The 113221-nt window shown below is 71.8% G+C and carries 106 protein-coding genes, 2 rRNA genes, 2 pseudogenes and 2 riboswitches (2 of these 112 running past the window's edge); of the genes and pseudogenes, 49 read left to right on the top strand and 61 right to left on the bottom strand.

Annotated elements, in window-relative coordinates:
* Nucleotides 1-1554, top strand: partial view of an alkaline phosphatase D family protein gene (locus BJ965_RS33030; RefSeq protein ID WP_184913892.1) — the 3' portion only. Its footprint begins 9 nt before the window's first position; the window shows 1554 of its 1563 coding nt (coding positions 10-1563); its start codon lies off the left edge, out of view; its stop codon occupies nt 1552-1554.
* A gap of 109 nt (nt 1555-1663) precedes the next feature.
* Complete coding sequence (locus tag BJ965_RS33025) at nt 1664-2920, top strand: GNAT family N-acetyltransferase (RefSeq protein WP_184913889.1); 1257 nt, start codon at nt 1664-1666, stop codon at nt 2918-2920.
* 9 nt (nt 2921-2929) lie between these two features.
* Here BJ965_RS33025 and BJ965_RS33020 read toward each other — a convergent pair whose 3' ends face one another.
* Entirely contained in the window at nt 2930-4147 is a 1218-nt protein-coding gene (locus BJ965_RS33020) for a trans-sulfuration enzyme family protein (RefSeq protein WP_184917769.1), read from the bottom strand.
* 67 nt (nt 4148-4214) lie between these two features.
* On the opposite strand from BJ965_RS33020, the gene BJ965_RS33015 reads away from it, so the two are divergent.
* Together BJ965_RS33015 and BJ965_RS33010 are read left to right on the top strand one after the other, a co-directional pair.
* Nucleotides 4215-4706, top strand: coding sequence for an Lrp/AsnC family transcriptional regulator (locus BJ965_RS33015; protein WP_030835643.1), 492 nt, complete (start codon nt 4215-4217; stop codon nt 4704-4706).
* Between the two features lie 31 nt (nt 4707-4737).
* Complete coding sequence (locus tag BJ965_RS33010) at nt 4738-6429, top strand: DUF885 domain-containing protein (RefSeq protein WP_184913888.1); 1692 nt, start codon at nt 4738-4740, stop codon at nt 6427-6429.
* Nucleotides 6430-6550: 121 nt separating this feature from the next.
* Here BJ965_RS33010 and BJ965_RS33005 read toward each other — a convergent pair whose 3' ends face one another.
* Nucleotides 6551-7069, bottom strand: coding sequence for an immunity 21 family protein (locus BJ965_RS33005; RefSeq protein ID WP_184913886.1), 519 nt, complete (start codon nt 7067-7069; stop codon nt 6551-6553).
* A gap of 45 nt (nt 7070-7114) precedes the next feature.
* Nucleotides 7115-7588 carry a rhodanese-like domain-containing protein gene (locus tag BJ965_RS33000; protein ID WP_184913884.1) on the bottom strand — a complete coding sequence of 158 codons (474 nt, stop codon included), beginning with the start codon at nt 7586-7588 and terminating at the stop codon, nt 7115-7117.
* Nucleotides 7589-7681: 93 nt separating this feature from the next.
* Here BJ965_RS33000 and BJ965_RS39995 point away from each other — a divergent pair, with 93 nt between their 5' ends.
* Complete coding sequence (locus tag BJ965_RS39995; RefSeq protein ID WP_142165198.1) at nt 7682-8128, top strand: Lrp/AsnC family transcriptional regulator; 447 nt, start codon at nt 7682-7684, stop codon at nt 8126-8128.
* Between the two features lie 2 nt (nt 8129-8130).
* Here BJ965_RS39995 and BJ965_RS32990 read toward each other — a convergent pair whose 3' ends face one another.
* The 3 genes from BJ965_RS32990 to asnB form a co-directional block, all read right to left on the bottom strand.
* On the bottom strand, nt 8131-11127 hold the full coding sequence (locus BJ965_RS32990; RefSeq protein WP_184913882.1) for an AAA family ATPase: 2997 nt from the start codon (nt 11125-11127) through the stop codon (nt 8131-8133).
* A complete protein-coding gene (locus BJ965_RS32985) occupies nt 11124-12287 on the bottom strand; it encodes an exonuclease SbcCD subunit D (RefSeq protein WP_184913880.1) in 1164 nt (387 codons plus the stop codon). Before BJ965_RS32985 ends, BJ965_RS32990 begins: the two co-directional genes overlap by 4 nt.
* A gap of 183 nt (nt 12288-12470) precedes the next feature.
* Nucleotides 12471-14342, bottom strand: a complete 1872-nt coding sequence (gene asnB, locus BJ965_RS32980) for an asparagine synthase (glutamine-hydrolyzing) (RefSeq protein ID WP_184913878.1) — start codon at nt 14340-14342, stop codon at nt 12471-12473.
* Nucleotides 14343-15083: 741 nt separating this feature from the next.
* Between asnB and BJ965_RS32975 the strand changes: the two genes are divergently transcribed.
* The 10 genes from BJ965_RS32975 to BJ965_RS32930 all read left to right on the top strand — a co-directional run bounded on the left by BJ965_RS32975 (nt 15084) and on the right by BJ965_RS32930 (nt 26271).
* Nucleotides 15084-16214: a phenylacetate--CoA ligase family protein gene (locus BJ965_RS32975; protein WP_313667414.1), complete on the top strand. Its 1131-nt coding sequence runs from the start codon at nt 15084-15086 to the stop codon at nt 16212-16214.
* The gene (locus BJ965_RS32970; protein ID WP_184913876.1) at nt 16211-18034 is read left to right on the top strand and encodes a prenyltransferase/squalene oxidase repeat-containing protein; all 1824 of its coding nucleotides are present in this window, start codon (nt 16211-16213) and stop codon (nt 18032-18034) included. The genes BJ965_RS32975 and BJ965_RS32970 overlap by 4 nt, the downstream gene beginning before the upstream one ends.
* 20 nt (nt 18035-18054) lie before the next feature.
* Nucleotides 18055-18483, top strand: a complete 429-nt coding sequence (locus BJ965_RS32965; protein ID WP_184913874.1) for a hypothetical protein — start codon at nt 18055-18057, stop codon at nt 18481-18483.
* Between the two features lie 129 nt (nt 18484-18612).
* Complete coding sequence (locus BJ965_RS32960; protein ID WP_184913872.1) at nt 18613-18912, top strand: acyl carrier protein; 300 nt, start codon at nt 18613-18615, stop codon at nt 18910-18912.
* 2 nt (nt 18913-18914) lie between these two features.
* Entirely contained in the window at nt 18915-19967 is a 1053-nt protein-coding gene (locus BJ965_RS32955; RefSeq protein WP_184913870.1) for an acyl-CoA synthetase, read from the top strand.
* Nucleotides 19960-21357: an amidase gene (locus BJ965_RS32950; protein ID WP_184913867.1), complete on the top strand. Its 1398-nt coding sequence runs from the start codon at nt 19960-19962 to the stop codon at nt 21355-21357. The genes BJ965_RS32955 and BJ965_RS32950 overlap by 8 nt, the downstream gene beginning before the upstream one ends.
* Nucleotides 21358-21392: 35 nt before the next feature.
* Nucleotides 21393-23081: an aromatic amino acid ammonia-lyase gene (locus BJ965_RS32945; protein ID WP_184913865.1), complete on the top strand. Its 1689-nt coding sequence runs from the start codon at nt 21393-21395 to the stop codon at nt 23079-23081.
* 42 nt (nt 23082-23123) lie between these two features.
* Nucleotides 23124-24311 carry a 3-deoxy-7-phosphoheptulonate synthase gene (locus tag BJ965_RS32940; RefSeq protein WP_184913863.1) on the top strand — a complete coding sequence of 396 codons (1188 nt, stop codon included), beginning with the start codon at nt 23124-23126 and terminating at the stop codon, nt 24309-24311.
* Nucleotides 24312-24410: 99 nt separating this feature from the next.
* Complete coding sequence (locus tag BJ965_RS32935; protein WP_184913861.1) at nt 24411-25403, top strand: aldo/keto reductase family protein; 993 nt, start codon at nt 24411-24413, stop codon at nt 25401-25403.
* A gap of 52 nt (nt 25404-25455) precedes the next feature.
* Entirely contained in the window at nt 25456-26271 is an 816-nt protein-coding gene (locus BJ965_RS32930) for an SDR family NAD(P)-dependent oxidoreductase (protein ID WP_313667411.1), read from the top strand.
* 64 nt (nt 26272-26335) lie between these two features.
* On the opposite strand, the gene BJ965_RS32925 is transcribed toward BJ965_RS32930, so the two are convergent.
* Nucleotides 26336-26938, bottom strand: coding sequence for a MarR family winged helix-turn-helix transcriptional regulator (locus BJ965_RS32925; RefSeq protein WP_184913859.1), 603 nt, complete (start codon nt 26936-26938; stop codon nt 26336-26338).
* A gap of 71 nt (nt 26939-27009) precedes the next feature.
* Between BJ965_RS32925 and BJ965_RS32920 the strand changes: the two genes are divergently transcribed.
* Nucleotides 27010-28554, top strand: a complete 1545-nt coding sequence (locus BJ965_RS32920; protein WP_246546103.1) for an MFS transporter — start codon at nt 27010-27012, stop codon at nt 28552-28554.
* 61 nt (nt 28555-28615) lie between these two features.
* On the opposite strand, the gene BJ965_RS32915 is transcribed toward BJ965_RS32920, so the two are convergent.
* The 6 genes from BJ965_RS32915 to BJ965_RS32890 form a co-directional block, all read right to left on the bottom strand.
* On the bottom strand, nt 28616-29242 hold the full coding sequence (locus tag BJ965_RS32915; protein ID WP_184913857.1) for a YigZ family protein: 627 nt from the start codon (nt 29240-29242) through the stop codon (nt 28616-28618).
* A gap of 27 nt (nt 29243-29269) precedes the next feature.
* Entirely contained in the window at nt 29270-29812 is a 543-nt protein-coding gene (locus tag BJ965_RS32910) for a SixA phosphatase family protein (RefSeq protein WP_184913855.1), read from the bottom strand.
* Complete coding sequence (locus BJ965_RS32905) at nt 29809-30525, bottom strand: hypothetical protein (RefSeq protein WP_313667408.1); 717 nt, start codon at nt 30523-30525, stop codon at nt 29809-29811. Before BJ965_RS32905 ends, BJ965_RS32910 begins: the two co-directional genes overlap by 4 nt.
* A gap of 102 nt (nt 30526-30627) precedes the next feature.
* On the bottom strand, nt 30628-31461 hold the full coding sequence (locus BJ965_RS32900) for an ABC transporter ATP-binding protein (RefSeq protein ID WP_246546100.1): 834 nt from the start codon (nt 31459-31461) through the stop codon (nt 30628-30630).
* Nucleotides 31458-32510, bottom strand: coding sequence for a FecCD family ABC transporter permease (locus BJ965_RS32895; RefSeq protein WP_184913853.1), 1053 nt, complete (start codon nt 32508-32510; stop codon nt 31458-31460). Before BJ965_RS32895 ends, BJ965_RS32900 begins: the two co-directional genes overlap by 4 nt.
* Nucleotides 32507-33523 carry an ABC transporter substrate-binding protein gene (locus tag BJ965_RS32890; RefSeq protein ID WP_184913851.1) on the bottom strand — a complete coding sequence of 339 codons (1017 nt, stop codon included), beginning with the start codon at nt 33521-33523 and terminating at the stop codon, nt 32507-32509. Before BJ965_RS32890 ends, BJ965_RS32895 begins: the two co-directional genes overlap by 4 nt.
* 69 nt (nt 33524-33592) lie before the next feature.
* Nucleotides 33593-33782, bottom strand: a riboswitch (cobalamin riboswitch).
* Between the two features lie 82 nt (nt 33783-33864).
* Here BJ965_RS32890 and BJ965_RS32885 point away from each other — a divergent pair.
* From BJ965_RS32885 to BJ965_RS32875, 3 genes and pseudogenes are all read left to right on the top strand, one after another.
* Nucleotides 33865-34293: a CoA-binding protein gene (locus BJ965_RS32885; RefSeq protein WP_184913849.1), complete on the top strand. Its 429-nt coding sequence runs from the start codon at nt 33865-33867 to the stop codon at nt 34291-34293.
* A gap of 27 nt (nt 34294-34320) precedes the next feature.
* Nucleotides 34321-34771: pseudogene (locus BJ965_RS32880) on the top strand (APC family permease); the annotation flags it as partial.
* A gap of 22 nt (nt 34772-34793) precedes the next feature.
* Entirely contained in the window at nt 34794-36017 is a 1224-nt protein-coding gene (locus BJ965_RS32875; protein ID WP_184913847.1) for a 4-hydroxybenzoate 3-monooxygenase, read from the top strand.
* 11 nt (nt 36018-36028) lie between these two features.
* Here BJ965_RS32875 and BJ965_RS32870 read toward each other — a convergent pair whose 3' ends face one another.
* Nucleotides 36029-36388, bottom strand: coding sequence for an ArsR/SmtB family transcription factor (locus BJ965_RS32870; RefSeq protein WP_184913845.1), 360 nt, complete (start codon nt 36386-36388; stop codon nt 36029-36031).
* 63 nt (nt 36389-36451) lie between these two features.
* On the opposite strand from BJ965_RS32870, the gene BJ965_RS32865 reads away from it, so the two are divergent.
* Nucleotides 36452-37576: a cation diffusion facilitator family transporter gene (locus BJ965_RS32865; RefSeq protein ID WP_184913843.1), complete on the top strand. Its 1125-nt coding sequence runs from the start codon at nt 36452-36454 to the stop codon at nt 37574-37576.
* A 60-nt stretch (nt 37577-37636) separates the two neighbouring features.
* On the opposite strand, the gene BJ965_RS32860 is transcribed toward BJ965_RS32865, so the two are convergent.
* Together BJ965_RS32860 and BJ965_RS32855 are read right to left on the bottom strand one after the other, a co-directional pair.
* Nucleotides 37637-38194, bottom strand: coding sequence for a YbaK/EbsC family protein (locus BJ965_RS32860; protein WP_184913840.1), 558 nt, complete (start codon nt 38192-38194; stop codon nt 37637-37639).
* 43 nt (nt 38195-38237) lie between these two features.
* The gene (locus BJ965_RS32855) at nt 38238-38810 is read right to left on the bottom strand and encodes an XRE family transcriptional regulator (RefSeq protein ID WP_030835686.1); all 573 of its coding nucleotides are present in this window, start codon (nt 38808-38810) and stop codon (nt 38238-38240) included.
* A gap of 97 nt (nt 38811-38907) precedes the next feature.
* Between BJ965_RS32855 and BJ965_RS32850 the strand changes: the two genes are divergently transcribed.
* Nucleotides 38908-39765, top strand: coding sequence for a DMT family transporter (locus BJ965_RS32850; RefSeq protein ID WP_142165187.1), 858 nt, complete (start codon nt 38908-38910; stop codon nt 39763-39765).
* Between the two features lie 86 nt (nt 39766-39851).
* Here BJ965_RS32850 and BJ965_RS32845 read toward each other — a convergent pair whose 3' ends face one another.
* Entirely contained in the window at nt 39852-40649 is a 798-nt protein-coding gene (locus BJ965_RS32845) for an acyltransferase (protein WP_184913838.1), read from the bottom strand.
* Nucleotides 40650-40761: 112 nt separating this feature from the next.
* Between BJ965_RS32845 and BJ965_RS32840 the strand changes: the two genes are divergently transcribed.
* Nucleotides 40762-41289: a gamma carbonic anhydrase family protein gene (locus tag BJ965_RS32840; RefSeq protein WP_184917750.1), complete on the top strand. Its 528-nt coding sequence runs from the start codon at nt 40762-40764 to the stop codon at nt 41287-41289.
* A gap of 52 nt (nt 41290-41341) precedes the next feature.
* Here BJ965_RS32840 and BJ965_RS32835 read toward each other — a convergent pair whose 3' ends face one another.
* The 3 genes from BJ965_RS32835 to BJ965_RS32825 all read right to left on the bottom strand — a co-directional run bounded on the left by BJ965_RS32835 (nt 41342) and on the right by BJ965_RS32825 (nt 46453).
* A complete protein-coding gene (locus BJ965_RS32835) occupies nt 41342-41980 on the bottom strand; it encodes a DedA family protein (protein ID WP_184913836.1) in 639 nt (212 codons plus the stop codon).
* A gap of 82 nt (nt 41981-42062) precedes the next feature.
* Nucleotides 42063-44459 (bottom strand): phosphoketolase family protein, encoded by a 2397-nt coding sequence (locus BJ965_RS32830; RefSeq protein WP_184913833.1) that lies wholly within the window; start codon nt 44457-44459, stop codon nt 42063-42065.
* A gap of 158 nt (nt 44460-44617) precedes the next feature.
* Entirely contained in the window at nt 44618-46453 is a 1836-nt protein-coding gene (locus BJ965_RS32825; RefSeq protein ID WP_184913831.1) for an RICIN domain-containing protein, read from the bottom strand.
* Between the two features lie 364 nt (nt 46454-46817).
* Between BJ965_RS32825 and BJ965_RS39610 the strand changes: the two are divergent.
* Nucleotides 46818-46922, top strand: a pseudogene (locus tag BJ965_RS39610) (UTP--glucose-1-phosphate uridylyltransferase); the annotation flags it as partial.
* A 138-nt stretch (nt 46923-47060) separates the two neighbouring features.
* Here the strand turns inward: BJ965_RS39610 and BJ965_RS32820 are convergent.
* The gene (locus BJ965_RS32820; RefSeq protein WP_184917747.1) at nt 47061-47498 is read right to left on the bottom strand and encodes a DUF4442 domain-containing protein; all 438 of its coding nucleotides are present in this window, start codon (nt 47496-47498) and stop codon (nt 47061-47063) included.
* A 175-nt stretch (nt 47499-47673) separates the two neighbouring features.
* On the opposite strand from BJ965_RS32820, the gene BJ965_RS32815 reads away from it, so the two are divergent.
* Nucleotides 47674-48687 (top strand): hypothetical protein, encoded by a 1014-nt coding sequence (locus BJ965_RS32815; RefSeq protein ID WP_184913829.1) that lies wholly within the window; start codon nt 47674-47676, stop codon nt 48685-48687.
* A gap of 246 nt (nt 48688-48933) precedes the next feature.
* A complete protein-coding gene (locus BJ965_RS32810; protein WP_184913827.1) occupies nt 48934-50238 on the top strand; it encodes an MFS transporter in 1305 nt (434 codons plus the stop codon).
* Here BJ965_RS32810 and BJ965_RS32805 read toward each other — a convergent pair.
* Complete coding sequence (locus BJ965_RS32805; protein ID WP_184913825.1) at nt 50200-51045, bottom strand: spermidine synthase; 846 nt, start codon at nt 51043-51045, stop codon at nt 50200-50202. The two genes, BJ965_RS32810 and BJ965_RS32805, sit on opposite strands and share 39 nt — an antisense overlap.
* Nucleotides 51046-51162: 117 nt before the next feature.
* The gene (tuf, locus tag BJ965_RS32800; protein ID WP_184913823.1) at nt 51163-52332 is read right to left on the bottom strand and encodes an elongation factor Tu; all 1170 of its coding nucleotides are present in this window, start codon (nt 52330-52332) and stop codon (nt 51163-51165) included.
* Nucleotides 52333-52672: 340 nt separating this feature from the next.
* Here tuf and BJ965_RS32795 point away from each other — a divergent pair, with 340 nt between their 5' ends.
* Nucleotides 52673-53464, top strand: a complete 792-nt coding sequence (locus BJ965_RS32795) for a TVP38/TMEM64 family protein (RefSeq protein ID WP_184913820.1) — start codon at nt 52673-52675, stop codon at nt 53462-53464.
* 21 nt (nt 53465-53485) lie between these two features.
* On the opposite strand, the gene BJ965_RS32790 is transcribed toward BJ965_RS32795, so the two are convergent.
* A complete protein-coding gene (locus BJ965_RS32790; protein WP_184913818.1) occupies nt 53486-54655 on the bottom strand; it encodes a thiolase family protein in 1170 nt (389 codons plus the stop codon).
* A 92-nt stretch (nt 54656-54747) separates the two neighbouring features.
* Here BJ965_RS32790 and BJ965_RS32785 point away from each other — a divergent pair, with 92 nt between their 5' ends.
* From BJ965_RS32785 to BJ965_RS32775, 3 genes are all read left to right on the top strand, one after another.
* On the top strand, nt 54748-55218 hold the full coding sequence (locus BJ965_RS32785; protein ID WP_184913816.1) for a winged helix-turn-helix transcriptional regulator: 471 nt from the start codon (nt 54748-54750) through the stop codon (nt 55216-55218).
* A gap of 158 nt (nt 55219-55376) precedes the next feature.
* Nucleotides 55377-56252 (top strand): undecaprenyl-diphosphate phosphatase, encoded by an 876-nt coding sequence (locus tag BJ965_RS32780; protein ID WP_184913814.1) that lies wholly within the window; start codon nt 55377-55379, stop codon nt 56250-56252.
* 109 nt (nt 56253-56361) lie between these two features.
* Nucleotides 56362-56541, top strand: coding sequence for a hypothetical protein (locus BJ965_RS32775; protein ID WP_030835735.1), 180 nt, complete (start codon nt 56362-56364; stop codon nt 56539-56541).
* Between the two features lie 180 nt (nt 56542-56721).
* Here BJ965_RS32775 and BJ965_RS32770 read toward each other — a convergent pair whose 3' ends face one another.
* Nucleotides 56722-57324, bottom strand: a complete 603-nt coding sequence (locus BJ965_RS32770; RefSeq protein WP_184913812.1) for a DUF4291 domain-containing protein — start codon at nt 57322-57324, stop codon at nt 56722-56724.
* Between the two features lie 96 nt (nt 57325-57420).
* Here BJ965_RS32770 and BJ965_RS32765 point away from each other — a divergent pair, with 96 nt between their 5' ends.
* Together BJ965_RS32765 and lnt are read left to right on the top strand one after the other, a co-directional pair.
* Nucleotides 57421-57891 (top strand): nuclear transport factor 2 family protein, encoded by a 471-nt coding sequence (locus BJ965_RS32765; protein WP_184913810.1) that lies wholly within the window; start codon nt 57421-57423, stop codon nt 57889-57891.
* A gap of 69 nt (nt 57892-57960) precedes the next feature.
* The gene (gene lnt / locus BJ965_RS32760; RefSeq protein WP_184913807.1) at nt 57961-59526 is read left to right on the top strand and encodes an apolipoprotein N-acyltransferase; all 1566 of its coding nucleotides are present in this window, start codon (nt 57961-57963) and stop codon (nt 59524-59526) included.
* On the opposite strand, the gene BJ965_RS32755 is transcribed toward lnt, so the two are convergent.
* Both BJ965_RS32755 and BJ965_RS32750 read right to left on the bottom strand, forming a co-directional pair.
* Entirely contained in the window at nt 59450-60355 is a 906-nt protein-coding gene (locus BJ965_RS32755; protein WP_184913805.1) for a Gfo/Idh/MocA family protein, read from the bottom strand. The two genes, lnt and BJ965_RS32755, sit on opposite strands and share 77 nt — an antisense overlap.
* A 12-nt stretch (nt 60356-60367) precedes the next feature.
* Nucleotides 60368-61552, bottom strand: coding sequence for an FAD-dependent monooxygenase (locus BJ965_RS32750; protein WP_184913803.1), 1185 nt, complete (start codon nt 61550-61552; stop codon nt 60368-60370).
* Nucleotides 61553-61634: 82 nt separating this feature from the next.
* Between BJ965_RS32750 and BJ965_RS32745 the strand changes: the two genes are divergently transcribed.
* The 3 genes from BJ965_RS32745 to BJ965_RS38780 all read left to right on the top strand — a co-directional run bounded on the left by BJ965_RS32745 (nt 61635) and on the right by BJ965_RS38780 (nt 63426).
* Nucleotides 61635-62225, top strand: a complete 591-nt coding sequence (locus BJ965_RS32745) for a TetR/AcrR family transcriptional regulator (protein ID WP_184913801.1) — start codon at nt 61635-61637, stop codon at nt 62223-62225.
* A 42-nt stretch (nt 62226-62267) separates the two neighbouring features.
* On the top strand, nt 62268-62780 hold the full coding sequence (locus BJ965_RS32740; RefSeq protein ID WP_030835749.1) for a DinB family protein: 513 nt from the start codon (nt 62268-62270) through the stop codon (nt 62778-62780).
* A 124-nt stretch (nt 62781-62904) separates the two neighbouring features.
* On the top strand, nt 62905-63426 hold the full coding sequence (locus tag BJ965_RS38780; protein ID WP_313667396.1) for a hypothetical protein: 522 nt from the start codon (nt 62905-62907) through the stop codon (nt 63424-63426).
* Between the two features lie 18 nt (nt 63427-63444).
* On the opposite strand, the gene BJ965_RS32735 is transcribed toward BJ965_RS38780, so the two are convergent.
* The 5 genes from BJ965_RS32735 to fabG form a co-directional block, all read right to left on the bottom strand.
* Entirely contained in the window at nt 63445-63945 is a 501-nt protein-coding gene (locus BJ965_RS32735; RefSeq protein WP_184913800.1) for a hypothetical protein, read from the bottom strand.
* Nucleotides 63946-64075: 130 nt separating this feature from the next.
* Entirely contained in the window at nt 64076-64759 is a 684-nt protein-coding gene (gene ung / locus BJ965_RS32730; protein ID WP_184913799.1) for a uracil-DNA glycosylase, read from the bottom strand.
* A gap of 94 nt (nt 64760-64853) precedes the next feature.
* A complete protein-coding gene (locus BJ965_RS32725) occupies nt 64854-66440 on the bottom strand; it encodes an ABC transporter substrate-binding protein (RefSeq protein WP_184913798.1) in 1587 nt (528 codons plus the stop codon).
* Nucleotides 66441-66638: 198 nt separating this feature from the next.
* A complete protein-coding gene (locus BJ965_RS32720; protein ID WP_184913797.1) occupies nt 66639-67397 on the bottom strand; it encodes an SDR family oxidoreductase in 759 nt (252 codons plus the stop codon).
* Between the two features lie 13 nt (nt 67398-67410).
* Nucleotides 67411-68172: a 3-oxoacyl-ACP reductase FabG gene (fabG, locus tag BJ965_RS32715; protein WP_020270157.1), complete on the bottom strand. Its 762-nt coding sequence runs from the start codon at nt 68170-68172 to the stop codon at nt 67411-67413.
* A 231-nt stretch (nt 68173-68403) separates the two neighbouring features.
* On the opposite strand from fabG, the gene BJ965_RS32710 reads away from it, so the two are divergent.
* The gene (locus BJ965_RS32710) at nt 68404-68910 is read left to right on the top strand and encodes an excalibur calcium-binding protein (protein ID WP_184913796.1); all 507 of its coding nucleotides are present in this window, start codon (nt 68404-68406) and stop codon (nt 68908-68910) included.
* Between the two features lie 46 nt (nt 68911-68956).
* On the opposite strand, the gene BJ965_RS32705 is transcribed toward BJ965_RS32710, so the two are convergent.
* Nucleotides 68957-69370, bottom strand: coding sequence for a DUF3037 domain-containing protein (locus BJ965_RS32705; RefSeq protein WP_184913795.1), 414 nt, complete (start codon nt 69368-69370; stop codon nt 68957-68959).
* Nucleotides 69367-70122 (bottom strand): HipA family kinase, encoded by a 756-nt coding sequence (locus tag BJ965_RS32700; RefSeq protein ID WP_184913794.1) that lies wholly within the window; start codon nt 70120-70122, stop codon nt 69367-69369. Before BJ965_RS32700 ends, BJ965_RS32705 begins: the two co-directional genes overlap by 4 nt.
* 198 nt (nt 70123-70320) lie before the next feature.
* Between BJ965_RS32700 and BJ965_RS32695 the strand changes: the two genes are divergently transcribed.
* Nucleotides 70321-70809: a Rieske (2Fe-2S) protein gene (locus tag BJ965_RS32695; protein ID WP_184913792.1), complete on the top strand. Its 489-nt coding sequence runs from the start codon at nt 70321-70323 to the stop codon at nt 70807-70809.
* On the opposite strand, the gene BJ965_RS32690 is transcribed toward BJ965_RS32695, so the two are convergent.
* On the bottom strand, nt 70796-71446 hold the full coding sequence (locus BJ965_RS32690; protein WP_184913790.1) for a cysteine hydrolase: 651 nt from the start codon (nt 71444-71446) through the stop codon (nt 70796-70798). The genes BJ965_RS32695 and BJ965_RS32690 overlap by 14 nt on opposite strands.
* Nucleotides 71447-71580: 134 nt before the next feature.
* Here BJ965_RS32690 and BJ965_RS32685 point away from each other — a divergent pair, with 134 nt between their 5' ends.
* Nucleotides 71581-72051, top strand: a complete 471-nt coding sequence (locus BJ965_RS32685; RefSeq protein ID WP_184913787.1) for a pyridoxamine 5'-phosphate oxidase family protein — start codon at nt 71581-71583, stop codon at nt 72049-72051.
* A gap of 161 nt (nt 72052-72212) precedes the next feature.
* Here the strand turns inward: BJ965_RS32685 and BJ965_RS32680 are convergent, their stop codons facing one another.
* On the bottom strand, nt 72213-73115 hold the full coding sequence (locus BJ965_RS32680; protein WP_184913785.1) for a LysR family transcriptional regulator: 903 nt from the start codon (nt 73113-73115) through the stop codon (nt 72213-72215).
* 75 nt (nt 73116-73190) lie between these two features.
* On the opposite strand from BJ965_RS32680, the gene BJ965_RS32675 reads away from it, so the two are divergent.
* Nucleotides 73191-74144: a DMT family transporter gene (locus BJ965_RS32675; RefSeq protein WP_184913783.1), complete on the top strand. Its 954-nt coding sequence runs from the start codon at nt 73191-73193 to the stop codon at nt 74142-74144.
* A 72-nt stretch (nt 74145-74216) separates the two neighbouring features.
* On the opposite strand, the gene BJ965_RS32670 is transcribed toward BJ965_RS32675, so the two are convergent.
* Nucleotides 74217-75548, bottom strand: a complete 1332-nt coding sequence (locus BJ965_RS32670; RefSeq protein ID WP_184913780.1) for an aminotransferase class I/II-fold pyridoxal phosphate-dependent enzyme — start codon at nt 75546-75548, stop codon at nt 74217-74219.
* A gap of 35 nt (nt 75549-75583) precedes the next feature.
* Between BJ965_RS32670 and BJ965_RS32665 the strand changes: the two genes are divergently transcribed.
* Both BJ965_RS32665 and BJ965_RS32660 read left to right on the top strand, forming a co-directional pair.
* Entirely contained in the window at nt 75584-76270 is a 687-nt protein-coding gene (locus tag BJ965_RS32665; RefSeq protein WP_184913778.1) for a pyridoxamine 5'-phosphate oxidase family protein, read from the top strand.
* Nucleotides 76270-76902, top strand: coding sequence for an FMN-binding negative transcriptional regulator (locus tag BJ965_RS32660; protein ID WP_184913775.1), 633 nt, complete (start codon nt 76270-76272; stop codon nt 76900-76902). The genes BJ965_RS32665 and BJ965_RS32660 overlap by 1 nt, the downstream gene beginning before the upstream one ends.
* A 77-nt stretch (nt 76903-76979) precedes the next feature.
* Here BJ965_RS32660 and BJ965_RS32655 read toward each other — a convergent pair whose 3' ends face one another.
* The 3 genes from BJ965_RS32655 to BJ965_RS32645 all read right to left on the bottom strand — a co-directional run bounded on the left by BJ965_RS32655 (nt 76980) and on the right by BJ965_RS32645 (nt 79798).
* The gene (locus BJ965_RS32655; protein ID WP_184913773.1) at nt 76980-77930 is read right to left on the bottom strand and encodes a DMT family transporter; all 951 of its coding nucleotides are present in this window, start codon (nt 77928-77930) and stop codon (nt 76980-76982) included.
* 226 nt (nt 77931-78156) lie between these two features.
* Nucleotides 78157-79161, bottom strand: a complete 1005-nt coding sequence (locus tag BJ965_RS32650; protein ID WP_184917743.1) for an EamA family transporter — start codon at nt 79159-79161, stop codon at nt 78157-78159.
* An 88-nt stretch (nt 79162-79249) separates the two neighbouring features.
* Nucleotides 79250-79798 carry a Clp protease N-terminal domain-containing protein gene (locus BJ965_RS32645; RefSeq protein WP_376777956.1) on the bottom strand — a complete coding sequence of 183 codons (549 nt, stop codon included), beginning with the start codon at nt 79796-79798 and terminating at the stop codon, nt 79250-79252.
* A gap of 224 nt (nt 79799-80022) precedes the next feature.
* On the opposite strand from BJ965_RS32645, the gene BJ965_RS32640 reads away from it, so the two are divergent.
* On the top strand, nt 80023-80451 hold the full coding sequence (locus tag BJ965_RS32640; RefSeq protein WP_184913768.1) for a type II toxin-antitoxin system Rv0910 family toxin: 429 nt from the start codon (nt 80023-80025) through the stop codon (nt 80449-80451).
* A gap of 61 nt (nt 80452-80512) precedes the next feature.
* Here BJ965_RS32640 and BJ965_RS32635 read toward each other — a convergent pair whose 3' ends face one another.
* Complete coding sequence (locus tag BJ965_RS32635) at nt 80513-81136, bottom strand: PadR family transcriptional regulator (protein ID WP_184913766.1); 624 nt, start codon at nt 81134-81136, stop codon at nt 80513-80515.
* A 166-nt stretch (nt 81137-81302) separates the two neighbouring features.
* On the opposite strand from BJ965_RS32635, the gene BJ965_RS32630 reads away from it, so the two are divergent.
* On the top strand, nt 81303-82121 hold the full coding sequence (locus BJ965_RS32630; protein ID WP_184913764.1) for a PhzF family phenazine biosynthesis protein: 819 nt from the start codon (nt 81303-81305) through the stop codon (nt 82119-82121).
* 51 nt (nt 82122-82172) lie between these two features.
* Here BJ965_RS32630 and BJ965_RS32625 read toward each other — a convergent pair whose 3' ends face one another.
* Both BJ965_RS32625 and BJ965_RS32620 read right to left on the bottom strand, forming a co-directional pair.
* The gene (locus tag BJ965_RS32625) at nt 82173-82973 is read right to left on the bottom strand and encodes a CPBP family intramembrane glutamic endopeptidase (RefSeq protein WP_184913762.1); all 801 of its coding nucleotides are present in this window, start codon (nt 82971-82973) and stop codon (nt 82173-82175) included.
* Between the two features lie 68 nt (nt 82974-83041).
* On the bottom strand, nt 83042-84559 hold the full coding sequence (locus BJ965_RS32620) for a glutamate-cysteine ligase family protein (RefSeq protein ID WP_184913760.1): 1518 nt from the start codon (nt 84557-84559) through the stop codon (nt 83042-83044).
* A 547-nt stretch (nt 84560-85106) separates the two neighbouring features.
* Here BJ965_RS32620 and BJ965_RS32615 point away from each other — a divergent pair.
* The 3 genes from BJ965_RS32615 to BJ965_RS32605 all read left to right on the top strand — a co-directional run bounded on the left by BJ965_RS32615 (nt 85107) and on the right by BJ965_RS32605 (nt 87560).
* Entirely contained in the window at nt 85107-85691 is a 585-nt protein-coding gene (locus BJ965_RS32615; RefSeq protein ID WP_184913750.1) for a hypothetical protein, read from the top strand.
* A gap of 435 nt (nt 85692-86126) precedes the next feature.
* Nucleotides 86127-86330 (top strand): DUF5999 family protein, encoded by a 204-nt coding sequence (locus BJ965_RS32610; protein WP_030835828.1) that lies wholly within the window; start codon nt 86127-86129, stop codon nt 86328-86330.
* 201 nt (nt 86331-86531) lie between these two features.
* A complete protein-coding gene (locus BJ965_RS32605; protein WP_184913749.1) occupies nt 86532-87560 on the top strand; it encodes a LacI family DNA-binding transcriptional regulator in 1029 nt (342 codons plus the stop codon).
* Nucleotides 87561-87622: 62 nt separating this feature from the next.
* Here BJ965_RS32605 and BJ965_RS32600 read toward each other — a convergent pair whose 3' ends face one another.
* The 4 genes from BJ965_RS32600 to BJ965_RS32585 all read right to left on the bottom strand — a co-directional run bounded on the left by BJ965_RS32600 (nt 87623) and on the right by BJ965_RS32585 (nt 91861).
* On the bottom strand, nt 87623-88672 hold the full coding sequence (locus BJ965_RS32600; protein ID WP_184913748.1) for an endo-1,4-beta-xylanase: 1050 nt from the start codon (nt 88670-88672) through the stop codon (nt 87623-87625).
* A gap of 52 nt (nt 88673-88724) precedes the next feature.
* Nucleotides 88725-89489 carry a carbohydrate ABC transporter permease gene (locus BJ965_RS32595; protein ID WP_246548401.1) on the bottom strand — a complete coding sequence of 255 codons (765 nt, stop codon included), beginning with the start codon at nt 89487-89489 and terminating at the stop codon, nt 88725-88727.
* Between the two features lie 74 nt (nt 89490-89563).
* Nucleotides 89564-90562: a carbohydrate ABC transporter permease gene (locus tag BJ965_RS32590; protein WP_184913746.1), complete on the bottom strand. Its 999-nt coding sequence runs from the start codon at nt 90560-90562 to the stop codon at nt 89564-89566.
* 6 nt (nt 90563-90568) lie between these two features.
* The gene (locus BJ965_RS32585; protein ID WP_184913745.1) at nt 90569-91861 is read right to left on the bottom strand and encodes an extracellular solute-binding protein; all 1293 of its coding nucleotides are present in this window, start codon (nt 91859-91861) and stop codon (nt 90569-90571) included.
* Nucleotides 91862-92284: 423 nt separating this feature from the next.
* Here BJ965_RS32585 and BJ965_RS32580 point away from each other — a divergent pair, with 423 nt between their 5' ends.
* On the top strand, nt 92285-94264 hold the full coding sequence (locus BJ965_RS32580) for an APC family permease (RefSeq protein WP_184913744.1): 1980 nt from the start codon (nt 92285-92287) through the stop codon (nt 94262-94264).
* A gap of 1 nt (nt 94265) precedes the next feature.
* Here BJ965_RS32580 and BJ965_RS32575 read toward each other — a convergent pair whose 3' ends face one another.
* Nucleotides 94266-94862, bottom strand: a complete 597-nt coding sequence (locus BJ965_RS32575) for a DUF1707 SHOCT-like domain-containing protein (RefSeq protein ID WP_184913743.1) — start codon at nt 94860-94862, stop codon at nt 94266-94268.
* Between the two features lie 128 nt (nt 94863-94990).
* Between BJ965_RS32575 and BJ965_RS32570 the strand changes: the two genes are divergently transcribed.
* Nucleotides 94991-95386 (top strand): TOBE domain-containing protein, encoded by a 396-nt coding sequence (locus BJ965_RS32570; protein ID WP_010041352.1) that lies wholly within the window; start codon nt 94991-94993, stop codon nt 95384-95386.
* 74 nt (nt 95387-95460) lie between these two features.
* Nucleotides 95461-95880 carry a TOBE domain-containing protein gene (locus tag BJ965_RS32565; protein ID WP_184913742.1) on the top strand — a complete coding sequence of 140 codons (420 nt, stop codon included), beginning with the start codon at nt 95461-95463 and terminating at the stop codon, nt 95878-95880.
* Between the two features lie 64 nt (nt 95881-95944).
* Here BJ965_RS32565 and gcvP read toward each other — a convergent pair whose 3' ends face one another.
* Nucleotides 95945-98830: an aminomethyl-transferring glycine dehydrogenase gene (gcvP, locus tag BJ965_RS32560; RefSeq protein WP_184913741.1), complete on the bottom strand. Its 2886-nt coding sequence runs from the start codon at nt 98828-98830 to the stop codon at nt 95945-95947.
* Between the two features lie 175 nt (nt 98831-99005).
* A riboswitch (glycine riboswitch) is annotated at nt 99006-99101 on the bottom strand.
* A 113-nt stretch (nt 99102-99214) separates the two neighbouring features.
* On the opposite strand from gcvP, the gene BJ965_RS32555 reads away from it, so the two are divergent.
* Nucleotides 99215-99589 (top strand): PRC-barrel domain-containing protein, encoded by a 375-nt coding sequence (locus BJ965_RS32555; RefSeq protein WP_184913739.1) that lies wholly within the window; start codon nt 99215-99217, stop codon nt 99587-99589.
* On the opposite strand, the gene BJ965_RS32550 is transcribed toward BJ965_RS32555, so the two are convergent.
* From BJ965_RS32550 to BJ965_RS32495, 12 genes are all read right to left on the bottom strand, one after another.
* Nucleotides 99547-100965: a DNA polymerase IV gene (locus tag BJ965_RS32550; protein ID WP_184913737.1), complete on the bottom strand. Its 1419-nt coding sequence runs from the start codon at nt 100963-100965 to the stop codon at nt 99547-99549. The two genes, BJ965_RS32555 and BJ965_RS32550, sit on opposite strands and share 43 nt — an antisense overlap.
* A gap of 134 nt (nt 100966-101099) precedes the next feature.
* Nucleotides 101100-101783: a MerR family transcriptional regulator gene (locus tag BJ965_RS32545; RefSeq protein WP_184913735.1), complete on the bottom strand. Its 684-nt coding sequence runs from the start codon at nt 101781-101783 to the stop codon at nt 101100-101102.
* A gap of 294 nt (nt 101784-102077) precedes the next feature.
* Nucleotides 102078-102551, bottom strand: coding sequence for a bifunctional nuclease family protein (locus tag BJ965_RS32540; protein WP_026253112.1), 474 nt, complete (start codon nt 102549-102551; stop codon nt 102078-102080).
* Between the two features lie 85 nt (nt 102552-102636).
* Entirely contained in the window at nt 102637-103374 is a 738-nt protein-coding gene (gene ftsR, locus BJ965_RS32535) for a transcriptional regulator FtsR (RefSeq protein ID WP_184913733.1), read from the bottom strand.
* A 52-nt stretch (nt 103375-103426) separates the two neighbouring features.
* Nucleotides 103427-104380 (bottom strand): FHA domain-containing protein, encoded by a 954-nt coding sequence (locus tag BJ965_RS32530; RefSeq protein WP_102909885.1) that lies wholly within the window; start codon nt 104378-104380, stop codon nt 103427-103429.
* Between the two features lie 61 nt (nt 104381-104441).
* Nucleotides 104442-105350 (bottom strand): DUF881 domain-containing protein, encoded by a 909-nt coding sequence (locus tag BJ965_RS32525; RefSeq protein WP_184913731.1) that lies wholly within the window; start codon nt 105348-105350, stop codon nt 104442-104444.
* A 5-nt stretch (nt 105351-105355) separates the two neighbouring features.
* Nucleotides 105356-105688, bottom strand: a complete 333-nt coding sequence (locus BJ965_RS32520; protein ID WP_003988855.1) for a small basic family protein — start codon at nt 105686-105688, stop codon at nt 105356-105358.
* Nucleotides 105685-106599 carry a DUF881 domain-containing protein gene (locus BJ965_RS32515; RefSeq protein ID WP_184913730.1) on the bottom strand — a complete coding sequence of 305 codons (915 nt, stop codon included), beginning with the start codon at nt 106597-106599 and terminating at the stop codon, nt 105685-105687. The genes BJ965_RS32520 and BJ965_RS32515 overlap by 4 nt, the downstream gene beginning before the upstream one ends.
* Nucleotides 106600-106697: 98 nt before the next feature.
* On the bottom strand, nt 106698-109193 hold the full coding sequence (locus BJ965_RS32510; RefSeq protein WP_184913728.1) for a mannose-1-phosphate guanyltransferase: 2496 nt from the start codon (nt 109191-109193) through the stop codon (nt 106698-106700).
* Between the two features lie 114 nt (nt 109194-109307).
* Nucleotides 109308-109916 (bottom strand): CDP-alcohol phosphatidyltransferase family protein, encoded by a 609-nt coding sequence (locus BJ965_RS32505; RefSeq protein ID WP_184913726.1) that lies wholly within the window; start codon nt 109914-109916, stop codon nt 109308-109310.
* A gap of 109 nt (nt 109917-110025) precedes the next feature.
* Nucleotides 110026-110142, bottom strand: a 5S ribosomal RNA gene (rrf, locus tag BJ965_RS32500).
* Between the two features lie 86 nt (nt 110143-110228).
* Nucleotides 110229-113221 (bottom strand): 23S ribosomal RNA (locus BJ965_RS32495); it runs 127 nt beyond the window's last position.

Below are 113221 nucleotides of genomic sequence, written 5' to 3'. Positions count from 1 at the left end.
CGTCCGTTGCCCGGGCGCCGTAGCGTCCTGCGTGGCTCCCTCGCCGCGTCGGCGGCCCTGTCCCTGCCCACCGCTCTCGGTGCGGCGCCCGCCTTCGCCCGCTCCGGGCGCCCGACGGCGGGGTGGGGTGTGCAGGCGGGTGACGTGACCTGCGACTCCGGGCTGGTGTGGGTGCGTTCCGACCGGCCGGCCCGGATGATCGTCGAGACGTCGGCGACCGAGTCGTTCCGCAACCCCCGCAGATGGCACGGCCCGCTGCTGGGCGAGGGCACCGACCTCACCGGCACGACCCGGCTGCGCGGCCTGCCGTCCGGCGAGCAGATCCACTACCGCGTGCTGCTCGCCGACCCGGACGACCCGCGCCGCACCGGCGAGCCGGTCACGGGCACGTTCCGCACGGCATCCGCCGAGCGCCGTGACGGCGTGCGGTTCGTCTGGTCCGGCGACCTGGCCGGACAGGGCTGGGGCATCAACCCGGAGCTCGGCGGCTACCGCATCTACGACGCGATGGGCGCCCTCGACCCCGACTTCTTCCTCTGCAGCGGCGACAACATCTACGCCGACGGCCCGATCACCGGCACGGTGGCCCTGCCCGGCGGCCGGACCTGGCGGAACATCACCACCGAGGAGAAGGCGAAGGTCGCCGAGACGCTCGCGGAGTTCCGCGGCAACTTCCGCTACAACCTGCTGGACGAGAACCTGCGGGCCTTCAACGCCCGGGTTCCGTCCATCGTCCAGTGGGACGACCACGAGGTCGTCAACAACTGGTACCCGGGCGAGATCCTCACCGACACCCGGTACACCGAGAAGCGCGTGGACGTGCTCGCCGCCCGCGCCCGCAGGGCCTTCTCCGAGTACTTCCCGATCTCCACGCTGCGCCGCCCCGACGGCCGGGTCTACCGTGTGCAGCACCACGGCCCGCTGCTGGACGTGTTCGTCCTGGACATGCGCACCTACCGCAACGCCAACTCGCCGGACGACCAGCCGGCCGACCCGCAGGGCATCCTCGGCCGCGAGCAGCTGGAGTGGCTCAAGCGCGAACTGTCCCGCTCCCGGGCGGTGTGGAAGGTGATCGCCGCCGACATGCCGATCGGCCTCGTCGTCCCCGACGGCACGAACATCGAGGCCGTCGCGCAGGGCGACCCCGGCAAGCCGCTCGGCCGTGAACTGCAGATCGCCGAACTGCTGCGGTTCGTCAAGCACCGGCGCATCACGGGCACGGTGTGGCTGACCGCCGATGTGCACCACACCTCGGCGCAGCACTACCAGCCGTCCAAAGCCGCCTTCACCGACTTCGAGCCGTTCTGGGAGTTCGTCTCGGGCCCGCTCAACGCCGGTGCCTTCCCCGCGAACGCGCTCGACGGCACCTTCGGCCCGGACCGCGTGTTCGTGAAGGCACCGACGACCGCCAACGTCTCCCCCGCCGGCGGCTACCAGTTCTTCGGCGAGGTCGACATCGACGGCCACAGCGGGGAGCTGACGGTACGTCTGCGGGAGCAGGACGGCACCGTGCTGTTCACGCAGACCCTCCAGCCCGGACGGGTCGGCCAGTAGGTACGCAGCGCAACGTTTGAAGGGTGGACAAAGGGGGCAGACTGCCCTCTTTACCCGCCGGTCACAATGCGTTCGCGATCACGCAACACCGTTCCGTCACAGTGGGTGCATGACGCGAGAAGTGACTCAAGTGACCCACCCCGACGCCAACTGCCGCCCCGCCGCCTCGTGGCGGCGGGTCACGGCCGCGTTCCACGCCTGGCGGACACGACGCCAGGAACACGCACCGCCGACGAGTGATACGGGGTCCCCGACACCGGAGCCGGTGCCGGGGGCGAACACCCTGTGGCGGATGCGGACCACGGTGCAGGACGAGCCGGGGTCCCTGGCCGCGCTGTGCGGTGCCCTGGCCGGGCTGCGTGTCGACATCCTGAGCCTGCAGACGCACCCGCTGGCCGCGGGCACGGTCGACGAGTTCCTGCTGCGGGGCCCGGCCGGTCTGTCGGCGTCCGAGGTCACCACGGCCGTCGAGTCGGCCGGTGGCACCGACACCTGGATCGAGCGGGCCGACGCCCACGATCTGGTGGACGCGCCTACCCGGGTCCTCGGACTCGCCGCCCGCACCGCCCTGGACGCGGCGGAACTTCCGCTCGCTCTGCGGCAGTTGCTGGGCCGGTGCACGATCCGGTCCCGGCCCGCTCCGGCCGGCGGCAGCCGGGCCATGGAGGGTGTTCCCGTCGAGGGGGCCCTCGACGACACGGTGATGCGGCTGCGCGGCCCGGAAGGCGGCGTGATCACCGTCGAGCGGCCGTATCTGCCCTTCACCCCCACCGAGTTCGCCCGGGCCAGGGCCCTGGTGGAACTCGACGCCCGGCTCGGACCGCGCCTGCCGCACGGCCGGGACGTGTTCACGCTCTCCGAGGGCAGTGACATCACCGTGCGGCGGGCCGACACCCGTGACCTCGAAGCGGCCCGGGCGATGCACGAACGCTGCTCGGCGCGCACGCTCAAGCTGCGCTATCACGGGCCCGTCGGTGACGCCGACCGGTACCTCAACCACCTGCTCAGTCCGCGGTACGGCCGCACCCTCGCCGTGCAGACCGCCTCCGGGCGGATCGTCGGGCTCGGTCACCTCCTGTGGGACGGGGACGAGACGGAGGTCGCGCTGCTCGTCGAGGACACCTGGCAGCGGCGGGGTGTGGGAGCGGAGTTGCTGTCGCGGCTCGTGGCCATGGCCGTCGAGGCGGGGTGCTCCAGCGTGTATGCCGTGACGCAGGCGTCCAACACGGGGATGGTGGCCGCCATGCGCGGGCTGGGGCTGCCTCTCGACTACCAGGTCGAGGAGGGGACGCTGGTGATCACTGCGCGGCTGGGTGAAACGGTCGTGACAGGTGCGGAGGAACTCGGGAGCGCCTCCGCACCGTAGGGGCGTTCGTCAGTGGGCGGGCGCGGGCTCGTGGTGGCTTGTCGCGCAGTTCCCCGCGCCCCCGGCGGGGCGCCCCAGCGCCTGGTCGACATCCGACCAGAGGTCCTCCACGTCCTCCAGGCCCACCGACATGCGCAGGAGCCGGTCGCTGACGCCGGCTCCCCTGCGGTCGTCCGCGTCGACGATGCGGTGGCTGATGGAGGCCGGGTGCTGGATGAGGGTGTCCACGCTGCCGAGGCTCACCGCCGGGGTGATCAGGCGGACCGCGCCGATCACCTCGTGCGGGTCGCCGTACACCTCGAAGGCGACCATGGCACCGCCGATGCGCGGATAGTGCACGCGGGCGACGCGCGGGTCGGCGGCGAGGCGGCGGACGAGTTCGGCCGCCGTGGCGGAGGCGGCCCGGACCCGGACGGGGAGGGTGGACAGGCCGCGCAGCAGCAGGTAGCCGGCCAGCGGGTGCAGGACACCTCCCGTGGCGAAGCGCACCTGCCGCAGCCGGCCCGCGAACTCCTCGTCACAGGCGACCACGCCCGCGAGGACGTCGCCGTGCCCGCCGAGGTACTTGGTGGCGCTGTGCAGGATCAGTCGGGCACCCTGCTCGGCGGGGCGCTGGAGGACCGGCGTGGCGAAGGTGTTGTCCACGAGCAGCGGCACCGAGCCGCAGGCGTGTGCGACGGCCCGCAGGTCGACCTCGGCGAGCGTGGGGTTGGCCGGGGACTCGACCAGGACGAGGCCGGTGTCCGGGCGCAGGGCGTCGGCGACGCCGGCCGGGTCGGTCCAGGTCACCTCGGAACCCAGCAGCCCGGCGGTGAGCAGGTGGTCACTGCAGCCGTACAGGGGGCGTACGGCGACGACGTGCCGCAGGCCCATGGAGCCGCGCACGAGCAGGACGGCGCTGAGCGCGGCCATGCCGCTGGCGAACGCCACCGCCGCCTCGGTGCCCTCCAGGCGGGCCAGGGCCGTCTCGAAGCGGGCGACGGTCGGGTTGCCCAGCCGTCCGTACACGGGCGGGCCGTCCGGCTCCGCCCCGGTGGTGGCGAACGCGTCGATCCGGGCCGCCTCGCCGCGGCTGTCGTACGACGGGTAGGTGGTGGACAGGTCGATCGGCGGGGCGTGCAGCCCCTGCCGGGCGAGGTCGTCCCGCCCGGCGTGCACGGCCTCGGTGGCGAGGGCTCGCGGTGCGGTGCGTATGTCGGCGTGGGCGCGCGTGCTCGTTGTGTCCATGTCCATGGTGGGCAAGGGTGAACATCGAACGGGCTGTCGGGTGAGAATCCCGTGCTACGTTCGGCCGATGGCTGAATCTGTCGTACTGGATCCGGTGGATCTCCATCTGTTGCGGCTGTTGCAGAACGACGCCCGGGCGACGTACCGGGATCTCGCCGCACAGGTCGGGGTGGCGCCGTCGACGTGCCTGGACCGGGTGACGCGGCTGCGCCGGTCGGGCGTGATCCTCGGGCACCGTCTGGAGCTGGATCCGGCCAAGCTGGGGCGGGGGCTGGAGGCCCTGCTGTCGGTGCAGGTCAGACCGCACCGCCGGGAGCTGGTGGGACCCTTCGTGGAGCGGATCCGGGTCCTGCCGGAGTCGCGGACGGTGTTCCACCTGACCGGTCCCGACGACTATCTGGTCCATGTCGCGGTCGCCGACATGGCCGACCTGCAACGCCTGGTGCTGGACGAGTTCACGTCGCAGCGGGAGGTGGCCCGGGTGGAGACCCGGCTGATCTTCCAGCAGTGGGAGTGCGGGCCGCTGCTGCCGCCTTCGCCCTCGGCTCAATCGGCGTGACGTGCGCGGTCCGTCGTACGAGGATGGCCGCATGTCTGAGATCAAGAGCCCGCTGCCCCGTGAGGTCGCCGACGCGTACGTCGACGAGCTCGTCGCCCTCGACCCGATCACCGGCACGTTCCTCGGCGACAAGGAGAGTTCGAGCAGGCTGCCCGACACCTCGCCCGCGGGTCAGGAGGCGCTCGCGGAGCTGGCGCGGCGGACGCTGGCCCGGCTGGACGAGGCCGAGCGGCTGCCCGGCGCGGACAGCGACATCGAGCGCCGGTGCGCGCGGCTGCTGCGCGAGCGGCTGGGTGCCGAACTCGCGGTGCACGAGGCCGACGAGAGCCTGCGTTCCGTCAGCAACCTGAGCTCCATCGCGCATGCGGTGCGGCAGGTGTTCACCGTGACGCCCGCGCAGACGGAGGAGGACTGGGCGGCGATCGCCGAGCGGCTGCGCGGCGTCCCGGCCGCGCTGGAGGGCTACCGGGAGTCCCTGGCGCTCGGCCTGGAGCGGAAGCTGTACGCCGGGCCCCGCGCCACCGCGACCTTCGTGACGCAGCTCGGTGAGTGGGCCGACGCGGACGGCGAGGGCCACGGCTGGTTCGAGCAGTACGCGGCGGCCGGCCCCGAGGCCCTGCGGTCCGAGCTGGACACCGCCGCCCGCTCGGCCACCGAGGCGGTCGTGCGGCTGCGCGACTGGATGCGGGACGTGTACGCGCCGACGATCGAGGGCGCGCCGGACGTGGTGGGCCGGGAGCGCTACGCGCGCTGGGTGCGCTACTTCAACGGCACGGACCTCGACCTGGACGAGGCGTACGCCTACGGCTGGTCCGAGTACCACCGCCTCCTCGGCGAGATGAAGACCGAGGCCGAGAAGATCCTTCCGGGCGCCGGCACGCCGTGGGAGGCGCTGGCCCACCTCGACGCGCAGGGCACGCACATCGAGGGCGTCGACGAGGTGCGCGAATGGCTGCAGAGCCTCATGGACGAGGCGATCGGTGCGCTCGACGGCACCCACTTCGACCTGGCCGAGCGGGTGCGCCGGGTGGAGTCGCGCATCGCCCCTCCGGGCAGCGCCGCCGCCCCCTACTACACGCCGCCGTCCGACGACTTCTCCCGTCCGGGCTGCACCTGGCTGCCCACCATGGGCGAGACGCGCTTCCCGGTCTACGACCTGGTGTCGACCTGGTACCACGAGGGCGTGCCCGGCCACCACCTCCAGCTGGCCCAGTGGAAGCACGTGGCGCAGAACCTCTCCCGCTACCAGGCGAGCGTCGGCATGGTGAGCGCCAACGCCGAGGGCTGGGCGCTGTACGCGGAGCGGCTGATGGACGAACTGGGCTTCCTGACCGACCCGGAGCGCCGGCTCGGCTATCTGGACGCCCAGATGATGCGCGCGGTGCGCGTCATCATCGACATCGGCATGCACCTGGAGCTGACGATCCCGGACGACTCGCCCTTCCACCCCGGCGAGCGCTGGACGGCCGAGCTGGCGCAGGAGTTCTTCGGCTCGCACAGCAGCCGGCCGGCGGACTTCGTGGAGAGCGAGCTGACCCGCTACCTGTCCATGCCGGGTCAGGCCATCGGCTACAAGCTCGGCGAGCGGGCCTGGCTGCTGGGCCGCGAGAACGCCCGTGCCCGCCATGGAGACGCCTTCGACCCGAAGGCCTGGCACATGGCCGCGCTGTCCCAGGGCTCGCTCGGTCTGGACGACCTGGTGGACGAACTGTCGCAGTTGTAGGCGCGTCGCAGCCGTAGGTGGCGCGTCGGCGGGGCGCCGGTGTCGGGGCGCCAGGAGGCAGGCGCGTCCGCGAGGCGTCGCCACCGCGGCGCCAGGAGGCAGGCGCGTCCGCGAGGCGTCGCTAGCGCGGCGCCAGGAGGCGCAGCTCGATCAGGTCCAGCCAGGTCTCCGGGCCCGGCTGGACCCTCGCCGCGCGGACCGCGTAGCTGCCGGGCTCCAGGGCCACCCGGACCTGGTCGGTGTCCGCGAGGCCCGTCCCCGGCCAGGCCGCGTCGAAGAGACGGACCGGCCCGGGCACCTTCCACGTCGTCTCCGGCCCCCACTCCGCAGCGGCGGCGGCCGGGGGCACGCTCGCCAGCAGCTCGTGCTCGGAGTTGCCTGCGCACCACCGGACGAACATGCCCCGGTCGGGCAGGTAGGCGGTCGATGCGGGGTCGTCGCCCAGGACCAGGGCCGTGCAGTCGCCGACCGGGAGGAGGCCGACGTGGCCGTCCACCTCGCAGGCCCGGTCGTAGTCCGAGGCCGTCTCCTCGCCGTCGGCACCCGCCCAGAACGGCAGGACGGTCTCCGGCACCGCTATCAGCGGCCCGCCGCCCGACTCCACCCATTCCACTGCGCCCGGCTCCGCGTATCGCACCATGGCGCAAGAACCTACAGGGTCAACTCGCGGCAAAGGATCGGGGGTTCAGCAGCCGCAGTCGCCGGCGTCAACGGGCGCCGTCAGGGGATCCGGGGCCCGGCGCTCACGCCCCTGCCAGGTTTCGACCGCCAGGCCCTCGCGCACCCAGTACTCGAAGCCGCCGAGCATCTCCTTGACCCGGTAGCCGAGTTCGGCGAGGGCCAGGGCGGCGCGGGCGGCGCCGTTGCAGCCGGGGCCCCAGCAGTACGTCACGACCGGCACCGACCGGTCGAGGAGCTGCCCGGCCTGCTCGGCGACGAGCGCGGTCGGCAGGTGGAGCGCGCCGGGGATGTGGCCCTGGTCCCACGCCTCGGTGGAGCGCGAGTCGACGAGGACGAAGCCGGGGTCACCGCCGGCGTCGAGGGCGGCGGCGACGTCGGACACGTCGGTGTGGAAGGCGAGGCCGGCGCGGAAGTGGGCGGCGGCGTCCGCGGGAGCGGCGGGGGCGACGCGCAGGACGGGGTTCACGGTGGTGGTCATGCGGCAAAACTACGGCCGCCGGTACCGCCCCTGAAGTGACGATCCCCGGTGCTCCGCTTGATCCGCCGGGGATTCCCCTGCTATCCCTCGGGTATGACCGAGTATTCCCCGGACGCCACGGACTGGCGCATTCTGGACGTCCTCCAGCGGGAGGGCCGGGCCAGTTTCGCCGAGCTGGCCCGCGCCGTCTCGATGTCCGCGAGCGCGGTCACCGACCGGGTGCGCCGTATGGAGGAGGCCGGGGTCATCCGGGGCTACGCGGCGGTCGTGGACCCGGAGCGCCTGGGCCTGCCGATCCTGGCGTTCGTGCGCCTGAGGTATCCGAACGGCAACTACAAGCCGTTCCACGACCTGGTCGCCGTCACGCCGGAGATCCTGGAGGCGCACCACGTGACGGGTGACGACTGTTTCGTCATCAAGGTCACGGCCCGCTCGATGCGCCACCTGGAGGAGGTGTCGGGGAAGATCGGGGCGCTGGGCTCGGTGACCACGAGCGTGGTGTACTCCTCGCCCCTCCCCGGGCGTCCCCTGGGGCGCTGACCTCAGCCGGTGCCGCGCTGGCGCAGCGTCGAGCCGGACCGGCCCTTGACCACTTCGAGCTGGGCGTGGATCCGCCGCCGCAGGTCGGCGACATGGCTGACGATGCCGACGCTCCGGTCCCGTTCGCGCAGGGAGTCGAGGACGTCGAGGACCTCGTCGAGGGTCTGGTCGTCGAGGCTGCCGAAGCCCTCGTCGATGAAGAGGGTGTCCAGCCGCACCCCGCCCGCCTCGTCCGTGACGACGTCCGCGAGGCCGAGCGCGAGGGCGAGCGAGGCGAAGAACGTCTCCCCGCCGGACAGGGTCGCGGTGTCACGTTCGCGGCCGGTCCAGGCGTCGACGACATGCAATCCGAGCCCGCTGCGGCCGCGTCCGGTGCGGTCGTCGGAGTGGACGAGGGTGTAGCGGCCGGAGGACATGCGGCGCAGCCGGACGGTCGCGGCGGCGGCGACCTGCTCCAGCCGGGCCGCCAGGACGTACGCCTCCAGGCGCATCCGGCGTTCGTTGTCCGCGGAGGTGCCCGCGGCGAGGCCGGCCATGCGGGCGACGCGGTCGTACTCCTCGCGCAGCGGCGCCAGCCGGCGCACGGAGGCGCTCGCCCGGACGGAGAGCCGGTCGAGTTCGGCGCAGCGCCGTCCGGCGGCATCGTGGGCGGAGGCGGCGTCGCGCAGCCGCCGGTCCGCCTCGTCGGCGGCCCGCCGGGCCGATTCCGGGTCGGCCTGCGGCTCGCGGGCCGCCGCCGCCGTGTCGGCCTCGGCGAGGACGGCCCGCACGGCGGCGTCCTCGTGCTGCCAGGCGTCCAGGCGGCGTTGCAGTTCACGGTGGGCGGCGTTGTCGAGGAGGGCGGCGGCCGCTGCCTGCGGGGTCTCGAAGCCGGCGCGGAAGGCGGCGTCGGCGAGCCGGGCGTCGGCGTCCTTGAGCCGCTGGGCGGTGTCCTCGGCGACACGGGCGGCGTCGGCGGCGTCCGTGAGCAGCGCGGTGCGCCGCTCGAGCTGGCCGGCCCGCGCGGCGACGCTGTCCAGGGAGCCGCGCGCCCGGTCCAGCTCCTCCTCCAGTGCGGCCCGTTCGCGGTCCAGCCGCTCCCGGTGACCGACCCGGGAGGCGGTCCGGACGGCGGCCTCCTGCCGGGCGGCGAGGCGCCGTTCGTACTCCTGCCCGGCCTGCCGCAGCCGCTCCTGAGCGGCGTGCAGCCCGGCCGCGGCACTGCGGGCCTGCGTGTACCGCTCCTCCAACTCCACAGCTTCCTGGGCGAGTTGTTCGGCAGGGCCGTCACCGGCCTCCGCGGTCGCCGCGGCGAGGGCTTCCCGTACGACGGCGAGGCGCCGTTCGTCCTCGGCGCGCTGTTCGTCGGCGCGCTGGTAGCCGGTGAGGGCGTGTTCTTCCGCCTCGCGGTCGACGTGCCCGGCGACCTTGCGGGCGGGGTCGGGGTGTTCGGTGGCGCCGCAGACCGCGCAGGGTGCGCCGTCGGTGAGGTGCGCGGCCAGTTCGGCGGCGATGCCGTTCAGGCGCTGCTCCTTGAGGTCGAGCCAGTGCTGCTTGGCCCGGAGCGTCTTCTCCTGCGCGGTGCGGACGCGCTCGACCGCCCGGTCCGTGTCCTGGGCGAGCTGGTCGCGCAGGCGGGCCGCCCGGAGCCGCTGCTGTGCGGGCTCACGCCGTTCGGCGAGCTGCTCGGCGAGGGCGGCGGCCTGCTGCGCGGTGTCGACCCGGGTCTGGAGTGCGGTGCGCGTCTCCTCCCAGTCGTCGAGCCACGCCTCCGCCTCTTGGAGGAGGTCCGCGTCGGCGCGCTCCTGGCGGTCCAGGCCGGCGCGCTCGTCGAGGAGTTCGGCCAGGCGCCGCTCGGCCCGGCGGGCCGAGTCGAGCCCGCCCAGCTCCTCTGCGGTCCGGCGTGCGGCGGCGGCCAGCCCGGCCGCGCCCGCTTCGGCGAAGGTATCCGGCAGCAGGGCACGCGCGCGGGCCTCGGCGGCGGCTGCCCGGCGGTGTTCGGCTTCGGAGGACTCCCGCAGGTCCAGGGCGGGGGCGACCGCTTCGGCCTTGCGGGCCCGCTCCATGAGCGCCTGTGCCTCGCGGTAGGCCTCGGCTCCCTGCTCCAGGCGCGCCGCGCGTTCCCGTGCCTCCGCGAACCGCCGCTGGAGCCGGGCGCGTTCGCGTACGTCGTCCAGGGCGCGTCCGGCGGCGGCCTGCGCGGACTCGGCGGCGGCGAGCGTGCAGGCGGCGACGGTGTGCTGCTCGCGGGCGGTGCTGCGGGCGACGGCGGCAGCGCCCAGTACGGCCTCGGCGAGCCCCGGTTCGCCCGGGGCCAGGTCGGGCAGCTCCATGGCGTCGCCCGCGGCCTGCTGCATGCGGTGGGCGTCGGCCAGCAGCTCCGCGTCCCCGTCCCGCACCTGGGTCTCGGTGGTGCGGCGCCGCTCTGCGAGGCGCTTCTCCACGTCGGCGAAGCGGCGGGTGTCGAAGAGGCGGCCCAGCAGTTTGCCGCGGGCCTCGGCGTCGGCGCGCAGGAACCGTGCGAAGTCGCCCTGCGGCAACAGCACGACCTGGCAGAACTGCTCCCGGCTCATGCCGAGCAGCTGGGTGATCTCCTCGCCGATCTCCTGGTGGGAGCGGCTGAGGTCCTTCCAGGCCCCGGCCGTCGGGTCGTACTCGCGCAGCCACGTCTGGGCCTTGTCGAGGGTGGTGCCGGTGCCGCGCTTCTTGGGGCGCTCCCAGGGCGGCTGGCGGGTGACCTCCAGGCGGCGTCCGGCGACGGTGAGGTCGAGGGTGACCTCGGTGCGGGTCGCCGGTGCGGCGTGGTCACTGCGCAGGGCCGTGCCCTGTCCGCCGCCCTGCCGGGCGCCCGGCACCGAGCCGTAGAGGGCGTAGCAGACGGCGTCGAGGACGGAGGTCTTGCCCGCGCCGGTGGGACCGTGCAGCAGGAACAGCCCGGCCGTGGACAGGTCGTCGAAGTCGACGGTCTGGGTGCCTCCGAAGGGTCCGAAGGCGGTGAGGGTGAGCCGGTGGAGCCTCACCGGGCCACCTCCCGTACGGTCTCGTCGGCCCGGACCGCGTCGAACGCGTCCCGCAGCACGCCCTGTTCGTGCGGGTCGGGCCCGGCGCCGCGCACATGGGCGACGAAGTCCTCGGCGATCTGCTGGTCGCTGCGGCCGGCGAGGCGCCGGGCGTACGACACCTCGGACTCGTCCTCGTCGCGGTCAGGGTCGAAGACGAGGCTGAGGGTGTGCGGGAAGCGCTCGGTGAGCCGGGCCATCGGGTCGGCGGGGCGGACGGGGTCGGTCAGGGTCGCCTCGACCCATGCCTCCTCGTGCCGGGTCAGGTCCGGGTCGGCGAGCAGGTCCTCGAGGGTGCCCCGGATCCGGGCCAGGGCGCGGGGCACCGGGCAGTCGACGCGCTCGGCGTCGACGGAGCCGTCCGCGGCCAGGTCGACCAGCCACATGCTCTTGCGGTGGGCGGCCTCGGAGAAGGAGTAGGGCAGCGGGGAGCCGGAGTAGCGGACGCGGTCGGTGAGGGTCTGGCAGCCGTGCAGATGCCCGAGCGCCACGTAGTCGACTCCGTCGAACACCCCGGCGGGCACCGAGGCGACGCCGCCGACGGTGATGTCCCGCTCGCTGTCGCTGGGTTCGCCACCGGTGACGAAGGCGTGCGCGAGGACGACGGAGCGGGTGCCGGGGGCGCGGGCGGCGAGGTCGGCGCGGACCCGGTCCATGGCGGCGGCGAGCACGGCCTCGTGTCCGGCCTTCTCCACGCCGAACTCGTCCTTCACCAGGGCCGGTTCGAGGTAGGGCAGCCCGTAGAAGGCGACGTCCCCGTCGCCGTCGGCGAGCACCACCGGGGTGCCGGACGCCGACGGCTCGGTCCGCAGGTGGATGCCGGCCCGTCCGATCAGCCCGGCGCCGACGCCGAGCCGGCGGGCCGAGTCGTGGTTCCCGGAGATCATCACCGTGGGTACGCCGAGGTCCGCGAGGCGGTGCAGGGCGTCGTCGAACAGCTCGACCGCGGCGAGCGGGGGCACCGCACGGTCGTAGACATCACCCGACACCACCACCGCGTCCACGGCGCGCTCCCGCACGGTCGTGACGAGGTGGCCGATGAACTCGGCCTGGGCACCGAGCATGTTCACCCGGTGGAAGGCGCGGCCGAGATGCCAGTCGGAGGTGTGCAGCAGCCTCAAGACGCCGCTCCGACCTGCATGTCTCCCCCTGCTGTCCGCTTCGGCCGCCGCGAGCCGGTCCGGCTCGCTGTCAGACCCACCACGCTAACGCGTGTGGGCACCTGGTCCACCACGAACCCCGGAGCGCCACGCCCCTCCGGCGGTAATTCTGGCGAAATGTCCACAACTGTGCTGTGAAGCAGGTCATTCCGGCGCGATGCCGTACTCCCGCATCCACCGGTCGAGATAGAGAGCGGTCTCCAGTCCGTTGCGGCGCAACTGCGTGTCGAAGTGGCCCTGCGGGTGTTCGAGCAGCCGGGCGAGTTCGCGGGCGTCGACGACGTCGAAGGCGGGCGAGGACCGGTCGGCCAGCAGCGTCTGGGTCCGGGCGCGCAGGTCCTTCTCGTAGAGCTGGTCGGCGGTGGTCGGGTAGGGGCTCTTGCGGCGCTCCAGCACGGAGCGGGGGACGATGTCGCGGGTGGCCCGCTTGAGCAGGCCCTTGGGGTCGCCGCCCGGTGTTTTGAGGTCCCAGGGCGTGTTGTGCACGTACTCGACCAGCCGGTGGTCGCAGAAGGGCACCCGCACCTCCAGCCCGGCGGCCATGCTGAGCCGGTCCTTGCGGTCGAGCAGGGCGGGCAGCCAGCGGGTGAGGTGAAGGTGGCCGATCTCCCGCATGCGGCGTTCGGCCGGGGAGTCGCCGGGCAGGTGCTCGACCTCGCCGAGGGCCTCCCGATAGCGGTCCGCGCGGTACTCCTCGAAGCGCGTGGCCGCCCGGAAGCCCGGGGCGAGCAGATCGGGGGTGATCAGCTGCATACGGCTGAGCCAGGGGAACCGCGCCGCCTGAACGGCGGACGGGTCGTGGAACCAGGCGTATCCGCCGAACACCTCGTCGGCCGACTCCCCCGACAGGGCGACCGTGGAGTGCTCGCGTATCGCGCGGAACAGCAGGTGCAGCGAGGTGTCGACGTCGCCGAAGGTGTACGGCAGGTCGTGGGCGCGCAGGACCGCGTCACGGTGGGCGTCCCGGGTGAGCTCGCCGGCGGAGAGCTCGATGAGCCGGTGGTCGGTGCCGATGTGCCGGGCGGCTTCCAGGGCGTAGGGCGAGTCGCGTTCGGGCCGGAAGTCGCTGGCCCTGAAGTCGGCTTCGCTGCCGGTGAAGTCCACGGCGAAGGAACGCACCGGGGGTTCGCCGGCCCGGGCCTGCACCTGGGCGGCCAGGGCGGTGAGGACGGTGGAGTCCAGTCCGCCGGAGAGCAGGGTGCACAGCGGCACGTCGGTGACCATCTGGCGGGTGACCGTGTCCTCCAGCAGGGCCCGCACGGTGCCGGCCGTGGCCTCGGCGTCGTCCTCGTGCGGGTGCCGCCCGAGGCTCCAGTACCGGTCGGTCCGCAGCCCGTGGCGGTCGTAGACCGCCACGCAGCCCGGTGGGACCTCCTCGATGTCCCGGTACGGCGTGACACCCGGCGTCTTCGCCAGGCCCAGGAGGTCGGCGAGGCCCTGGCTGTCGATCCGGGCCCGGAAGCGGGGGTGGGCGAGGATCGCCTTGGGTTCGGAGCCGAACAGGACACCGCTCGCGAGCCGCGCCACGTAGAGGGGCTTGATGCCGAGGCGGTCGCGGACCAGGAGGAGGCGCTGGTCGCGCTCGTCCCACAGGGCGAAGGCGAACATGCCGTTGAGGCGCCTGACGAAGTCCTGGCCCCACTGGAGATAGGCGTGCAGGACGACCTCGGTGTCCGAGCGGGTACGGAAGGCGTGGCCGAATCCGCGGAGTTGCTCGCGGAGTTCGCGGAAGTTGTAGACCTCGCCGCTGTAACTGAGCACGACGGCCGGCCGCTCGCCCTCCCCGGGGCCGGCGGTGGCGGCCGCATCCGGGCGCATGGGGGCGGCCATGGGCTGCCTGCCGCCTTCGAGGTCGATGATCGCCAGCCGGCGGTGACCGAGCACCGCGTGCTCACCGGCGTGGATCCCGGCGGCGTCCGGGCCGCGGCAGGCCATGGTCCGCACCATGGGTTCAACGCCGTCCACCTCCCGGGTGAGATCGAGACCGACGTCGGCCCAGCCTGCGATTCCGCACATGAAAAGGCTCCAAGCGAAGAGGTGAGGGGGACGGACGGATGTGTCCGGATGAAGGGCGGGGTGTTACCGGGAATTCGGCGCGGAGATATGGGATCCAGCAGGTCGGGAAACCCGCTGTTCGAGCGCGCTTAACCACGGCTTCAAAACACTTCTGGTTCCGCGTCGATCGACCGCGTGCGCACTCCGCACGCCCGGTCCGAAGCCCCGGGTAGCCCCGTCGGCACTGCCCGAGACTAGGACGGAAAACCAACTCGGGCAACGTACCGATCAGTAGGCGCTTTCCCTCGCTGCCGAGGTCGTCGATTTTCGGTCGCACATGGCTAGTTGAGGCTCCCGGGGGCGGTTGCACGGCCCACCTTTAGTGCTATACGTTCGCTGTGGGTCGGGCTCCTGGCCCCTCCGGACGCCCTGAACTGAGGCTTCCCGACCCCCGCAGGGCAACCCGTCGAGCCACCGACGCCACGGGCGCGCACAGCCCTCCCCGCTTCCCGGTTGTGCGTAAGCGATCAGCGATAAACGAGCGAGGTGCGTGTGATACTGCACACCGACAAACGCCAGGCATTACTCCGTGAGGCACAGACCGAGATACGGGAAAATCACGGACGCGTCCCGGACGCGGACTTCTACACGAGAAAGCTGTCAGCGGCTTGGGAACGCGCACGCGGAAGCGAGGCCTACGGTCCGAATGAAGGGCGGGGCGATATCGGCGAGTTCTCCCTCGACCGTTTTCTGGAACTCCCCGTGACACCCCGTGAGTCGCTGAAGGCGCAGCCCCTGCGCTATGCGGCCGCCACCCCCACCGAGGCCTCGAAGTACTACGAGACCACCGGCACGACCGGGCAGCCCACGCCCACCCCGCGCCTGGCCGAGGACACCATCTGGAACACCGTCTCGGTGGCCGAGGCGTGGCGTCCGCTGCTCGGAGCCGACGAGCGCGTGGTGATCCTGCTGCCGTCCGACATCGTCCCCGTGGCCGATCTGATCTCCGGGGTCTGCGAGTACCTAGACCTCGCCCACATCCGGGCCTATCCGTTCGCCACCGGCATCTCCGGCTGGGACCGGCTGGAGTCGATGTGGCGGACCTTCCGCCCCACCACGGTCTTCGTCGCCCCCGGCGTCGCCCTGCAGTTCACCCGGCTGCTGGCGCAACGCGGGGAGCTCGGCGACCTCAGCTCCTCGGTGGACCGGCTGATGCTGCTCGGCGAGGTCAACACCGCGCCCTTCCGCGACCGGCTGGGCCGGTGGTGGAACGCACAGGCCTACGACGCCAGTTACGGGAGCACGGAGACCGGCACGCTCGCCGCTGCCTGCCCGCACGGCGGCCAGCATCTGCTGCCCGCCGCCACCTACTTCGAACTCGCCACGCCCGACGGGGTCGTCCCGCTGCACGACCGGGGCGAGCACCGGGAGGGACGGCTCGTCGTCACCCCGCTCAACGCCCACGCCAGGCCCCTCCTCCGGCTCGACACCGGCGACGAGGTCTCCATCGGGACCGACTGCCCGTGCGGCAGCGCCGCACCCCGGATCACCGTCCACGGCCGCTCCGCCGACGCCCTGCGGGTGCGCGGCGCCCCGCTGTCGGTACGTGCCGTCGAGGAGGTCGTCTACGGCGTCACCGACGCCACCGGCTACCTGCTGGAGGTGGACGGCGAGGGCGGCTACGCCCGGCTGCTCCTGGAACGCGGGGTCGGCGCCGGGCGCGACGGCGAGCCCGAGGAACGCCGGCGCGTCCAGGACCGGTCCGAGGAACTGCTCGGACTGCGCTGGGACGACGTGGTGCACGTCAACTCCCTGCCCGCCAACACCAAGAGCGGCGCGTCGCAGAAGAGCTGGAAGCGGTCCAACATCAGGGAAGTGGAGGTCTCGCGATGACCACCCCCGCGACGACCGCTCCGCGCGCTCCGCAGGGCACGGGCGTGTCCGGCGGCGAACCCGACCTGTGGTGCACCTACGCCGCCGTGCGGACCCTGGCCTGGCTGGACCGCACCGACAGCGTCAGCGACGCGGACGGCACGGCCGCCTACCTCACCGGCCGGCGCAACGCCGACGGCGGCTACGCCTGGAGCCGGGGCATGCTCTCCGACGCCTGGGCCACCTTCTACTGCACCCAGGGACTGCGCGACCTCGGCCGCCCGGTGCCCGGCCTGGACGCCACGTCCCGCTGGCTGGACAGCACCTGGTCCGGCGACGCCTACGCGATGCTGCCGGGGCAGGCCCCCGACGTGTGGGCCACCCACTTCTCCGCCCGCTCGGCCGCGGAGCTGTGCGGCGGCCGGGTGCCCGACCCGGATCGCCTGCTGGACTGGCTGAGCCGGCTCCAGTGCGCCGAGGGCGGACTCAGCTGGTCCCCCGAGGACGCACGCCGCGGCAAGGCCGACGTACGGGCCTGCTACTACGGGGTGCTGGCCTGGCGCGCCGCCACCGGGCAGGCCTCCGATGCGACGCCGCCCTGGGACGTCCCGGCGCTCACCGACTGGCTGCGCGCCCGGCAGGCCACGAGCGGCGGCTTCCACTTCGGCCCCGCCGCGGAGGTGCCGTGCCTGTGGGCCACCTACCGGGCCGTCGGCGCCCTTGGGGCCCTCGGCGAGACGCCGCGCGACCCGGACGCCTGCCGGGACTGGATCATGGGCCTGCGCGGCCCCACCGGCGCCTTCGTCCGCTGGGAGGGCTACGACGTCGAGGACGTGTGGGCGTCCTTCTGCGCGGTGGGCACCCTGAAGGCGCTCGGCGCACCGCTCGCCCCCGTCGCCGACGCCGTCACCGCCCGCATCTCCGAGCTGGGCTGCGCGGGCGGCGGTTACACCTACCGGGAGCCGTCGGCCGCCGCGGACGCCCTGAGCACCGCCGCCGCCGTGCTCTCGGCAGACCCGGGATCCCCGCGGCCGGAAGGGGTGCGCTGGCTGGAGGGCTGCCAACTGCCCAACGAAGGCGGCGTGATGTACATGCCGGGCCGGGGCAGCGAGGTGCGCTGCACCCTGTGGGCCCTGGCGGCCGGGGCGTTCGCCGAGGATCCGGCGGCCCGGAGGCGGATCGCCGGCTGGCTGGCCGGACTGCAGAACGCCGACGGCGGGTTCGGCTACTGGGAGGGCCGCGGGTCCGACATGGTGTCCACCGCCGCGGCCGTGGAGACGGCGGCCCTCCTCGGCGGCCCGGACGGGCTCGGCCTGGACCTCCGGGGCGTCCGGACCTTCATCGACTCCTGCCGCGTGTCGCCCGACTCGCACGACGCGCACGATGCGCGGCTCTCGGGTGTCTCGGAGGCATCGCGAGGGGAGCCGTACGCGCACGGCAACGTGCCGGGCGGCGAGCCGGGGCTGCGCCCGGCGCTCCAGGCCCAGCGGGTCCGCATGCTCCTCGGCCCCGGCTTCGCCGAGCCCGCCGAAGTGAGCGAGGCCGTCCGCACCCTGCTCGCCCGCCATCGCGTCCGCGGCGGCGGCTACGCGGGCGAGGGGCACCGGGTCCCCGACCTGCTCTCCACCTACGAGGCCGTGCTGGCCGCCGACCGGGCCGGACTCGGGCTCGACACCGCGCACCTGCGCGCGTTCACCGACCGGGTGCGCGACGCCGGAGGCACCGCCTGGAGTCCCCTCGCTCCCGGCAGCGGAGGCCCGCTCGCCGACTGCCTCGGCACCCTGCTCGCCCGGCGCCTGACGGCCGGCCCCGGTGTGCTGCCGGTGCTCGCCCTGTCCTGAACCGCCGAACCGGAGGCCTCGTGCCCACGATCACCATCCGTACCCCCGAACTCCCCGTCCCCCGGCGCCGGGCCGTCGCCCTGCGTGTCACCCGCTGGCTCACCGCCCAGGGTGTCCAGGCCGGTCACGTCGTCGTGCGTTTCGAGCCCACCGAGGAGAGCACCGTCTTCTCCGGCGGCATGCCGGTCGAGGCGCTGCCGCACGAGACGCCGGACGCCACCGGCGTGCACCACGCGTCGGTGACCTGCTGTGTGGGCCCCGACCGCGACGACGCCTTCCGCGACGGACTCGCCCGCTGCGTCACCGAGGCACTCGGCGCGGACGCCACGACTCCGTTCTGCTACCTGGAGTTCCGTCCCACCTCGCCCTCCGACGTCTACCTCGGCGCCGGCGACGGGTTGCGCCGGGCCGACGGCACCGCCGTGCGCCCCGCGCCCGCCGCCGTCTGACCGGCACCTGCCCGTGCAGCGTCCGCGCCGCGGTCCCCCTTCCCTCTGATCACCACAACCTGATCCACCACAACTCGATCCACCGCGACTTGATTCACCGCAACCTGATCCACCGCAAGGAGTACGACCATGACCACGACCGTCCCGTCCCTCGAGCAGATCCACGACCGGACCCGGTCCGTCCTCACCGGCCGCATCGGCGACGCCTTCACCGCCGTACCCTCCGACGCCGACCTCCAGCAGGCACTCGGCGAGCGCTACGACAGCCTCACCGCCATGGAGTGCATATCGGCCGTCGAGAGCGAGTTCGGCATCGAGGTGGACTTCGTCGCGGACGACGTCCGCCACTGGTTCTCCAGCGTCGAACGGATGGTGCGCTTCACCCACGAACGTCTGGAGGACACGGTGGCCCTCGGCCTGAGGAGCTGACCGTGCCGGACGTCGCCTTCGCCACCTCCGGCAGCACCGGCCCGCCGGTGACCTGGCTGCGTACCGAGGCGCAGCTGCACACCGAGGCGGCCCTGGTCCGCGAGGCGGTACTGGGCCCCGCCCGGTTCGGTCGCATCGTGTCCTACGCACCCCCCGAGCACCTCTACGGCCGGCTCTACAGCCGCGAACTGCCCCGCATCGAGGGCGTCCCGGTGACCGGTCTGTGGGACGAGCCGCTCGCCCTGCCGCCGCTCGACGACGGCGTGCCCACCCTGCTGGTCTGCCTGCCCGCCACCTGGCAGCTGCTCGCCCGGCACCTGCCCGCCCTGGCGCGGCACGGCCGGGTGACGGCCCTGCACAGCACCGGCCCCACCACCCCTGCGGCCCATCAGGTCACCTCACACCTCTTCGGCACCGGCTTCCGGGCGTTCGAGCTGCTCGGCTCCACCGAGACCGGCGCCGTCGCCCACCGCCCCGTCGCCGCGGGGCAGCACGACGCGCTCCCCTGGACCCTGCTGCCCGACGTGGATTTCCTGCACGACGTGGAGCTGCCACCCGGCGCAGCCACGGACGGCGATCCCACAGCCGGCGACGGCGGGGCCCGGCGGCTGCGGGTCACCAGCCCGCGGCTGGCCCGCCGGGACGGCACCGAAGCTCCTCCGGACGACTGGGAGTTGTCCGACCTCGTCGCTCCGGTGGGCCCGCGCACCTTCCACCACCTGGGGCGCGCGTCCCGGCTGATCAAGGTGAACGGGCTGCGCTGCGACCTGGCCCGCGTGGAGGAGCTGGCCCGCGCCCGCTGCCCCGGCGTCGACCTGGTCTGCGCCCCCGTCGGCGACCCGGTGCGCGGAGAGCACTACGAGATGTTCTACGCCGGCCCCCGGCCGGCCGACCCCGCGGACCTGCGCCGGATGCTGGGCCGGCTCCCCTCCGGCCTGCCCGCGCCGCGTGCCGTGCACCGCGTCGCCCGCATTCCCCGCAGCGCCACCGGCAAGGTCCTCACCGCCGAGCTCACCGCCGCCCGACCCCCCGCCGAGGAGCCCGAGCATGTCTGACACCCCCACAGCCCAGGACGCGATCACCGCCTATGCGCGGCAGGCGCGTTGGACGACCCCGGCGTCGCGGCCCTCGGTCCCCGGCGCCCCGGTACGGATGTCGTTGCCGGAGAGGGTGACGGCCCGCTCCCGAGGCACCCTAACCGCCGAGGAGTGGCGCACCGCCGAGGCCGCCTGGTCCGACGAGGCCGACGCCCGCTACCGCGCCTGTGTCCAGCGCGCCCCGCTCGGCCCGGACGCCCCGCCGGTGCGCGTCGGTGTGAAGGACACCGTGGACGTGGCCGGCTTCCCCACCCGGCTCGGACTGCGCGGCCACCGCCACCACGCCCGCGTCTCGACCCCCGCGATCTCCGCCCTGCCGCCCGGACTCGCCTCCGTGACGGCCAAGGTGGTCACCACCGAGCTGAACATCGGGGTCGGGTCGGAGTGCGTCAACCCCTACGTCCCGCACATCGACCCCGGCGGCTCCAGCACCGGCACGGCCGTGTCGGTGGCTGCCGGCATCTGCGACCTCGCCCTCGGCACGGACGTCCTCGGCTCGGTGCGCTGGCCCGCCGGCCAGTGCGGGACGGTGGGCCTGCGGATGACCCACCGCAGCTCGCTGCTGGAGGGGGTCTTCCCGCTGTCCCCGCCCATGGACGCACTGGGCTGGGCCGCCCGCAGCGCTGCGGACCTGGCCTACCTGTGGCCGCTCCTCGGACTCGACCGGCTCGGCGCCCAGCGCCCGCCCGGTGAGGGCCCGTACCGGCTCGGGGTCGTGGCCAACACCGAGGGGCCCGAGGGCAAGTGCGGTCCCGTCATGCGCGGGGCGCTGGAGACGGCCTGCGGGCACCTCGAAGCGAGCGGCCACCTGCTCGACGCCGTGCGCGTCGACGACCTGTGGGCGCTGCGCGGACCCGCCTGGGAGCTGTGCGCGCGCCAGGCGTGGGACGCGTACCAGGTGTGGCGGCCCTGGGTGCCTGCCGACCTGCACGAGACCACTCGCGGTGCGCTGGAGGTCGGGGCGAAGGTCCAGGACGACCGCTACGCCTGGATCCTGGAGCGTCTGGCGCACACCCGCGCCACGGTCGAGGGCGACTTCGACGCCGCGGGCGTGGACGCCTGGCTGCTGCCCCTGGACCCGGCCGCGCCGCCGGACCTCGCGACCGCCGGCGCCCGGGTGTCGACCATCCCGGCCCCGCAGGACCCCGACTACGACGTGCGCGTGGCCTACACCCCGCTCGCCAGTTTCGCCGGGCTGCCCGCGCTCACCATGCCGGTCGCCCGGGACGAGCGCGGGGCTCCGCTGTGCGTGCAGCTCATCGCCCGCCGCGACCACGAACCGCTGCTGATCCGGCTGGCCGCGCTGCTGGAGGAGGCGGTCGGGCCGCTCGGCCTCCGGCCGAGCTGAAGCGACCCGCCCCGCCCGGACGACGGAAGGCAGCCATGCCCCTCTCCCACCCCTCCGCCGACCCCCGGTCGCCCGACACGCTGGTGGGTGACCTGCTGGACCGCAGCATCGAGCCCCTGGAACCGACCGCGGTCGACCAGGCCCGGATGGCGGCGGCCCACCGCGCCCTGACCGGCCTCGACGGCTCCCGACGCGTCTACGGGGTCACCCACGGCTTCGGACCGCTGGTGGACCATCCCGCCGATCCGGACCCGGCCCGTCAGGGGCTCGGCCTGATCTCCCATCTGGCGACCGGGCAGGGCGAACCACTGCCGCCGGACGTCACCCGCACCATGGTCTGGCTCCGGCTGCGCGGCATGACCCTGGGGCACTCCGCCGTCGCCCCGAAGACCTGGCAGCGACTCGCCGACCTGCTGAACGCCGGTTTCGTCCCGGTGGTACCCAGCGAGGGCAGCCTCAGCGCGAGCGGCGACCTCGTCCCCCTGGCCCACGCGGCGCTGGCGTTCGCGGCGCCCGGGTCGGGCGACGACGGTGAGGCCGGCGGCGCCGACGACGCCACCTCCCCGACCTGGAGCCCGGCCCCCCGGCCTCCCCGGGCCGGGACCGCGGCCCCCGAGTCTCCCCGCCCCCCGACCCCGCCCCTGGACTCTCCCGCCCCTCAAGCCTGGTACCGCGACTCCGGAGGCGCATGGCGGCGGGCGGACGCCTCGGCCGTGCTGGACGGCCTGGGCCTGCCTCCCGTCACCTGGGACGCGCGGTCTGCGCTCGCCTTCGTCAACGGCAGCAGCGCCTGTCTGGCCCGCGCCCTGCACACCCACCGGGAGCTCGGCGCGCTCACCCGGGCCGCCGCGGCCGTCACCGGCCGGACCGCCGCGCTGCTCGGTGCCTCGGGCGAGCCCTACGAGGACGCGCTCCAACGGGTGCGCAACCAGCCCGGGCAGCGGACGGTCGCCTCGTGGATCCGGGCCGAACGCACCGCCGCGGGCGCCACGCCCGACCCGGCGCCCGGCCCGGACCGCCCGCTCCAGGAGCGCTACTCCCTGCGGTGCGCCCCCCAGGTGCTGGGCGCCGTCCTGGACCAGCTGGACCTCCAGGGCTCGGTCCTGGCCGACGAGGCGGAGGGGTGCAGCGACAACCCCGTGCTCGTCGACGGCGACCTGCTGCACGGCGGCAACTTCCACGCCGCCCCCGTGGCGTTCGCCTCGGAGACGCACGCCTCCTGCGCGCACCAGGTGGCCTACCTGATGGAGCGCCAGCTCGCCCTGGTGCTGGACCCGGCGGCCAACGGCGGACTTCCCCCGCTGCTGACGCCCCGGCCCGGCGCCGGGAGCGGCTTCGCCGGGGTGCAGATCGCGGCGAGTTCCCATCTGGGCCGGCTGCGCCAACTGGGCCATCCGGCGTCGTTCACCGCCGTGCCGACCAATCTCCACAACCAGGACCAGGTGCCGCTCGCCCTCAACAGCGCCAACACCGTGGCCCAGATGACCGAACGGGCCTGGTGGATCCTCGGCTCGCTGCTCCTCGCGGTGAACCAGCTCGCCCACCTGACCGGACACCGGGACTGCGACGAGGTACGGCTGTGGCGGGAGCTGCGGGAGGAGTTCCCGCCCCTGGACCGGGACCGTCCGCTGGCCGGGGAGATCACCCGGGCGGCCGCGCTGGCCCGGGCCCGTCACCTGCCTCTCACCAGCACCGACCCGGACGCCACGACCGCAGCGGTGTGACGCCGTGCCTCTCCCCCACGACCAGCCCACGGAGGAAGAACCATGACCGCCACGCGCCTGCTGCTGCCGGCCCGCGCCCGGCAGCAGCCCGAATGGGCCTCGCTCGACGAACTCAAGGACGTCCTGCTCGCCCTGGAGAACAAGCCTCCCCTGGTGGACGCCACCGCCTGCGCCGACCTCGCCACCGAACTCGGGCGGGCCGCCCACGGTGAGGCCTTCGTGCTGCAGGCCGGGGAGTGCGCCGAGCGGTTCGCCGACGCCACCCCCGACGTCGTGCTCGCCAAGGCGGACGAACTGCACGCCTTGGCCGACGAGTTCACCGCGGCCGGCGGCCCACCGGCGGTCCGGATGGGCCGGATCGCCGGGCAGTACGCCAAACCGCGCTCGAACCCGACCGAGACCCTGGCCGACGGCACCGAACTGCCCGTCTACCGCGGCGACGCGGTCAACGCCCCCGAGCCCACCGCGGCGGCCCGTAGCGCCCTCCCGTCCCGGCTGCTGCTGGCGTACCGGCACGCCGGTACCACGCTGAGCACCCTGCTGGAACGGGACCTGGGCCTGGCCGGCCGGACCGCCCCCCAGCGCACGTACGCCGGGCACGAGGCGCTGCTCCTGGAGTACGAGCAGGCTCTGGTCCGTAAGGGCACGGACGGCAGGGGCTACGGCTCCTCCGGCCACTTCCTGTGGATCGGTGACCGTACTCGCCAACCGGACCACCAGCACGTGCAGTTCGCCGCCTCGATCGGCAACCCGGTGGGCGTCAAGATCGGTCCCTCGGCCTCCCCCGAGGACGTCCGCACGCTGGTGCGGATGCTCGGCGCCCGGCGGCACCCCGGCCGGCTCACCCTGATCGTGCGCATGGGCCGGGACCGGATCGTCCCGAAGCTGACGTCCGTGCTGAGGGCGCTCGGCGACGAGGCGTCCGACGTGGCCTGGATCTGCGATCCCATGCACGGCAACACCCGGGTCAACGGCGCCGGGCAGAAGAGCCGCGCCGTCGAGGACGTCACCCGGGAGATCGAGGGCTTCGTGACGGCCCTGCACGCCCACGGCCTGCACCCCGCCGGTCTGATGCTGGAGACCGCCCATCACCCCGTCACCGAGTGCGTCGACTCGGCGGCGGAGCTGGCCTCGGCGAGGCCGCTGCCCCGCTACGAGTCGGCCTGCGACCCGCGGCTGAGCCCGCGCCAGGCCCGTGAGGTCGTGGCCTTCACGGCGGCCCTGCTGTGAAGCGGCCGGCCGGACCCGCCCGGGCGCCCCCTGCGTCGGCCGCCCCGGACCACCGGCACGAACCGGACCAGAACCAGAGAAGGAAGAGGCGACACACCCATGGAGTTCCGCCGGCTCGGCAACAGCGGCCTCGTGATCAGCGAGCTCGCGTTCGGCAACTGGATCACCCACGGTGCCCAGATCGACGAGGAGACGGCCCAGGCCTGCGTCCGGGCCGCGCTCGATGCGGGCATCACCACTTTCGACACCGCCGATGTGTACTCCGAGACCCGCGCCGAGACCGTGCTGGGCAAGGCACTCGCCGGTCAGCGACGTGAGGGCCTCGTGCTCTCCACCAAGGTATGCCACCCGGTGGGCCCCGGCCCCAACGACCGCGGCCTGTCCCGCAAGCATGTCGTCGAGGGCTGCGAGGCGTCGCTGCGCCGCCTCGGCACCGACTACGTCGACGTCTACTACGCGCACCGCTACGACCCTGGCGTACCGCTCGAAGAGACCATGCTGGCCTTCGCGGACCTGGTCCGCTCCGGCAAGGTGCTCTACGTCGGGGTGAGCGAGTGGACCGTCGAGCAGATCAGCCGCGCCGCCGGTCTCGCCCGGGAGCTGCGCGTCCCGCTGGTCGCGAGCCAGCCGCAGTACTCCATGCTGTGGCGGGTCATCGAGTCGCAGGTGGTGCCCGCGTGCGAGCGGGAGGGTCTGGGCCAGGTCGTCTGGTCGCCGCTGGCGCAGGGCATCCTCAGCGGCAAGTACCGTCCCGGCGCCGCCGCGCCGGCGGATTCACGGGCGGGCGACGACGCGGGCAAGGGCTTCGTCGACATGCTGGTCGGCCACTGGTTGAACGACGAGGGCGCTCTGCGGGCCGTCCAGGAGCTGGGCCCGGTCGCCGCGGACCTGGGTCTGACGATGAGCCAGCTCGCCCTCGCCTGGGTCCTGAAGAACCCGTCCGTCTCGGCGGCCATCATCGGCGCGAGTCGTCCGGAGCAGGTCAAGGAGAACGTCGCGGCCTCGGGCGTGCGCCTGGAGCAGGACGTGCTGGACCGCATCGACGGGATCCTCGGGGACTACGTGGTGCGGGACCCGGCGCGGACGGGCTGATCCCCGCGTCCGGGGAGGGGGTGTCAGGAACGACGAGAGGAGCAGGGACCGAGTGGCTGACACGGACGTCATGGACGGCGTACGGGAGTTCGGCCGGCCGCGGGCGGAAGGCAGCGCGGTGATCGTGACCGGCGGGAGCCGGGGCCTCGGCCGGGCGACCACGCTCCGGCTCGCCGCGCAGGGCTGTGATCTCGCCGTGTGCGGCCGGGACGCCGCCTCGCTGAAGGCGGTGGCCGAGGAGGTGCGGGCCCTGCACGGGCGCGTCCTGCGCACCGAGCGGCTGGACGTGCTCGACGAGAGTGCCCTCGCGGCGTTCGTACGGGACTCCGCCGCCGAACTCGGCCGGGTGGACGGCCTGGTGACGGTGGCGGGTGGCGTGCACGGCACGGACCTGCGTGCCACGGAACCGTCCGACTGGGACCGGACGTGCCGGCTGAACGTCACCCATCCCGCGATCGCCCTGCGCGAGGCCGCCGGACCGCTGGCCGAGACCGGGGGCAGCGCCGTGCTCGTCTCATCCGTCTCCGGCTGGAAGCCCGCACCGCCCGCCCAGTACGCGGCGGCCAAGGCCGCGCAGATCCACTTGGCCGCCTCCCTGGCCCGCGAGCTCGGGCCCCGGGGCGTCCGGGTCAACTGCGTCTCGCCCGGCTCGATGCTGATCGAGGGCAAGGGCTGGGCGAGGCTGCGGGACGAGGATCCGGAAGGCTACCGCCGGTTCGAGCAGGAGTTCCCCGGCGGCCGCCTGGTCGATCCGCGGGATGTCGCCGAGGTGATCGCCTTCCTGCTCTCGGGGCCGGCGCGGGCGGTCAACGGCGCGAACATCCCCGTGGACGGCGGACAGAACGCACCGAGCGCCTACGGCTACTGAGCCGCTCCCGGCGGCCCCCCGGGGCACGAGGGCCGTCGGGCCCGTGACGGCCGGAGTGGCTGGTTCAGCCCTGCTCCGGGTGGTCGAGGCCCTCGTGCCCCACGTGGGAGACGCCCCGCACGTTGAGCTGTTCCTGCACGTCGCCGAGCAGCTCACGCAGCAGCTCGGCGAGTGCCTCCTGCCGCTCCGCGCCCAGGCCTTCGAGGAGCTCGGCCTCGCGCGCGAGCACCCGGTCCACCGTGCGCTCCACCAACTCGTGCCCGGCCGTGGTCAGTTCCACCAGCACCGCGCGGCTGCGGCCGGGGGCGGGTCGGCGGGTGACCAGGTGTTCGCGTTCGGCGCGTGCGACCCGCTGCGAGACGGCACCCGCGGTGACCAGGGAGTGCACGGCGAGGTCCCGGGTGCTCATCGTGTAGGGAGGCCCGCTGCGGCGCAGCACGCTCAGCAGGTCCAGGGTGGCCGGGTCGACCCCCGCCTCGGCCAGGACCCGCCGGCGGTCGTCGCCGAAGTGCTTGGCGAGCTGCCAGATCCTCGTGACCACGCCGATGGAGTCCACCGGGGTCTGGGGGCGCTCGCGGCTCCACGCGGCCGCGATGGCGTCCGCGGGGTCGTCTCCTGTCGGGCCCGCGGCGGCCGGCCGGCGATCGCTTCGTTCCGGCGTCCTCATGGGGATTCCCTTCCACCTGCTACATTTAGATCTGAATTTAGCGCTAAACGTATGCGACGACGAGTGGTGATATGCGCACTGTGACACGGAAAGCGAGTCCGAAGGCCACGGCCGGGGCCTCCACCACCACCGGCCCTCCTCGAGCCACCGGACGGGACTGGGCGGGTCTCACCGTGGTCCTGCTGGCGATGTTCATGAGCCAGATCGACATGTTCATCGTGAACGTCGCCGCTCCGGGGATCCAGGCGGACCTGAACGCCGGGTTCGGCCAGCTCCAGTTCGTGATCGACGGGTACGTGATCGCTTACGCAGCGGGCATGGTAACCGGCGGCCGTCTGGGCGACCGGATCGGCCGCAAGCGCACCTTCCAGTACGGCGTGGCCGCCTTCACCCTGACGTCCCTGCTGTGCGCGCTCGCGCCCGGCCCGGGCACACTCATCGCGGCGCGGGTGCTGCAGGGCCTGTCGGCCGCGGTGATGACACCGCAGGTGCTCTCCCTCATCCGGGCCGTCTTCGTGCACGAGCGCGACCGCGCCCGGGCCGTCGGTGCCTACGGCGCCTCCATCGGCGCGGGCGTCATCGCCGGCCTCGTCGGCGGTGGCCTGCTGCTGGACCTGGACGTGGCGGGTCTGGGCTGGCGCATGATCTTCCTCATCAACGTGCCGATCGGCGCGGCGATCCTGTGCGCGGCCGTGCCCGTCGTCAGCGAGAGCCGCAGCGCGGACCGGCCGCGCCTGGACATCGCCGGGGCGGCCTTCACCGCCGTGCTGCTGCCCCTCGTCCTGATCCCGCTGATCCTCGGCGGTGAGCACGGCTGGCCCTGGTGGACGTACCCGTGCTTCGTCCTCGGCGCCGTCGGCACCCTGGCGTTCCTGCGCTGGGAGCGCCGGACGGAGGCCGCCGGAAACGACCCGCTGCTGCCGGCCCGGCTGCTGCGGGCCAGGGGGTTCCCGCTCAGCATGGGCACGGTGCTGATGTTCTTCTCGGGCAACGCCGGGCTGTTCCTGGTGCTCACCTATCACCTCCAGTCGGGCCTGAGGCAGACCCCGCTGGCCGCGAGCCTGGTCTTCGTGCCGCTCGGCCTCGGGTTCATCGTCGCCTCGGCCGCGTGCCGCAGGCTCGCCGCCCGGTTCGGTATCGGGGTGTCGGTGGCGGGCGGCCTGGTCATGGCGGCCGGTCTCGTCGCCGTGCCCGCCGTCACCGGCCTCGACGGCTCGGACCAGGCGGTCGCGCTCGCCGCCGTGATGGGCGTGTCCGGACTGGGGCAGGGCCTGGTCGTCGCGCCCCTGGTGGACACCGTTCTCACCCGGGTCCACCCGGACGACGCGGGCGCCGGGTCCGGTGTGCTCAACACCGTCACCCAGGCGGGGATGGCCTTCGGGGTAGCCGTCATCGGGGCCCTGTACCGCGGCTTCCTGGGTACCAATCCCCAGTCGCCGGGTCCGGACACGGACCTGACCGACTTCGCGGAGGCCTTCGACCGCACCGCGTACGTCCTCGCGGCCCTCGCCGTCGGCACGGCGCTGCTCGCGTTCCGGCTGGGCCGCGTCCCGGCGGGGGCGTCGGTCGAGGACGGGGAGGGGGCCGAGGGCCGGACCGGAACCGGGCCCCGCTGACCTCGGCGGACCGACCGGACCCCGCCCGTGCCGCACCGCCGTGTGCGAGGCGGAGCCGCCGTCAGGCGTCCCCGTACGCCTCCCCGCCCGCCTCGAAGCCGGCCGTACCGGCGGTGGCGTCGGCGAGCCAGGACCGGAAGGCGGGCACGTCGGCGTCCGGGAGGGCGATCTCGATGGTGACGGCGTCCCCGTAGCGCACGTCCCGGACTTCGCGCCCGCCGGTGCGCAGGTCGTTCTCGAGCTTGCCGGCCCGCTGGTGGTCGACGGTGACCGTGGCCAGCCGGTACCTGCGGCGGGTGCGGGTGCCGAGGCTGTCCAGGGCCTCGCCGACCGCCCCGCCGTACGCCCGGATGAGCCCGCCGGCGCCGAGTTTGACCCCGCCGAAGTAGCGGGTGACGACGGCGACGACGTACCGCATGTCGCGGCGCAGCAGCATCTGCAGCATGGGGACGCCGGCGGTGCCGCCGGGTTCGCCGTCGTCGCTCGCCTTCTGGACGGAGGCGTCGGCGCCGATGACGTAGGCCCAGCAGTTGTGGGAGGCGTCCGCGTGCTCCTTGCGGACCGCGGCGATGAAGTCCTGGGCCTCCTGCTCGGTGGCCGCCGGGGCGAGGGCGCACAGGAAGCGTGAGCGGTTGACCTCGGTCTCGTGCACGCCGGCGCCGGCGACCGTGCGGTATTCGTCGGGCATCCGGCCAGCCTATGCGCGGCCCCGGGGCTACTTCTTCGCGCCCCGGGGCACGGTCACGGACGTGAGCAGCGCGGTGCCGGGGGCGAGGGCCCGCCAGGCCGTGCCGCGCCAGGACAGGACGGCGATCGCCGACGTGGGGAACTTCGTGCGGACCTGCTCCAGGGTGTCGTCGAGGCCGTCACCGGCGAGGGCCAGGACCAGTTCCTCCAGGCCCGGGTTGTGCCCGATCAGCAGCAGCGTCTCCACCTCGGCGGGCACCTCGTGCACCACGGCGAGCAGGCCGGAGGGTCCGGCGGCGTACAGCCGCCGGTCGTGCCGGACCGGCGGGGGTGTCCCCCACTCGGCCGCGGCCAGGTCCCAGGTCCGCCGGGCGCGAACGGCGGTGGAGCACAGCGCCAGATCCGGCAGGAGGTCGGCGTCGGCCAGGGCCCGCCCGGCAGCGGGGGCGTCCCGGCGGCCGCGCGGGGCGAGGGGGCGTTCGTGGTCGGCGACGTCCAGCGGCCAGGCGGACTTGGCGTGCCGCAGCACGATCAGGCGGCGCAGCGGGCCGGCTCCGGCGCGTTCGATCACGACGGGGATCCCAGGTCGCGGGTGAGGTCGAGGCCGAGGAGCCGGTCGGCGTAGGCGTAGGTCTCGAAGCGGGCACCGTCCGCCAGATCCGGTTCGGTCTCTACCTGACGCAGGACGTCCAGCACCCGCGGGACGTCCAGGTCGTCGTCCCAGGCGTCGCGCAGCCGGCCCCGCACGTCGTCGGGGACCGGCCGCGAGGGCTGCCGCGCCCAGCGGGCGACCGAGCCCCGCCAGCGGGCGAGGGTGCCGCGGGCGTCGTCGAGTACGGCTTCCTCCAGCCGGACGGGGGTGCTGTGGTGCCGGGTGATCAGGGCGAGGCGCAGGACGGCGGGGTCGCAGTGGCCCGGCGGGCCGGGCTCCACGGGCGCTACGGAGATCCGCACCCCGTCGGGTGCCGTCCCGCCCTCGGTGGTGACGTGGACGACCTGGGACTCGCCCAGTCCGGCACCGACGTCGGGGCTGTCCTCGAAGGGGCGGATGCCGAGTGTCGTGGCGCCCGCACGCAGCTCCGCCTGTCGGCGGCCGCCGGTCAGCAGGGCCCACACCGGCGTGCCGCCGAGCTCCAGGGTCCGGACGAGCAGGTCCCCGACGAGCAGCACGCGCAGGTTCGTCGTGTCGGAGCCGGGTGCGTGCACCTCGACACGGGTCAGGCCCCGGCGGGCCGGGGCGGCGTCGACCGGCTCACGGGTTCGGGCGTCGATGATGCGCAGCACGAGGCGAGCGTAGGCGGGCGGGCGGGCACGCGCAGGCAGGTTCGGCGTTTTCCGGCCACCGTGGCGGAATCGCCCCACCAATGGCGCGCCCGGCCGCCCCAGTCAGACCAGCGTGCCCAGGAACCGCACATGAGGCCGGCCCTCGGGCCCTTCGCTGCTGACGGCGGCCCGCACCCCGTACACGTCGGCCATGAGCTCCGCCGTGAGCACGTCGCCCGGAGTGCCCGCGGCCACGACCCGCCCCGCGGACAGCACGACGACCCGATCGCAGTACATCGCGGCGAGGTTGAGGTCGTGCAGGGCCACCACGGTGGTGACCGGCAGGCCCGTGATCAGAGCGAGGAGGTCGAGCTGGTGGTGGATGTCGAGGTGGTTGGTGGGCTCGTCGAGGAGGAGTTCGCGGGGCTCCTGGGCGAGCGCGCGGGCGATCTGCACCCGCTGGCGTTCGCCGCCCGAGAGGGTGTGCCAGGGCTGTCCGGCCCGGGCGTCGAGGCCCGTGCGCTCCAGGGCGGCGCGCACCGCCCGTTCGTCGTCCGCCGAGGCGGGGGTCCAGGCGCGGCGGTGCGGGACGCGGCCCAGCCGTACGACGTCCTCGACCGTCAACTCGATCTGGGTGTCTGACTGTTGCTCGACCACGGCGAGGCGCCGGGCGACCGTGCGGCGGGGCAGGTCGCCCAGCGGTGTGCCGTCGAGGGTGACGACTCCCGAGGTCGGCGTGAGCAGCCCGGCCAGCAGCCGCAGCAGCGTGGACTTGCCGGAGCCGTTGGGTCCGAGGACGCCGACCGTGGAGCCGGTCTCCGGCGCGAGGGCGACGCCGTCCAGAATGAGACGCCCGTCGGCGCGGCGGCTGACCCGCTCGGCCCGCAGCCCCGCCACCGGTGCCTCCGCCCCGCTCACCGCGCCCTCCGCCTCCACCGCCGCCCCCGTGTCACTCATCGCACTCTCCTCGTCCGGTACAGCACCGCCACGAAGGCCGGCACCCCGATCAGTGACGTCACGACCCCCACCGGGACCTCCTGCGGATCGAGGACGGTGCGGGCCAGGGTGTCCACCCACACGAGGAACACCGCTCCCGCGAGGGCGGTGACCGGCAGCAGCCGCGTGTGCCCGGGTCCGGTCAGGGCCCGCGCGGCGTGCGGCAGGACCAGGCCGACGAAGCCGATCGCCCCGGCCGAGCTGACCAGCGCGGCTGTGAGCAGGGCCGTGACACACAGCAGCACCAGACGGGTCCGGGCGAGGGACACCCCGAGCGCGGCCGCCGCGTCCTGCCCGAAGGCGAAGGCGTCGAGGGTACGGGCGTAGGACAGGCAGACCACCAGGGCCACGGCCAGTACGGCAGCGCACAGCCACACGTCGGTCCAGCCGGCGCCGCCGAGCGAGCCGAGGAGCCAGAACAGCACGCCTCGGGTCGTCTCGGCGTCGGCGGAGGTCATCACGACGAAGGAGGTGAGGGCGGAGAAGAGCTGCATGGCGGCGACGCCCGCGAGGACGACCCGGTCGGTGGTGCCGCCGAGGGTGTGGCTGAGCAGCAGCACCAGCCCGAACGACAGCAGGGCGCCGAGGAACGCGCCCCCGGACACCGACAGGGCGCCGCCGCCCACGCCCAGCACGACCACGAGGACCGCTCCGGTGGAGGCGCCCGAGGACACCCCGAGCACGAAGGGGTCGGCCAGCGGGTTGCGCAGCAGCGACTGCATCACCGCACCGCACACGGCGAGTCCGGCCCCGCACACGGCGGCGAGCAGGGTGCGGGGCAGTCGCAGCTGCCAGACGATCCCGTCCCGGATCGGCGTCAGCTCCGAGCTGCCGAGGCCGAGATGGGCGGCCACCACGGACCACACGTCACCGACGCCGATGTCGGCGGGACCGATGGTGATGGCCACGGCGAGGGAGACGACGAGCGCGACGGTCCCGGCCGCGCCGAGCACGAGTCCTGCCCGGCGCCGGGGCCTGGTCCCGACAGCAGGCAGACCCTGGGCGGTCACTTCACCAGTCCGAACCGGCGCAGCCCGGCGGCGACCTGCTCCACACCCTCGACGGTGCGGATGGTCGGGTTCATGGCCTGCCCGCTGAGGAGCACGTACCGCTTGTGCCGGACGGCGTCCATGGTCCTCGTGACGGGGTTGGACTCCAGGAAGGCGATCTTCTTCGCGGCCGACTCGGCGGTCTGGGACTTGCGGGTCAGGTCGCCGATGACCAGGACGTCGGGGTCACGGTCGGCGACGGTCTCCCAGTTGACCTGCGGCCACTCCTCGTGCGTGTCGTCGAAGACGTTCTTCGCGCCGAGGGCCCGGGTGATGATGCCGGGCGCCCCGCAACAGCCCGCCAGGTAGGGCGACTCGGAGTTCGCGAACCAGTAGAGGAGGGTGACGTCGGAGGCGTCGATGCCGGCCGTGGCCTTCTTCATGCGCTGCTGGAGCGAGGCCACGAGTGCGTCGCCGCGCTTCTTCACCCCGAACACGGTCGCGAGGTCCCGGACTTCGCCGTAGACGGTGTCGATGTCCAGGGCCTTGTCGCGGGCGCCGTCGCCGCCGCCCGAGTTGTCCTTGCCGGCGCAGTCGGACGGGGAGACGTAGGTGGGGACACCGAGTTTCTCGAACTGCTCGCGGGTGGCGACGCCGCCCTTGCCGAGGGTGGAGACGAAGGACGCGGCGACGAAGTCGGGCTCGGTGTCCAGGACGCGTTCGAAGGACGGGTTGTTGTCGGCGAGGCGCGGCACCTTCGCGTCGGCCTTCTCCAGCCCCTTCATCACGGGGTCGGTCCAGGTGGCCGTGCCCGCGAGGCGGTCGGCGAGGCCGAGGGAGAGCAGGATCTCGGTGGTGCCCTGGTTAAGGGACACGGCGTGGCGCGGCGGGGCGGCGACGCGGACCTCGTGCCCGCAGTTGGTGAGGGTGACTGCCGCCTTGGCGTCGGTGGACGCGGCGCCGCCGCAGCCGGTCAGGAGCAGGGAGCCGGCCGCGAGCAGGGCGGCGGCACGGGCGGGTCGGGCGAGGGGCACGGGAACCAGTCCTCAGGCGTCGAGGGCCCATTCGCGGAGCCCGGTCGTACGGTGCTCCCCCGCCGCACGCGGCCGCGGGGGCCGCCAGCAGGTCTTCGGACTCGGGATCACCCGGATCGGAGCGCCTTCCCGGACGTCCACGAGGGAGTCCAGTGGCCGAGGCCCCGCCCGTCCCCCTCACCGCTGCGCGTCAGTTCCGGATTCGCACCGGATTCCCTGACCCACGTACATGGGTTCGACTGGCCTCGGCAAGCTATCACGGAGGCCGCCCGGGGAATCACCGCGCGTCCGGCGCCGTTGCACGAGGAGCAGTTCGTCCACGACTTCCGAGGAGGCCGCCGGTGTACGGCGACGAGGCAACGGTCCGCAGGATCCTCACCGAGCTCGGCGACACCTGGGCCGTGGTGGGCCTGTCGTCGAACCAGCGGCGCGCGGCGTACGGCGTCGCGGCCGTGCTCCAGCGCTTCGGCAAGCGCGTCGTGCCGGTGCACCCGAAGGCGGAGACGGTGCACGGGGAGCAGGGGTACGCGAGCCTGGCGGACATCCCCTTCGACGTGGACGTCGTCGACGTGTTCGTGAACAGCGACCTCGCCGGGGCCGTCGCGGACGAGGCGGTCGCCAAGGGCGCGAAGGGCGTCTGGTTCCAGCTCGACGTCATCGACGAGGCGGCGTACGAGCGGACCCGCGCGGCGGGCCTGGAGATGGTGATGGACCGCTGCCCGGCGATCGAGATCCCACGGCTGTCTCATCACGGCGTACAGAAACCCTGAAGCGTTCGCCAGGAAACACCCGCGCCCGGGCGGTTCGCGGACCGGCTGCCGCACCGGGAGCGCCCCTACCGACTGCCCGGCGGGAAGGTCCGCTCGCCGCTGTCGTTCGTGGTGGCCAACCTCATCATCTACTGGTCCACCTGGGGGCACCCTGTGGCGGCTCGGCGTGGCCATCGTTTTCGGCTACGTCCTGCTCGGCGGCTACGCCTGGTACGCCACGCGCAAGGGTCTGCCCGATGCGCCCCGGCTCGACTGGAAGGCCGCCCGGTGGCTGCCCGTCCATCTGCTGGGCCTGGGCGTCATCTCCTGGCAGGGCGGCTTCGGCGGCCGGGGGCACCTCGCCCTGGGGTGGGACATCCTGGTCATCGCGGTGTTTTCGCCGGCCATCTACTACTGGGCCCCGGCCTCGGCCTCCCTGGCCGGGGAGATCGAGCGGAGCATCGAGGAGCTGGCCGTCGCGGAGGTGCCCGTGCACTGAGAGCGGCCTCCATAATGTGCGCATGACCCGCCCCCTTCCGTCCGCCGACTCCGGTGCCCCGCAACGCTTTTCGGTCGTTGTCGTGGGCGCCGGCCCCGCGGGTCTGACCGTCGGCAGCATCCTGCGTGCCGCGTCCGTGGACTGCCTGGTGCTGGAGACCGAGACCCGGGAGTTCATCGAACAGCGGCCCCGGGCCGGGGTCATCGAGGAGTGGGCCGTACACGGTCTGGAGAAGCGGGGCCTCGCCCGCAACCTGCTGGACCGCGCCGAACTGCACACCGCGTGCGAGTTCCGCTTCGACGGCGAGCGGTACCGGTTCCCGTACGGTGAGTTGACGGGCAGTCACCATTTCGTCTATCCACAGCCGTTGCTGGTGACGGACCTGGTGCGCGAGTACGCCGACGTCCGGGGCGGCGCGATCCGCTTCGGCGTCCGGGACGTGCACGTCCACGACGCCGACACCGACCGGCCGTGGGTGTCGTACATCTGCCCCGGGACGGGTGAACTCCAGGTCGTGCACTGCGATTTCGTCGCGGGCTGTGACGGGGCCCGCGGGGTGAGCCGAGCCGCGCTCCCGCCCGAGCGGGTGCGGATCGCGCGGCACGACTACGGTATCGGCTGGCTGGCGCTGCTCGCCGAGGCGCCGCCGTCCACCGACTGCGTGCTGTTCGGCTGCCACGAGCGCGGCTTCGCCGGTCAGATGCCCCGCAGCCCCGAGGTGACCCGCTACTACCTCCAGTGCCCGCCGGGCGACGACGTGGAGAACTGGCCGCACGAGCGCGTCTGGTCGGAGCTGCGGGAGCGGCTCGGGGCGGCCGGTGTGCCGCCGCTGGCCGAGGGCCGGCTGATCGAGAAGCGCGTGCTGGACATGCACGACTACGTGGTCGAGCCGATGGCGCACGGCCGGCTCTTCCTCGCCGGCGACGCGGCCCATCTGGTCGCCCCGATCGCCGCCAAGGGCATGAACCTCGCCCTGCACGACGCCTTCCTGCTCGGCGACGCCCTGGTCGCGTGGCTCACCACCGGTGACGGCAGCGGCCTCGACGGCTACGCGCAGGCGTGTCTGCGGCGCGTGTGGGACTACCAGGAGTTCTCGCAGTGGCTGTCCGAGGTGTACCACGGCACGGCGGCGGGCGACCCGTTCCGCGCGGGCACCGCACTCGCCCGGCTGCGCCGTCTGTTCACCTCGCCCACGGCGGCCGCCGCCTTCGCCGAGCAGTACCTCGGGACGGCGGCGCGCTACTGAGCGAGCCGTGCTCAGTCGTGCGGGGGCCGGTCGCTGAGCCGGTGGTCGGCCACGTTCAGCGCTTCGTCGACGAGTCGGCGCAGATGACCGTCGCGCAGTGAGTAGACGACCCGGCGGCCCTCTTTGCGCGTGTCCACCAGGCCCGCGAGGCGCAGCCGCGCCAGGTGCTGGCTGACGGCGGGCCGGGCCGCTCCGCACACCTCGGTGAGCGTCGTGACGTCGGCCTCTCCCCCGGCCAGCGCGTGCAGCAGGGCGAGCCGGGTCCGGTCCCCCAGCAGGGCCAGCAGTTCGGCGGCGAGGGCGAACTGCTCCTCGCCGGGGCTGCGCGGATGCGCATCATGCGCAGATGACAGGTGCATGCGTGCGCTCATACGCACATAATGGCGCCACGGCACGGGTACGTCCACTCTCGCGCGCACCGGAAGGGGATCCACGTGAGCGATCGGCACGAGCACTCCCACCCTCATGAGCACACCCACGGGCCCGGTCAGGAACACGGGCACGACCGGGGGCACGACCACGGTCCCGGCCAGGAGCACCGGCACGACCGGGGGCACGACCACGGCCACCGGCACCGCCTTCGCCACCGGCTGGCCCACCTCCTCGCCCCGCACTCTCACGAGACTGCCGACAAGGTCGACTCCGCCCTGGAGTCCTCTGCCCGGGGGATGCGGGCGCTCTGGGTCTCGCTCGTCGTCCTCGGCGTGACGGCGCTGGCCCAGGCGGTCGTGGTGGCGGTCTCCGGGTCGGTCGCGCTGCTCGGGGACACGGTGCACAACACCGCGGACGCGCTGACCGCCGTCCCGCTCGGGATCGCCTTCGTACTGGGCCGGCGCGCGGCCACGCGCCGCTTCACCTACGGCTACGGGCGGGCCGAGGACCTGGCCGGTCTCGTGATCGTGCTGACGATCGCCGCGTCCGCGGCCTTCGCGGGCTGGACGGCCCTGGAGCGGCTGCTGGATCCGCGCCCGGTCCAGCACGTCCCGGCGGTCGCCGTGGCCGCCCTCGTCGGCTTCGCGGGCAACGAGTGGGTGGCCCGCTACCGCATCCGCGTCGGCCGCTCGATCGGCTCGGCCGCGCTGGTCGCCGACGGGCTGCACGCCCGCACGGACGGTTTCACCTCGCTGGCCGTGCTGCTGGGCGCCGGAGGATCGGCCCTGGGATGGCACCTGGCCGACCCCGTCGTCGGGCTGGCGATCACCGCGGCGATCGCGCTGGTGCTGCGGGACGCGGCCCGGGAGGTGTTCCGCCGGGTGATGGACGCCGTCGACCCGGCCCTGGTGGACCGCGCCGAGCGGGCCCTGACCGAGGTGCCCGGGGTGCGCGGGGTGGGTGAGCTGCGGCTGCGCTGGATCGGTCACCGGCTGCGCGCCGAGGTGGCGGTCGTGGTGGACGGCGACGTGACGGTGCGCGAGGCCCATCGCATCGCCGTGGACGCCGAGCACGCGCTGCTGCACGCGGTACCCCGGCTGACCGCGGCCCTGGTGCACGCCGATCCCGAGCCGGCCCCGGGCGAGGGCGACCCGCATCTGCCGCTGGCCCACCACATCGCCGCGTAGGCCGGCCGGCCCCGCAGCTGCCGCCGGGTCCACCGCCGACCGGCTCATCGCGACGTCGGGTCAGGAGACCCCGAGCCCCTCCAGCACCTCGGCGTGCGGCAGTTCGGCGAAGGCCTTGCCCGGGATCAGCAGCTTGCCGCGCCGCCGCCCGCTGCCGACGAGCACGTACGGCAGGTCGACGACGGCGGCGTCCACCAGGAGGGGCCAGCCGTCCGGCAGCCCGAGCGGGGTGATGCCGCCGTACTCCATGCCGGTCGCGCCGGTGGCCGTGTCCATCGAGGCGAAGGAGGCCTTGCGGGCACCGAGCCGGCGGCGCACGACCCCGTTCACGTCGACGCGGGTGGTGGACAGCACGAGGCATGCGGCGAGCGTGGACTCGCCGCCCCGCTTGCCCGAGACCACCACGCAGTTCGCCGACCGTTCCAGCAGATCCTGCCCGTAGTGCTCCACGAAGGTGGCGGTGTCGGCCCACTCCGGGTCGGTGTCGACGTAGACGATCTGCTCGGCGGGGACGCTGCCCTGCCAGTGGCGTACGGCGTCGGCGACGGGGCCGGTGAGTTCGTCGAGGCAGGCGGGGGCGGGTCGGGCGTCGTCAAAGTGTCCGATGGGTGCGCGCATGGCCGCACGCTAACAACAGCGGCCCGGTGGCGGACCGGACGTCTCAGGTCACGGGCGGCACCGAGACGGCCATGACCATCTCCATGGGCGCGTCACCGGTGTTGCCGTAGGTGTGCGGGACGTTGGCCTCGAAGTGGACGCTGGCGCCCGCGGGCACGCGGTGCTCGACGCCGTCGACGGTGAGGGTCAGTTCGCCCGCCGTGACGTGGAGCAGTTCGGTCGTGCCGGCGGGGTGCGGGTCCGACGGGCTGCTCTCACCGGGCATGAGCCGCCAGTCCCACATCTCCAGGGGGCCGGGCGCCTCGGTACCCGCGAGGAGCCGGTTGTAGCTGCCGGCGTCGGTGTGCCAGAGCCGTACGGCCTGCTCGGCCGGGATGACGCGCACGTTCGGGCCCTGCTCGTAGTCGAGCAGGGTCGTGATGCTGACGCCGAGCGCGTCGCCGATCTTGACGACGGTGCCGAGGCTGGGGTTGGTGCGGGCCTGCTCGATCTGGATGAGCATGCCGCGGCTGACGCCCGCCCGGGCTGCGAGCACGTCCAGAGTGAAGCCGCGCACCGCGCGCCAGTGCTTGACGCTCCGCGCCAGGGACTGGGTCAGCAGGTCGAGGTCCGACACATTCCGTCCAATATTCTGTATGACACAGTGCAATGCGCTGCACTATGGTGTGGTTCACCTGATCGTTCACTGAACTGTACTGCGAGGTATCCGTCCCATGACAGCGCTCTTCGCCTTGGCCACCAGCCTGCTGTGGGGGCTGGCCGATTTCGGCGGCGGTCTGCTGACCCGGCGCACTCCCGCGCTCACGGTGGTCGTGGTCTCGCAGTCGATCGCGGTCGTGGTGCTGGGCGCGGTCGTGGTGGCGACCGGCGGCTGGAGCGAGGCGGGGCCGCAGCTGTGGTTCGCCGTGGCGGCCGGGCTGGTCGGTCCGGTGGCGATGCTCGCCTTCTACAAGGCGCTCGCGCTCGGCCCGATGGGCGTGGTCTCGCCGCTGGGGTCGATCGGCGTGGCGGTGCCGGTCGGGGTGGGACTGATGCTGGGCGAGCGTCCCGGGCTGCTGCAGTTCACCGGCATCCTGGTGGCCGTCGCCGGCGTGTGCCTGGCCGGCGGCCCCCAGTTCCGCGGCGCTCCCGTACAGCGGCAGGCCATCGTCCTGACCCTGCTCGCGGCGTTCGGCTTCGGCGCGGTGATGGCCCTGATCGCCGAGGCGTCGACGACGCTGACCGGCCTCTTCCTCGCCCTGTTCGTGCAGCGGGTCACGAACGTCGCCGCGGGCGGGCTCGCGCTGTTCGTGTCGGTGCGCCGCGGGGCGCCCGCCCTTCCGGCGGACGGCTTCCCCTGGCGCACCCTGCCCGCCCTCGCCTTCGTCGGCCTCGCGGACGTCGCCGCCAACGGCACGTACTCGATCGCCGCGCAGCACGGCCCGGTGACGGTCGCCGCCGTGCTGGCCTCCCTGTATCCGGTGGTGACGGCAGCGGCGGCACGCGGCATCCTGCGCGAGCGGCTGCGGGCGGTGCAGGCCGCGGGCGCGGGCCTGGCCCTGGTGGGGACGGTCCTACTGGCGTCGGGCTGACCCCGGCAGCGACTCCCGGGGGTGCGGCGTCGGGCCGAACCCGGCAGAGGCTCGGGGGCGTTGCGGCGTCGGGCGAACCCGGCAGTTCAGGCCTCCGGCTCCAGCTCCGCGAGTCCCGCCGCGGCCTCCTCGTCCAGCTCCGCGAGCCGGGCAGCCGTCTCCTCATCCAGGCCCGACAGCGCACGGAGCTGCTCGGGGGTGACGCCCTCCGGTATCGGCACCGGCGCCGGGGTGCGCAGCGGCGGCTGCCAGCCGTCGGCGTCGGTCCAGCGCCGTACGACGCGGGCGGGCGCGCCCGCGACCACGGCGTGGTCGGGCACCGTTCCCCGTACGACCGCTCCGGCGGCCACCACAACGTTCCGCCCGATCCGGGCACCCGGAAGGATCACCGCTCCCGTGCCGATCCAGCAGCCGGGCCCGATCTCCACGGGCTCCATCCGCGGCCACTGCTTGCCGATCGGCTCGTGCGGATCGTCGTAGGAGTGGTTCGTCGACGTGACGTAGACGTACGGACCGAAGTAGCAGTCGCTGCCGATCGTGACCGTCGTGTCGGCGATGACGTGGCTGCCACGGCCCAGGACGACGCCGTCGCCGAGACGCAGGATCGGGTCCGGGCCGAGGTCGAGGTCGGGCATCAGGCCCGCGGTGAGGGTGACCTGCTCGCCGATGATGCAGTGGGAGCCGAGATGGATCCAGGGCTCGCCGAAGACCGTGCCGAGCGGGAAGGCGAGTCTGGTACCTGTTCCCATGGCGCCGAAGCGGTACCGGCCGGGGTGCTCGGCGGTGACGGAGGCCGTCCGCTGCAACCAGGCCCAGCCCGCGTGGACGGCGCGCTGCGTGAGGCCCCGCCGCCAGGATGAGAACGTGTTCTTGCGCTTCGGCACGAGCTCACGGTACTCAGCGGTAGCTCCGCCCGCGGCGTCGGCGGCCTGTGATCTTCACCCCACCGGGTGGCGTACGGTGTGCGCGTTGTCTACGACGTTTCGGGAGGCGGACATGGCGCAGCGGGCGATGATCACCGGGATCGGCGGCAGGGAGCCGGAGATCGACGCGACGGCGTTCGTGGCGCCGACGGCGTCGGTGATCGGGGGCGTGACGCTGGGAGCGGGCGCGAGCGTCTGGTACGGCGCCGTGGTACGCGGCGACGTCGAGGCGATCTCCGTCGGGGCCAGCAGCAACGTCCAGGACAACTGCACGCTCCACGCCGATCCCGGATTCCCGGTGAACGTCGGCGAGCGGGTGAGCATCGGGCACAACGCGGTCGTGCACGGAGCGACCGTGGAGGACGACTGCCTGATCGGGATGGGGGCGACGGTCCTGAACGGCGCGGTCATCGGGGCCGGGTCGCTCGTCGCCGCGCAGGCGCTGGTGCCCCAGGGCATGGTCGTGCCGCCCGGTTCGCTGGTGGCGGGGGTGCCCGCGAAGGTGCGGCGGGAGTTGTCGGAGGAGGAGAAGCAGGGCGTCACCCTCAACGGCACGATGTACGCCGAGCTGGCGAAGGCGCATCGCGAGGTGCACGCGTAGGTGGTTCGACGGGTGCGGCTCGTGGGGGCTGGTCGCGCAGTTCCCCGCGCCCCTAGGGAACCTGTGCTTCTGCCGCTTCCAGGTTCTGGCCCGCCTTCTTCGCCTTGCGCTTGATCACCAGCATGGACGTGAGGCCCACCAGGACCGCCGCGACCAGGCCCAGCCACGAGAAGCGCTTGAGCCAGGACTCCGCGACGATGCCGACGTAGTAGATGACCGCGGTCGTGCCACCCGCCCAGACGATGCCGCCGAGGACGTTGGCGATGAGGAACTTCCAGTACGGCATGCGCAGCACGCCGGCGAGGGGGCCCGCGAAGATGCGGAGCAGGGCGACGAACCGGCCGAAGAAGACGGCCCACATGCCCCACTTCTCGAAGGAGCGCTCGGCGGTGGCGATGTGGCCCTCGCTGAAGTGCTTGGGGAACTTGTGTCCCAGCCAGGCCAGCATGGGCCGCCCGCCCTTGCGGCCGATGGCGTAGCCGATCGAGTCGCCGATGATGGCGCCGGCCGTGGCACTGGCGCCGAGGACGACGGGGTCGATCTCGCCGTGCTGGGACGCCAGCAGGGCGGAGGAGACGAGGATGATCTCGCCCGGCAGCGGGATGCCCAGGCTCTCCAGGCCGATGACCAGCCCCACCAGTGCGTAGACGGCCACCGCGGGTACGGTTTCGAGCCACTCCTGGACGTGCAACGCCGGTTCCTTTCCCTGGGTTTCCTGCGAGCTTCCCTTCGTGCACGGGAAGCCTACCGGCTCCTAGGACGTCTCCCGGGACTCAGGCGTTCCAGCTCCACTCGGCGACCTCGGGCAGGTCGGTGCCGTGCTCGCGGATCCAGGCGTGGTGGCGGGTGCGGGCGTCGGCCATCCGCTGGCGTACGGCCGTGGCACGGACCGAGAGCCCGGGGACGCGGTCGATGACGTCCATGACCAGGCGGTAGCGGTCGAGGTCGTTGCGGACGACCATGTCGAACGGCGTGGTCGTGGTGCCGGCCTCCTTGTAGCCGCGCACGTGCAGGTTCTGGTGGCCGGTGCGGCGGTAGGCCAGGCGGTGGATCAGCCAGGGATAGCCGTGGTAGGCGAAGATCACCGGCTTGTCGGTGGTGAACAGGCCGTCGTACTCGAAGTCGCTCATGCCGTGCGGGTGCTCCCCCTGGGGCAGCAGCCGGGCGAGGTCGACGACGTTCACGACCCGGACGGACAGCTCGGGCAGGTGGCGGCGGAGCAGGTGCGCGGCGGCCAGGGTCTCCTGGGTCGGGACGTCACCGGCACAGGCCAGTACGACGTCGGGCTCGGCGCCGTCCTCGGTGCCCGCCCACTCCCAGATGCCGGCGCCGCGGGCGCAGTGGACCCGGGCCTCGTCCATCGACAGCCAGTCGAAGCAGGGCTGCTTCCCGGCGACGATCACGTTCACGTAGTCGCGGCTGCGCAGGGCGTGGTCCGCGACGGACAGCAGGGTGTTGGCGTCCGGCGGGAGATAGACGCGGACGACTTCGGGGCTCTTGTTGAGGACGTGGTCGACGAACCCGGGGTCCTGGTGGGAGAAGCCGTTGTGGTCCTGCCGCCACACGTGGGAGGTCAGCAGGTAGTTCAGGGAGGCGATGGGGGCGCGCCAGGGCAGCCTGCGCGAGGTGCGCAGCCACTTGATGTGCTGGTTGACCATGGAGTCGACGATGTGCACGAACGCCTCGTAGCAGGAGAACAGTCCGTGCCGGCCGGTGAGGAGGTAGCCCTCCAGCCAGCCCTGGCAGAGGTGTTCGGACAGGATCTCCATGACCCGGCCGTGCCGGTCCAGGTGCTCGTCCACGGGCAGGGTTTCGGCCTGCCAGGCCTTGCCGCTGGCGTCGTACACGGCCTGGAGCCGGTTGGAGGCGGTCTCGTCCGGGCCGACGAGGCGGAAGTCGCGGCGGTCGGCGGTGTCGCGCATGACCCGGGCGAGGAGGTCGCCGAGGACCCGGGTCGGCTCGTGCATCGTCGTGCCCGGTTTGTCGACGGGGACGGCGAAGTCGTCCAGGGACGGGATCGGCAGGTCGTGGACGAGCAGCCCTCCGTTGGCGTACGGGGTGGCGCCGAGCCGCCTGGTGCCTTCGGGGACGCAGGCGAGGACGTCCGCGACCGGACGTCCCTCGGCGTCGAACAGTTCCTCTGGCCGGTACGAGCGCAGCCAGGACTCCAGTTGCCGCAGGTGGTCGGGGTTGTCGCGGACACCGGAGAGCGGCACCTGGTGGGCGCGCCAGGTGCCCTCGACGGGTACGCCGTCGACCTCGGCCGGGCCGGTCCAGCCCTTGGGGGTGCGCAGCACGATCACCGGCCAGTGCGGGCGTTCGGCCACGCCGTCCTCGCGGGCGGCGCGCTGGGCGGCGGCGATGCGGTCGAGCGCGGTGTCCATGGCCTCGGCCATGGCGCGGTGGACGGTGGCCGGATCGTCTCCGGCGACGTGGAGGGGCTCGTGGCCGTAGCCGCGCAGGAGGGCGTCGAGTTCCTCCTCGGGCAGACGGGACAGCACCGTCGGGTTGGCGATCTTGTAGCCGTTGAGGTGCAGGATCGGCAGGACGGCACCGTCGTGGACGGGGTCGAGGAACTTGTTGGCGTGCCAGGACCCGGCCAGCGGGCCGGTCTCCGCCTCGCCGTCACCGATCACGCAGGCCACCAGCAGGCCCGGGTTGTCGAGGGCGGCGCCGTAGGCGTGGGCGAGGGAGTAGCCGAGTTCGCCGCCCTCGTGGATCGAGCCGGGCACCTCCGGGGCGACATGGCTGGGCACGCCGCCGGGGAAGGAGAACTGCCTCATCAGCAGCTCCATGCCCCGCGCGTCCCGGGAGGCGTCCGGGTACTTCTCGCTGTAGCTGCCCTCCAGCCAGGAGTTGGCGAGGACCGACGGCCCGCCGTGGCCCGGGCCCCAGATGCACAGGGCGTCGAGCTCGCGTGCCTTGATCACCCGGTTGAGGTGGGTGTGGACGAGGTTCAGCCCGGGTGAGGTGCCCCAGTGGCCCAGCAGCCGCGGCTTGATGTGCTCGGGCCGCAACGGCTCGGTGAGCAGGGGGTTCGCCAGCAGGTAGATCTGACCGGCCGCCAGGTAGTTGGCGGCCCGCCAGTGGGCGTCCAGCGTGCGCAGTTCCTCGTCGGTGAGTGCGGTCCTGCTGTCGGTCCTGCTGTCCAGGCGCGGGGCCTCGGGCATGAGTGACTCCCTGGGTTCTGCGGGCGGCCTCAGGAGGAGTACCAGTTTGTTCCGGTTCGATGCCAGGCGCCTCTCGGCCATGCCTCGTCGCCCGTACCGTTCCGGCCGCGGATCCCGTGACCCGCGGGGTCGCCCACCCGGGCGACCCCGTACCCGCTCTACGGCAGTGCGACGGAGTGCACCGCCGTCACGGCGCCGGCCACGAGGGCGGTCGCGGAACCGAGGGCGCCGTCGCCGGGCGCCGGGGCCGCCGCCTCGTCAGCGCCGGGACCGGCCTCCTCGCAGCAGCCGACCTGCGCGAACCTCGGCTCGTAGCGCTCCTGCGGCAGATCCCGGGGCGTGGTGTCCGGCGGCCCCGGCGGGGCGTCGTCGTGCGGTCGCCGCGTGTGCTGCCCACCACTCTCCCGCGGAGTGTCCTCGGCCCGCTTCTGCCGGGACTCCCCCGAGCCTCCGGGCGGGGTGGCCGGTTCCAGTGCCCAGCGTTGCGCCCCGGACCCGTCGCGCGCGGTGACGATCACGTCCCGGCCCGTGCCGGGGGCGACGGCCAGCCCCTTGCCGCCGCGGGGCAGGAGTTCGCCGCGCACGGTCAGGTCGTAGCGGACGACTCCGGCGTGCACGAGACAGCCGGCCAGGACGACCGACCCCTCGGCCGGGTCCGAGTTCAGGCACAAGGTGGGGTCGGCGGCGCTGCGCAGGACCCCGTCGTCCTGGTACGACCACAGCTGGGACCCGCCCGAGGAGCAGGCGGCCAGCACGATGCGCGCGTCCGCCCGGATCCGCCCGCCCGGGACGTCGAGGCACCGGCTGTCGTCGAGGTTGCGCAGCCGCCCCCGGGCCACTTCGGCGGGGCTGCCGACGGAGGCGGCCGACGGGGAGCCCTCGGACGAGGACCGTGTGGAGTCCGGTTCCACGGACGAGGGGCCCGCGCTGTCCGGGTCGACGGAGTGACCGCTGACCGCGCCCCAGGTGGCCTGCGGGTCGGCGGTACCGCTCTCCTCCGACCAGCCGCGGGCGGCGAGCAGGGTCGCGAGCAGCACGAGGGAGGTCACCCCGACCGCGGCGGCCAGCGCCTTCGTGTGCCTTCTCGGCGTCCCCGGCCGGCCGGCCGCCGGCAGGTCACGGGACCGGAGGCGGTGGCGGTGGCGTACGCCCGCGGGCAGGGCGCCCCGGCCTTCGTCGCGGCCCGGCCGTGATTCCAGGTAGCGGCGGGCGCCCCAGCCGAGCACCGTCTCGACGAGCAGGTCTTCCAGGCCGCCCTCGAAATGACTGAGCTGTTCGGCGGCGTGACGGCAGTAGCGGCAGGCCATGAGATGCCGCTGCACATCCGGCAGCAGCGCCCCGCCACGACGCATGGGAACGTCCAGCAGTCGGTTGTAGTAGCGGCATTCCCGCGTCGGTGCGAGTTCCCGGTGCGCCCGTACGCACCCGGTGCGGAATTGCTCGCGCGCCTGCTCCAGGGCGGCCGCCGCGGTGGCGGCATCCACCCCGAGCAGACCGGCTGGTACGGATATGGTCTCGGCCTCGACCTCCGTGTGCCAGAGCAGGCATTGGGAAGCCCCCGGAAGGCCCCGGAAAGCACGCTCCGCGAGGCGTCGCCTTTCGGGTGTCCCCGGCCGGGCGGCCCGCAGCCCCCGGGCGCCGACGGTTTTGCGGAGTTCCGGCAGCACGGTGGAAATGCCGTCGTCGGCGGCCCACTCCCGGACCGTCTCCCGGACGGCCATGAGCAGCCGCGGACGCAGGGCACCGCCGCCCGGCCGGGCCAGTTCCCGGCGGAAGGCGGCGGCCGCCGCCATCGACGCGGAGTCCTCCGAGGACGCGAGGCAGATCACGGCGTATTCGTAGGCCGCGCGCCAGTGCCGCGCCAGCAACAGCGCGACGGCACGCGGTCCTTCGACGGGTTCGCCGACCCGGGCGAGAAGATTGCGATCGGACTCCGCGGGCCCCGCTCCGGGTCGCGGCGGGTACGGCGGGCGTGGGGGGTTGGGGGATTGCACGGAACCATTTCCTTCCAGCCGCGGAACGGCATGCGAATTGCGCGTCCGTCGGAAAGCAGGCGGGTGATTGGTGCATACCTATGCCGCGTCAGCTGCGGACTCGGCTGTGAGGCGGCTCACTTTCGCACATGCGACTGACAGGTAACAAGGAGTTCGGATGACGCAGGTTCAGAGCGAGGGGAATTCAGATATGTTACCGGCGGTATCCGTACCGGCTTTCGAAAACATGGCCGGTGAGGGTCGCAAGTTGTGTGCACGCAAAGGCGGTTGGTCCACGAAATCTCCAACTCCCCAGTGCGCCCTCATTCGGCTCTCGGCGCGCTCTCACCTCCGCGCGCCGGCATGGGCCGCATGATCGCCCCCCGCAGCGGCGGGGCTCGACGACGTCCTGATGGTCATCGGTCGGCACAAGCGGTCCGTCGAGGATCACTCCGACCGCGCCCTCGAGCCGGAACAGGCGATCGCGGCCAGTCGTCCTCAAGGGCCTGCGCCTCGACACCGGCGACAGGGCCGACCGCCCGCGCAGCGCGATCAAGCCGGCGCGCGAACGCCCCGGCATGCGAAAACCCCGGCACCCGGCCGGGGTCCCGCACGTACGGCCACCTGCTCAGCCGTTCGGCCGCAGGGTCCACACCACGGTCATCTCGGCGGTCACGGCACCGTCGGCCCGCTGGATGGCGATGGCCACCGGGAACTCGGGGCGCTCACCGGCGTCCAACTGCGCGACGACCTCGACGGCCGGGCGGCCGAGGGTGGCCGTGGCGGTGACGGCGCCCATCGCCAGCTTCTTGTAGGAGATCTCGGCACTGACGGCGAGTGGCACGGCGCGCGAGAGCTGGTCCCCGAACGCGGCCAGCACGATCGCCCCGCTGGCGGACTCCCCGAGCGTGAACATCGCGCCGGCGTGCGGGCCGCCCACGTGGTTGTGGTACTCGCCCTGGTCGGGCAGCGACACCACGGCCCGCTCCGGCGACGTCTCGAGGAACTCGAGGTTCAGGGTGCGGGCCATGGGCACCGTGGCGGCGAGCATCTCGCCGATGGACATCTGGTCTGCGCTCATGGCCGCATGTTACTCACGAGTAGAGACGGCTGGCCAGGCCGGTGTGACGACCGCCGCATCGGTCCTCACGACATCCACACCGGCCTGTCCCCGGGTTGCTACATCTCCGTCCACGGGCAGTGACCGAAACGTGTCCTGAGCGCGGCTAGGGTGGCTGCCCATGTGGCCAGGACAGCAGCCGCCCGGGGGCGAGCAGAACCCGCAAGCGAACAACCCGTACCAGCAGCCGGGGTACCAGCAGCCGAATCCGTACCAGCAGCCGGGGTACCAGCAGCAGCCCAGCCCGTACGGGCAGCAGCCGCAGTGGGGCACCCCCGCGCCGGCCGGCGCACCGCAGACCCCGCAGGGCGGTGGGGGCGGCGGCCGGACGAAGCTGGTCGCGATCATCGCCGCCACGGCGGTGGTCGTGGCGGCCGGTGTCACCGGCTTCCTGGTGCTGGGCGGCGACAAGGACGACACGGCGGACGGCGGCGAGAAGGGCAAGGGCGACACGACGTCGTCGAGCCCGTCGGCCGAGGAGCCGAGCGCGCCGGCCACGGGTGACAACCCCCGCGGCGGCGAGGAGGCCAAGCCCACGGTGAAGGGCTGGAAGGTCGTCATCAACCCCAAGTGGGGCACGGCCTTCGACGTCCCGGCCGACTGGGAGGTGGCCTCCCCGACGTCGTCCGTCTTCTTCGAGGACGAGAAGTCCGACGACGGCAAGCCGCTGATCACCATGTCGGCACCGGCGTTCTACAAGTCCGAGTGGTGCACGAGCGACGACAACAAGGACGGCAGGACCGAGACCGAGTCCCTGGCCGGGGCGGGCACCAAGGGCGCCGACGGCGCCAAGGACACGGACGAGGTCGCGGTCAACCAGGTGGCGTGGTGGGTGTACGGCGGCTACACGCAGCCGGACAAGAAGAGCGTCAAGACCGACGACAAGGCCAAGCCGTACACCACCGCCTCGGGTGTGAAGGGCAGCGTCGCCTGGGCGCACTCGGAGAACACGCCCGACACGGGCAAGTGCGCGAGCGACGGCAAGGCGATCACGTTCGGCTTCAAGAACTCGGCGGGTGACTTCGTCGCCTGGAGCTTCTACGGCGCCAAGGGCGTCAAGGGCGAGGTGCCCGAGAAGACCGTCCTGAAGATCCTCAGCACGGTCCGGCTGCACGGCGAACCGACCGGCGGCTGACCGGAACAGGAACGGGCCCGCACCTGCGACAGGGGCGGGCCCGGCTCACCGGAGCATCGTGACGGGCGTCAGCCCGTCATGTACCCGCGGTAGACCCGGCGACCCGAGGGGGACTCCTCGTCGACGCGGCGGCTGCCGGCGCGGATCCAGGGGTTCTCAAGGTCACATCAAGATCAACTCGGCTGTGCGCGGTGACGCCCCGCAAACGGTTTGGCAAGACGGGCTCCCGGCGGCGATAGTCGGCCGGTGACGTCCCCGACCGCCTCCTCCCGGAGCCCCCGCAGACCCGCCTGGGCGGGCCGCAACTACTCCCTGCTGACCGCCGCCGCGGTCGTCACCGGCCTGGGCAGCCACGGCGCCCTGGTCGCGGCGGCGTTCGCGGTCATCGAAACGGGCGGCGACGGCGGAGACGTCGGCCTGGTGGCGGCGGCCCGGACCCTGCCGCTGGTGTTGTTCCTGCTGATCGGCGGCGCCGTCGCGGACCGGCTGCCCCGGCACCGGGTGATGGTCGCCGCCAACGTCCTGAACTGCCTCTCGCAGGCCGCCTTCGCCGCCCTGGTGCTGGCCGGGGAGCCCCGGCTTTGGCACATGATGCTGCTCGCCGCGCTCGGCGGTACCGGCCAGGCCTTCTTCGGCCCGGCCGCCGAGGGCATGCTGATGTCCTCGGTCGAGGGCGAGCACGCGGGGCGCGCGTTCGCCGTGTTCCGGATGGCGATGCAGGGCGCGGTCCTCGGCGGAGCCGCGCTCGGCGGTGCCATGGTCGCGGCGATCGGGCCCGGCTGGGTGCTCGCGGCGGACGCGGCGGCCTTCGCGCTCGCCGGAGCGTTGCGGGCCTTCCTCGACGTCGGCCACATCCCGCCCCGCGCGCCGGGCGGCGGTCTGATCGCCGATCTGCGGGACGGCTGGCAGGAGTTCGCAGGCCGCCCCTGGCTGTGGGGCATCGTCGTCCAGTTCTCCGTCGCCAACGCGGTCGTCGCCGCCGCGGACGCGGTCTACGGCCCGCTCGTCGCCCGCGACCATCTCGGCGGCGCGGGCCCCTGGGGACTGGCCCTCGGTGCGTTCGGCGCGGGCACGGTCGCCGGCGCCCTGCTCATGACCCGCTGGAAACCCCGCCGTCTCCTCCTCGCCGGCACCCTCTGCGTGTTCCCCCTGGCCTTGCCTTCGGCCGCCCTCGCCGTGCCGGTGCCGATCGGTGTCCTGTTCGGGGTGATGTTCGTCGCCGGCGCGACGGTGGAGGTGTTCGGCGTCTCCTGGATGACGGCACTGCATCAGGAGATCCCCGAGCACAAGCTCTCCCGCGTCTCGGCGTACGACTGGTTCGGTTCCGTCGCGCTGGTCCCCCTCGCCACGGCCGCGGCCGGCCCGGCGGAGGAGGCCTTCGGCCGCACGACCGCCCTGTGGGGCTGTGCCGGTCTGGTCGTCCTGGTCACGGCGGCCGTGCTGTGCGTGCCGGACGTCCGCAATCTGCGCCGCCGGACCACACCCGTGGCCCGGGGCGGCACCGACTGCGCGTCAGCCGATGCCGAACGCCCCGTCGGGGGGCTCGGGTGACGGCACGGCGTCCTCGTCCGGCACCGCCCGCGCGCCCCCGACGAACTCCTTCAGACGGGTGCCGTGTTCGACCCGGGCCGGGAAGGCGTCGGCGGCGGTGAGCCGGGCCAGGGCGGCGACGTCGACCGGCTGATGCCCGGCGACGAGCACCGCGTTCCCGAACCGCCGCCCCCGCAGCACACCCGGCTCGGCGACCAGCACCAGTTCCTCGAAGGCGGTGGCCAGCGTGGCGAGTTGCGACCTCAGGAAGGCGAAGGGCGCTGCGTCGGGGAGATTGGCGAGATACACCCCGCTCCCCCGCAGCACCCGCGCGGCCTCACGGACGTAGGCGACGGAGGTGAGGTGCGCCGGCACCCGCGACCCGCTGAAGACGTCCGCGAGGAGAACGTCCGCCGAGGCCGCGGGAGCGTGCTCCAGCCAGCGCCGTGCGTCCGCCGCGTGCAGGACGGTGTTCGCGTCGTCCGGCAGCGGCAGATGCCCGGACACCAGCTCCAGCAGCCCCCGGTCGGCCTCGACGACGTCCTGCCGCGAGCCCGGCCGGGTCACGGCCACGTACCGGGGCAGGGTGAGCGCCCCTCCCCCGAGATGCACCACGTCCAGCGCGCGCCCCGGCTCGGCCACGACATCCAGCACATGCCCGAGCCGCCGCGTGTACTCGAACTCCAGGTGCGCGGGGTCGTCCAGATCGACGTAGGACTGCGGAGCCCCGTCCACGGTCAGCAGCCAGGCCCGTTCCCGGTCGATGTCGGGCATGAGCTTGGCGGTGCCGAAGTCGACGACACGGGAGACAGGGAGCAACTCGTTCACTGCCCCATTGTGTCGCGCCCCACGGGGGTGCGGGGCTGTTCCGATCTGCGGCTCCGCCGCGTGGGCGCGACCGGCCCGACGCGACCGGCCCGACACGGCCCGCAGTCCCCCGTCGCCTCAACCCACGACGGTCACGGTCCCCGCCCCCACGGTCCTGCCACCCTCACGGACGGCAAACCCGAGCCCCGCCTCCAACGGCACCTCCCGCCCCAGCTCCACGGTCATGGCTACGGTCTCGCCGGGCCGGGCCACCGCCACCTCGCCGAGGTCGACCACCCCGACCACATCCGCGGTCCGGATGTAGAACTGCGGCCGGTACCCGGAGGAGACGGGCGTCGTCCGCCCGCCCTCACGGGCCGACAGGACGTACACCTGCGCCGAGAAGCACCGCCGCGGCTTCACGCTCCCCGGCGCCGCGACCACATGCCCCCGCCGCACCGCATCCCGTGGCACCCCCCGCAGCAGCAACGCCACGTTGTCCCCGGCCTGCGCCTCCTCCATCGGCTTGCCGAAGGTCTCCAGCCCCGTGACCACCGTCTCGACGGCGGCCCCGAGCACCTCGACCCGGTCGCCGACGCGCACCACACCGCGCTCGACCGCCCCGGTCACCACCGTCCCCCGACCGGTGATGGTCAGCACGTTCTCCACCGGCAGCAGGAACGGCGCGTCCAGATACCGCTCCGGCATCGGCACATACGTGTCCACCGCGTCGAGCAGCGCCTCGATCGACGCCGTCCAGCGCGGGTCCCCCTCCAGCGCCTTCAGACCCGAGACGCGTACGACGGGTACGGAGTCGCCGCCGTAGCCGTGCGCGGTGAGCAGGTCGCGGACCTCCAGCTCGACCAGGTCGGTCAGCTCCTCGTCGCCCGCGTCGGCCTTGTTGAGGGCGACGACGACGTGGTCGACGCCCACCTGCCGGGCGAGCAGGACGTGTTCGGCGGTCTGCGGCATGATCCCGTCGAGCGCGGAGACGACGAGGATCGCCCCGTCGAGCTGGGCGGCGCCGGTGACCATGTTCTTGACGTAGTCGGCGTGGCCCGGCATGTCGACGTGCGCGTAGTGCCGGGTGTCGGTCTCGTACTCCACGTGCGCGATGTTGATGGTGATGCCGCGCGCCGCCTCCTCGGGCGCCCGGTCGATCCGGTCGAACGGCACGAACGCGCCACTGCCGCGGTCGGCGAGGACCTTGGTGATGGCGGCGGTCAACGTGGTCTTGCCGTGGTCGACATGACCCATCGTGCCGATGTTGAGATGCGGTTTCGTACGGACATAAGCCGTTTTGGACATGGCTGTACCTCGAAGCGTCTGCTCGGTGAAGAAGAAGTGGGACCCCGAGGACCTGCCCGACCCTCCCCTTGCGGGGTCCGCCGGACGAACCGGAGAGGGTCAGCTTCGGGCGCCGTCCATGACGGCCGTGGGATCGACGACGGCAGCCTTCGGGGCATCCGTGACCACGGATGCTGCGAGGGCGAAGGCGTGCCGGAACATGTCGTCGATCATCGCCGACGCCTTACCGCACGTCGAATGGTTTTCGGCTGCCCGGGCAGGGGGGTGCGCACCGCTGCCTGTGACGCTCGTGAGACGAACCATACGGCGATCACACACATTTGTCGGTTAGTGTCACCGGATGCTCGATGCCACCACCCGCTCTGGGGGCACCGCCACGGCCTCTCCCCGGGCCACCGCCGCGGAGCTCGCCGTCGCCGTTCCCCCGGCAACGACCGTCTCGCCCGCCGTACCGACTCATTTCGCCGCTCGCTGCACCAGAGTTCTGCTCTCCCCGTGGTCGCGGCTCTCCCTGCTCGTCGTGCTGCTCGCGGCCGGTGCCTGCGGGGTGCTGATGTTCGAGCCGCAGCGGCTGCTGACGGAGGGCTGGCCGCCGCAGCTCAGTGGCGCCGCGGCGGCGGCGGTGTTCACGGTGGCGTACGGCGTGTGCACTGTGGCGTTCGTGCCGAGGCCGCTGCTGAACCTGGCGGCGGGCGCCCTGTTCGGTTCGCAGCTCGGCCTCGGCGTGGCTCTGACGGGCACGGTGCTCGGCGCCGGGATCGCCTTCTGTCTGGGCCGGGCGCTGGGCCAGGACGCTCTGCGGCCTCTGCTACGGGGGCGTTGGCTGAAGGCCGCGGACGGCCAGCTCAGCCGGCACGGCTTCCGGTCGATGCTGATGGTGCGGCTGTTCCCGGGTGTGCCGTTCTGGGCCGCGAACTACTGCGCCTCGGTCTCCCGCATGGGCCTGCTGCCGTTCCTGCTGGCCACGGGGCTGGGCTCGATCCCGAACACCGCCGCCTACGCCGTCGCGGGCGCCCGTGCCTCCACCCCGACCTCTCCCGCCTTCCTGATCGCCATGGCGTGCATCGCCCTGCCCGCGCTGGCGGGCGTGGTGGTGGCCTGGCGCAAGCGGCACCAGCTGCGCCGCCTCTGACGGGCCGTCGGTCCGCCCGGGTCAGACCCGTTCCAGGACCATGGCGTTGGCGAGTCCGCCCGCCTCGCACATGGTCTGGAGCGCATACCGGGCGCCCCGTTCCCGCATCGCGTGCACCAGCGTCGTCGTCAGCCGGGTGCCGCTCGCGCCGAGTGGATGCCCGAGCGCGATGGCCCCGCCGTGCACGTTGACCCGGGCGAGGTCGGCACCGGTCTCCTGCCGCCAGGCCAGTACGACGCTGGAGAACGCCTCGTTGACCTCGAACAGGTCGATGTCGCCGAGGGTCAGCGAGGCCCTGCGCAGCACCTTCTCGGTCGCCGGGATCACACCCGTGAGCATCAGCAGCGGGTCGGAGCCGGTGACGGCGAAGCTGTGCAGCCGGGCGAGCGGGCGCAGCCCGAGCCGGGCCGCCGTCTCGCTCGACGTGATGAGCACGGCGGAGGCCCCGTCGTTGATGGGGCTGGCGTTGCCCGCCGTGACGTTCCACTCGATCTGTGGGAAGCGCTCGGCGACGGCTGGGTCGTAGTAGGCGGGCTTGAGGCCGGCGAGGATCTCGGGGGTGCTGCCGGGCCGTACGCACTCGTCGCGCGTGACACCTTCCAGCGGCGCGACCTCGGCGTCGAACAGCCCGCCCTCCCAGGCCTTGGCGGCCTTCAGGTGCGAGGAGACGGCGAATTCGTCCATCCGCTCGCGGCCGATCGACCACTTGGCGGCGATCAGTTCGGCACTGACGCCCTGCGGAACGAGCCCCTCCGGGTAGCGTTCGGCCACTCCGGGCCCGAAGGGGTCCTTGCCCGCGGGCACGTTCGACCACATGGGGACCCGGCTCATCGACTCGACCCCGCAGGCCACGACCAGGTCGTAGGCGCCCGAGAGCACCCCCTGCGCCGCGAAGTGCACGGCCTGCTGGGAGGAGCCGCACTGGCGGTCCACGGTGGTCGCCGGCACCGATTCCGGGAAGCCCGCGGACAGCACGGCGTAGCGGGTGGTGTTCATGGCCTGCTCGCCGACCTGGTCCACGGTGCCGCCGATGACGTCGTCGATGAGCGCGGGGTCGACCCCGGACCGCTCGACGAGGGTGCGCAGGGTGTGGGCGAGGAGTTCGACGGGATGGACGTGCGCGAGGGCGCCGTTCGGCTTGCCCTTGCCGATCGGGGTGCGTACGGCTTCGACGATGACTGCGTCACGCATGTGCGGGCCTCCACGACTACCGGTGAGTAGGAAATCCGGACTCACCGTAGCCCGCAAGGTTGGAAAATCCAACCCTCTCCTAGACTGGTCTCATGGCCGCCCGCAAAGACCCGCGCCCCTGCTCCATCGCCGACACCCTCGCGCTCGTCGGCGAGAAGTACTCCCTGCTCGTGCTGCGGGAGGTGTGCCTGGGCAACGGCCGGTTCGACCAGCTGGTGCGCAACATCGGCGCCCCGCGCGACATCCTGGCCACCCGGCTGCGCCGGCTCGTCGACGCCGGGATCCTGGCCAAGCACCTCTACAGCGAGCGCCCGCAGCGCTTCGAGTACCGGCCGACCCCTGCGGGGCTGGAACTGGAGCCGGTGCTGATGACCCTCATGGCGTGGGGCGACCGCCATCTCCGGGCGGACGGCGACCGACCGATGGTCCTGGAGCACTCCTGCGGCCGGCCCCTCGACCCGGCCGTCACCTGCCGGGCCTGCGGCGACGAGGTGCGCCACGAGGACCTCACGGCCCGCCCCCAGGCACCGGGCTGGACGGTGACCGGACCCACCGCCGCCTGATCCCCCTGGTCAACGGCGGCTTCCAAACCCCTGTGTCCTGGCGGCCTTCCGGGGGCGCTACGCTTCCCCCTCGGCACACATGATCCCCCATTCATCGCGACGGCGGCCCGGTGCGCCCGTCGTCCGTTCCACGATCGGCACTTGGACTCCGCTACCTCATGTCTTGGTTCGAATCACTCATCCTCGGACTCGTCCAGGGGCTGACCGAGTTCCTCCCCGTCTCCTCCAGCGCCCACCTGCGGCTGACGGCGGCCTTCTCGGGCTGGGAGGACCCGGGTGCGGCCTTCACGGCGATCACGCAGATCGGCACCGAGGCAGCCGTGCTGATCTACTTCCGCAAGGACATCGGGCGGATCATCTCGGCGTGGACGCGCTCGCTCACGAACAAGGCGCTGCGCAGCGACCCGGACGCCCGGATGGGCTGGCTGGTCATCGTCGGCTCGATCCCGATCGGCGTGCTCGGCGTGACGCTGAAGGACCAGATCGAGGGACCGTTCCGCGATCTGCGGATCACCGCGACGATGCTGATCGGCATGGGCATCGTCCTGGGCATCGCCGACCGGCTCGCGGCCCGCGACGAGAGCGGCGGCAAGCACCGCGCACCCAAGCAGCGCAAGGCCCTTGAGGACCTGGGCGTCCGGGACGGCCTGATCTACGGCGTCTGTCAGGCCATGGCACTCGTTCCGGGCGTCTCCCGCTCCGGCGCCACCATCAGCGGTGGCCTGTTCATGGGCTACAAGCGCGAGGCCGCGGCCCGCTACTCCTTCCTGCTCGCCATCCCCGCGGTGCTCGCCTCGGGCGTGTTCGAGCTGAAGGACGCCACGGAGGGCGGCCATGTGTCGTGGGGTCCGACGATCTTCGCGACGATCATCGCCTTCGGTGTCGGGTACGCGGTGATCGCATGGTTCATGAAGTTCATCTCGACCAAGAGCTTCATGCCGTTCGTCTACTACCGCATCGCGCTCGGCATCCTCATCATCGTCCTGGTCAGCGTGGGTGCCCTGAGCCCGCACGCGGCCGAGTCGGCGGGCTGACCCGGGGCGGGTGCCCGGGCCGTGTGACGCCGCTCTCGTGACCAACCGCATAGGGATCGGGTAGCCGTCCGGTAGCGGGCTGTCAGTGGCTGCCCCTAGGCTTGTCCGCATGTCCCCCGATTTCGTGACCCCTGGTTCCGTGCGGTCCGCTGCCGAGGTCAACGACGAGATCCGTGCGCTGTGGCAGCGTACGGGTGGCACCCTGTCGGCCGAGGAGCGCGCGGAGTACGAGCTGCTCGTCGTCGAGTGGGCGGCAGCGATCCGAGGCGGCGTCGTCAGGGCGGCCTGAGCAGCTCCCGCGGTCGCCATTCCGTCTCGGTAGCGCCCCGCGGTCGCCATTCCGTCTCGGTAGCGCGCCGCGGTCGCCATTCCGTCTCGGTAGCGCGCCGCGGTCGCCTTTCCGCCCCTGTACCGCCCCTCCGCCCCGGTACCGCCCCCGCAGTCGCCTTTCCGGCCCCGTATCGCCCCTCTAGGCGCGCAGTCGCGCCAGCACCTCGTCGTCGAGGTCCAACGGCCGCTCCTCCGGCAACAGCCCTGCGGCCGAGTGAGGTTGCCCCGCCCGCACCAGTCTGTGGATCTCCGTGGCGAGCGGCGTGACGTCCTCGATCCCCACGATCCACTCGTCCGCGTAGCGCGCGGCGGCCTCCCCGGCGAGCCCCAGCTGGAGCGACCGGTGCGGCAGCGGGTTGAGGTGCAGGTCCCGTTCCGGATCCCACTGCACCCGCGCGGGCGCCTGCCTCAACTGCCGCTTCCAGGAGGCCTGGTCGCCGTGCAGGGCAGGGACGTGATGGGACAGGCAGGCGTTGCGCAGCGCCCAGAGGAAGCCCTCGCGGTCGATCTCGATCGCCAGGACCGTCTCCTGGCCCTCCTTGGTACCCCAGCCGCAGCGGTACATCATCCACAGGAACGACGGCTTGATCCATGTCATGCGGTCCCGCTTCCATGCGGCCGGGAAGCGGCCCTGGCGGGCGGCGGGGCCGCCGATCTCCGGGCGGTAGGCCTGGTAGACGGTGATCGTGGACCCGGTGTGGCGGGCGCGCACCTGGAACTTCGGTTCGTGTCGTTCGTTCACGACGGACAGGCTGGGCCCCACCGCCCCCAGGCGGCCACCGAATATCGCTCACGCACGGCTCTTGGCCCGGCCCCCGCCATGCCCAACACTGAGCCGATGACGCAGCGCGTGGAACTCGCCACCGTGAGGGACCGGCTGGCCCTGGACGGGCTGATCACCGATTACGCGGTGGCGGTCGACGACGGCGACTGGGAGGCGTACCGGGGCCTGTTCGCCCCTCGCGGGCGGGCTGACTACCGGTCGGCCGGCGGCATCGAGGGAGAAGCCCGGGCGGTCGCCGCGTGGCTCGCGGAGAACCTGAGCCTGTTCCCGATGCGGCAGCACCTGATCGTCAACCGGCGGGTGCGCTTCGGGATCTGGGAGCAGGACACCGGGGACACGGCGGAGGTCCAGGCCGACTACGTCAATCCGATGGCCACCGCCGGGCCGGCCCCCGACTTCGTGTGCGGCGGACGGTACGCCTTCGCGGCGCTGCGCACGGACGACGGCTGGCGGCTGAGCGAGGTGGTCGTGCGGGAGAAGTGGCGGCGCCTTCCCGAGCCGGAGAAGACACCTGTGGTCAACTGACCACGGCGTCCTGTGTCCTAGATCGTCCGCAGAGCGCACACTGGAGGCACCCGCGGGTAGGAGGCGCCTATGAAGACGCTCGGACACTGGCTCGCCTCCCCCGGGCGCCGCTCGGCCGCCGCGGCGGTCGCGGGCGCCCTCCCCGTCCTCGCCTTCCCCGCGCCGTCGCTGTGGTGGTGCGCCTACGCCGCCCTGGTCCCCTGGATCCTGCTGCTGCGCACCGCGCCGACCGGGAAGCGGGCCGCCTTCGACGGCTGGTGCGGCGGCTTCGGCTTCATGCTGGCCATGCACCACTGGCTGCTGCCGAGCCTGCACGTGTTCACGATCGTCCTCGCGGCCCTCCTCGGCGCCCTGTGGGCCCCGTGGGGATGGATGGTGCGCCGTCTCCTCGGCGGCCTTCCCTCCCCCGGCCGGGTCACGGTGGCGCTCGTGGTGCTGCCGTCGGGCTGGCTGGCCGTCGAGCTGGTCCGCTCCTGGCAGGGGCTCGGCGGCCCCTGGGGCATGCTCGGCAGCAGCCAGTGGCAGGCGGAACCGGCGCTGCGGCTCGCTTCGGTCGGCGGGGTGTGGCTGCTCAGCTATCTGCTCGTGGCCGTCAACGTCGCGGTCGCCGTCCTCGTCGCGGTCCGCCGGGCCCGGGTACCCGCCGTGGCCGGTCTGGTCGCCACGGCAGCCGCCACCTCCGCCGCCTGGGCGTTCTCGCCCCGCCCCGCGGTCGACGGCCAGGTCAGGATCGCGATCGTGCAGCCGGGTGTCGTCGTCGGTCCCGACGGCCGGTTCGACCGCGAGGAGCGGCTCACCCGCAGGCTCGCCGGGCAGGACGTCGACCTGATCGTCTGGGGCGAGAGCAGCGTCGGCTTCGACCTCGGGGACCGGCCCGCCCTCGCCGGGCGGCTCGCGGGCCTCTCCCGTGCGACGGGCGCGGACATCCTGGTCAACGTGGACGCCCGGCGCTCCGACAAGCCCGGCATCTACAAGAGTTCGGTCCTGGTCGGGCCCGACGGCCTGACCGGCGAGCGCTACGACAAGATGCGGCTCGTGCCGTTCGGCGAGTACATCCCGGCCCGCTCACTGTTCGGCTGGGCCACCTCCGTCGGCAAGGCCGCGGGAGAGGACCGCAGGCGCGGCTCGCAGCCCATCGTGATGAACATCGAGGACGAGCTGCGGGTGGGCCCGCTGGTGTGCTTCGAGACCGCCTTCCCCGACATGACCCGCCATCTCACACGGGAGGGCGTCGACGTGCTGATCGGCCAGTCGTCGACCTCCACGTTCCAGCACAGCTGGGCGCCCGAACAGCACGCGTCGCTCGCCGCGCTGCGTGCCGCCGAGACCGGCCGCCCCATGGTGCACGCGACCCTGACGGGCGTCTCCGCCGTCTACGGCCCGGACGGACAGCGCATCGGAGCGCCGCTCGGCACGGACGCCTCCACCGCGCGGATCTACGAGCTCCCCCTCGCCCACGGCACCACGCCCTACGTCCGTCACGGCGACTGGACGGTGCATGCGGCCATGGTGATCCTCGCCCTGTGGGCGGCCGGAGAGGGCGCACGCACCCTGCGGCTCAGGCGGTCCGCTCCTGAACCGCGCGTACCACCCGCTCGCACAGTTCATGGGTCTCCAGCGCGTCCCGGGCGCTGAGCACCCTGCCCGCCCTGACCGCGTCCAGGAACGCGAGCACCGCCTGCTCGATCCCGCGCTGGCGGGCCACCGGAACCCAGTCCCCGCGCCGCCGCACGGTCGGCTGCCCCTTGTGGTCGATGACCTCGGCGAGATTGACCACCTGCCGTTTGGTGTCCTGCCCGGACACCTCGAGGACCTCCTCGGCGGACCCGCTGAGCCGGTTCATCACGCCGAGCGCGGTGAAGCCGTCCCCGGCGAGCTGGAGCACCAGATGGTGCAGCAGCCCGTCCCGGACCCGGGCGCGCACGGTCACGTCGTCGACCTCGCCGGGCACCAGGAACCGGAGGGTGTCGACGACGTGGATGAAGTCGTCGAGGATCATCGAGCGGGGTTCCTCCGGCAGCCCGATGCGGTTCTTCTGCATCAGGATCAGCTCGCGCGGGTGGTCCGCGCACTGCGTGTAGCCGGGGGCGTAGCGCCGGTTGAAGCCGACCGCGAGGCTCACGTCCCGCTCCTCGGCGAGCGTCACCAGCCGCGCGGAGTCGTCGAGTTCGTAGGCGAGCGGCTTGTCGACGTAGGTCGGTACGCCCGCCTCCAGCAGTCGCGTCACGATCTCCGGGTGCACGAGCGTGGGCGCGTGCACGAAGGCCGCGTCCAGGCCCGCCGCGAGCAGGGAGTCCAGGGTGCTGTGCCGCCGCTCCGGCGGGATGTGCAGCCCCTGTGCGACCCGGTCCAGCGTGGCGGGCGTACGGGTCTGCAGATGCAGTTCGACCCCGGGCTGGAAGGCGAGGACCGGGAGGTAGGCCTTCTGCGCGATGTCACCGAGTCCGATGCAGCCGACCTTCACGGGGTGATCTCCTCAACGGTTGCCTGCCGGGGTCTGCCCGGAAGCATACGGCCGCTGCGGGGGCGCCCAGTCGGCGATGCCGTCGAAGCTGCGCAGGAACAGGGCGGGCCCGGCCTTCGACAGTGCGGCGACGGCCGTGTCGCGCACGGCGATGCCGGCCCGGCTGCTCATGAGGCTGAGCCGGGCCGTCCGCACGGCCTGGCGTGCGATCGCGGTCGTACGCGGCAGCCGCGCGGCGGTGTAGGCGGCGAGGTCGTCGTAGTGGTGGGCGAGCACGACGGCGTCCTCGATCGCCTGGTTGCCGCCCTGGCCGAGGCTCGGGGGCATGGCGTGCGCGGCGTCGCCGAGCAGGGCGGCCCGGCCGTGGTGGTAGGCGGGCAGGGGTTCGGCGAGGTGGTGGACGTCGTGGCGCAGGACGTCTTCGGGCCGGGCGGCGGCGAGCACGGCGGGGATCGGGTCGTGCCAGTCGCCGAAGCGGCGCAGCAGCTCGGACTTCTCGTCGTCGGGCGCCCGGCCGCCTGCGGGGGTCAGGGCGGCGCCGTAGGCGTAGACGCGGCCGTCCTTCAGCGGGTGGGTGCCCCAGAGGCTGCCCCGACCCCAGGTCTCGTGCGAGGCGAACCGGGCGCCGGGGACGGGGATCATGACCCGCCAGGTGGTGAAGCCTGAGTAGACGGGCCCCGGGTGGCCGGGGAAGAGTGCCCCGCGCACGGCGGACCGGACGCCGTCCGCACCGACCACCAGGTCCGCTTCGAGTGCGCCGTCCGCGGTCGTGACGCGGGCCGTCCGGCCGGGTCCTCCGCTGTCGGCGAGCACCGCGGTGGCGTCCGTGCGGACGGCGTCCGCCGGGAGCAGGGCGGCGAGACGCTCGATCAGGGTGGCGCGGGGCAGCAGGACGAGCGGGCCGCCGAAGCGCGCGGCGGCCGCTTCGGCTGAGGAGCGGGAGAACCACCGCCCGCCCGGAGCGCGCAGGCCCCCGTCCCCCGACCAGGCGGCGAGACCGCGGATCTCGTCGCCGAGGCCGATGACGTCCAGCGCGCGCAGGGAGTTGGGCGCGAGGGAGATCGCCGCGCCGACCGGCTCCAGCGAACGGGCCCGCTCCAGCACGGTGACCCGCAGGCCCCGCCGGTGCAGGGCGACCGCGGCCGTCAGGCCTCCGATACCGCCGCCGATCACGACGGCGTGCCCGGACTGTGCCATGACTCCTCCTCGAGTGCGACTACACCTGTAGTGACGCCGTCGACGTTACTACAGGTGTAGTCGGACGGGTAGCGTGAGCCCCATGTCCGTAAGCAACGCCGGTCCCAGCCGCTCCGACCTCGTCGCCGACACCGCCCTCGCCCTGCTCGCCGAGCGCGGGATGCGCGGCCTCACGCACCGGGCGGTGGACGAGGCGGCCGCACTCCCCCAGGGCTCCACGTCGAACCTCGCCCGGACCCGGCAGGCCCTGCTGGAACTGGCGGTGCGACGGCTGGCCGACCGTGAGGCGCGGGTGCTGGCCCTGCACGAGATGCCGGACCCCGCGGCCGGGACCGGCTCCCTGGCGGACGCACTGGCCCTGGCGGCCCACCGGGCCCTGACGAACAACCGCGCGCTCACCCTCGCCCGGTACGAACTGGCCCTGGAGGCGACGCGCCGCCCCGAGCTGCGGGCCTTCTTCGACGCCACGGGCGCCCGCTTCCGGGACCAACTGACCGCCCTGGTCACCGGCATGGGCTCGACGGACCCGGCCCGGCACACCCTGTCGCTGATCGCCTGGGCGGACGGCCTGCTGTTCAGCTGCGTGGCGGGGTCGTTCGGCACGGACACACCGAGCCTGGAGGAGATCCGGGCCGGGCTGCGGGAACTGCTGGTGGGAATGCTCGGGCACTGAAAACCCGTGGTGCGGCGAAGGCGACTCGGAAAGGATGCGTCCATGACCAACGAACGCCGAGAGCCCGCCACCACCGCAGACGAGCGCACGATGCTGGAGGGCTGGCTGGACTACCACCGCCAGACCCTCGCCTGGAAGTGCGAGGGCCTGACCGATGCCCAGTTGCGCACCGCCGCTGTGGAGCCGTCCGAGCTGAGCCTGATGGGGCTGGTGCGGCACATGGCGGAGGTCGAGCGGGGCTGGTTCCGCAAGGTGCTCACGGCCGAGGACGCCGGCCCGATCTACTACACCGAGGAGGACCCGGACGGCGAGTTCCATCTCTCCGAGTCCGACACGTGGGAAGAGGCGTACGCCACCTGGCAGTCCGAGATCGAGACCGCCCGGCGCAACGCGGCCCGCTTCGGCCTGGACGACATCACCGAGGGCAAGCACCGACGCACCGGCGAGCGCTTCAACCTGCGGTGGCTCTACACGCACATGATCGAGGAGTACGCGCGGCACAACGGCCACGCCGACCTGCTCCGCGAGCGCGTCGACGGCGCGACCGGCGACTGACGCCGCCCCTGCCGTCACCCCTGTCACACCGGCGCCCTCCGTACGGGGCGCGAGATCACCCGTGCGGGGCAACCTCCGCCTGTCCGTCGCCCCACCGCGGGCCGGACGCACCAGAGTTGCGCGGGTGCATCGAACGACGACCACAGCGACGCTCCTGGTGACCGTGGCGGTCTCGGCCCTCTCCGGCTGTACGACGGTCCCGCGACCCTCGGCGCCGGCGCCCTCGGCGGCCCCGTCCCGGCCGTCGGCGCCTCAGCCGGAGGGCGAGGCGGAGACACAGATCGTGCAGGCCCCGGCCAGGGAAGCCCTGCAACTCATCGAAGAGGCGTCCCAGCGTCCAAAGCCGAGCGTGCCGGCGTCCCGCCGAGCCCCGACACCCCCGGCGGTCTCTCCGGAACAGGACACGTCACAGCCCGGCCACCACGACGCCCGCCCGCGCCCCGCCCGTCCGGACCACCCCGAGCCCGGCCCCCGCAGCCCCCAGCGGTCGCGCCCCCGTCCTGCGGACGTGTCGGAGTCGGTACGGCAGGACGTCCGCCGGAGCGTCCCGGACAGCTCGGACGTGTGCGCGCTGGGCAGGCGCTACGGGGGGTGGCGGGCGGACAGCCCGGAGGCGACGATCTGCCGTGACACCTACGGGCGTTGACCCACCGCACCCACCCTCTCAGGGCCGCTGCCGCGGTGGCGTCCACGCCCCCGGGCCGTCCTCCCCCAGCCGGGACTCCAGCCGCCCGATGGCCGCCCACACGCCCTCGCCGTAGCTGTCGTCGGTGAGGGCGAGGGCGGCTTCCCGGGCCCACCGCAGGTGCGTGCGTGCGGCGTCGCGGCGATCGAGTCTGATGTAGTCCTCGGCCAGGTTCAGGTGCAGGGAGGGGTAGAGCGCGACCACCGCGGTCACCGCGAGGGCCTCCTGCCCGGCCTCCTCGGCAGCCGTCAACGCGCGCAGGTCCCAGGCCAGTTCGTCCGCCGGGTCGTCCTGGGTGTCGGCCAGGTAGTGGGCGAGAGTGCAGCGGTGCAGCGGGTCGCCGTGCTCGCCGAGCTCCGCCCACAGGGCGAGGAGCCGGTGCCGCGCCTCCTCCCGGTCCCCGGCGTGGTGCAGCATGACGACCTGCCCGATCCGCGTCAGCACGGCATCCGGCGCCGTCTGCTCCTGCCGCTCCGCCACGACGTCCTCCGCGCACTCGCCGGCTGTTGCTGCCGACGCTAACCGCAGGCGGGGGCGATCCGGCTCAGGCGGCTCCGGACGGCACCGGGCCCGTCACGGCACGGCCGTACCTTGGGCGGGCGTCGGCGCCTCAGCCCAGGTTCGGGATCGTCCAGTCGATCGGCGTGTGCCCCTGCGCCGCCACCGCCTCGTCGATCTGCGTGAAGGGGCGCGAGCCGAAGAACTTCTTCGCCGACAGGGGCGAGGGGTGCGCACCCTTGACCACGACGTGCCGGGACTCGTCGATCAGGGGCAGCTTCTTCTGCGCGTAGTTGCCCCACAGCACGAAGACCGCCGGGTCGGGGCGCTCGGCCACGGCCCGGATCACCGCGTCGGTGAACTTCTCCCAGCCGCGGCCCTTGTGGGAGTTGGCCTCGCCGGCGCGGACCGTGAGCACCGCGTTGAGCAGCAGGACGCCCTGCTCGGCCCACGGCATCAGATAGCCGTTGTCCGGGATCGGCGTGCCCAGTTCCTGGTGCATCTCCTTGTAGATGTTGCGCAGGGACGGCGGGACCCGCACACCCGGCCGGACCGAGAAGCACAGCCCGTGCCCCTGCCCGTCGCCGTGGTACGGGTCCTGACCGAGGATCAGGACCTTGACCCGTTCGTACGGCGTGGCGTCCAGCGCCGCGAAGACCTCCTCGCGCGGCGGATAGACGGGACCCTTCGCCCGCTCCTCCTCGACGAACTCCGTCAGCTCCTTGAACCAGGGCTGCTGCAGTTCGTCGCCCAGAACCCCGCGCCAGGACTCGGGCAGCATGGCGATGTCGGTCACGTCAACGTCCTCACGATGTGCGGTCACTTCCAGGCCACAGAACCTACAGGCGACCACTGACAACGCGCCCGGGAAAACCCGGGGCCCCGACCGCCTACCAGGCGGTCTTGCGGTGCAGCTCCCACAGCATCATGATCGTCGACGGGTCCAGGGCCCGCTCGGCGCCCGAGACGTCCCGGCTGGCCGCCACGTACTGCCGGCCCTGCCACAGCGGCAGCAGCCGCGCGTCGTCCACGAGGATCCGCTGGGCCTCCTCGAACTCCTTCTCCACGTTCGCGCGGTCGCTCTCCCGGCGCGAGCGGGGCAGCAGATCGCCGGTGATCTCGGGGGCCGGGTAGGGCGTGCCGAGGGCGTTCTGGTCGCCGACGAACGGCGCGATGAAGTTCTCGGCGTCCGGGAAGTCGGGGAACCAACCGCGCCCGAACACCGGGTACTCGCCCTTCTGGTAGCCCTCGACGTAGGTCTTCCAGGGGCGGTTCTTCAGGCTGATCGAGAACAGGCCGGAAGCCTCGAGCTGGCGCTTCAGCTCCTTGAACTCCCCGGCGGTCTCGGAGCCGTAGCGGTCGCTCGTGTACCAGAAGGTGAGCGGGACGCGCTGGTTGATGCCCGCCTCGGTGAGGATCTTGCGGGCCTTGGCGACGTCGGGGTCGCCGTAGTCGTCGAAGAAGCCCGTGGTGTGGCCGGTGAGGCCCTTGGGGACCATGGAGTACAGCGGGTCGACGGTGTCCTTGTAGACCTTGTGGGCGATCGCCGCCCGGTCGACAACCTGCGCGATGGCCTGGCGCACGGCCTTCTTGTTCGCCCAGGAGTCCTTCGGGTTGAACACCAGATAGTTGATGTCGGTGCCGGTGCCCTCGACGAGCTGGATCTCCTCGTCCTTGGAGGACTTGCTCTGGAGCTCGACGACGTCGCCCGCGGCCAGACCGCGGTAGGTCACGTCGATCTTCTCGTCCCGCAGGGCCTTCACCATGGTGGCGGAGTCCTGGAAGTAGCGGACGGTCACCGCGTCGTTCCGGCGCTCCGCGTAGCCCTTGTAGGAGTCGTTGCGCACGAGGACGGCTTCCTTGCCGTCGGAGTACGAGTCGAGGGTGTACGGCCCGGACCCGACGACGTCACTGCCCTTGCGCAGGCTGTTCTCCGGGTAGGCCTCCGGGGACACGATCGACATGGCGGGGGTGGCGAGCACGAACGGGAAGGTGGCGTCCGGCTTGTTGAGGTGGAAGATCACCTCGCGGTCGTTCGGCGCCTGGACCCGCTCGAGGCTGCCCAGCAGACCCGCGGGGCCACCGTTGACGTTGATCTTGCGAATCCGGTCGAACGAGTACTTCACCGCCCGGGCGTCGAGCGCGTCTCCGTTGGAGAACTTCAGGCCCTCGCGCAGCTCGCAGCGGTAGACCTGGTTCGAGGAGTCGCTGAAGCCGCACTGCTCTGCGGCGTCCGGCTGGGGGTCGCTCGCACCCGTCGGGTAGCTCAGCAGCGTCTGGTAGATGTTGCGGAACAGCTCCCAGGAGCTGTCCCACGACGCGGCAGGGTCGAGCGTGCTGGGGGCACTGGTGGTGCCCAGGACAATCGGTCCTTCGTCCTCCGGGGTGTCGGACGACAGCACGCCGCACCCGGCGAGCAGGGACGATATGGACGCGATGGCCGCCACCTGCCACAGGCACCGGTTCCGCTTGAACACGCGCACGCTCCTCGATCTGCCATACCAAGGGTCGGCAGACCATACCGCAGTGCCGGGCCCGCTGACCCTCCCCGTCCATGACCTCTTGATCGATAAACCTTTGACGACGTTGTCATCGCGCTTTGCGGTGCTTTTACGCCGACACGGGCGCCGTTTGTGTCAACGGGCGCCCGTGCCGATCCGCGTACGCGGTCCTCGTCAGCCGGTTCCGGCGTTGAGGAAGATGCCGCCGTCCACCACGAGCGTCTGGCCGGTGACCCAGTCGGACTGCTCGGAGGTGAGGAACGCGGCAGCGCCCCCGATGTCGGAGGGCACGCCCAGCCGGCCCAGCGGGTAGGCCGCCGCGGCCTCCTCCTCCCGGCCCTCGTACAGGGCCTGGGCGAACTTGGTCTTCACGACCGCCGGGGCGATCGCGTTGACCCGCACCTTGGGCGCGAACTCGTGTGCGAGCTGCACGGTCAGGTTGATCATCGCGGCCTTGCTGACGCCGTACGCGCCGATGAACGGCGAGGGCGACAGGCCCGCGACGGAGGCGATGTTGACGATCGCGCCGCCGTTGTCCTTCTGCCAGGCGTGCCAGGTCCGCTGGGCGAAGCCGAGCGCCGAGACGACGTTGGTCTCGAAGACCTTGCGGGCGACGTTCAGGTCGAGGTCGGCGATCGGCCCGAACACGGGGTTCGTGCCCGCGTTGTTGACCAGGTAGTCGACGCGACCGAAGGCCTCCATCGTGCGCTCGACGGCCGCGGCCTGGTGGGCTTCGTCGTGCGCCTTGCCCGCCACGTAGATGGCGCGGTCGGCGCCGAGCTGCTCGACGGCCTCCTTGAGGGCGTCCTCGCCCCGGCCGGTGATGCACACGCGGTCGCCGCGCGCGACCAGGGCCTCGGCGACGCCGTAGCCGATGCCGCGGCTGGCGCCCGTGACGAGGGCGACCTTGCCGGAGAGTTCCACGGAAGTCATGTCTGTTCGTCCTCTAGTCGAGCGGTCCGCCGGCCACGTACAGCACCTGGCCGGAGACGAATCCGGCCGCCTCGCCGGTGAAGAAGGCGATGGCGTTGGCGATGTCCTCCGGCTCACCGACCCGGGCCACCGGGATCTGGGTGGCGGCGGCGGCCTTGAAGTCCTCGAAGCCCATGCCGACGCGGTCGGCGGTGGCCTTGGTCATCTCGGTGGCGATGAAGCCGGGGGCGACGGAGTTGGCGGTGACGCCGAACTTGCCGAGCTCCTTGGCCAGGGTCTTGGTGAAGCCCTGCAGACCCGCCTTCGCGGCCGAGTAGTTCACCTGGCCGCGGTTGCCGAGCGCGGACGACGACGACAGGTTGACGATCCGGCCGAAGCCCGCGTCCACCATGTGCTTCTGGCAGGCCTTGGACATCAGGAAGGCGCCGCGCAGGTGCACGTTCATGACGGTGTCCCAGTCGGAGACGCTCATCTTGAACAGCAGGTTGTCGCGCAGCACGCCCGCGTTGTTGACCAGGATCGTCGGCGCGCCGAGCTCCTCGGCGATCCGCGCGACGGCCGCCTCGACCTGCGCCTCGTCGGAGACGTCGCACCCGACGGCGATGGCCTTGCCGCCGGCGGCGGTGATCTTCTCGACGGTGTCCTTGCAGGCCGCCTCGTCGAGGTCGAGCACGGCGACCGCGCGGCCCTCGGCGGCCAGTCGTACGGCGGTGGCGGCACCGATGCCGCGCGCGGCACCGGTCACGACGGCAACCCGCTGCTCAGTGGTGGACATGACTGCTACTCCTCAGGTGAGCGACCGCTTAGTACCTTCAGTGGGTGTGACGCTAGAAGCCCTGGCACGCGGTGTCAACGGGCCAGGGCGGCATGTGATCCATCACCCCGGCCCCACCCTGCCCGGCAGCGTCGTCAGGGACACCCGATCGGCCCACGGCCGCGCGCCGCCGCATCTCCCGGCGCCTAGCGTCGGAGCGCGAGCCAACCATGGCCGGAAAGGAGGCGCTCCATGCGCCGTCGCACCGGTGCCATCGGCACGCTGTTCGCGATCGCCGCGATCGTGCCGCTGGCCGACCCCGCTCACGCCCGGCAGGACCTGGACTGCCGCGACTTCGCCTTCCAGGAGGACGCGCAGGCCGTCTTCGACGCGGATCCGAGTGATCCCAACAGGCTGGACGAGGACCAGGGCCCCGACGACGGCATCGCGTGTGAGGCGCTGGCCCGCCGCGGGATCATCAACCCCACGACGTCGCCCAGTACCTCCGCCAGTACCTCCGCCAGTCCTTCCATCAGTCCTTCCGTCAGCGCCTCGGCCAGTCCGTCGGTCAGTCCGTCGGTCAGTCCCTCCGCGTCCGTCACCGCCACTCCGACCGGCACTCCGAGCCAGGGCGTGCGAGGCGGGCTCGGGGGCGCGGTCACCTCGGGGCCGAGCGACTGGGACGTCGCCGTCGGTCTGGCCTTCGCGGCGGGTGCCGCCGTCGCCGCCGGTTGGGTGGTGAAGCGCCGCCGGCGCTGACGGCCGGGCGGGGGGCCGTCGCCTCACGGGTCACCCCGCCGGCGGGTCACCTCACCAGCAGGTCCAGCAGCCGGCCGGTCTCCCCCGCCGGGTCCGTGGTCAGGCCGGTGTGCACCGGGCCGGGCTGGACGATCGTGGAGCGGGGCGCGACGAGCCAGCGGAAGCGGCGGCCCGGGTCGTCGGCCGCCGCCTGGCCCGCCGTCGGGCCGCCCGTGCACAGCCCTTCCACCGCCCGCAGGGCGGCCCGGACCCCGGCCACGTCGGCGAGGGGGTCGAGGGCCAGCAGACGGGTCTCGTCGAGGTGGGTGCGGGCACCGACGTAGGACGCGGCGCGGCAGTAGACGAGGACGCCGGCGTTGATGCACTCGCCGCGTTCGACGCGCGGGACGACGCGCAGGACGGCGTACTCGTAGACGTGGCGGTCGCGGGGCCCGCCCTTGATGATGTGCCGGTCGTTCACTTCAGCCCCTGGATGCGGTCGTGGATGTCGGCGGCCCGTGCCAGCAACGGCCGCGCGTACGCCTGCCGGAGGTCGTCCGGCGTGGCGAAGCCGGGTTCGTCCAGGAGCCAGGCGTCCGGGATCTGCGCGGTGACGTCGGCGAGGAGTGCCTCGGTGACCAGGGGCGCCAACTCGGCCGCGGCGGCGGTGACATCGGGAGCGAAGGACGCCAGCGCGTGATCGGAGGCGTCGTAGGGGCGGGCGGCGGAGGCCTGGACGCCGGGCCAGTTGTGGTGCCAGATCATCGTCGCGCCGTGGTCGACGAGCCACAACTCGCCCCGCCACCTCAGCAGGTTGGGGTTGCGCCAGGACCGGTCGACGTTGTTGATCAGGGCGTCGAACCAGACGACGCGCCCGGCCTCCTCGGGGCTCACCGGGAACGCGAGCGGGTCGAAGCCGAGCGCGCCGGAGAGGAAGTCCATGCCGAGGTTGGTGCCGCCGCTGGACCTGAGCAGGCTCTGCACCTGCTCGTCCGGTTCGCCGAGGCCCAGCTCCGCGTCGAGTGCGACGGTGACCAGGCGCGGCATCCGCAGCCCCAGCCTGCGGGCGAGTTCCCCGCAGACCACCTCGGCAACGAGTGTCTTGCGGCCCTGTCCCGCACCGGTGAACTTCAGGACGTACGTACCGAAGTCGTCGGCCTCGACCAGGCCGGGCAGCGAACCGCCCTCGCGCAGGGGCGCGATGAAACGGGTCGCGATCACTTCCTTGAGCATCGCCCCAGGTTACTGACGCACGTGGCGGCAGCGGTGACGACCTCGCGGCGGGGCGGTCCGGAACCCGACAGCGAACCGACAGCTCCGCTTTACCCGTGTCCTTCCGGGATCGGGTCAGGATTTCGACATGGTCTGAACAGCCGGTCCGCAAGGGCCGTACCTCTCCGCAGATCACGAATCCCCGGAAGGAACGTCAGCATGACCAGCGAATCAGTTCAGCCGATGTCGGGACCGAGCCGCCGTACCGTCGTGGCGGCGGTCGGCGCGGCGGGGCTCACCGTGGCGCTGACGGCGTGCGGGTCGGAGGACAAGGCGTCCGACCCGTCCACCGAACAGGGCGCCGCAGGCGGCGGCGCGACGAACGACGGAGGCGGTTCGTCCGGCGGAGCGGGAGCCGGTGGCGCGGCGCTCGCGAAGACCGCCGACATCCCCGAGGGCAGCGGCAAGATCTTCAAGGACGAGAAGGTGGTGGTCTCGCAGCCGGCCGCGGGCGACTACAAGGCCTTCTCGACGATCTGCACCCACCAGAAGTGTCCGATGGTGGACCTCAAGGACGACGTCATCTCCTGCGCCTGCCACGGCAGTCAGTTCTCCGTCCTGGACGGCAGCGTGAAGAAGGGGCCGGCGGTCGAGCCGCTGGAGGCGAAGCAGATCAGCGTGAGTGGCGACTCCATCACGCTCGCCTGACCCCACGCGGACGCTCCAAGCACGCCAGCACCTCGTCCGTGGTCGCGACCGTGGCGACCAACGCGAGGGTGTGGCGGATCATCGCGGGGGTGTAGTCGGACGGCACTCCCGCGATGGCGTCCGCCGGGACGACGACGGTGTAGCCGCGGTTCACGGCGTCGAACACGGCATTGGGGACGGCTACGTTGGCCGAGACCCCGGTGACGATCAGCGTGCGGCAGCCGAGGTTGCGCAGCAGCGGATCGACGTCGGTGCCCTGCAGAGGCGACAGCCCGTGCAGACGCCGTACGACGAGGTCCTCCTCGGCGACCTCGATCGGGGCGGCCACCCGCACGGCAGGTGTGCCGGTGAGTTGCTGGACGGGCAGCCGTGCGGCGGCGCGGAACAGACGGGCGTTGCTGTTGGCGCCGCGGCCGTCGGGGCGGCGCTCGGCGACGGCGTGGACCACTTGGACGCCCGCGTCGTGAGCGACCGTCACCAGACGGGCGACGTTGGCGAGGACACCGCCGGCGCGTGCCTGTTGGGCGAGTTCGGGCAGGGCGCCGTCCTTCCCGACGACGCCTTCCTGGCACTCGACGGTGAGCAGCACGGTGGTGCGCGGTTCGAGGAGCTCGCTGAGCGCTTCGTACGAGGGCACGGGTTTCCCCCTGTCACCGGCGGCCGGGCGGGCGAGCGTAACCACCATTGCGCACGGACGGAAGAGCACTCATCCTTTTCTGACGTGATGTCAGAGGATCTCCTCTGGCACGACGTGGGAGAAAGAGGGGGCGCATGACCGTCACGCAGCAGCGCAGAGGCCGGAAGATCATGATGACGCCGGGCGAGCTGGACGATTTCCTGACCACCCAGCGCACCTGCCGGGTGGCCACGGTGTCGGCCGACGGGGCGCCGCACGTGAGCACGCTGTGGTTCGCCTGGGACGGAGCATCGATGTGGCTCTACTCGGTCGTGCGCAGCAAGCGGTGGACCGACCTGCGGCGCGACCCGCGGGTGGCGATCGTGGTCGACACCGGCGAGGACTACGACGAGCTGCGCGGCGCCGAGCTGTCGGGCACCGTCGAGTTCGTGGGCGAGATCCCGCGCACGGGTGAGCTGCGCGCCGAACTCGACGTGCCGGAAACACTGTTCGGGCGGAAGAACTTCGGCCTGGAGGAGATGCCCCACGACGGACGGCACGCGTGGATCCGCCTGACACCGGAGAAGATCGTCTCCTGGGACTTCCGCAAGCTGGCGGGGCAGTAGCCGGCCCTGGGACTCCGGCCGTTCCCCCCGAAACGACAGCCGCGCCGCCGGGGGCCGCGGCAGCCACACCCCGGGAACCACAGCCACACGGGCCCGACCACCGGCCGCTCCCCCGTAGCGACAGCCGCGCCGCCCGGGCGGCGGCAGCCATGCCCGGGACGTCAGCCGACGCTCTCCCCCGCCGCCCGCAGGGCCTTGACCGCCGCCCGGATCGACGGGCGGCGGTCCGCGTCCGCGCGCCATACGACGTAGACGTGCCGCCGGACCCGCTGCCGGAGGGGGACGGTCACGACCCCGGGGGGCACGGGGTGGCGGCCGAGCAGCGGGGCGATGCACACCCCGAGGCCCGCGGCGACCAGCGCGAGCTGGGTGTGGTTCTCGGCGGCGCGGTGGCCGACGATCGGCTCGACGCCCTTGGAGCGCAGCGTGAACATCAGCCATTCGTGGCAGAACTCGCCCTCGCCCCAGGTGATCCACTCGTCGTCGGCGAACTCGGCGAGATCCACCTCCGCGCGCTCCGCGAGCCGGTGGCCCACCGGCATGGCGACCTCGGCCGGGTCGTCCAGGATCGACGCCTTGACCAGCCCGTCGGGCAGCGCCATCGGCTTGTTGTACCAGTCGAGCACCACCGCGAGGTCGAGGTCGCCCCGCACGACCCCGGCGATGCCCTGCTCCGGCTCGAGTTCGCAGGAGCGCAGCCGGAGCGCGGGGTGCTGCTCGCGCAGCGCGGCCAGCGCGTGCGGGAACAGCCCCCGTGCGGCCGTCGGGAACGCCGACAGCCGGAGCTCGCCGACGACCTGCCCGCGCTGCGCCTCCAGGTCGGACTGGGCCAGTTCCACCTGCGACAGGATGCGCGCGGCGTGCTCGGCGAGCAGCCGGCCCGCGTCGGTGAGCCGCACCCCGCGGCCGTTCTTGGCGAGGAGCTGCTGGCCGACCTCCCGCTCGAGCTTGGACAGCTGCTGCGAGACGGCGGACGTCGTGATGTGCAGCCCCTCGGCCGCACCGCTCACCGATCCGTGCCGGGCGAGGGCGTCGAGAGTGCGCAAGCGCTCCAGGTTCAACATGTAAGCGATGCTACGGGGTACCGGGTGCGAAATCTCGATTGTGCTACGAGGTTCCGGTGCCGCATCGTGGCTGGCATGAGCACCGTCACCACCCCGGCCGACCGGGTCACCACCGCCCCGTCCGCACCACCCCGCCGCCGCCTCGACTGGCGCCTCCGGTTCGCCGCCCTGTCCCTGATCTGGGGTTTCAGCTTCCTCCTCATCAAGGTGGGCACCGACGGGTACGCGCCGTTCCAGGTGACGCTCGGCCGGCTGGTGTTCGGTACGGCGGTGCTGGCCGCCGCGATGGCGGTGCGGCGCGAGCGGCTGCCGCGCGGGGCGCGCACCTGGGGTCATCTGGCGGTCTCCGCGTTCCTGCTCAACGCCCTGCCGTTCTCCCTGTTCGCGTACGCCGAGCTGACCATCCCGTCCACGCTGGCGGGCATCTGCAACGCGACCTCGCCGCTGTGGGGCATGGCGCTGTCGCTGGTCGCCCTGTCGGAGGACCGCCCGACCCGCGTGCGGGTCGCGGGTCTCGGTCTCGGCTTCCTCGGGGTGCTCACGGTGCTGGGCGCCTGGCAGGGCTTCCACGGTCTGGACGCCACCGGGACGGCACTGGCTCTGCTCGCCTCCCTCAGCTACCCGGTCGGCTGGATCTACGTCCGCCGCACCCTGGCCGGCACCGGCCACTCACACCTGTCGATGACCGGCGCCCAGCTGCTGTTCGCCACGGTCCAGCTGGCCGTCGTCACCCCGCTGTTCACGTCCCTGCCCACCCGGGTGTCCGTCGTGCCGCTGCTGGCGATCGCCGCCCTGGGCGCACTGGGCACGGGCCTCGCGGTGCTCCTCCAGTACGGCCTGGTCGCGGAGGTCGGCCCGACGACCGCGCAGATGGTCACGTACTTCATCCCCGTCATCGCCACGGCCGCGGGCGTCGCCCTCCTCGGCGAAGGGCTCGCCTGGTCGACGCCGGTGGGGGCGGTGATCGTGCTGACGGGAGCGGCGCTGACCCAGGTGCGGCCGAAACCCAGGAAGGTGACTCAGCCCTAGCTCGACGGACCCGCGGACCCCGGCGGGCCCAGCCGAGGCTCGACGGGCCCGAGGGCCCCGGCGGGTGCCTGCTCAGTCGTAGCTGCGGGCGGGGGCGGGCCCGAGGGCCGCGGCGATCGCGTCGGCCAGCGTCTCGATCTCGCCCCGGGCGAGCGTGGAGACGGTGACCCGGATGCCGGGCGGTGCGCTCAGCCGGAAGCGGGCTCCGGGGGCCACGGCCCACCCGGCGTGCAGCAGCCGTGCGACGGCGCCGGTCTCGTCCGGTACGGGGACCCACACGTTCATGCCGCTGCGCCCGTACGCCGCCACACCGCGCCGTTCGAGCGCGCCGATCAGCGCGTCCCGCCGCCGCCCGTACGACGCAGCCACCTCTGCGGTGTCCACCGCGCCGTCGGCCCACAGCCGCACCAGGGCCCGCTGCATCAGCCGGCTGACCCAGCCGGGCCCGAGCCGGTGCCGCCCGCGGACCCGGTCGACGGTGACGGCGTCACCGGTGAGCACGGCCAGGCGCAGATCGGGGCCGTAGGCCTTGGCGGCGGAGCGTACGAGCGCCCAGTGCCGGGTGACTCCGGCCAGCGGATGGAGGGGCACGTCGACGATGCCGTGGCCGTGGTCGTCCTCGATCAGCAGGACCTCCGGGTGGGCGCTGAGCACGGCGCGCAGGGCACGCGCGCGGGGAGCACTCACCGCGGCGCCGGTCGGGTTCTGCGCGCGGTCGGTGACGATCAGGGCCCGCGCCCCGGCCTCCAGCGCGCTGCGCACGTCCTTCGCGCGAGGCCCTTCGTCGTCGACGCCGACGGGGACGGTCCGCAGGCCGAGCGCGGGCACGAGGTCGAGGGTGCGGCCCCAGCCGGGATCCTCGACGGCGACGGTGTCACCGGGCTTGAGGTGGGCCGCCAGCACCCGTTCGACGCCGTCGAGTGCCCCGGAGACCACGGCGAGCGGGCCGTCCGGCACGCCGTCGGCGTCGAGTCCGGCCCGCGCGATCCTGGCCAGCTCCGGCTCCAGGGGGGTGTCCCCGTAGAGCACGGGTGCCCGGTCGCCCTCCGCCGCCGCCGCGGCGAACGCGCCCGCGAGGGGTGGCAGCAGGGCCGGGTCCGGATTGCCCTGCGCGACGTCGCGCACGCCCTCGGGGACCTCCACCCGGAAGTGTTCCCGCCCGGTCGTCGCCGGGGCGGGCCGTACCCGGCTGCCGCGCCGCCCCGCGGTCTCGATGACCCCGCGCTCGCGCAGCGTGCGGTACGCGGCCGCGACCGTGTTGGGATTCACCCCCAGACGTTCCGCCAACTCCCTCATGGGGGGCAGCAGTTGGCCGGGGCGCAGCTCACCGGCCCCCACCGCTCGCTCGATGCTCGCGGAAATGTCCGCTGCGCGACGCCCACTGATCGGATACTCTCCTAGCACAAAGCCGATTATGCACTAGTGCAATGGAGAGCGCCATGCAGGGGACCACGCAGACGCCGTCGCAGCCCGACACCGCCTACACCCCGACCGACCGCACCGTCCCCACCCGCTCCCCGGACCGGGCCTCGTACGACAGGGACCTGGTGCATTCGATACTCGACGAGGCCTACGTCTGCCATCTCGGGTTCGTCCGTGACGGCGCGCCGGTCGTGCTGCCCACGCTGTACGCCCGGGTCGGCGAGCGGCTGTACGTGCACGGCTCGACGGGCTCGCGTCCGCTGCGGGCGGCCGGTCAGGCCGACCCGGGCCTCGAGGTCTGCCTGACGGTCACACACGTCGACGGTCTGGTCCTGGCCCGCTCGGCCTTCCACCACTCGATCAACTACCGCTCCGTGGTGGTGCACGGCGTCGCCCACGACGTGACGGACCCCGAGGAGAAGCGGCAGGCCCTGGACGCGCTGGTCGACCACGTCGTGCCCGGCCGCTCCGCGGACTCGCGCCCCGCCAACAAGAAGGAGCTGGCCGCGACCGCCGTGATCCGCCTGGATCTGGACGAGGTCTCCGCGAAGCTGCGCACCGGTGGCGTGAACGACGAACCGGAGGACCTCGCCCTCCCCCACTGGGCCGGCGTCGTCCCGGTACGGCGCACTTACGGCACGCCGGACTCCGACCCCGGCCTGGCCCCCGGTACCGAACTGCCCGGCTACCTCGCGGCCCTGTGATGCTGATCCACCCCTGGGACGCGCCCCGCGACGACACCGAATGGCAACGGTGGCTGGCCGAGCACGACTTCGGCCAGCTCGCCGTCAACGGCCTGCCGGGCGAACCGCCCCACGTCCAGCCCCTGCACTTCGCCTACGACGCCGGGCGCGGCGAGGTCGTCACCCACCTCGCCCGCCCCAACCCGCTCTGGCCCGCGCTGGAGGCCCACCCGGACGTCCTGCTGAGCGTGGTCGACGACTACGTGTTCGTGCCCGGCCCCTGGCAGGCCGCCCCGGACGTCCCGCCCGAGCACGGCACCCCCACGAGCTTCTACGCGGCCGTACAGCTCCGCTGCCGCGCCCACGTCGTGGACGACCCGGCGGAGAAGGCCGCGCTCCTCAACCGCCAGGTCGACCACTTCCAGCCGCGGGGCGGCTCCGCACGGGCGGCGGCGGACGAGGCGCCGTACGGCAGGATGCTCGTCGGCATCCGCGGCCTGCGCCTCGAAGTGACGGACGTACGAGCCAAGTTCAAGTACGCGAACCACCGGCCCGCCGAGGTCCGGGGCCGGATCGCCGCGGGGCTCGAGGCCCGCGGCGGTCCGGGCGACTCCAGGGCACGGGACCACCTCCTGCGCAGGCAGGAGGCCTAGGCCGTGCCAGGCGTCGCGGGGCCGGCGGAACCCTGCGGACACGGCCCGGGGCCCGTCACGCCGGCCCGGGCGGCACCTCACACGGCGGTCGCCGCCTCCCCGGCCGTTCGCGCACCCCGGGCCTCTCCCACCGCGAGGCCCGCCACCGAACCCAGCATCAGCAGGGTCCCGGCCAGCGTCGCCGCCGTGAGGTGTTCGCCGAGCAGGACGACGGCGAGCACCGCCGCGCTCACCGGTTCGAGCAGCATGATCACCGAGACGGTGGCGGACCGCACGACGGCCGCGCCCGCGAAGTACAGGCCGTAGGCCAGCGCGGTGGGGACGGCGGCGACGTAGAGCAGCAGGAGCAGGAGCCGACCGGGCTCCTCGGTGTGCGGCAGCAGTCCCTCCGCCAGGGCGAACGGCAGCAGGCACAGGCTCGTGACGGCGAAGGCCCCGGCGGTCGTCCGGGTGGCGTCGCCCTCGCCGTCGCGACCCCACCGGCGGGTGAGCAGCGTCAACACGCAGTACCCGGCTGCGGACAGCAGCGCGAGCAGCACACCCACGGGGCGTACGGCCGCGCCCCCGCCCCCGAGGACGAGCACCCCGAGCCCGGCTAGAGCACCCACCACGGCGACGGCACCGCCCCGCCCCAGGCGCTCCGCCAGGGTCAGCCGGGCACCCAGCGCGATGAGGACGGGACCCGCGCCCAGGGTGACGACCGTGGCCACGGCGAGGCCGGTGGCGGAGACGGCCGCGAAGTACGCGGTCTGGAAGACGGCGAGCCCGAGCCCGGTGACCCCGGCCCGCAGTGTCCTGCGGCCGAGCGGTCCCCGCACGGGGGCTCCGGCGCGCGGCCGCACCAGCCGGACGGCGAGCAGCAGCACGAGACCGGCGGCGCAACGCCAGAACGAGAGCGCCACGGGCCCCATGTCGCCGGCCCGGTAGACCAGGGAGGCGGCCGCGCCCGCGGTGCCCCAGGCGACACCGGCGATGATCAGATAGAGGAGGCCTCGCCCGATGGGCAGGCCGGAGGCAGTGTTCGACACGTGTTCTCTCCGCAGACGCGCACAGCGTGCCGCGCCCGTGTCGGACGGCGGCCGGGTGCGCGGAAGTTCGGGAAGGGCCCCGGATCAGCCGGGATCAGGGGTCCACGGACTTCGTCTGCGGGCAGCACCGTTCCGCGCGGCGGCGCATCGCCGGGCGCGGTTTCCGGAGGGCCCGCCTCAGGCGGCCGGAGGCGGAAGAACGCGTGCGGAAGGCATGATCGGCACCTTAGGCGCTGGTCCCGCGCCGGGACAATTCCCTTTCCGGGCCGCCGCTCGCCACCGGCTGCCCGGAACCCTTCGAGGGCGTCGAGGACTGCGCGATGAGGGCGCCCACCAGGACGATCGCCCCGCCGGCGATCTGCGGCGCCGAGAGGTGCTCGCCGAGCAGGACCCAGGCCAGGACGGTGGCGATGACCGCCTCGAGACAGGCGACGACCCCCGCGACCTGGGGGGAGAGCCGCCGCACGGAGACCACGCCGGTGACGTAGGCGACGACCGTGGCGACGAGGACGATCCACGCCAGCAGTACGACGGCGGCGACCGGCCTGCCGTCCATGCTCGCGGTGCCCCGGAGCACCGACCAGTCCATGGTCCAGGGCCGGGCGACGACGGTCAGCACGGCCGCGCCGACGAGCAGTCCGTAGGCGATGACGCCGAGCGGGTCGGGCGCCTCGTCCCCGGCGTCGCTGCCCTGGTCGGACAGGACGAAGTAGCCGACCTGGCAGCAGGCCGCGCCGAGGGCGAGCAGCAGTCCGAGGGCGTCGAAGCCGAGGCCCGACCAGACCTCGACGACACAGGCCAGTCCGCCGACCGCGAGGACGACACCGACGGCCGCGGCCCGCGTCACGGGCCGCTTCTGCACGAACCGCACCCAGCCCAGCACGAGCGCGGGCGCCAGGTACTCGATGAGCAGGGCGACCCCGACGGGGATCCGGGAGAGCGCGGCGAAGTAGCAGGCCTGGACACCGGCGACGGCCAGCAGCCCGAACCCGACGAGCAGCCCGGGGCGCCTGCGCAGCAGCGCGCGATGGCGCACGGCGAGCGGCAGCATCACCAGGGCCGCCCCGGCGACCCGCAGCCAGACCACGTGCAGCGGATCCAGACCCGCCTCGATCAGCGGCTTGGCCGCGACACCGGATCCGCCGAAGGCCACCGCGGACAGAAGCGCGAGGCCGAGCCCCACGCCCCTGCCGCGCCCGCTCACGCTGCTGTCAGAGGTACGCACCGGCACATGATGACAGGACACGACAGGAGCGTCATCCCCCATGGCACCTGTCTCACAGCATGGACGGGGCAGCCCGGGCCCCGCGCCGCGCCACTCAGCAGGTGGCCTCGCCGCATTCCTCGGTGCGGCCGGACCAGCCGTCGAGCCGGGCGAACACCTCGCGCGGGTCGATGCCGGCCCGTTCGAGCACCTCGACCGCACGGGCCTGCGGGTCGGCGACGATCGCGGCGAGGAGGTCGGTGCCACGGGCCGGTCCGCCGCGTCCGGCGGCGCGCTCGCAGGCGTACTCCACGGACGCGGCGGCGAGCGGGGAGTAACCCGCCGTCTCCGTCACCACGGGGACGGCGCCGGAGTCCTCGACACCGCTCTGCCAGCGCAGGCCGTAGCCGATGCTGCGCTGGACGAGATTGCCGAGCAACCGCGCGATCTGCGGCCCCTCCCCGAAGGCGGCACGCGCCTCGGGGTCGGATTCCAGCAGCGAGTGGAGCAGATGGGCGGTGTCGATCTGCCGGTCCCCGTCCCGGACAGCCCGGCGCCGGGCACCGCCGACCACCGACGCCAGCTCGTCACTGAGCCTGGCATCGTTGTCCACGCGCTGAATGCCGTGCTCATGGGCCGACTGCCGGGGGGTACGGGGTTGCACATCCTCTACCCCATCAGTCCCGCGCCCCCGGGTCATCCCCGGCGGGAAGCATCTTGGCGTCCCACAGGAAGTGGACTCCAGCGAGCGGAATCTCCTCCTTACGGAGGAGATCAGGCAGATTCCGGTGGAGACCGTCGGCTCAACTGACGGTTCGTCAGTATTGAACATTGCGGCCGCCCCGGCTACGTTCCGCGACACCCAGCCCGATACGAAGAGGTGGTCGCATGGCCGAAGTCAGCGCGGAGGCACGCATCGGGGCGCCGGCCGAGAAGGTGTGGGCCAGACTCACGGACTGGTCCGGGTACGGCGAGTGGAACGCGACCCACACGAGTTTCCCGGCGGGCGGCCCGGAACCGCTGGAAGTGGGCGCGACGTTCCAGGAGAACATGCGGCTGATGAACTTCCCGGCCGAAGTGGCGTGGACCGTCGAGGAGATGGAGCCGGCCCGCGTGCTCGCCATCCGCGGCAAGGGCCCGATGGCCGTGACCGTCGCGACGCGCTACACCCTCACGCCCGAGGGTGACGCCACGACGGTCCGCATCGACGGCGAGTTCACGGGCGCGACGGTGTCCTTGATGGCGGGCAAGCTCAAGGACTCGGCCACGGCGGCGCTGCACGAGTCACTGCGCAAGTTGGACGGGCTGGTGACCTGACACCCCTGCACGCCGAAGCGCCCCCCGACCACCCGGGGGGGCGCTTCGTCCACTGCGCGGCTCAGTCCTCGTCGGCGAGGATGAGGTACAGCTTCTTGCGGGCGTCGTTGATGACTCCGACCGCCTTCTCCCGCTGCTCCTTGCTGCCGGCCTTCCAGACCTGGCCGAAGGCCTCCATCAGACCGAAGCCGGCCTGGCGGATCTCACCGAGGGCCTCCCAGTCGACCCCGCGGGAGGCCTCCTCCCAGGGCGCCTCGGGCCCCTCCTCCGCAGCCTCGCGGCCGGCGTCGGTGAGCGAGAACAGCCTCTTGCCGCCCTCGGACGCACTGGCGATCAGCCCCTCGTCCTCCAGCAGCTGGAGGGTGGGGTACACCGACCCGGGGCTGGGCTTCCACGCCCCGCCGCTGCGCTCGGCGATCTCCTGGATCATCTCGTAGCCGTGCATCGGCCGGTCCTTCAGCAGGGCCAGGATCGAGGCGCGTACGTCGCCACGCCGCGCCCTCCCCCGTGGTCCGCCGCGCCCTCGTCCACCCCAGGGGCCCGGGCCGCCGGGTCCGCCCCAGCCGGGGCCACCCGGCCCGCCCGGCCCGAAGGGACCGAAGGCCGCACGCAGTCCTTCGAAGCCGCCCCGGCCGTGGTGCGGGCCGCCGTGTCCATGTCCACGCTCGAATCCGTGGGTACGCATCGCAACCACTCTCCATTCCATCGTTGATCCATCGCGATGCTTCAACGATATATCGGTAACTCTCGACTGGCAAGGCCCTGCCCGTTACGCCCCGGCCGGCAGAACCGGGCCAGCACTCGCGAATTGGCCTTGGCCTGCGGCTTCGTGGGAGCCCTAGCGTCGGGGCATGAGGATCCGAATCGTCGACGCCTTCACCGATCGCCCCTTCTCCGGCAACCCGGCCGGGGTCCTGCTCCTGCCCGGCGCGGGCGCCTTCCCGGACGACACCTGGCTGCAGGATGTCGCCCTGGAGGTCAACCACGCCGAGACGGCCTTCGCCCACCCGCTCCCCGGGGGCGCCGGGGCGGACTGGGCACTGCGCTGGTTCACCCCGGCCACCGAGGTCGCGATGTGCGGCCACGCGACCCTCGCCACCGCCCACGTCCTGCACACGACCGGCGTGCACACGGGCCCGGTGCGGTTCGCCACCCGCAGCGGCGTCCTCGTCGCCACGCCCGCCTCGGACGGCTCCGTCACGCTGGACTTCCCGACGGCCCCGCTCACTTCGGCCGACCCACCCCGCGGCCTCGCCGAGGCCCTGGGCGCCGAGCCGCTCACGGTCTTCGACACCGGTCCGAACATCGGCGACCTGCTCGTCGAGGTCGCCGACGAGAAGACGGTGCACGGCCTCCGCCCCGACCTGCGGGCCCTCGCGGCCCACTCCGAGCGCGGCGTCATCGCCACCGCCCGCGCTGAGGACCCTGCCCGGGGCTACGACTTCGTCTCGCGCTGCTTCTTCCCGAACGTCGGCATCGACGAGGACCCTGTGACGGGCAGTGCCCACACGGCACTCGCCCCGTTCTGGTCCGAGCGCCTCGGCCGCCCCGCCCTCACCGGTCTCCAGGCCTCACCCCGCTCCGGCCGCGTCCGCACGGAGCTGCGCGGCGACCGCACCCTGCTGACCGGCACGGCGGTCACCGTCATCGAGGGCGACCTGCTGGCCTGAGACACACCAAAGGGGCGTACGACACCGCCGTACGCCCCTTTCCGCGTCACGTCACGGCGTCGGCAGCCAGCCCACCTCGCCCGCCAGCAGCGCGTACCCGACGAACGCCCCGATGTCGAGCAGCGAGTGGGCGACCACGAGCGGGCCGACCCGCCCCCAGCGGCGGTAGAGGTAGACGAAGACGACGCCCATGACCATGTTGCCGACGAAGCCGCCGATGCCCTGGTAGAGGTGGTACGAGCCGCGCAGAACGGAGCTGCCGACCAGAGCCGCCGTCGGGGTCCACCCGAGCTGGCCCATGCGGCGCAGCAGGTAGCCGACGACGATCACTTCCTCCAGCACGGCGTTCTGGATCGCCGAGAGGATCAGCACGGGGTACTTCCACCACACCTCCGGCAGCGCCTCGGGCACCACGGTGAGGTTGAAGCCGAGGCCGCGGGCCGCCAGATAGAAGGCGACACCGGTGCTGCCGATGACCGCCGCGATCGCCGCCCCGCGGCCGAGGTCGGGCCAGGGGCGGGTGCGGTCGAAGCCGATCGTGCGCAGGCTCGCGCCCTCCCGCAGCAGGAAGTGCGCGACGAGCGCGACGGGCACGAGCGCCGTGGTGATCCCGAAGAGCTGCCAGGCGAGGTCGAGCCAGGGCCGCCCGGGCGCCGCCGAGGCGTTCATCGTGGCCGCCTGGTCCTTGAGGCCGCCCGGCTTGGTGACCGATCCGATGAAGCTGATCAGCGCGGACACTCCGCTCGCGCCCAGCGACAGCGCGAGGACCAGCAGTGTCTCGGTGCGGAGCATCCGCCGTGAGAGCCCCTGCCGGGGAATGGAATCGCCCACCGGGCTCGCCTCCGCCTGCACACCTGCCTCCACTTCACCGACGTGTCGGATCAGTATGGCGGCAGCGGGATCTCAGCCCGGCGGCGGCGTCAGTCCGGCGACACCGGCTCCGGCAGCCCGACCGGCCAGGTGTGCACCGGGTCGCCCTTGTGCATCAGCTCGCGGTAGCGCCGGGTCGTGGCGGCCAGCGCGTCGTCCCGGGAGAGGCCGGCGTCCAGGGCCGTGTGGAACGTGGCGGCCTGCCAGCTCGCCCCGTTCACCCGGCGCCGGCACCGCTCCTCGATCACGCCCAGGTACAGGTCGCGGTCGGCCGGTTCGACTCCCCAGGCGTCAAGACCGGCCTCGGCGAGCGGCAGCAGCTCGTCGCGGATCAGGTTCACCGCGTCGACCTCGGCGGTGCCGCCGTACCGGCCGCGCCGGGGCCAGCTGAAGCGGGCGTCGATGCCGTCCTTGCACGCGGCGTCGAAGTTGGCGGCGGCCGCCTCGAACGGCAGCCGGGTCCACACCGGCCTGGACTCCTCGGCCAGGGCCCGGACGACTCCGTAGAAGAAGGCCGCGTTCGCGATGACGTCGATGACGGTGGGTCCGGCCGGCAGGACGCGGTTCTCCACGCGCAGGTGCGGGACGCCGTCGGCGATGCCGTAGACGGGGCGGTTCCAGCGGTAGATCGTACCGTTGTGCAGGACGAGTTCGGCGAGCGACGGTGTGCCGCCCTGGTCGAGCACCTTCAGCGGGTCCTCGTCGTCGCAGATCGGCAGCAGGGCCGGGTAGTACCGCAGGTTCTCCTCGAAGAGGTCGTGCGCCGAGGTGATCCAGCGCTCCCCGAACCAGGTGCGCGGCCGGACGCCCTGGGCCTGGAGCTCGGGCGGGCGGGTGTCGGTGGACTGCTGGAACAGCGGGGGCCGCGACTCGCGCCACAGCTCGCGGCCGAAGAGGAAGGGCGAGTTGGCTCCGACGGCGATCTGCGCGGCGGCGACCGCCTGGGCCGCGTTCCACACGTCGGCGAAGCGGGCCGGGGTGACCTGGAGGTGCAGTTGCACCGAAGTGCAGGCGGCCTCCGGCGCGATGGACTTCGAAGTGCAGCTCAGGTGCTCCACGCCGTCGATGTCGAGGGTGAACTCCTCGCCGCGGGCAGCCACGATCTGGTCGTTGAGGAGGGTGTAGCGGTCGACGTCGGAGAGGTTCGACGACACCAGGTCGTCACGGTCGAGAGTCGGCAGAATACCGATCATCACGATACCCGCGTCGACTTCGCCGGCTTTTCGGTCGGCATATGCCAGCGACGTACGGAGTTCCTCCGCGAGACGGTCGAATACCCGGCCCCCAAGGCGGTGTGGAGGAATGTTCACTTCCAGATTGAACATGGCGAGTTCTGTTTGGAAGTCGCGACTCGCGATGCGTTCGAGGACTTGCCCGTTCAACATTTTCGGCATGCCGTCCGCACCTGCGAGATTCAATTCGATCTCCAGCCCCATGAGGTTCTTGGGGCGATCGAACCGCTGCTCCGCCAGGAGTCGCTCCAAGCCCGTCAGACACTGACGCAGCTTGTCGCGGTAGCGCTGGCGATCGGACAGGTCGAACCGGCCTGCCGCGACCTTCTCCCCCATCGAAGCGTCCCTCCTCGGATGATGCGGGCCGGGATCCCGCTGCCGGGGCCCCGGTCAGGTGGAGGATGCCCAGCGAAAGCGATCGATAACGTCCCGGGCGGAACCGACGGCCGCTACGCTGGTCACATGTGACCGGTGGCACATTCACTCGGCATGTCGCACAGGGTGGGTATCGGGCCCCGGGAACTCGTGAAAAACGCCGATGAGAATGGGCCGACCGGTTCGCGGACATGCGCCGAGGTCATCGCGGTGCACCCCCGTCTGGAATCGGGATAAATTCTCACGTATCGCCGACCGAATGTACCCTTGTTCTACTCACCGGAAACGGCTAGACGAAACACAGTCTGAACCCGTGTCGTATAAACTCCGCGAACAAGGCAGAAGGTTGGCGCCCACGGTCGACGGGTCCTGCCCCCGAGGCGACGCGGACCCCACCCCCCTCTCGTTCTCATGACCCCGGCCCCTGCCTCTCTGACCCTCGTGAGCTGACAGCGCCGTCCGCCCCCGCCCTCGCGCCACCGTGCCTTTGAATGAGAGGCGACCCACCATGCCGCTGCATGTCCCGCCGGCTCCCGCGCCCGCACTCCGTTCCGTCCTCACTGCGCTCTCCTCACCCACCGCGGTCCGCGAAGCCCGAACTCCCTCCCTGCTCGGCACCCAGGGACCCGCCACACCGGAGCTCCCCCTCCCCGTGCACGTGCTCGACCACGTCACGGCCGAGGGCGTGTCCGCGACCCGGCTGGCCGGGTGGCGCTTCCTGATCCGCTGCGGCGATCGCGCCGTGGCCGCGGCGGAGACCATGCTGACTCCCGACGGCTGGACCTTCTCGCACTTCTTCGAGGGCCCGTACATCACCTCCACCGAGCGCGCCCTGCGCCAGGCGGAGACGATGCCGCAGCCGTACCAGCCCCGCCTGCTGTCGGTGCCCGGCCTGTACATGCTGACGCTCTGGCTGCACGAGGACTGCACCGCGGACGGTGCCACCGGGCACCCCGCCGCCACCGACCTGCTCGTCCCGCTGGCGCCGGCGCCTCCCGGCATCGCGGCCCACCGCCCGCACCGCGTCGCCGAACTCCTCCCGGTGCTGACCCACCGGGCGGCCCCCACCAGACTTCTCGGCTCGCCCGCCTGAGACACCGCACAGCCCTTCGCACCCCGTCGCCGAATTTCCGGCGGCGGGGTCGTTCCTTTTCCGCGCGTTCGACCTGGACCGCTCACACGATCGCTTTGTCGCTCACGCGATCGCTCGTAGGAGCACGCATTGGCTCGTACGAGCCGAATGGGCGGTCGACCCGGGCGGACTAGCCCTATCCGGTCAGTGCGAACCACCCAAAGGGACAGTCCAGTTGGGATGAACCGTCCGCGCGGGTGATGCGTCCTGAACCTGTAAGAAGCGGTGCCGCGAAATCCCTGCGGATTGACGCCCGTGGGGCAACACTGGGTTCCGACGACTTATCACAAACGGGGGGCGGCCATGAACGACACTTCTAGCCGCGGAACAGACACGACATCCGACTCAGCCGACGTGATCCCATCATCCATCTCGACCCAGCGAAAGATCCCACCCATGTGCCAGCACCAGACCCAGTGCCCCTCAGCCGACTCCGCCGACCGGGAATCCGCCCGCCTCGTGGCGCACCACCCGGAACAGGGTTGGAGCCTGCTGTGCAACGGCGTGGTGCTCTTCGAGGACACCGGCGAGCTGCTGCCGGACGGCCGGGCCATCGCCCCGCACCGTCCGCTGGCCGGCCAGGTGATGACGGCCGCCTGAGGCCGTTCGGCGGGACGACGCCCCGCCGCCAGACATGAGGGGCCGGCCGCAGGACACCCTGCGCACCGGCCCCGACGCATGTCCGGCGGTCGTCACTTTCCGTCACCCGTCGCCACGTGCCGTTTCCCGGCCCGCAGCCTTCCCACGGATGCCCGTTTTCCGGAAGACTCCTGGAAGTTTCGCGGTCACCCGTCGACGGAGGTGGGGCAAGTGGGAGCACGTGGGGCCGAGGGCAAGGTCACGATCACGGAGATCGCCCGGCAGGCCGGCGTGTCCGTGCCGACGGTGTCCCGGGTCGTCAACGGCCGGTCCGACGTGGCACCGCAGACCAGGGCCCGGGTCGAGGATCTCCTGCGTCGGCACGGCTACCGCAGGCGCCCCGCCGCTCCGGGCACCCGTGCCGCCCTGCTCGACCTGGTCTTCGACGACCTCGACAGCCCCTGGGCCGTGGAGATCATCCGCGGGGTCGAGGAGGTCGCGCACGCCGCCGGTGTCGGCACGGTGGTGTCGGCCATCCACGGGCGTTCCGGCGACGCGCGCGAGTGGATGCGCAACCTGCGGGCCCGCGCCTCCGACGGCGTCATCCTCGTGACGTCGGCCCTGGATCCGACGCTGTACGAGGAGCTGCGGATCCTCGGGGTGCCCCTGGTGGTCGTCGACCCGGCGGGCTCCCCCGCCCTGGACGCACCCACGATCGGTGCCGCGAACTGGTCGGGCGGCATGGCGGCCACCGAGCATCTGCTGTCCCTGGGCCACCGCCGGATCGGCCTGATCGCCGGCCCGCCCCGGCTGCTGTGCTCCCGGGCCCGCCTGGACGGCTACTGCGCCGCCCTGGAGAGCGCCGGCATCACGATGGACCCGTCCCTCGTCGTCACCGGCGACTTCCGCCCCGAGTCCGGATTCACCGCCTGCACCACCCTGCTCGACCTGCCCGAGCCGCCGACCGCGCTGTTCGCGGCCAGCGACCAGATGGCACTCGGCGCGATCGAGGCACTGCGCCGGCGCGGCCTGCGGGTACCGGAGGACATGAGCGTGGTCGGCTTCGACGACCTTCCGGAAGTCCGCTGGTCGGCCCCGCCCCTGACGACGATCCGCCAGCCCCTGGCCGACATGGGCGCACTGGCCGTGCGCACCGTGCTCCGGTTGACCCGTGACGAGCAGCCGGACTCACCGCGCGTGGAACTGGGCACCGACCTGGTGGTACGGGCGAGCACGGCGCCCCCGGCCTGACCTCCGCCACGAGGAAACGGCGCCCCGCCACCCCCTGTCCGGCAGGGCGCCGCCCGTCCTCGCTACCTCCCCCCGAGCGCCTCGCGCAGCGCGAAGTACGCCGGCTTCCGCCGCAGTTCCTCGTCCCACGGCAGGGCCGCGCCCTCGCCCGGGAAGACCGCCGGGATCCACGAGTACTTGTCGGTGTAGTCCCAGATCGTGATGCCGACGCACCGGCGCACCGCGAGGCACGCCTCGGTCACGCCGGCGTACCACTCGGCCTGCTGCGCCAGCTTCTCCTCGGTCGCGGGCAGTTGCATCCGTATGTCGACCTCGGTGAGCGCGGTGTCGAGGCCGAGCCGGGAGAAGCGGCGGAGGTTGTCCTCCAGGGTGGTGGGATAGCCGTACTGGAGGGCCAGATGGGTCTGGAGGCCGATGCCGTGCAGCGGGACGCCCGCGGCCTTCAGCTCCTTGGCCAGCCGGTAGTAGGCGTCGCTCTTCGGGCCGGTCGCCTCGATGTTGTAGTCGTTGAGGTAGAGCTTGACGCGCGGATCGGCCTGGTGCGCCCAGCGCAGCGCGTCGGCGATGTAGCCGGGGCCGAGCGTCTTGTAGAAGACCGACTCCCGGTACGTGCCGTCCTCGTTGAACGCCTCGTTGACGACGTCCCAGGCGAACACCTTGCCCCGGTAGTGCCGTACCTCCGTCTGGATGTGCTTCTTCAGCACGGCCCTCAGTTCCGGGGCCGTCCACTCCCTGCTCGTGAGCCACTCCGGCAGCTGGCTGTGCCAGACCAGGGTGTGACCGCGCACCTTCTGCCGGTTGGCCCGGGCGAGGTTCACGATCTCGTCTCCGTGGGAGAAGTCGAACACGCCCTGCTGGGGCTCGGTCGCGTACCACTTCATGCCGTTGCCGGGTGTGATCTGGTCGAACTCGCTGCCGAGCAGGGCCTTGTACGGTCCGTCCACGAGCTCGGGGTTGTCGGTGGCGCTGCCGAAGTAGCGGCCGTGCCGCTGGGCGAGATCGGCGAGCGTGGGCTGCTGGTGCCCCGCCTGGGCGGGTGTGCCGGCGCCGATGCCGGCGGCGACCAAGAGCGCGGCGAGGGCGCCGGCGAGTCTGAGACGGGTGGTGCGCATGGTGCGACTCCTCACGAGGTGGGTGGGTAGAGCCGTACGTTCGCGGCGCGGGTCAGCCCTTGGTGGCGCCGGCGGTGAGGCCGCCGACGAGCTGACGCTCGGCGACCGAGTAGAAGGCGAGGGCGGGGACCATGGCCAGCACCAGATAGGCGAAGACCTTGGCGTAGTCCGCGGAGTACTGCCCCTGGAACTGCTGGACGCCGATCGGCAGCGTCCACCACTGGGCGTCGGTGAACACCAGCAGCGGCAGGAAGAAGTTGTTCCAGCTGGTGACGACGGCCAGCACGGAGACGGTGCCGAGCGCGGGCCGGGCCATGGGCAGCAGTACCCGCCAGAAGAAGCCGAACGAGCTGCACCCGTCGAGCGTGGCCGCCTCCTCCAGCTCGCCGGGGATCTGCCGGAAGAAGCCCCGCAGGATGATGATCGTCATCGGCAGTCCGAAGGCGGCCTGCGGGAGGATCACGCCGAGCGGGTTGTCCAGCAGGTCCAGGGAGCGCAGCAGCAGGAACAGCGGCAGGGCGGCCACCGCGAACGGGAACATCAGCCCCATGGTGAACAGCGTGAACAGCGCCTCGCGGCCCCGGAAGGCGAACCGTGCGAAGGAGAAGGCCGACAGGGCGGAGACCGCGACGATCAGGACGGTCGTGCCGATCGCGATCAGCGTGCTGTTGCCGATCAGCCGCCAGAAATCCCCGGAGCCGAGGATCTGGGTGTAGTTGGAGGCCACCCACGACTCGGGCAGTCCGACGGGGTTGCGGGAGAGCTCGTCGGTGGACTTGAAGCCGGAGAGCGCGGCGTAGAGCAGGGGGACGGCCATGACCGTGCCGACGACGGCCAGAACGAGGTGGAGGCCCCAGGTCCTGCCGCTCCCCGGAGACTTCTGACTGGCTGTCACTTTCCGTCACCCCGCATGGTCGTGGTGGCCCCTTCCAGGTCGCGCCGGAGGACGAACCGCTGGTAGGCGAGTGCGAAGACGAGGCTGATGCCGAACATGACCACGCTGATGGCGCTTGCGTAGCCCACCTGGTAGCGCTTGAAGCCGTACTGGAACATGGTCACGGCCATGGTCTCGGAGTGGTGGTCGGGGCCGCCCGCGGTGGTCACCCACACCAGGTCGAAGAGCTGGATCGACCCGATGACCGCCAGGAACACGCTGATGCGCAGGGTGGGTGCGAGCAGCGGCAGCGTGACGTTGCGGAACCGCTGCCAGGCACTCGCTCCGTCGATGAGCGCCGCCTCGGTCAGTTCCCGGGGGACGGCCTGGAGCCCGGCCAGGTACAGCATCATGTGGAAGCCGAAGTACTTCCAGGTCATGACCAGGAAGACGGTCGCCATCACGGTGGACGGGTCCGCGAACCACTCTCCGCCCAGCCCCTCCAGCCCGACTTTGCCGAGGACCTGGTCGGCGAAGCCGTCGTCCGGGGCGAAGATCATGCCGAAGAGGATTCCGGTGATGGCCTCGGACAGGACGTACGGGGCGAAGAACAGCATCCGGTACACCGCCCGGCCGCGCATCCGCTGGTTGAGCAGAACGGCCATGGCGAGCGCGAACGGCAGCTGGAGGGCGAGCGACAGCACCACCAGGACGAGGCAGCGCCACAGGTCGCCGAGGAAGACGCCGTCCTGGAGGAGCCTGGTGAAGTTCTCGCCGCCGATGTAGTCGGAGGGCATGCCGAAGCCGCCCCAACGGAAGAACGCCGCGTACAGGGCGAAGAGCATCGGCAGCAGTACGAGCCCCATGAACAGCACCAGGGCCGGGAGCTGGAACCCGGCGGCGGTGAGCCAGTGCAGAGCGCGTCGCCGGGCCCGCCCCGTGGACCGGTCCGGGGCCGGGGGCGGGGAGCCGACGCCGGGGCCGGTCCGTTTGTCCGGCAGGAACGTGGAGGTCATCGCCGGCTACTGCTCTTCCTTCGCGGTCTTCGTGATCGACTGGGCGACCTGCCCGGGCGACTTGGAGCCGGAGATCAGCGCGGCCACGCTGTCGTTGACCTCCTGGCCGACGGCGGGCGCGTACGCCTGGTCGAGGTAGAGCTGGAAGCCGGTGGCCGCCTTCAACTGGGCCTGTACGGCCTTGATGTTGGGGTCGACGATGGCGCTCTCGGCCGCCGGGACCACGGGCAGCACACCGGTCTTCTTGACCAGTTCGAGGTCGGTGGCCTCGGATGCGAAGAACTTGAGGAAGTCGACGGCCTCCTGCGGGGCTCCCCGGCGCAGTGCGTGCCCGCCGCCTCCGCCGAACACCTCGGTGATGGCGCCCTTGCCGCCCTCGACCGCGGGGAACGGGAAGAAGCCGAGGTCCTTGCCGAGGCCCTTGCCCGAGTCGGCCTGGACCGTGGGCGCCCATTGGCCCATGAGCTCCATGGCCGCCTTGCCGTTGCCGACGGTGGCGGCCTGGCCGGTGGGGGTGGAGTAGGCGGCGCCGAGGTAGCCCTTCTGGAACGGCTGGAGGCCGACGAGTTCCTTCAGGTGCTCGCCCGCCTCGACGAAGGGGGCGGTGGTGAAGTCCTTGTCGTCGTAGGCCTTCTGGAGCGCCTCGGCGCCGGCGGTGCGCATGGCGAGGTAGGCCCAGTAGTACATGCCGGGCCACTTCTCCTTGCCGGCCAGGGCCAGCGGCGTGACCTCGGCGGCCTTCAGCTTGCGTACGGCGTCGAGGAAGTCGCTCCAGGTGGTCGGGGGCTCGGCGATGCCGGCCTTCTCGAAGAGCGCCTTGTTGTACCAGAAGCCGATCATGCCGATGTCGAACGGGATGCCGTAGGCCTGGTCGTCGATCAGGTACGGCTCCCTGGCGACCGGCAGCAAAGCGTCGCCCCACGGCTTGGTCCGGTCCGTGAGGTTTTCGACGAGCCCGGCGTCGACCTGCTGCTTCAGCACGCCGCCGCCCCAGGTGTGGAAGATGTCGGGCAGCTTCCCCGAGGCGGTCAACGCCGTCATCTTCGACTTGTAGGCGTCGTTCTCCATCTGGACGATCTTTATCTTGACCTTGGGGTTCTGTGCCTCGTACTTCCGGGCGAGTGCGGCCCAGACGCCCTTGGCCGGCTGGGTGGTGGAGATGTTCCACCATTCGATCGTGGTCGTCCCCGACGACCCTCCGTCCGAGTCCCCGCCGCATGCGGTCAGTGCCGTCATCCCCAGGCCTGCCGCGGCGGAGGCCGCCAGGAAGCCGCGGCGGGACAGTGCGGGGTCGCCCATCATGCGCTCCTCGAAAGTTTCGAACGAGATCCAGAAAGCTTCGTTGCTGCCGCACCCTAGAGACAGCGGCCAAAGCGTGGCAACCCCTTGTACGCGGTCAATCTCTCTGCGATGCAAGGACCTTGCGCCGTGGCGAAACATTCGGTTGCGCAGACGAACGTTCCGAGACCGGTGCGATCACGATCACGCAGGGTGTCCGCGCTCGAGCCGAGGCTCGACGCCGCTCACGCCCGGGGCGCAGGCGCGCCGCCCGCTCTCATCTCGCGTTTTCGCCCCTGCGGCCGCCAGGCCCGCCAGTCTTAACGGAAGCTTGACGCGCTCAGCCGCCTCATTCATGGGCCACCGCATCACGCTCCGCTTACGCTGATCGGGCCGTCCAGTGATGGCCGGAACCACGCCGAGCCGCACATCGGGAGCACGTCGATGGCCACCACCGAGCACCCGGCACCGAGCCGTCCGGAGCCCACCCCACCCAGCCGCCTGCGCGCCTGGATGCTGGAAGGCCTGTCCGACATGGGCAAGGACGGTGGCCACACCGGCCCCCACGCCCAGCCCGAGCCCCCGCACCGGGGACAGCGCTGGTGGCGGGTGATGTGCCTGACCGGCGTCGACTACTTCTCGACCCTCGGCTACCAGCCGGGCATCGCCGCCCTCGCCGCCGGACTGCTGTCTCCGATCGCGACCATCGTCCTGGTCGTGGTCACCCTGGCCGGCGCCCTGCCCGTCTACCGCCGTGTGGCCGAGGAGAGCCCCCACGGCGAGGGCTCGATCGCGATGCTGGAGCGGCTGCTCTCCTTCTGGCAGGGCAAGCTGTTCGTACTGACCCTGCTGGGGTTCGCCGCCACCGACTTCCTCATCACCATCACCCTGTCGGCCGCCGACGCCTCCACCCACCTCGTGGAGAACCCCCATCTGACCGGTGCCCTGCACGACAAGCAGATGCTGATCACCCTGGTCCTGGTGGCCCTGCTCGGGGCGGTGTTCCTCAAGGGCTTCCTGGAGGCGATCGGCGTCGCGGTCGCCCTCGTCGGCGCCTACCTCGCGCTGAACGCGGTCGTGGTGTCGGTCGGCCTCTACCACGTCATCACCGCCGGTCATGTGATCACCGACTGGTCGAGCGCCCTCACCGCCCAGCACAGCAACATCTTCGCCATGATCGGCGTCGCCCTGCTCGTCTTCCCGAAGCTGGCGCTCGGCCTCTCCGGGTTCGAGACGGGAGTCGCGGTGATGCCGCACGTCCAGGGCGACCCGGACGACACCGAGGCACGGCCGACCGGCCGCATCCGCGACACGAAGAAGCTGCTCACCACGGCCGCGCTGATCATGAGCGTCTTCCTGATCACGACGAGCTTCATCACCACCCTCCTCATCCCGGAGAAGGAGTTCGAGGCGGGGGGCCAGGCCAACGGCCGCGCGCTCGCGTACCTGGCACACGACTACCTGGGCAACACCTTCGGCACCGTCTACGACGTCTCGACGATCGCCATCCTCTGGTTCGCCGGCGCGTCCGCGATGGCGGGCCTGCTCAACCTGATGCCGCGCTACCTGCCCCGCTACGGCATGGCCCCGCACTGGGCCCGCGCCGTACGGCCCATGGTCATCGTCTTCACCCTGATCGCCTTCCTGGTCACCTGGATCTTCGACGCCGACGTCAACGCGCAGGGCGGCGCCTACGCCACCGGCGTGCTGGTCCTGATCAGCTCCGCCGCGATCGCGGTGACCATCGCCGCCCGCAAGGCCCGGCAGCGGAACTGGACCGTCGCCTTCGCGGTGATCTCCGCGGTGTTCCTCTACACGACCGTGCTCAACGTCATCGAGCGGCCGGACGGCGTGAAGATCGGCGCCTGCTTCGTCGCCGGCATCATCCTCGTGTCCCTGCTGTCGCGGCTGGCCCGGGCCTTCGAGCTGCGCGTGACCAGCGTGACGCTGGACCACATGGCGGAGCGCTTCGTGCGGGACATGGCCGGCCGGCGGATACGCTTCATCGCCAACGAGCCCGACCGGCGCGACATCGCCGAGTACCGCGCCAAGATCGAACAGATCCGGCACGACAACGACCTGTCCAGCCAGGAGGACTTCGTCTTCGTCGAGGTGACGGTCACCGACCCGTCCGAGTTCGAGGCAGGCCTGACCGTGCGCGGTGAGGTGCTGCACGGCCGCTACCGCGTCCTGACCCTGGAGTCGTCCTCGATCCCCAACGCCCTGGCCGCGCTGCTGCTGCACGTCCGCGACGCGACGGGCCGCACCCCGCACATCTACTTCGAGTGGACCGAGGGCGGGCCCTTCGCCAACTTCCTGCGCTTCTTCCTGTTCGGCCAGGGCGAGGTCGCCCCGGTGACCCGCGAGGTCCTGCGCGAGGCGGAGCCGGACCGCAAGCGGCGGCCCAGGGTGCACGTGGGCTGAGTCAGGCCGTCGCGCCCTTCCTGCCGAAGCCCCTTCGCGGCGGGCGCACCACGACCTGCCCGTAGTGGATCTCGCCCGTGATCCGTATTCGCAGCAGGACGGGGGCGTCGGCCGGCCGGCGGGCCTTGATCTCGGAATAGTTCAGCACCAGGCCGCCGGTGTCGACCACGACACCCGGCCGGGTCAGCAGCTTCAGGGCGCCTGCCCGCAGATCCAGGTCGATGTCCAGGGTGTCGTGGCTGATCACCGCGTCGGTGAAGTCCAGAGCCACCTCGCCCCACGCCGAACGGATCTCCAGCCGCCGCGGCACCACCCAGCCGTCACACCGGCGGGTCGAGGCCCCCTCCTGCCGGATCCGGACGACGTCCTCGGCCCCGCCGGACGCCTGACCGGCCACCGCGGGAAGATCCGCCGTCAGCACGGCGAGCTCGCCCACCGTGCGTGCGGACAGCGCCGTCTCCAGCCGCTCCTCGAGCTCCTCCAGGGTGAGCCGTCCGTCACCCGCGGCGACGCGCAGCACGTCCACGACCCGGTCCCGGTCCGCGTGCGACGCCCTCACCTCGGGCGATCCACCCGTCCGCGCGATCTCGGCCGCCATCACTCCACCCCCGATCCCCCGGGCACGCCACCCGGCCCACCCACTCGACCACTAACGCTATATCGCGTCATACCCAACGGCCAACCCCGCAGCCCCCGTTCCCTCCCGGCGCCCCTATCGTGACCGGCATGCAGTCCTACACGATCGGCCAGGCAGCACGGCTGCTCGGCGTCAGCCCGGACACCGCCCGCCGCTGGGCGGACGCGGGCCGCATCACGACCCACCGCGACGAGGCCGGGCGACGGCTCGTCGACGGGCGGGACCTGGCCGCCTTCTCGGTCGAACTCGCCCGGTCCGGCACCGCCGAGGAGGACACCCCGTACACCTCGGCCCGCAACGCCTTCCCCGGCATCGTCACCGCGATCAAACTCGGCGACGTCGCCGCCCAAGTGGAGATCCAGGCCGGCCCGCACCGGCTCGTCTCCCTGCTCACCCGCGAGGCGGTGGAGGAACTCGGCCTTGAGGTCGGCATGGAGGCGACAGCCCGCGTGAAGTCGACGAACGTACATATCGACCGCGTCTGAACCCGAGGGGAGGCGGAGGCGACGCAAACGCACGCCTGCCAGGGCGAACGCCGATATCGGGCTACCGTGCCCCCATGAGCCTGAGCATCGGCAACCAGCTCGCCGGCACCGTCACCGCCGTCACCCCTGGCGAGGCCATGGCGACGGTCAGGGTCCGTCTCACCGGCGGCCGGAACCTCACCGCGGCGATCACCCGCGAAGCCGCGGAAGACCTCCGCCTCACCCCGGGCACCGCCGTGCGCGCCCTGATGAAGTCGACGGAGGTCTCCCTGGCCACCGCACCCGTCGAGGGCCTGTCGATCCGCAACCAGCTCCGCGGCACGGTCACGGACCTCGCCGCCGGCGACGCCATGGCATCCGTCCGCGTCACAGTGGAGGGCGGCGAACTGACCGCCGCGATCACCCGGGAGGCCGCGGAGGACCTGGCCCTGTCACCCGGGCTCCCCGTCGTAGCACTGATCAAGGCGACCGAGGTGTCACTCGCCACCGCCTGACCGGCCGGTGAACGGCGGGAGGGACCCCGCACCGCGGAGCCCCTCCCTGTGACCGGTCGGCCGGTCAGTCCTCGTACGCGTCCAGCGGCGGGCAGGAGCAGACGAGGTTGCGGTCGCCGAAGGCCTGGTCGATGCGCCGCACCGGCGGCCAGTACTTGTCGGCGGTCGACACCCCGGACGGGAAGACGGCCTCCTCACGGCTGTAGGCGTGCTCCCACGCCCCGGCGAGCGCGCCGGCGGTGTGCGGGGCGCCGCGCAGCGGGTTGTCCTCCGCGGGCCACTCGCCGGAACCGACCTTCTCGATCTCGGCGCGGATGGCGATCATCGCCTCGCAGAAGCGGTCCAGCTCGGCCAGGTCCTCCGACTCGGTCGGCTCGATCATCAGCGTCCCGGCCACCGGGAACGACATGGTCGGCGCGTGGAAGCCGTAGTCGATCAGCCGCTTGGCGACGTCGTCGACGCTCACGCCGGTCGCCTTGGTCAGGGGCCGCAGGTCGATGATGCACTCGTGCGCGACGAGCCCGCCGGGGCCGGTGTAGAGCACCGGGTAGTGCGGCTCCAGCCGCTTGGCGATGTAGTTGGCGCTGAGCACGGCCACCTGTGTGGCCCGCTTCAGCCCCTCGCCGCCCATGAGCCGGACGTACGCCCACGAGATGGGCAGGATGCCGGCGGAGCCCCAGGGGGCCGCCGAGATGGGGCCGACGCCCGTCTCCGGGCCTGCCGCGGGCTGCAGCGGGTGGTTCGGCAGGTAGGGCGCGAGGTGCTCGCGCACCGCGACCGGGCCGACGCCGGGACCGCCGCCGCCGTGCGGGATGCAGAAGGTCTTGTGCAGGTTCAGGTGCGAGACGTCGCCGCCGAAGTGCCCCGGCTTGGCGAGCCCGACGAGCGCGTTGAGGTTGGCCCCGTCGACGTAGACCTGCCCGCCCGCCTCGTGCACCTGTGCACAGATGTCGGCGACGTGCTCCTCGAACACACCGTGCGTGGACGGGTACGTGATCATCAGCACGGCCAACTGGTCGCGGTACTGCTCGATCTTGGCCCGCAGGTCCTCGACGTCGATCTCGCCGTCCCCGGCGGTCTTCACGACGACGACCTTCATGCCGGCCATCACGGCGCTGGCGGCGTTGGTGCCGTGCGCGGACGACGGGATCAGGCACACGGTGCGCTGTGCGTCCCCGTTGGCCCGGTGGTATCCGCGGACCGCGAGCAGACCGGCCAGCTCGCCCTGCGACCCGGCGTTCGGCTGGAGGGACACCTTGTCGTAGCCGGTGACCTCGGCGAGCCGGTCCTCCAGTTCGTGGATGAGGGTGAGGTAGCCCCCGGCCTGCTCGGCCGGCGCGAAGGGGTGCATCTGCCCGAACTCGGGCCACGTGACCGGCTCCATCTCGGTGGTCGCGTTGAGCTTCATGGTGCAGGAGCCCAGCGGGATCATGCCGCGGTCGAGCGCGTAGTCCCGGTCGGCCAGCTTGCGCAGGTAGCGCAGCATGGCGGTCTCGGAGCGGTGCTGGTGGAAGACGGGGTGCGTCAGGTAGTCGTCGGTGCGCAGCAGCGCGGCCGGGAGCCCGTCCTCGGTGGCCGCGTCCAGCGCCTCGACGACGCCCTCGACGCCGAAGGCCGCCCACACGGCACGCAGCTGGGCCCGCGTCGTGGTCTCGTCGCAGGCGATCGAGACGTGGTCGGCGTCGACGGGACGCAGATTGACCCCGTGGTCCCGCGCGGCGGCCACGACCTCGGCGGCCCGGCCCTCGACGCGCACGGTCACCGTGTCGAAGTAGGAGCCGTGCACGACCTCGACCCCGCCGTTCGCGAGTCCGGCGGCGAGGACCGTGGCGTACCGGTGGGTGCGCCGGGCGATGCCCTTCAGGCCCTCCGGGCCGTGGTAGACGGCGTACATGCCGGCCATGACGGCGAGCAGCACCTGCGCGGTGCAGATGTTGCTGGTCGCCTTCTCCCGGCGGATGTGCTGCTCACGCGTCTGCAGCGCCAGCCGGTAGGCCTTGTTCCCGTCGGCGTCCACGGACACGCCGACGAGCCGCCCGGGCAGGCTGCGCGCCATCTTGTCCTGGACCGCCATGTAGCCGGCGTGCGGTCCGCCGAAGCCCATGGGGACGCCGAAGCGCTGCGTCGTGCCGACGGCGATGTCCGCGCCGAGCTCGCCGGGCGACTTCAGCAGCGTCAGCGCCAGCAGATCGGCGGCGACGGTGACGAGCGCGCCGAGCTCGTGCGCCCGGTCGATGACCGGCTTGATGTCCCGCACGGCACCTGAGGCGCCCGGGTACTGGAGCAGTACGCCGTTGATCTCACGCTCGGCGATCTCGGCGGGAATGCCCTCACTGAGGTCGGCGACGACGACCTCGACGCCGGTCGGCTCGGCGCGGGTCTGGATCACCGCGATGGTCTGCGGCAGCGTGTCCGCGTCGACCAGGAACAGGCCCTTCTTGTTCTTGCCAAGCCGCCGCGACAGTGCCATGGCCTCGGCGGCCGCGGTGCCCTCGTCGAGCAGGGAGGCGCCGGACGTCGGCAGCCCGGTCAGGTCGGCGACCATCGTCTGGAAGTTGAGCAGCGCCTCGAGGCGGCCCTGCGAGATCTCCGGCTGGTACGGCGTGTAGGCCGTGTACCAGGACGGGTTCTCCATGACGTTGCGCATGATGACCGGCGGCGTGAACGTGCCGTAGTAGCCGAGGCCGATCATGGAGCCGAGGACCTGGTTGCGGTCGGCGAGGGAGCGCAGCTCGGCGATCACCTCGGCCTCGCTGCGGGCGCCGGGGAGGTCCAGGGCCTCGGCGCTCTTGATCACGGCCGGGACCGCGGCGGCCGTGAGCTCGTCGAGTGAGCCGTAGCCGACGTGGGCGAGCATCTTGGCGCAGGCCTCGTGGTCGGGGCCGATGTGGCGCTGCTCGAAGGGGACTGCCTCTTCGAGCTCGGAGAGCGGAATGCGGTGGGCGGTCATTACGGAGGCCTCCTGGTCGACACGACCTGCGAGGGGCACCACGGCACGGGTACCCGGACGGCCTCCCCCTCTGTCATCTCAACCTGAGAGCTTCACCGGATCGCCCGAAGGCCTCCGGCTTTCACCGTCGGTGAGAGCGGAAGCCGTCGACACCCGCCCTGCTTTCCAGAGTGACCTCGTCCGCGCGGTACGTGAGCCTGAGAGATTCCGGGGAGGATTTGCTCCTTCGGCGCCTCCGATGATGTCTGGAGGACTCTCCCGCGCGGGGTCAACAGCCGCTGCCAGCGTACCAGCGAGGTCAACGCACGAACCTTCGAGTGGCCGCATCCCCGCTTGTACCGTTTTGTAGTGTTTACGGATGAGGTGCGACCATGTGGAGGGCCCGTGCGAACCGATATCGATCCGCGCAACCTGATCGGCCGCAAGGCGTTCGACCGCAACGGGACCAGGATCGGCACGATCGACGAGGTCTACCTCGACGACGCCACGGGCGAACCGGAGTGGGCGGCCATACGCACCGGCCTGTTCAGCAGGGACGCCTTCGTCCCCCTGGAGCCCAGCGAACTGATCGAGGGGGCCCTCCACGTCCCCTTCGAACGCGCCCTGATCAAGGACGCTCCCGATTTCGGCGTCGGCCGCCACCTCTCCCCCGAGCAGGAACTGCAGCTCTACCATCACTACGGCCTCGACGTCGCCGCCCCGCCCCCGCTGCCGGATCACGACTTCGGCAAGCTGGCGGGCACCGACGAGCCGGCCTGAGGCCCCGGTCCGGGCACGCGGCCTCCCCCGTCCGGCCCTCGTAAGACCAGCGGCAGCGGATCCGCCGCCTCCAGGTCCGGATCGTCGACCCGGAACGTCCGCACTCGCCCGGGCTCCGAGTCAGGCGTCTCGAACCGTACGGTGACCCGCCCGAGGCCGCTGCCCTGCACCCATCCGTGCCCGAACTCGGTGTGCCGCACGTCGTGCCCGGCGGGCCACCGCCGCTCGGCGAGCGACGGCTGCTCCTCGGCTGCCACGGCGGCGGCGTGCTCCTCGACCGGGCCCTCCGCGACCGCCCGCTCCCCCGCCGCCTGCGCGAACAGGTCCTCCTGCGTGTAGTCGGCGAGCCCGCTGACCCCCACCCCGAGGAGCCGCACCCCGCCGGTCGTGTCGACCGAGTCCAGCAGTCTGGCCGCCGCCTCGCGGATCACCGCGGGATCGTCCGTGGGCCCGCGCAGCGTCTCGGACCGGGTGAGCGTCGAGAAGTCGTACCGCCGCACCTTCAGCACGATCGTCCGCCCCGACAGCCCGGCCCCGCGCAGCCTGCGCACACACCGCTCGGCGAGCCGCTGCACCTCCAGCCCGACCCGCGTCCGGTCATGGATGTCCACGTCGTAGGTGTCCTCGACCGACACCGACTTCGTTTCCCGCTCCGCCACCACGGGCCGGTCATCGCGCGCCAGGGCCATGGCGTACAGACCGTGCCCATGCGCCTTCCCCAGCAGCCGGACCAGCTCGTCCTCGCCCGCCTCGACGATCTCCTCGACCGTGGTGATCCCGGCCCGCCGCAGATGGTCGCCCGTCGCCGGCCCCACCCCCGGAAGCGTCCGCACCGACATCGGCCCGAGCATCGCCCGCTCGGTGCCGGGCTCGATCACCACCAGCCCGTCGGGCTTGGCCGCCTCCGAGGCGATCTTCGCGAGCATCTTGGAGGCGGCGAGGCCCACCGACCCCGTGAGCCCCGTGACGGCCCGTATGTCCGCGCGCAGCTTGATCCCCGCCAGCCGCGCCGACGGCTCGTCCCAGGCCACGCCCCCGGCCTCCAGGTCCACGAAGGCCTCGTCCAGACTCAACGGCTCGACCAGCGGCGACAGCGCACGCAACAGCTCCATCACCCGCTCGCTGATCGACTTGTAGAGATGGAAGCGCGGCACGAGATACGCGGCGTTGGGAGCGAGCCGCCGGGCCTGCCCCATGGGCATCGCCGAGTGCACCCCGAAGACCCGTGCCTCGTACGACGCGGTCGCCACCACCCCGCGCGGTCCGAGCCCGCCCACGACCACGGCCTTCCCGCGCAGGCTCGGCTTGGACGCCTGCTCCACCGAAGCGAAGAAGGCATCCATGTCGAGATGCAGGATCGTAGGCGCGGTTCTCACATCTCCGATGCTGCCCTACGCCACTGACAACGCCCCGCGCGTCAGCCCCGGACACCCCACGGAAAACCGTGTACGGCCCGGCGCGGAAACGTCCCGCCTCCTGCGACCGCGTACATCTCGCGTTGCTGGACGGCTCAGACGGCCCGGTTCCGCCGACGCGCCAGCTCGTCCGCCGGGTTGGGTCCCACGAGGGTCTCGCCGGTGTCGATCCGCTCGCCGTGCAGCTGGGACAGCGCGCTCTCGACGTCCCGCCACACCACGCCGACAGCGATCCCGAACACACCCTGGCCGCCCTGGAGCAGGGCATGGACCTCGTCGGGCGAGGTGCACTCGTAGACCGTCGCGCCGTCGCTCATCAGCGTCATGCGCTCCAGATCACTGAAACCGCGTTCCCTGAGGTGCTGGACGGCCGTGCGGATGTTCTGCAACGACACCCCGGTGTCGAGGAACCGCTTGACGATCTTCAGGACGACCACGTCCCGGAAGCTGTACAGCCGCTGCGTCCCGGACCCGTAGGCGGGGCGCACGCTCGGCTCGACGAGCCCCGTGCGGGCCCAGTAGTCCAACTGCCGGTAGGTGATGCCGGCGGCCGCACAGGCCGTGGGGCCGCGATAGCCGATCTGCTCGGACGCCATGGACGTCGTCCCTCCGCTGCTCGGCACCGCTGTCGGTCGCTGCGGAGCGTGATCGGCCGCACCACCGGGCTGGGGGCATCCCCCGCCCGGGAGGGATCGTGAGCCGGGGGGAGCGTACGGACCGCTCGCCCTGAGACTGCGCTCGGGGCCACCCCCGGCCGTACCGTCGCCGCTGCTTCTCACGCCGACCTCCGTCCTTGACCTGCCTTCTCGACGGTAGGCAGTCACCAGGGGTGCGTCAACGATCGCCACACTCGCCACGCCGAGTGATAATCACCCTGAGAGTGGTTTCCCGTGCCCCACCGCGGGGAAAGGCTAGCCGAATGCGCCCGGCACGAGCCGTATGACGCTCTCACGCGCCACCGGCACATGCGGGCATTTCACCCGTCACACAAACGGCGGCGGCCCGGTCACGGACCACATCGTCCGCCGGGCCGCCCACACGACTCTCACAACGCTGCCCGCTCCCCGGGGAGCTCACTGGCTGCTGGTGCCGAAATCCTCCGGGGAGATCTGGTCGAGGAACTCGCGGAACTTCTCCACCTCGTCCTCCTGCTCGTCCGGAATCGCGATACCGGCGTCGTCGAGCACCGTGTCACTGCCGTAGATCGGCGTCCCGGTGCGCAGCGCCAGCGCTATGGCGTCGGACGGGCGGGCGCTCACCTCGACGCCGCTCGCGAAGACCAGCTCCGCATAGAAGACGCCCTCACGCAGGTCCGTGATGCGCACTTCCGTGAGCTCCTGGCCGACGGCTTCCAACACGTCCTTGAACAGGTCGTGTGTCAGCGGCCGCGCGGGAGCCATCCCCTGTTGGGCGAAGGCGATCGCCGTCGCCTCCCCCGGTCCGATCCAGATGGGGAGGTAACGGTCGCCTCCCACTTCACGCAGCAGCACGATCGGTTGGTTGGAGGGCATTTCGACCCGGACACCTACGACATCGAGCTCGTTCACACAGCAACCCTAGGCCGTGCTCGGGACGTTTGGGTAGTCGGGCCGGGATCGGGCGCCTGATCCGGCCCCCTGTCGCCCGGCCGCCTCAGGGCAGCCGCACCCCGAGCGCCGTCCGCACCAGCGCGGCGTGCAGCTTCACCGTGAGCCCCGCCAGCTCCTTGGTGCGGGCCTCGGCATGAGCCCTGGTCTGCGGGTTGCGGTGCCGCCTGAGCGGTGCCACCACCTGGTCCACGAGCCCGGCCTCACGGTCGGCGGCGGCCTTCATCACCCGCAGGTGCCGCGGCTCGATCCCGAATTGCCCGAGTTCGACGACGAGCAGGGCGACGGTGACCGCCCCGGCGTCGTACGCCCCGTCCTCCAGTGGGGTGAGGAGCCCGTAGGACTCCCACTCCTCGAGCTCCCGCTCGCCGACGCCGACGGCGGCGAGCAGCTCCTGCCGGCCGATCCTGGCCGCTGTGGGCTCCTCGGGCGGCTCGGAGACGGACGCACCGTCGCGCTGACGCCCCACGACCGGCAGCTGCACGGCCTCACCGCGCTCCATGGCCTCCAGATGCTCCCGGATCACCTTCAGGGGCAGATAGTGGTCCCGCTGCATCCTCAGGACGTGACCGAGGCGCTCGACGTCATGGGCGCTGAATTTGCGGTACCCCGACGGGGTCCGCTGCGGCTCGATGAGCCCTTCCGACTCCAGGAAGCGGATCTTGGAGATGGTCACTTCGGGAAACTCGTCGCGCAGCGCGTTCAGCACCGAGCCGATGCTCATCAGCCCACTGTCCGTGGCGGCGGTGCCGCGCCCGGCACCGCCGCTCGGTGTATGCAGCATGGACCTTCCCTGACGGATGGACCTTCGCTGGGTCTGTCCGGACCGAGCCCGGTCAGTAGCCCCGCTGGCTGGCGTAGAAGACCAGCCGGTACTTGCCGATCTGCACCTCGTCGCCGTTGTTCAGGGCGACCTGGTCGATCCGCTCCCGGTTCACGTACGTGCCGTTCAGGCTGCCCACGTCGGCGACGGTGAACGAACCGTCCTGACCGCGGCGGAACTCCACGTGACGCCGGGACACCGTCACGTCGTCCAGGAAGATGTCGCTCTGCGGATGCCGGCCGGCCGTGGTCAGGTCGCCGTCCAGCAGGAAGCGGCTGCCCGAGTTCGGCCCGCGGCGCACGACCAGCAGCGCCGAGCCCAGCGGCAGCGCGTCGACGGCGGCCTGGGCCTCGGGCGACAGCGTCGGCATCGGCGTCTGACCGGTGGTCTCGCTGTCGTAGGCCTCGAGACCGGAGATGGAGATCGTGGAAGTCGTCTCGGACGGACGCTCCGGCGTCGCCCCCGCCCGCAGCGGCGCGCCGCAGTTGGAGCAGAAGCGGCTGTTCTCCGCGTTGCGGTTACCGCACCTCGTACACACCAGGGCCGACATGGGATCCTCCTGCCGCGGCTGCCCACCGGGGGCGTTGGACGCATACGGGTCGGAAAACCCTCCACCCGCACTTGAGGTCGACGGTTGCCCGAAACCTATGCCGCCGGGCTGCGCAGGGTCAACCGACGGCGCGCCCTGACCTCCGGAAACGTCGCCGCCAGGGCCACCGACCTGGTCCCGGAACAGCGGCCGCTGGCCCTCCGCGTCAGGCTGGGCGCGATGGCGAGCGGTCGCATTGTCGCTGCCTTCTCGCGCGCTCTTGCCGAACAACTTCGCAAACAACTTCACGGGCGATTCCCCTTGACCGAAACAGACCCGCCCGTGGGGCAGGACGAACCCTGACTGAACACTCTGGCCGACCCGGACATCCTGACAACGTCCGTCTGCACCAGACAGTTTCCACCACGCACCGCCCATTCGGTGCGCCGACCCCCCGCAACCTCATGCCCTCGCCGGACGCCGCCCATGCACCCCCGGCTCACTGCGAGGACGACCGAGCGTAGTCAGGCCGCTTCGCTGCTCGCAAGGCGTCCACGACGATGTCGGTGGACCGCTCGATCGTGACGGTGGCCTGTTCCTTCTCGAGAGTCTGCACCACGCCTCCGGGGATGTTGAGCGCCGGCTCGAGGTCCTGCGACTTGCCGATGACCTTGAAACGATAGGGCGCGTTGATCTTGTTCCCGTCGACGCCCACGCCCTTGCCCGAGTCCGTGAGATACGTGCCCGCGACGACCCGTACGCCGTTGACCTGGATCGCCTCGGCACCCGCCGCGCGCAGTTCCTGGATCGCGTCGAGCAGCATGTCCGCCTCGACCGTCCCCTTCGTGTCCTGGATCGTCATGGTGATGCCGGGCCCCTGCGCGGCCACGGTGCCCGCGAGGATGCCGAGTTGCCTCTCCTTCTCGATCGTCTGTTTCCGGGCCTCCTCGGCCTGGTCAGAGCTGTTCTCCAGCTCGTCGCGCTGCTTCTCGAGACCTTGCTTCTCGTCCTCAAGACGTTGAGTACGGTCATCCAGTTCATCGAGGATGCGGACAAGATCTTCCTGTCGCGCGCCACGCAGCGCGCTGTCGCTGTCGCTGTTCGAGGCCACCTGCACCGCCAGCCCGAACCCGAGGCCGAACAGCAGCACCGCGACGATGAGTTGGGCCCGTGTGACACGCGGCGGCCACACCCCCTGCACCAGCCGCTGCCGACCGGTCAGCCGCGGCTCGGGTTCCGGCTGCGGTTCCGGCTGCGGGGCCTGCGGCTCCTTGGGGCTGTCCTCTGCGGCGGGAGCCGCCGCGGGCACCTCCCGGGGCAGCTCCTTGCGCAGCCCGTTCCCGGACTCGGCGCTGTCGTCGCGCGCGTCGCCCCGCTTCTCGGCGGTCTTGTCGTCGTGATCGCTCATCGGCCTCACGCCCGGAAGACGTGCCGGCGGATCGCCGCGGCGTTGGAGAAGATCCGGATACCGAGGACGACCACCACACCGGTGGACAGCTGGGCGCCCACGCCCAGCTTGTCGCCCAGGAACACGATCAACGCGGCCACGACCACGTTCGACAGGAACGACACCACGAAGACCTTGTCGTCGAAGATGCCGTCGAGCATGGCCCGCAGGCCGCCGAACACGGCGTCGAGCGCCGCCACGACAGCGATCGGCAGATAAGGCTCGACCACCGCCGGAACCTCAGGCCGGACCAACAGGCCGGCCACGACTCCCACGACGAGGCCCAGTACGGCGATCACGATGTGCCCTTCTCGCTCTTCTCAATGCTCGGCTGTGCTGTACGTACGGTCACGCTCGGCGCGGCAGGCAGCCGGAGGTCGTCCTCCACGGAGATGCCTGTCCTGATGCCGTAGCTCTCCTGCAGCGCGTTCAGATACAACCCGTCCGCGCTGTTCTGGAACCGCGTGCTCAGCCGCTGCCCGTCCCCCACCGCCAACACCGTGTACGGCGGCACCAGCGGCTTGTTGTCGACCAGTATGGCGTCCCCCGCGGCCCTGATCGCGGACAGCGCCGTCAGCCGCTGCCCGTTGATCGAGACGGCCTCGGCGCCCGACTCCCACAGCCCGTTGACCACCCGCTGCATGTCCCGGTCACGCACCCGGCCGGTGTCGGAGAAACCGGAGGTCTCCCGCGGGTCGCCGTCGCCCCCCGAGGCGGCTTCCTTGGCGTCGTTCACCACGAGCTTCACACCGGGGCCGTGCACGGCGGCGGCGCCCGACAGGATGCCGACAAGATCGGAGTCCGTGCTGCCACCGCTGTGCTTCAGCGCCTCCCGCTGCCGGGCGCTCACGTCCGCGCGCAGCTCGTCGACGGAGTCCTCCAGCTTGTCCGCCGCCTCGGTCTCCCGGTCGATGCGGTCGACCAGCTCTTCCCGCTCCTTGGCGACGACCGGGGCGGCGACCCGCGCCTGCGCCGCTCCGACGGTCACGACGAGGGCCGCGAGCACCAGTCCGGCGGCGAGCCCCAGCTTCGCCCTGAGCGTCTTCGGCATGCCGCTGTCACCGGCGGCCTTCTTGCGCTCGGCGGCCTCGGCATATCCGTCGTCGAGGCTGTGGTCCATGACGTTGGTGAGCAACGACATGGACGCATCCGGGCGCCGGGGCCGCGTGGGTGTGCTCCGAATGGGGGGTTGCTGCGGCATGCCGCACATCGTCGCACGTCGCGAGCCCTACCTCCGAACGGCCCCACCGGCGTGCCGGACAGGCCCCGTTGAGGACACTTGTCCGGCACGCACGCGTGCAGCCCGTTCTACCGGCCGGCGCTGTCCACGACGGCCGACCATTCGTCCAGCAGGGCCTGCGCGGAGGCGTCGTCCGGCCCTTCGGCCCACAGATGGGTGACGGCCTCGGCCGGGTCGGGCAGCACCATCACCCAGCGGCCGTCGGTCTCCACCACCCGCACCCCGTCCGTGGTGTCCACGAAGCGATCTCCGGCCGCTTCGACGACCCGCCGCATCACGAGGCCCTTGACGGCCCACGGGGTCGCCAGATCCCGCTTCAGGACGTGTGCCCGCGGGATCCGCGCGTCGATCTGGCTGAGCGTGAGCTGCGTCCGCCCCACCAGCCCGATGAGCCGCACGAACGCCGCCGTGGCGTCGTACACGCTGCTGAACTCGGGGACGATGAAACCGCCCTTGCCGTCACCGCCGAAGATCGTCCCTTCCTCACCGCCGACACGCGTGAGGTCGTCGGGGGAGGTGGTCGTCCACTCGACCTGCGTCCCGTGGTACGCCGCCACCTGCTCGGCGATCCGGGTCGTGGTCACCGGCAGCGCGACCCGTCCACTGCGCCGCTCGGCGGCGACGAGGTCCAGCATCACGAGCAGCGCCCGGTCGTCCTCGATGATCCGGCCCTTCTCGTCGACGAGCGACAGTCGCTCACCGACGGGGTCGAACCGCACACCGAACGCGGCTCCCGAGGACGCCACGATCTCCCCGAGACGCACCATCCCCGACCGCCGCATGTCGGCCGTCTCCGTCGGCCTGGACTCGTCGAGACCGGGGTTGATCGTCAGCGAGTCGACACCGAGCTTGCCGAGCAGGCTCGGCAGCACGAGGCCGGCGCTTCCGTTGGACGCGTCCACGACGACCTTCAGCCCGGAGTCCGCGATCCCGGTCGTGTCGACGTTCCGCAGCAGCGAGCCGGTGTACGAGTCGAAGACACTCGCCGGGAAGTACAGGTCACCGATCTCGCCGGGGAATGCACGTCGGTACTCCTGCCGCGCGAACACCCGGTCCAGCTTCCGCTGGCTGCCCTGCGAGAGGTCCGCACCCTGCCCGTCGAAGAACATGATGTCGACGGAGTCCGGCACACCGGGCGTGGTACGGATCATGATGCCGCCCGCACTGCCGCGCGCGGTCTGCTGCCGGGCCACGGGCAGCGGCACGTTCTCCAGGTCCCGCACGTCGATCGCGCTCGCCTGCAGCGCGGAGATCACCGCCCGCTTCAGCGCACGGGCACCACGCGAGTGGTCTCGGGCCGTGGTGACGGTCGAGCCCTTCTTCAGGGTCGTCGCGTACGCGCCCGCGAGACGCACCGCGAGTTCCGGCGTGATCTCCACGTTCAGGATGCCGGACACACCGCGAGCACCGAACAGATGGGCTTGGCCCCTGGATTCCCAGATCACCGAGGTGTTGACGAAGGCGCCGGCCTCGATGGTCTTGAACGGATAGACCCGCACATTGCCCTGGACGATCGATTCTTCACCGATCAGGCACTCGTCACCGATGACCGCCCCGTCCTCGATCCGTGCCGCACGCATGATGTCGGTGTTCTTGCCGACCACGCAGCCGCGCAGATTGCTGTGGGGCCCCACGTAGACGTTGTCGTGGACGACGGCCTTGTGCAGAAACGCGCCGCTCTTGACGACCACGTTGGAGCCCACGACGGTGTGCTCGCGGATTTCGGAGCCGGCCTCGACCTTGGCGTAGTCACCGATATAGATGGGGCCACGCAGAACGGCGTCGGGGTGGACCTCCGCTCCCTCGGCGACCCACACGCCCGGGGAGATCTCGAACCCGTCGATGTCGACGTCGACCTTGCCTTCAAGGACGTCGGCCTGCGCCTTCACATAGCTCTCGTGCGTGCCTACGTCCTCCCAGTAGCCCTCGGCGATGTAGCCGTAGACGGGCTTGCCTTCCTTCATCAGCTGGGGGAAGACGTCACCGGACCAGTCGACGGGCACATCGGGCTCGACGTAGTCGAAGACCTCGGGCTCCATCACATAGATGCCGGTGTTCACGGTGTCGGAGAAGACCTGGCCCCAGGTGGGCTTCTCGAGGAAGCGCTCCACCTTGCCTTCCTCGTCGACGATGGTGATACCGAATTCCAGCGGATTGGGCACACGCGTCAGACAGACCGTGACCAGCGCGCCCTTCTCCTTGTGGAAATTGATGAGCTCGGTGAGGTCGAAATCCGTCAGCGCATCGCCGGAGATGACGAGGAAGGCATCGTCCTTCAGCGCTTCCTCGGCGTTCTTGACGCTTCCGGCGGTACCGAGTGGCTTCTCCTCGTTGGCATAGGTGAGCTCCATACCGAGCTCTTCGCCGTCACCGAAGTAGTTCTTGACCAGCGAGGCCAGGAACTGGACAGTTACGACTGTTTCGTTGAGCCCATGCCTTTTGAGCAGCCGAAGAACATGCTCCATGATCGGCCGGTTGGCCACCGGCAGGAGCGGCTTGGGCATGCTTGAGGTCATGGGGCGAAGGCGCGTGCCTTCGCCTCCGGCCATCACGACGGCCTTCATGTCGGAAGCGTCCTCCTCAAAGAGACGGTCTAGCCGACTTCCCCCGCCAGGATTGTCCCTCACTTACCCAGCACGGGCCATCGCTCCGCTACGGCAGCAGGACCATCCGAGAGTTCAATCGGCCATGGTGTCCGCACGGACCAGGCGGCGGACTTGTACCACGTAGAGGACTCCTGCCCACCAGTACAGCGTTGTACCCCATCCTGCGAACGCCCATCCGAAAATGGCAGCCAGTGACGAGATCCAGCCGCTTCCGTCACTGAGGAGAAGCAGGGGGAAGGCGTACATCAGGTTGAAGGTGGCTGCCTTGCCCAGGAAGTTCACCTGGGGCGGCGGATAGCCGTGCCGGCGGAGGATGCCCACCATCACCAGCAGAACCAGCTCTCGCGCCAGAAGTGCAGCCGTCAACCAGAGGGGCAGAATCTCCCGCCAGGTGAGGCCGATCAAGGTGGAGAGAATGTAGAGCCGGTCAGCGGCGGGGTCGAGGAGCCGGCCGAGGCTGCTGATCTGGTTCCAGCGCCGGGCGAGCTTGCCGTCGAGATAGTCGGTGACTCCGCTCAGGGCGAGTACCAGAAGGGCCCAGCCGTCACTCTTGGGCCCACCGAACTCAGGACGCAGGATCAGCCACAGGAAGACGGGCACGCCGACGAGCCGGGCCATGCTGAGGATGTTCGGGATGGTGAGCACACGGTCCGTCTGGACGCGAGTCTCCTGAACCTCCACCCGGGGGCCTCCTGTGGGAAACGAGCCAACGATGCTCCCTGACCTTACCTCAACGCAAAAAAGCTCTGGCTCTTGGGCTGTTCGCCCAAGAGCCAGAGCTCTAAAAGGAGTTCGGCGGCGTCCTACTCTCCCACAGGGTCCCCCCTGCAGTACCATCGGCGCTGTAAGGCTTAGCTTCCGGGTTCGGAATGTAACCGGGCGTTTCCCCTACGCTATAACCACCGAAACACTATGAAACTGTCAGCCGCACCACGCTGTGGCAACGTGGGGCTGTTCGTGGTTTCAGAACCAACACAGTGGACGCGAGCAACTGAGGACAAGCCCTCGGCCTATTAGTACCGGTCAACTCCACACGTTACCGTGCTTCCATATCCGGCCTATCAACCCAGTCGTCTACTGGGAGCCTTACCCTCTCAAGGAGGTGGGAATACTCATCTCGAAGCAGGCTTCCCGCTTAGATGCTTTCAGCGGTTATCCCTCCCGAACGTAGCCAACCAGCCATGCCCTTGGCAGAACAACTGGCACACCAGAGGTTCGTCCGTCCCGGTCCTCTCGTACTAGGGACAGCCCTTCTCAATATTCCTACGCGCACAGCGGATAGGGACCGAACTGTCTCACGACGTTCTAAACCCAGCTCGCGTACCGCTTTAATGGGCGAACAGCCCAACCCTTGGGACCGACTCCAGCCCCAGGATGCGACGAGCCGACATCGAGGTGCCAAACCATCCCGTCGATATGGACTCTTGGGGAAGATCAGCCTGTTATCCCCGGGGTACCTTTTATCCGTTGAGCGACGGCGCTTCCACAAGCCACCGCCGGATCACTAGTCCCGACTTTCGTCCCTGCTCGACCCGTCGGTCTCACAGTCAAGCTCCCTTGTGCACTTACACTCAACACCTGATTGCCAACCAGGCTGAGGGAACCTTTGGGCGCCTCCGTTACTCTTTAGGAGGCAACCGCCCCAGTTAAACTACCCATCAGACACTGTCCCTGATCCGGATCACGGACCCAGGTTAGACATCCAGCACGACCAGACTGGTATTTCAACGACGACTCCCCCTGAACTGGCGTCCAGAGTTCACAGTCTCCCAGCTATCCTACACAAGCCGAACCGAACACCAATATCAAACTGTAGTAAAGGTCCCGGGGTCTTTCCGTCCTGCTGCGCGAAACGAGCATCTTTACTCGTAGTGCAATTTCACCGGGCCTATGGTTGAGACAGTCGAGAAGTCGTTACGCCATTCGTGCAGGTCGGAACTTACCCGACAAGGAATTTCGCTACCTTAGGATGGTTATAGTTACCACCGCCGTTTACTGGCGCTTAAGTTCTCAGCTTCGCCCCACCGAAATGGAGCTAACCGGTCCCCTTAACGTTCCAGCACCGGGCAGGCGTCAGTCCGTATACATCGCCTTACGGCTTCGCACGGACCTGTGTTTTTAGTAAACAGTCGCTTCTCGCTGGTCTCTGCGGCCACCCCCAGCTCACCGTGTAAAACGGATCACCAGACGTGGCCCCCCTTCTCCCGAAGTTACGGGGGCATTTTGCCGAGTTCCTTAACCATAGTTCACCCGAACGCCTCGGTATTCTCTACCTGACCACCTGAGTCGGTTTAGGGTACGGGCCGCCATGAAACTCGCTAGAGGCTTTTCTCGACAGCATAGGATCATCCACTTCACCACAATCGGCTCGGCATCAGGTCTCAGACACATGTCAGGCGGATTTGCCTACCTGACGTCCTACACCCTTACCCCGGGACAACCACCGCCCGGGATGGACTACCTTCCTGCGTCACCCCATCACTCACCTACTAACCGCTTGGTTCGGCGGCTCCACCACTCCCCTTTGCCCGAAGGCTCCAGGGCGGCTTCACGGCCTTAGCATCACGATGCTCGATGTTTGACGCTTCACAGCGGGTACCGGAATATCAACCGGTTATCCATCGACTACGCCTGTCGGCCTCGCCTTAGGTCCCGACTTACCCTGGGCAGATCAGCTTGACCCAGGAACCCTTAGTCAATCGGCGCACACGTTTCTCACGTGTGAATCGCTACTCATGCCTGCATTCTCACTCGTGAACCGTCCACAACTCGCTTCCGCGGCTGCTTCACCCGGCACACGACGCTCCCCTACCCATCCACACAGGCGTTGGCCCTATTGTGTGAATGACACGACTTCGGCGGTACGCTTGAGCCCCGCTACATTGTCGGCGCGGAATCACTAGACCAGTGAGCTATTACGCACTCTTTCAAGGGTGGCTGCTTCTAAGCCAACCTCCTGGTTGTCTCTGCGACTCCACATCCTTTCCCACTTAGCGTACGCTTAGGGGCCTTAGTCGATGCTCTGGGCTGTTTCCCTCTCGACCATGGAGCTTATCCCCCACAGTCTCACTGCCGCGCTCTCACTTACCGGCATTCGGAGTTTGGCTAAGGTCAGTAACCCGGTAGGGCCCATCGCCTATCCAGTGCTCTACCTCCGGCAAGAAACACACGACGCTGCACCTAAATGCATTTCGGGGAGAACCAGCTATCACGGAGTTTGATTGGCCTTTCACCCCTAACCACAGGTCATCCCCCAGGTTTTCAACCCTGGTGGGTTCGGTCCTCCACGAAGTCTTACCTCCGCTTCAACCTGCCCATGGCTAGATCACTCCGCTTCGGGTCTTGAGCGTGCTACTGAAACGCCCTATTCGGACTCGCTTTCGCTACGGCTTCCCCACACGGGTTAACCTCGCAACACACCGCAAACTCGCAGGCTCATTCTTCAAAAGGCACGCAGTCACGAGAATGAAGCAAGCTTCATTCCGACGCTCCCACGGCTTGTAGGCACACGGTTTCAGGTACTATTTCACTCCCCTCCCGGGGTACTTTTCACCATTCCCTCACGGTACTATCCGCTATCGGTCACCAGGGAATATTTAGGCTTAGCGGGTGGTCCCGCCAGATTCACACGGGATTTCTCGGGCCCCGTGCTACTTGGGTGTCTCTCAAACGAGCCGCTGATGTTTCGACTACGGGGGTCTTACCCTCTACGCCGGACCTTTCGCATGTCCTTCGCCTACATCAACGGTTTCTGACTCGTCCTGTTGCCGGCAGACAACAGAAGAGAGATCCCACAACCCCGCATACGCAACCCCTGCCGGGTCTCACACGTATACGGTTTAGCCTCATCCGGTTTCGCTCGCCACTACTCCCGGAATCACGGTTGTTTTCTCTTCCTGCGGGTACTGAGATGTTTCACTTCCCCGCGTTCCCTCCACATGCCCTATGTGTTCAGGCATGGGTGACAGCCCATGACGACTGCCGGG

Source organism: Streptomyces luteogriseus (genome assembly GCF_014205055.1).
GTDB lineage: Bacteria > Actinomycetota > Actinomycetes > Streptomycetales > Streptomycetaceae > Streptomyces > Streptomyces luteogriseus.
The sequence above is the reverse complement of the archived record's forward strand: the minus strand, read 5'-3'. Positions and strand labels throughout refer to the sequence as shown.

Bases quoted from the DNA above. Each gene is read 5' to 3' on its own strand.
- BJ965_RS33025 (WP_184913889.1), top strand. From the start codon at position 1,664: ATGACGCGAGAAGTGACTCAAGTGACCCACCCCGACGCCAACTGCCGC.
- BJ965_RS33020 (WP_184917769.1), bottom strand. From the start codon at position 4,147: ATGGACACAACGAGCACGCGCGCCCACGCCGACATACGCACCGCACCG.
- BJ965_RS33015 (WP_030835643.1), top strand. From the start codon at position 4,215: ATGGCTGAATCTGTCGTACTGGATCCGGTGGATCTCCATCTGTTGCGG.
- BJ965_RS33010 (WP_184913888.1), top strand. From the start codon at position 4,738: ATGTCTGAGATCAAGAGCCCGCTGCCCCGTGAGGTCGCCGACGCGTAC.
- BJ965_RS33005 (WP_184913886.1), bottom strand. From the start codon at position 7,069: ATGGTGCGATACGCGGAGCCGGGCGCAGTGGAATGGGTGGAGTCGGGC.
- BJ965_RS33000 (WP_184913884.1), bottom strand. From the start codon at position 7,588: ATGACCACCACCGTGAACCCCGTCCTGCGCGTCGCCCCCGCCGCTCCC.
- BJ965_RS39995 (WP_142165198.1), top strand. From the start codon at position 7,682: ATGACCGAGTATTCCCCGGACGCCACGGACTGGCGCATTCTGGACGTC.
- asnB (WP_184913878.1), bottom strand. From the start codon at position 14,342: ATGTGCGGAATCGCAGGCTGGGCCGACGTCGGTCTCGATCTCACCCGG.
- BJ965_RS32970 (WP_184913876.1), top strand. From the start codon at position 16,211: ATGACCACCCCCGCGACGACCGCTCCGCGCGCTCCGCAGGGCACGGGC.
- BJ965_RS32960 (WP_184913872.1), top strand. From the start codon at position 18,613: ATGACCACGACCGTCCCGTCCCTCGAGCAGATCCACGACCGGACCCGG.
- BJ965_RS32950 (WP_184913867.1), top strand. From the start codon at position 19,960: ATGTCTGACACCCCCACAGCCCAGGACGCGATCACCGCCTATGCGCGG.
- BJ965_RS32945 (WP_184913865.1), top strand. From the start codon at position 21,393: ATGCCCCTCTCCCACCCCTCCGCCGACCCCCGGTCGCCCGACACGCTG.
- BJ965_RS32940 (WP_184913863.1), top strand. From the start codon at position 23,124: ATGACCGCCACGCGCCTGCTGCTGCCGGCCCGCGCCCGGCAGCAGCCC.
- BJ965_RS32935 (WP_184913861.1), top strand. From the start codon at position 24,411: ATGGAGTTCCGCCGGCTCGGCAACAGCGGCCTCGTGATCAGCGAGCTC.
- BJ965_RS32925 (WP_184913859.1), bottom strand. From the start codon at position 26,938: ATGAGGACGCCGGAACGAAGCGATCGCCGGCCGGCCGCCGCGGGCCCG.
- BJ965_RS32920 (WP_246546103.1), top strand. From the start codon at position 27,010: ATGCGCACTGTGACACGGAAAGCGAGTCCGAAGGCCACGGCCGGGGCC.
- BJ965_RS32915 (WP_184913857.1), bottom strand. From the start codon at position 29,242: ATGCCCGACGAATACCGCACGGTCGCCGGCGCCGGCGTGCACGAGACC.
- BJ965_RS32900 (WP_246546100.1), bottom strand. From the start codon at position 31,461: ATGAGTGACACGGGGGCGGCGGTGGAGGCGGAGGGCGCGGTGAGCGGG.
- BJ965_RS32875 (WP_184913847.1), top strand. From the start codon at position 34,794: ATGACCCGCCCCCTTCCGTCCGCCGACTCCGGTGCCCCGCAACGCTTT.
- BJ965_RS32870 (WP_184913845.1), bottom strand. From the start codon at position 36,388: ATGAGCGCACGCATGCACCTGTCATCTGCGCATGATGCGCATCCGCGC.
- BJ965_RS32860 (WP_184913840.1), bottom strand. From the start codon at position 38,194: ATGCGCGCACCCATCGGACACTTTGACGACGCCCGACCCGCCCCCGCC.
- BJ965_RS32850 (WP_142165187.1), top strand. From the start codon at position 38,908: ATGACAGCGCTCTTCGCCTTGGCCACCAGCCTGCTGTGGGGGCTGGCC.
- BJ965_RS32840 (WP_184917750.1), top strand. From the start codon at position 40,762: ATGGCGCAGCGGGCGATGATCACCGGGATCGGCGGCAGGGAGCCGGAG.
- BJ965_RS32830 (WP_184913833.1), bottom strand. From the start codon at position 44,459: ATGCCCGAGGCCCCGCGCCTGGACAGCAGGACCGACAGCAGGACCGCA.
- BJ965_RS32820 (WP_184917747.1), bottom strand. From the start codon at position 47,498: ATGTCCATCGGCGAGATGCTCGCCGCCACGGTGCCCATGGCCCGCACC.
- BJ965_RS32815 (WP_184913829.1), top strand. From the start codon at position 47,674: ATGTGGCCAGGACAGCAGCCGCCCGGGGGCGAGCAGAACCCGCAAGCG.
- tuf (WP_184913823.1), bottom strand. From the start codon at position 52,332: ATGTCCAAAACGGCTTATGTCCGTACGAAACCGCATCTCAACATCGGC.
- BJ965_RS32795 (WP_184913820.1), top strand. From the start codon at position 52,673: ATGCTCGATGCCACCACCCGCTCTGGGGGCACCGCCACGGCCTCTCCC.
- BJ965_RS32790 (WP_184913818.1), bottom strand. From the start codon at position 54,655: ATGCGTGACGCAGTCATCGTCGAAGCCGTACGCACCCCGATCGGCAAG.
- BJ965_RS32785 (WP_184913816.1), top strand. From the start codon at position 54,748: ATGGCCGCCCGCAAAGACCCGCGCCCCTGCTCCATCGCCGACACCCTC.
- BJ965_RS32780 (WP_184913814.1), top strand. From the start codon at position 55,377: ATGTCTTGGTTCGAATCACTCATCCTCGGACTCGTCCAGGGGCTGACC.
- BJ965_RS32775 (WP_030835735.1), top strand. From the start codon at position 56,362: ATGTCCCCCGATTTCGTGACCCCTGGTTCCGTGCGGTCCGCTGCCGAG.
- BJ965_RS32765 (WP_184913810.1), top strand. From the start codon at position 57,421: ATGACGCAGCGCGTGGAACTCGCCACCGTGAGGGACCGGCTGGCCCTG.
- lnt (WP_184913807.1), top strand. From the start codon at position 57,961: ATGAAGACGCTCGGACACTGGCTCGCCTCCCCCGGGCGCCGCTCGGCC.
- BJ965_RS32750 (WP_184913803.1), bottom strand. From the start codon at position 61,552: ATGGCACAGTCCGGGCACGCCGTCGTGATCGGCGGCGGTATCGGAGGC.
- BJ965_RS32745 (WP_184913801.1), top strand. From the start codon at position 61,635: ATGTCCGTAAGCAACGCCGGTCCCAGCCGCTCCGACCTCGTCGCCGAC.
- BJ965_RS32740 (WP_030835749.1), top strand. From the start codon at position 62,268: ATGACCAACGAACGCCGAGAGCCCGCCACCACCGCAGACGAGCGCACG.
- BJ965_RS32720 (WP_184913797.1), bottom strand. From the start codon at position 67,397: ATGACTTCCGTGGAACTCTCCGGCAAGGTCGCCCTCGTCACGGGCGCC.
- fabG (WP_020270157.1), bottom strand. From the start codon at position 68,172: ATGTCCACCACTGAGCAGCGGGTTGCCGTCGTGACCGGTGCCGCGCGC.
- BJ965_RS32710 (WP_184913796.1), top strand. From the start codon at position 68,404: ATGCGCCGTCGCACCGGTGCCATCGGCACGCTGTTCGCGATCGCCGCG.
- BJ965_RS32700 (WP_184913794.1), bottom strand. From the start codon at position 70,122: ATGCTCAAGGAAGTGATCGCGACCCGTTTCATCGCGCCCCTGCGCGAG.
- BJ965_RS32695 (WP_184913792.1), top strand. From the start codon at position 70,321: ATGACCAGCGAATCAGTTCAGCCGATGTCGGGACCGAGCCGCCGTACC.
- BJ965_RS32685 (WP_184913787.1), top strand. From the start codon at position 71,581: ATGACCGTCACGCAGCAGCGCAGAGGCCGGAAGATCATGATGACGCCG.
- BJ965_RS32680 (WP_184913785.1), bottom strand. From the start codon at position 73,115: ATGTTGAACCTGGAGCGCTTGCGCACTCTCGACGCCCTCGCCCGGCAC.
- BJ965_RS32675 (WP_184913783.1), top strand. From the start codon at position 73,191: ATGAGCACCGTCACCACCCCGGCCGACCGGGTCACCACCGCCCCGTCC.
- BJ965_RS32665 (WP_184913778.1), top strand. From the start codon at position 75,584: ATGCAGGGGACCACGCAGACGCCGTCGCAGCCCGACACCGCCTACACC.
- BJ965_RS32660 (WP_184913775.1), top strand. From the start codon at position 76,270: ATGCTGATCCACCCCTGGGACGCGCCCCGCGACGACACCGAATGGCAA.
- BJ965_RS32640 (WP_184913768.1), top strand. From the start codon at position 80,023: ATGGCCGAAGTCAGCGCGGAGGCACGCATCGGGGCGCCGGCCGAGAAG.
- BJ965_RS32635 (WP_184913766.1), bottom strand. From the start codon at position 81,136: ATGCGTACCCACGGATTCGAGCGTGGACATGGACACGGCGGCCCGCAC.
- BJ965_RS32630 (WP_184913764.1), top strand. From the start codon at position 81,303: ATGAGGATCCGAATCGTCGACGCCTTCACCGATCGCCCCTTCTCCGGC.
- BJ965_RS32620 (WP_184913760.1), bottom strand. From the start codon at position 84,559: ATGGGGGAGAAGGTCGCGGCAGGCCGGTTCGACCTGTCCGATCGCCAG.
- BJ965_RS32615 (WP_184913750.1), top strand. From the start codon at position 85,107: ATGCCGCTGCATGTCCCGCCGGCTCCCGCGCCCGCACTCCGTTCCGTC.
- BJ965_RS32610 (WP_030835828.1), top strand. From the start codon at position 86,127: ATGTGCCAGCACCAGACCCAGTGCCCCTCAGCCGACTCCGCCGACCGG.
- BJ965_RS32600 (WP_184913748.1), bottom strand. From the start codon at position 88,672: ATGCGCACCACCCGTCTCAGACTCGCCGGCGCCCTCGCCGCGCTCTTG.
- BJ965_RS32595 (WP_246548401.1), bottom strand. From the start codon at position 89,489: ATGGCCGTCCCCCTGCTCTACGCCGCGCTCTCCGGCTTCAAGTCCACC.
- BJ965_RS32590 (WP_184913746.1), bottom strand. From the start codon at position 90,562: ATGACCTCCACGTTCCTGCCGGACAAACGGACCGGCCCCGGCGTCGGC.
- BJ965_RS32585 (WP_184913745.1), bottom strand. From the start codon at position 91,861: ATGGGCGACCCCGCACTGTCCCGCCGCGGCTTCCTGGCGGCCTCCGCC.
- BJ965_RS32580 (WP_184913744.1), top strand. From the start codon at position 92,285: ATGGCCACCACCGAGCACCCGGCACCGAGCCGTCCGGAGCCCACCCCA.
- BJ965_RS32575 (WP_184913743.1), bottom strand. From the start codon at position 94,862: ATGGCGGCCGAGATCGCGCGGACGGGTGGATCGCCCGAGGTGAGGGCG.
- BJ965_RS32570 (WP_010041352.1), top strand. From the start codon at position 94,991: ATGCAGTCCTACACGATCGGCCAGGCAGCACGGCTGCTCGGCGTCAGC.
- BJ965_RS32565 (WP_184913742.1), top strand. From the start codon at position 95,461: ATGAGCCTGAGCATCGGCAACCAGCTCGCCGGCACCGTCACCGCCGTC.
- gcvP (WP_184913741.1), bottom strand. From the start codon at position 98,830: ATGACCGCCCACCGCATTCCGCTCTCCGAGCTCGAAGAGGCAGTCCCC.
- ftsR (WP_184913733.1), bottom strand. From the start codon at position 103,374: ATGCTGCATACACCGAGCGGCGGTGCCGGGCGCGGCACCGCCGCCACG.
- BJ965_RS32530 (WP_102909885.1), bottom strand. From the start codon at position 104,380: ATGGGCGGTGCGTGGTGGAAACTGTCTGGTGCAGACGGACGTTGTCAG.
- BJ965_RS32525 (WP_184913731.1), bottom strand. From the start codon at position 105,350: ATGAGCGATCACGACGACAAGACCGCCGAGAAGCGGGGCGACGCGCGC.
- BJ965_RS32515 (WP_184913730.1), bottom strand. From the start codon at position 106,599: ATGTGCGGCATGCCGCAGCAACCCCCCATTCGGAGCACACCCACGCGG.
- BJ965_RS32510 (WP_184913728.1), bottom strand. From the start codon at position 109,193: ATGAAGGCCGTCGTGATGGCCGGAGGCGAAGGCACGCGCCTTCGCCCC.